Raw genomic sequence first — 110,214 nt, 5'->3', positions numbered from 1 at the left:
CGACTGTCTCTTCCTCACGACCAGACCAACGAGCAGACAAGCCCACGGTCACAAGATCAAAGCTTTTGTTAGAGCCAGTTAGCGCACGTTCTGACGCGGATGTTCCTCAGACCCCGAGTTGGCCGAAGGCAGCTCCAACGGTGGCGGTGGTCCGCACCACCGCCATCCAGAGCCGACGGTGACCACCGTGGCGGGCTGGCACTCAGGAGAACGACGGTGGTCCATGCCACAAGTGCTGATAGCCGGAACCACCAGCATGCTCGCTACTCAAAGGGGTTTCCTCCGATCGAGGTGGGGTTACGGGCGCGGGGCGCAAGCAAGCCAGCCGGTCGAGGTCTACGACGGTCACGGTGGATCAGCGCGAGGTGAGGAGTTCGACTCCGGGCGCGGTGATGCCCAGGCTCTTGAGGGGATCGTCGTCAGCCCGTCGGTCGTGAGCTCGGTGACCACCCAGAAGGTCCCGCCGGGGACGAGGAGTTGACGGACCTGGTCAAGGAAGGCGCCCTTGTCGGTGACGAACCGGAATACGAGCCGGAAGGTGATGACCGCGTACGCCGGATCGGGCAGCTCGCTCAGGTCGTCGGTGGCGAAGTCCATGACCTGGCAGTGGGGATGATCGTCTGTGTGCGGGCCGGTGGCTGTGGCGAGGGTGCTGGGTGCGCAGTCGATGCCGGTGGGCCGGTAGCCGAGATGATTGTGCAGATGGCGGGTAAGGGCACCATCGCCGCACCCTAGGTCGAGCGCCGGACGTCCGTGGCCGGGACCGAGGTGTTCGGCGAGGAGTTGGGTCTCGGTGTCGGTGATCTGCCGGTAGCGGCGGCCGGATGCCCACAAGCGCTCCGAGTAAGCGACGGGGGAGGCGGTCACGCGTCATTCCCTTCGGTGCGGTAGGCGGCTCGGTCCTGTTGCAGGCGCCACAGTTCCTGCATCAATCCGGGTTGGTTGACCAGCTCGTGGAAGGCGCCCTCCTGCACCACGTGGCCTTTGTCCATGACCACGATGCGGTCAGCGACGGAGGTGTTGGCGAGGTTGTGGGTGACCAGGACGACGGCCCGCTCCCCGGCCATGTCGCGCAGTCCGGTGAAAATCCGGTGCTCGGCCCGGGCGTCGAGATCGGAGGTGGGCTCGTCCATGACGAGCAGACCCGCGTCACGGTGCGCTGGTCGGGCCACCGCGATCCGCTGCCACTGCCCCGGCGACAGCGCCACGCCGCCCCACCACTCCCGGGCCAGTAACGTGCCCAGCCCCGACCGGAGAGTCCTGATCACGTCGTCGGCTCCGCTGGCCCGTGCCGCTCGCTTCACGGCCACGTCGCCCTCGGCGCACGGCTGGCCCAAGGTGATGTTCTCGCGCGCGGTCATGGGCCAGCGGGCGAAGTCCTGCGGCACCACGGACGTCTGCCGCCACATCGCGTGCGGGTCGAGGTCGGCGACGCTGACGCCGTCCCAGGTGACGACGCCACTACTGGGCAGGTTGAGCCCGGACAGCAGTTTCATCAGAGTCGACTTGCCCGAGCCGTTCTCCCCGACTACGGCCACGATCTCGCCTTGACGGACCTCGAAGTCGACCTCGTGGAGGGTGTCCTCGTCCGCCTCCGGATATCGGAAGGAGACCTTCCGAAGGGCGATGTGCCGCGGCCGTTGGGGTGTGATGATGCCGCGGTTCAAGCGCTGGCCGGCGGCCTCATTGACGAACCGCTCCCAGTCGTCGAGGTAGAGCCCGGTACGCAACAGGTCCCGGCCGTAGCCGACGAGCCCCTGCAGTCCGGTGGCCGCGGAGCGCAGCGCGAACACGGCGGTGCCGGCCGCTGCCGCCGAGATCCGGCCGGTTCCCAGCAGCAGGAACACCGCACCCCACACCGCCGAGGACGCCAACCCCGTGGCGGCGGCACCGACGACGGCGATCTTGGCCCGGTCCCAGGCGGCGGTGTCGCTGGTGGCTTCCACCCGCTCCGCGCTGGCCTTGTACTTGCTGAGCAAGTAGGGGGCCAGGGTGTCGGTGCGGACCTGGTCGGACTGGTTTTTGGCGATCAGGTGCCAGCGCAGCATGGTCATCACGCGCCGGTCCTTGTGGGTGGCGACCACCGCCAGGTAGGTGACGCGCTCACCGCGGATGGCGGCGATCGCCTGCGGTACCGCGGCCATGAGCAGCAGGGGCAGGAGCAGCGGGTAGAGGCTGGCGAGGACCACGGCGGCCGCGATCAAGGTGGCGAGGGAGGAGATGTAGTTCTGTGACTGGCCGATCATGTCCCGGCTGACGTCGACGCCCCGCTCGGCGGCGTCGTACCGGTCGTTGAAGCCGGGGTGGTCGTAGGCGGCCTGTTCCGAGTTGGTGGCCGCTTCCAGCATCTTGTACTCCGCCTCGCGGCAGATGCGCGGCGAGAGCCGGTTGGACAGGGCCTGGATGGCGATGCCGAGCAGGGCCCGCAGTCCGGCTGTCGCGGCCAGCAGTGCCACGGCCGGGATCGCCGCCGGCAGCCGGCTCGTGTCGTGGGCCGTCTCGATGAGCACGGAGAGCGCCTTCGTGGTGGCGAACAGACCGAGTGCCCCCGAGATCCCGGAGACGATCTGGCAGGCCAGAAGGACGCCGACGGCCCTGCGGTCGACCTGCCAGGCCAGGGAGAAGGTTCTGCGGATCAGCGAGGGAAGCCGACGGGCCATGGTGCGTCCGGTCAGCAAGTCGGCCAGCTTCAGGCTGTCCCCGCCGGGGTGGTCGAACGCCAGCTCTTCCTCGGCGGCGGGCGCCGCCGTCACGTCGTCGGCCTCGCCGCTCTCGTCATGCAGTCGGTCGGCGGTCTCCGTCACGGCCTGTCTCCTTCCGTCTTCAGCGGGGCGCGTTCGTTGGCGGGGGCCGGGACGTCTGCCGGCGCAGGGGCGTCGCTGCCGGGATCGGGTGCCGTCACCGGGAGGGCACGAAGGGAGCGCACCGGAGAAAGGGCGAGGACCACGACCGGAACGAGCAGGAGAACGGTGCCGGCGATCAGGGCGCTGCGTACCCCGTGCAGGGTGCCGATGACTCCGGCGAGGGGTGCGGCGAAGGGGCGCGAGCCTCCCGTGAGCCAGGTGCTGACCGCCTGCATGCGTCCCTGCAGACGGGGCGTGGTGATCATCTGCCGGATGGACCGCTGGGTGGTGCCCGCCGCCGCCGCGCACAGGAGCTGGACGGCGAGCGCGGCGGCGATCGCGATCTGCCAGGAGCGCCCCGTCGAGGCGAGAAGCAGCGGGAACTGGGTGATCGGGGTCAGAATGAGCGCGGTGAGCATCATCGGACCGGGCCCGAACCACCGGGTCATGCGCGGGGCGAACAGCGCGCCGACGCAGCTGCCCAGGGCGGCGGCCCCCATGACGAGGCCGAAGGCCGTGGCGGTGAAGCGGAGTTCACGCAGCAGGTACAGCGCCCACACGGTGTTCAGCACACCCAGGGCGAAGCTCATGGTCGAGTTCGTGACGGTGAGGGTGCGCAGGGTCGTGTCGGCGAAGACGTACCGCACGCCCTCCGCGATCTCCGTACGTAGGCGCGCACTTGGGGCCTGGGACGGTGGCGGGGGCTCGGCGATGCGGATACGAGTCGTGCACAAGGCGCTGACGGCGTAGGAGAGGGCGTCCGCGATGAGGGCGCGGGCCGCCCCCAGGACGGAGACCAGCACCGCGCCGAGGCTGCTGCCGGCCGTGGCGGAGACGGAGAACAGGCCGCCGATCCGGCTGTTGCCGCGCTGCAACAAGGATCGGTCCAACAGGGTGGGGAGATAGGCGATGGCGGCGGCATCGTGCACGACCCCAGCGGTGGACTGGACGAAGGCGACCCCCATCAGATGCTGGAAGGTGAGCCAGTCGAACGCGGCCGCGAGTGGCAGAGTGAGCAGGACGAACAGGCAGACCAGGTCCCCGCTGATCATGAGCCGACGCTTCGGATACCGGTCGGCCAGCGCCCCGGCGTGCAAGGCGAACAGCAGGCTGGGCAGCTGCGTCAGGAACACGAGCGCGGACACCTCGGCGGTGGAGGCGCTCAGCTCGACCACGGCCAGATAGGGCACGGCCACGCTGCTCACCGACGATCCGGCCACACTGGTCGCCTCGCCCGCCACATAAGTCATGTAGGGGCGTTGGCGCCACAGGGCCTGGGCTCCACCTTGCGGAGGAGGGGAGGCGAGAGGCGGGCGCGGGGCGGGTTCAGGAGAGGCCGTCATGCACCGCCCCCGCTCGCCGGCACGGTGATGTTCCCGTACAGGTGCCCCGTCATGAAGTTGGCCAAGGCCTTCCGGATGTAGGGGTGGCAGTCCGTAGGTGGATTACAGGGATCGATCCACAAGATGGCGTCGTGCTTGTCCATTTCGGCGTTGCACGGCTCGCCTTGCCACCGCTGCGCGGTGGACACCGCCCCGATCACCCGCACGCCGTCGGGACCCCGGTAGTGCACCGTCTGACAGATCTCCAGGTCCGAGGCAGCGACACGGACACCGGTCTCCTCATGCAGCTCGCCCTCGTCGATGAACTCGTCCTCCTCCAGCTTTCCGCCGATCACGGTGACCTGGTTCGCAGAGGTCTTGGACTTGTCGTTGTGCCGCACTGCCAGGATCCGCCCGTCGCCACGCTGAAGCAGCACCATGACGTTCGCCGGGCTCAAGTGCTGATCGCTCACGCGGCCTGCACCTCCAGCCGGGCCAGCGTGGCGCGCCCGCGTTCGACGATCTCGTCGTCGCCGTTGGGCACGCCCCACGAGATGGCGCTCGCCGCGTCCAGCACGGACAGACAGCGCAGCGCCCACTGCTCCTCGGCGGTGAGCGCGCGGCCGTACCCCTCGAAGAACGCCTCCTGAAGGTCGGGGCGGCCGACCCAGGATCCGCAAGCGAGGAGGACGAGGTCAGCGACGGCAGCGTGCGGTCGGGCGCGCTCCAGATCCACCGCCCCGAACACCCGGGCCGCGGGGCCGGTGTCGAGCAGCCAGTTGCGTTCCTGGAAATCGCCGTGGACGTATCCCGCGGGCAGCTGCCCGAGCTGCCCGAGCTGGCCGAGCGCGGCGGCATGCCACCGTACGGTCCGCCGGTCCTCCGGGCCGATCAGGTTCCCGGCCCGGTCCAGGTGCTTCTCGCCGCCGGCAGCGGTGCGGGCGATCTCTGCGTCGGCATCGGCATGGTCCTGGGCCGACAACTCGCCGGCAGAGCCGTGGAAGCGCCGCAGCCAGCTGCCGGCCTGCCGGTGCAGCATGCGCTGCTCCGCGTGGGCGAGGGAGAGCGACTTCACGGTGCGGCCGGACACCGGGGAGAGCAGCAGGGCCAGCTGGAGGGGGTCGGCCGCCAGCAGTAGGGGCGCGGTGCCCGGTTCCAGGCCCGGGACCACTTCCCGCAGGGCGCGGGTGTCGCGGCTGAACGACTTCGGGCTCGGCGCCAGCTTCGCGAAGACAATCCCGGTGGCATACGTCAGCTGCCACACACGGGAGTTCCCGCGGCCGTGGGAGACGTCTCGGACCAGGTGCACCGTTCCGATGACGCTCTGGGCCCACTCCAGGAGGACAGGCGGAATCGGCTTTGCGACGCTCATGCCCCCCACCTCGGTTCCGGACGTGCCGGATCCGCGGCGAACGTACGGGCGGCGTCAACGCCGTGCACGAGGTGGACCCGCTGTTCGAACGCAGGGGGCACGGGGGCGGGGGCGGGGACGGGATTCATGAGTTCCTCCTGAAAAGGGTGAGCGGCATAGGCGACACAACAACTCCGGTGCTGGAAAGGCCGTTACGGGTAACAGCAGGCGAAGTGTCGGTCAAAAGTTCGAGCACGGGGGGTGTCCCTTGCGGGGACTGGGTGATGTGGCCGTGATGCACTGTTCGATCACTCGCACGGGGGGTCGTCACCTGATCGAGCGATTGCCGCGGGCGGCTGAGCTCGCGTCCGGCACGTGCACCGCCTGTGAGCACGAGCGTGTCGTCCGCGGTGAATGAGGCCAGCGGTCGGCCTGCCGGGCAGGAGCCGGTGGTGCACGGCACGGTTTGTAGGCGAAGAAGCGGTGGCGGTGCCCTGCACGCAGGTGCCAACAGCGGGACTCGGGGCTGTGATCCGGACAATCCGAGCGGCCGTTCAACGAAGGGCGGACTGCGGCGATACGACCCGATGACCTGGGACGAGGCCAGAAGAAAGGATTCTCGAACTGGGCTGCACTGCGAAGTTGAGCGCTGAGCAAGATGGCTTGAACTGCCCGAGCCGGGGTACCGACCATGGCGCCGCCCGGGATGCCGAACCCCTGAAACGGCACGTCGGCGGCTGGCATCAGCACCTTCGAGAATGGACCTCGGCGTGGGTGGTGTTGGTGCAAGCCGTGCGTCATGGAGGCGATACGCCTGCAGGCCGTCGCCCGGCCGCGAACCTGCCGCGGTCTTCGGGGAGTTGACGAAGGAGCAGCATGGGCTTTCCTGCGCCGCACATTCAGGATGTCGTGACTTCTTACCTGCGCCAGCATCCCGAGGAACAGGCGCTGCTCCAGCTGCTACTCGACCGCATCGCCGCCGGCCGTGGCGTCACCCGGCGCACCGACTTCGACGGTCACGTGACGACGTCAGAAGCTGTTTCTGATCCCCGGTTCTGAGTAGCCTTGGGCTCTACGCTGGCGTGGTGTCCGAGGGCACCGGGCGGGCCGGGGGAGAGGAACTGTCGGGCGTGCGGCGACCGGCTGAGGCTGGGGGCCCGCCTGATGCCTTGTTCAGTTCTTCGGCGTGTCGTGCGAGGCAGTGGCGGAGGGCCCGGCGGTTGCGCAATCGCCTACCGGAGCAGGGAAACGCCGCGAGCGACGACCTCGGCGGAGTCCGCCTGACACCCCGTTTCCTCCAGCAGCTCTCGGGCGGCCGCAGCCTCGACATCCTCTTCGGGCTCGACGATGCCTCCAGGCAAAGCAGGCGGGTTCGCGAATTTCTGGCCGCTCAGTCGCAGGAACCTGCGCGTTGGTGGACGGCAGGGCGCTCTGCACGGACGAGTTCAGGGACACCCGCCTGTCATGCGGGTGTGACCGAGATACTCCCCAAAGGGGCAACGGGATGATTCCGACAGCGCTGCCGTGGGGACGGGGTTTGTGACGGTTCTTGTGAGCCCGCGCCGTATTTCAGAGGGATACCCGCGTGTTCTGCCAGCGGCAGAACACCGGCCGGACCGGGCTCGACGATCACTACAGTCCAGTCTCATGACGACGATTACGACGCGTCCGGTCGAGTATCCGGCCGACGGTTTGACGATGATCGGGCACCTCGCGCTCCCGGCCGGTGTCGACCGCCGGCCCGCGGTGCTGCTCGGACCAGAAGGCATGGGGCTCAGCGACGTCGAGCGCCGCAGGGCCGATGCTCTCGCCGAGCTGGGTTACGTAGCGCTGGCCTTCGACCTTCACGGCGGGCGCTATTTGGGTGACCCCGAGGAGATGCTGGCCCGTTGCCTGCCGCTGCTCGCTGATCCCGACCGGATGCGGGGTATCGGCCATGCGGCGCTCGACGTGTTGCGCGCCGAACCGAGGACCGACCCCGACCGGATAGCCGCCGTCGGCTACGGCACCGGGGGCGCCGTCGGGCTGGAACTCGGGCGCGATGGCGTCAGCCTGCGCGCGATCGGGACAGTCAACGCAACTACCACGGGCCGACCGGGCGAGGCGGCGCGCATTCGCTGCCCGGTGTGGGCCGGGGTCGGGTCGGAAGACCCGATCATGCCGCCCGCGCAACGGAACGCGTTCACCGCTGAGATGCAGGCCGCGGGCATCGACTGGCGCCTCACGGTCTACGGCGGCGCCTTGCACGCCTTCCACCACCCGCCGGTCGACCACCCCATGGTCCCCGGCGTCGGCTACCACCCACAGCACGCGCAGCGAGCCTGGCGCGACGTCGTCGACCTGCTCGCCGAGTGCCTGCCCGTGACGGAGGACTTGGGGGCATGACCCAGGCAAACATGCTGGCGCCAGGCCTGGTCGGCATCGGGCACTGACAGTCCCCCCCTCAAGACCGCACAGCAGAACAGCATTCGGGTAGATGCTCGATCGCGGAGACGTATGCACAACTGCCGCAGTAAATACCGGATTTACCGCGACGGGGACCCTGCCGCGATCACTCCGACCTGTGACGGGGCGTGCGTCCCGGCCGCCGCGGCGAGGCGTACGAGGCGTATCTCGGCTGAACCCGTCACGGAGGGATAGGGCCGCCGCGGTGGGGGTGGGCCGTGTGGATGTATTTCATGGCAGTGGTGATGGAGATTCCGAAGATACGGACGAGGTGGACGGGATCTTCGGTCTCACGGGCCTCGTCCAGGATTCTGTCGGCGCGAAATGCGCGCAGCGCGTCGTTGCGGTCCTGGCGGACTCTGCCGTCTGCGCGGGGTCTCATCTTGCCAGCCTCTCTCTTGCTATATCTATCGAGTATCGATAGATGTCCATCGTTGTTCGATCCAAGGAGAGGCGATGGGAAAGCTGACAGTGCTCGCGCTGCGAGCCGTGCTCGTGGTGCTGCTCGCCGGCTCGGTGTTCGTGCAGGCGGTGATGGTGCCGTTGCTGGCCATCGACCTGGAGGATCTCGACGCGGACATCGCGCACGTGCGCACGCCGACTCTCGTGATCGCGGTCCTGGGGATGGTGACGGTCCAGGTCGTCCTGGTCTGCGTGTGGCGGCTGGTGCGGATGGTGCGACGCGGAACGGTGTTCTCCCACGCCGCCTTCCGCTATGTGCACATCGTGATCGGCTCGATGGTGGCGGCCGCGCTCCTGGTGTTCGCGCTCGGAGTGGTCCTGGCGCCGGGCGAAGCCGTGCCCCCGGGCATCGTGCTCCTGCTGGGCGGGGTCGCCTTGGCGGTTTTGGGGGTCGCGCTCATCGTGCTCGTGCTGCGGATGCTGCTCGCGCAGGCCGTCGAGCGCGACATCGAGGCGGCGCAGATGCAGGCCGAGCTGGCTGAGGTGATCTGATGCCGATCGCCGTCGACATCGACGTGCTGCTGGCCAAGCGGAAGATGTCCGTGGGTGAGCTCGCGGAACGCGTCGGGATCACGCCCGCCAACCTGGCGGTGCTCAAGAACGGCCGCGCCAAGGCCGTGCGCTTCACGACACTCGCCGCGCTCTGCGAGGCGCTCGAGTGCCAGCCGGGAGACCTGCTGCGCTGGGAGGCCAAGGACGCCGAGGACGGGTGACGCCAGCGGCCGGCGAGACTCAGTCGTACTGCCCGGCCCTGTGCGGCGGGCATGGACTACCTGGATGGTCGGCCATGGGGAGCGGCATCCGCTGAACCCCACCCCGTGCACCGAGGCTGCGCGAGAGCACGCGCCGCATCCACCGTCCCAGACCACATGAGCCGACCGCGCGACGGCCCCACGCCCTGACCTGCGCAAAGCGCACCCCTGACGGCAACGCGGCGGGAGACCGCCGCATGCAGCGGAAGCCCACGGACACGGAGATACCCCCGGGCCTTCAGCACGGCCTTCCGCCTTGCTCGGCGGGCACGTAGTCGTGCTTTCGCTCCGGCCGCCGGGCGCGGTCAAACGCGAACGCGCGATCACCGCACATCAAGTGGCCCGAAGACAAAGAAGAATCTCAGGCGGAAAGCCACCACCGGGGCGCCGCCCAGGCCAGCGCGTAGCCGAAGCCGTTGATCGCCCAGTGCAGCGCCGCGGGCGCCAGCAGGCTGCCGGAGCGGCGCCGCAGTTCGCACAGGATCACACCGGCTGCGACCATGGCGGCGACAGCTGCCGTCACCGTCGGAGTCATACCTGCCGAGCCGCTGTCGATGGCCGTTCCGACAGCGGTGTTGGAGCGGCTGAGGCCACGGGAGGGCAGCAGATGCCAGAGACCGAAGAGCAGCGATGACACGGCGGTGGCCCACGCCGTTCCGCGCCGACGCCGGATCATGGCCCACAGCACACCGCGGAAGGCGGTCTCCTCCAGCAGCACGGTGCCCAACGGCACCCGCACCAGCACGCGCCACAGCAACTGTGCCGCGGACAGGTCGACGGCCCTGGAGTCCCGGAACACCTCCTGGGTGGCCGGAATGGCAAGGAGGAGCAGGAGGGCGGCGAGGACGCCACCGCCCAGGACGGGCGCCCATCGCAGGCCCCGGCGCACAGCCGCCGCGTCAAGCCCCAGGTCGGCCCGGGTGAGACCGTCCCAGTGGGCGATCAGCAGCAGAACGGCCGTCGCGGCCACACAAGTGAGCACGTACACATAGGGACCCCGCACGAGCCAGTTGTTGAGCAGGTTCGCGGCAGCCAGGACGACAATGACACAGACGATTCGCATCCTGATTCCAGGATCCGCCGTCGGGGCCCCGGCGTCCTGGTCTCCGCTCAGCGACGGCCCGCGATGATTCTCCCAGCCAGTGCTGTGACCGGGCTGGGGCCACCGGGATATCCGCTGGCGGTGCTTCGCCGCATACCGGGGCGCCGACCGTCCATCCGCATCCCGCGGATTCTGCTTGCACGCTTTGAGCGTGCTGGGCGGGGTGCCGATTCGGCAAGATCCGCCAAGACAACTTGAAGGCCGCGGTCGCCAAGGTGATTGGGTTCGCCCGGGAGAGGCGGGAGGGTGAGCGGTGGATCGCCTCCCGTGAGCACTACGGTGTTGAGAGCTTCTGCTGCCGCCCCAGGCTCGCCGGCGCCCACGGCCAGCCGACGCCCACGGCCATGGGGCGGCATCCGCCTTCACCAGCGAGGTAGATCTTGCAGGTCAGGCCGCCCCGTGACCGGCCGGATCGTTCGTCGGCGCGGTGGTGCCGGGGCGTCGGTCTTTTATCGGGACACGTGGCTTCTCCTTGCGGCCGCTTCGTCGTAGAGGGTTCGGGTCTTGAGGCATCCGTGGAGGATGCCGACGAGTCGGTTGCCGACCAAAGCCAGTCCATTTTCCTGGGATTGGCCCTGCCTCGATGCCCTCGGTATCCGCTGAGATGTTGGTGTCGCTGCCGATGCGTATGCGACGTTCACATCCATTTCCTGTGCTCTTGAAAGGTTCCCGATGACTTTGCCGCGCTCACGTCCGTTTGCGCAGGTCGACGTGTTCTCGTCGACCCCCTACCTCGGGAACCCGGTCGCTGTCGTACTCGACGGAGCCGAGCCGGACGACCAGGCGATGCGGCGCGTCGCCCGCTGGACGAACCTGTCGGAGACGACGTTCGTGCTGCCGCCGTCGGTCCCGGAAGCGGACTACCGGCTGCGGATCTTCACCCCTGGTGGCGAGCTGCCGTTCGCCGGCCATCCCACCCTCGGCTCAGCTCATGCCTGGCTCGAGCACGGCGGTACCCCCCCCGCCATGGAGACCGCGTCGTGCAGGAGTGCGAGGCCGGGCTTGTGGAGGTGCGCCGCGGCTAGGGCATCCTGTCCTTCGCGGCCCCGCCCACCCGGCGCACCGGTGAGCTGGAGGAGGAGTACCTGGAGCAGGTCGTAGCGGCGTTCGGCATCGACCGCGACCAGGTGCTGGCCCACCAGTGGGTCGACAACGGCCCCGGCTGGGCGGTCGTGCGGCTCGCCACCGCTCAGGAGGTCCTGGACCTGGAACCCGACCTGTCGCGGATCCCGACGGCCATGGTGGGGGCCATCGGCGCGTACCCGCCGGGGTCGGAGCACGCGTTCGAGCTGCGCACCTTCGCCCCCGGCGCAGGGGTCGTCGAAGATCCGGTGTGCGGCAGCATGAATGCCTCGGTCGGCCAGTGGATGACCGGCTCCGGTGCGGCACCCACCAGTTACAAGGTCTCCCAGGGCGCACGGCTCGGCCGAGCGGGAGACATCACCATCACCGCCGACTCCGACGGGTCGGTCTGGGTCGGTGGAGCGACGACCACTTGCTTCCGAGGCACCGCGACCCTGTGACGATGATGGGCACGAACACCGGCACGCGCCCCGGTCGAGGCGATCGACCGCTACAGCAAGGCGCCAACGAGATCCACAAGTGGGTCATAGCTCGCCAGATCCTCGGACGCGAGACCACGGGACAGCCACCTTCCGACCGGTCAGTCCTCGCCGGCTTCGTCACGGCCCGATCCTCGCGCCGCCGGTACGCCCGGCAACCTCAGTACTCGACTTCCCACCACCAGACCTCAACTTCAAGGGAGCAGAAACATGACATCACCAGAAGCACGCCTGGCCGAACTGAATCTCGACCTGCCCGCACTCACCGAACCGGCGGGCAACTACGTGGGGGCCGTCACCGCAGGAAACCTGGTTTTCCTCTCCGGACAAGGTCCCATCACCGATGGCACCGTGCGCTATGCCGGCCGGATCGGTGAGGATCTCACCGAGGAAGAGGGCTACCAGGCAGCACGCCTGACCGGTCTCAACCTCTTGTCAGCTCTGCGTGCCGAGATCGGATCGCTGGACCGAGTACATCGCGTCGTCAAGATCCTCGGCTGGGTGAGCAGCGCCCCAGGCTTCTACCGGCAGGCGGCGGTCATCAACGGAGTCTCCGACCTGATGGGCTCCGTGTTCGGCGAACGTGGACGGCACGCCCGCAGCGCCATCGCGGCCGACCAGCTCGTCCTCAACATCGCAGTCGAGGCTGAAATGGTCGTGGAACTCCGCGACACCACCGCTTCCTGAGCCCCGGATGCTGCGGTCCAGGTACAGGCTGAAGGGTGCGGTCATGGCCTCGCCGACCGTCTCGGTCAGCCCCTGCTGCCGGCGTCTCGGAGCAGCTGGCGTCTCTGCGCTGGTGAGGGGAGCCACCGCGAGATACAGGGAGATTCCTCCAATTCGCCTCAGTCCGGGGCCTTCCTGCATCACCGGGGCTTGCCGCTCCGTCAGGTGCGATCAGACCGCCGACGAGCAAGAGCCGCCATGACCGGGTTGTAGTTGATCTGACCGCACCACAGGAGGGAGGGGTGGGTTTCGCTGCGGCGCCGGACCGCCTCCACCAGAGTGCGCCATCCGACCTGGGGCAGTGTGATGCGATAGCGGACTCGGGGCAGTTCTGGTGCCAGCGGTTCGTCATCGCGGATCAGGGCACGCAGGACGGGGTCGCGGTCATTGGCCGGGCCGCGGGGGACCACCTCCAGCGATATGGCCTGTGCGGTGTAGTACACGCCGATGCCGGCCACCGATTCCCACTGGATGACCTGCTGGGCACGGCCGTTGTGCACCCACAGTCCCGTGTGGTCCGCGGCGATCTTTTGATGCCGTTGCCGCCATGCCACCACCAGCATCAGTACGCCGAGCGCGCCGACGCCCACCATGATCAGTATCTCCGTGGTGACCCGGCCCGTCACCAGTCCGCCCACCCCGAAGACCCCCAGGAGAAGTGGGAGGACAGCCGCAATCAGGAGGCCCAGCACGGTCCTGCGGCCAGCATGGAGCACAGTGGCATGAGGGGATGGAGAGAGCATGACATGAGAGTTTAGGAGGCGTCGGCAGCCGGGTCTCATCGTGGACGCACGAAGCACTAGGCAGAGTCGCCGCATAGGGCGGGGGAGCGGGCCACAGGAGTAGGGCAAGGCCGCACCATGACGTCTTCGGTGCGGGCCGAACGACTCCATCAGGCTCTACAGCGCACTCGCGCCGGGCACGAACGCCAGGTCAAGGAGTGGGGCCGGGAGAACCCGGAACTCGACGCGGATCTGACGAGGTCGCTGCCGTACTGCACCACCGGCGACCCGGAAGTCCCTCAGATGCCCAACATGCCTGAAGAACCATCGGATATCGGTAGGGCACGTACGGAACGGGCCTGTTGTCTTACATGTGGGTTTGTACGTGGGAGCTGACACCCCGGAGGGCGATGTATCTGAGTTCTGGCAACACCTGGGGCCTTGCGGTGGGAGCTTGGCGGGTTCTCTGCGGGGGGAAGGCGCGATGGCGCCGGAAGTCCAAGGTCGATCTGTACGCGGCGATCCGCCGTGATGCCCGGGCGGCGCAAGGCGCCGCCACCAGCTGACGGAGCTTCCGCCCCTCACCCGCGCGTGCGGCGCCGGTAGTAGTGCACGGTCACCACACCCAGCAGCGGCCCCCAGGCGGCCACAGGCGGATAGCAGGCGGTCAGGAGCCAGTTGCCCCATGGCGTGATGTCCATCTGAGCATGCAGGGTCGTCCTGACAAGCAATACTCCGTAGCCGCTGCAGGCGAGTGCCCCAACCGCCGCGGGGACAACCGCAGCACGCGTTTCAAGGCGAAGAAGAACTCCTGTGCGAGCGCGGAGTACACGTCCTCGGCATTCCGGCTTCGTGACGGTTGTCTGTACTTGGCGAAGATGGCCGATCCGCTGGACATCGTCTGGTCGCGTCCCCTTCCCGAGGGGGCAATGCCGACCACGGTGACCGTGAGCCGGGACAGCGCGGGACGCTGGTTCGTGTGGATGCTCACGTCCTGTCGGCGCACCCGGACAAGAAGAACGGCCCCATCTCCCCGTAGTGCGGTGGGAATCAGGTCTGACACGCAATCAGCGGACGGAGTGCATCAGGTAGAGGACGCCAACTGCTGTGGCCAGTGCGCCGAGGAGGAGTCCCAGAGCTGTCTTGGGGAGGTGGGGTTGGAGGCGGGCACCCGTCGTCATGCGGGTACCCCGGCCTCGTCCATGACCACGGCCATCTCACCCGGGGGAAGGGCCGGGTTAGCACCCGCGCTGGAGGCCAGCTCTGGCAGGGCGAGGGCCTCGAGGAGCCGAGGAAGCGGCAGGCGCGGGTCGCGAGTCGCCGCCTGGCGCGTCCAGACGTCCGGATCGTGGCTGAGCCGCTCGATCAGATCGGAGCCGGCGGCGGGGTCGCGGACTGCCAGCTGTCGGTAGATCCCGTCCGGATGGTCCGCGAAGCGGGCGGCGAGCCCCTCGCGGGGGAAACAGGGGTGACCGGTCGCCATCCAGGCGGAGAACGTCCCGCCGAGCCGTGCGTACACGCTCATCAGGACCTCCTCCGGGGTTTCGGGGTGATGCACGGCCAGGTGGGTGCGCACGACGACGTCCGTGTCCTCGGCCAGAAGCCGCAGGAGATCGGGCGGCAGGTGAGGGCTGCGGGCCGCAGCGCGGCGCAGCAGAGGATGGGCGGAGGTCGCGGCCCGGTGCAGCACGTCCTGATCGGCGATGCCAGCCGCCACCCAGTCCACGTCACCCCGTGCGTGCGGAGCCACAGTGAAATCGATCGCGGCGCGTCGGGACTCGGTCAGCTCGGGCCGGAGGGAGACGGCGAGCCGTACCCCTTCGTCGGGGTCGACGGCGAGACGATCCACGAGGTCGGCCGGCAGAGACGGATTACCGGCGAGTTCGACCAGATGGACGCCCTCGATGAGGAACCGCTCGGCGTCCGCGCGATTGAGAAGCCCCCGACTCAGCGCCTCGGGCAGGGCGGCGGGGTCACGGAGCAGCGCCGCCGTGAGCTGTGCGTCGCAAGGACACGCGCACAGCGCCGCAGACCGCCGTACCTCGGGGTCGGGGTCGTCGAGCAGCGTGGTACGTCCGTGCGGCGTCAATTCGTCCCAGACGCGCAGGGCGGCACGTCGTGCGGCCGGATCGGGATGCCGGACCAGGGAGGCGAGGAAGGACGGCGCCAAATGGGGCGAGTGCAACAGTGCGCTCCGCACGGAGGGTTCGGGGTCTTCCAGGAGACACCCGCACACGGCGTCCGGCAGCGGACGGACCTTCGTCCGGTGATCGTGGGTCCACTCGGGTCCGTTTGCGACGGCGGCCCGCACCTTGGGCGAGGGGTCGTCCGCGAGCCGGGCTCGCTGCTCAGCATCCGCCTGGCCGCTCATCGCGAACTGGACTCGCGCGTCCAGGACCGGGTGGGTGAGGACAGCCGCCACGACCTGTTCGGGCAGTCCCGGCCGGTGGAGGGCTTGGAAGGGAGGGCCGTGGCCTCCGCCGTCGAAGACGATCAGTCGCAGCAGCAGCGGTGTGGGAAGGGCCGGGTTGGCGGCGACTCCGTCCAGCGCGGAGGAATAGAAGGCGACCATGTCTCAGCTCTCCGACCCGTCGCTTGGCACGTAGCCCCTTCGGAACGCCTACGCGGCATCGGGCTTTCGGGTCAACGCGTCGTCATCCTGCCACGGAGCAGGCCGCCTTGTTGGCGCTGGCTGAATTTGAATCTGCCCGCTCCAGGATCGATGATCGGACAGACCTGCTCAGCCGAAGTCCCCATTGTCTTTGCGGAGCGCAAGAAAACAACCACGCATGAGAAACTCTGCGGTCAGCTCGCCGAGCCAGAAGGGTCGCTTGCCGTGTCGGACGTCACGCCGCCGCCGGTTCACCTCGACAAGGTGGTGGAGGGACTCGCTGGGAACCCTGTGCTGCCTCCCGAACTCGTCCGCCGCCTCTTCACCTATCGCAGGGGCTTTGGCAGCGTTGCCAAGCGCCTGGACCTGGCCGACGACATGATCGCCGAGGTCATCGCCGTCGATGATCACTGGCTCACGCACTCGCTCGCGCTCAACCGCAGCCTCCCGCATGCCTTCCGGATGACGCTTATCGACCACCCGGATCCGGCGATACGCGCGACCGTAGTGGTCGGCGCGTACGGCGCACCGCGAGAGCTGTTCGAGCGGCTGCTCGGCGACGCCGACCTGCAGGTGCGCGAGTACCTGGCGCAGAGCGATCATGTGCCGACGGATCTGCGCGCCCGGCTCGCGGCCGACCCGGAGCCGAAGATCGGGGCGACGCTTGCCGAATGGTGGCCGCAGGCCCCGGAACCGGTGCGTCGGCTCCTGCTTACGGATCCCGAGGACGCGGTGCGCGCAGGAGCCTGCGCGACCTACTACCGACCGCTTCCCCATCCCGTCCCGCCTGTCGACCTGCTCCCGGCGCTGCTGGCAGGCCCGGTCACGCGCGCCGGGGCGGTGGCATGATCTTGCCGTTCCTGGTCTGATTACGGCGTCGGAGCCATCCTGGATAGCCCCGTTCACCGGGCTGAGCCCGCGGCAGTTCGGCAAGCTGGTCACTGCGATACGGAGCGAAAGTACGAGCCCAGTACGCAAGGGCCGACCGTGGAGCCTGACCTTGTAGGACCGGATCCTGCTGGTAGCGGCCTACTGGCGTATGAACTTGACGCTGCGGCAGCTCGCAGAGCTGTTCGGGGTGTCGAAGTCGGCCGCTAACCGCATCATCGGCCACCTCGGACCGTCGCTCGCGCTTCAGTCCCGTCAGCGGTTGCGTAAGGACGCCGTGCTGATCGTCGATGGCACCTTGGTCCCCACGCGCGATCATACGGTTGCCGAGGTGTCGAAGAGCTACCGGTACTCGACCAACCACCAGGTCGTCAACGACGCCGACCCCGACTCGTCGTCGCCGTCGGCCGGCCGGTCACGGGCAACCGCAATGATTGCAAGGCGTGGGAACGGTCCGGTGTGAAGGCCGCCGTTGGCCGGGCCACGGTCATCGCGGGCGGCGGCTACCGGGGTACCGGCCTGCTCATCCCGCACCGCCGTGAACGCGGCCAGACCGAACTGCCGGCGTGGAAGGAGGAGCACAACACCTCCCACCGCAAGGGCCGAGCCCGCGTCGAGCACGTCTTCGCGCGGATGAAGACCTGGAAGATCCTTCGCGACTGCCGCCTGAAAGGCGACGGCGTTCACACCGCCAAGCTCGGCATCGCCCGGCTGCACAACCTCGCCCTCACGGGATGACTCCCGCCCCACGTGCTTCAGTCGATACAGAACTCGTTGCCCTCGATGTCCAGCATCGGGATGCACGACTCGTTTTCCTCATCGGCATACAGCGTTCGCACGTGTACTGCGCCGAGCGGGACCAGTCGTGCGCATTCGGCCTCAAGTGCGGCGAGGCGCTCTTTACCCATGAGTCCGGTGCCGACCCGCACATCAAGATGCACCCGGTTCTTGACGGCCTTCCCTTCGGGGACGCGCTGGAAGTACAGTCGCGGACCCACACCTGAGGGATCTATGCAGGCGAACCATGAATCCCGCTGCTCAGGTGGCTGCGAACGCTTGAAATCATCCCAAGTGGCAAATCCCTCTGGTGGTGGCGGTACAACGTAGCCCAACACCTCGCACCAGAAACGAGCGAGACGCTCAGGTTCTGCGCAGTCAAAGGTGACTTGGAACTTCTTGATCGCTGACATCGGCGCACCGTACCAAGGGGACTTGGGGCTCTGCCGCTCATTTCCCCAGGGGGATCCGCCCGCAACCCCGTCGGGCCCTGGGCCACCTTGGACACCAAGTGATCAAACCGGACGGGTGATGACGACGCTGACCACCGCGGCCCGCGTGACCACGCCGCCGGAGAGGACCACGTTGTAGGACTCGAAGGTCGGATTGCTCGGGAAGAGCACGTAGCCGCCGTTGGCCCCGAGCTCCTCCTTGGTCGCCAGGCTGATGCCCAGGCAGAGCAGGAACACAAGCGGAACAGGGCTTACCAATCTCCCAAACGTTTCAATTTCGCCTCCACCACACCTTGGGAACCATCCCCCACGTCTGCTAGCTTCCCCGTTCGATTCCGAACTGCCGTGACACAACGGCAGCTTCGAGACAACAGGCATGTCTTCAGACATGGGAGGCCCCATGAACAGAAGCGCCGCCGTGCCCCTCGGCGCGGCCTTACTCCTTCTCCTCGGCACGGCCGTGCCCGCCGCCGCGGGAACCCCCGGCGACGGCGCGGCCACCGACGGGGCGACGCTCTACCGCGACAACACGGTCGACGTCTCCTACCGCCAGGTCGCCCCCGGCGACGCGGCGTGGAGCCAGGTCCCGGCCGCCCTCCGCGGCAGAGCGACGGAGGGCTCGTACGTAGCCCGGCTCCAGCTCGAGAACGTCTCCGATCACCCCGTCTCCAAATGGTCGCTGACCTTCGAGCTCTCTGACCGCATCACGGACACCTCCGCCGCGAAGCTCGCCGCCCCTCAGGACGCGCGCACGACGCTCCAGGGCGTCGGCCCCACGAACACCCTCCAGCCGGGCAGGACCGAGACCGTCTGGTACCGCGCCGAGCCCGGCGCCAAGGCCGATACCCCGACTTGGGCGTCCTTCGCCAAGCACGGCATCTCGCCGACGGAGGACACCGACGGCGACCGCCTCCCCGACGACCTGGAGGTGCGCGCCAAGCTCGACCCCAAGTCCGAGGACACCGACGGCGACGGCCTCTCCGACTTCGCCGAGCTCGGCTACCGCTTCAGCACCCCGCTCAAGGCCGACACCGACGGCGACGGCACCAAGGACGGCGCCGAAGATCCCGACCAGGACGGCCTCACGGCCGCCCGCGAGCTCAAGCTCCGCACCACGCCCACCCGCGCCGACACCGACCAGGACGGCCTCGCGGACGCCCGCGAGCTGAAGCTCCGCACGGAGCCCACCAAGGCCGACACCGACGGCGACGGCGTCCAGGACGGCGAGGAGACGAGGCTCAACGCCTCCCCCCGCGCTAAGAACTCCGCCTTCGACGTGACCCGCCGCGCGGACGGCGGCGCCACCGCCGCCGAGGCCACGCTCAAGGGCCTGCGCGCCAAGCAGGTCGGCGGCTTCCAGGTCACCAGGCTCCCTGCCAAGCAGCGGGAGTTCCCGGAGTCCACTCCGGGCTACCTCGGCAACGGCTTCCAGGTCTCCGCCCCCGCGGACGGCGCCGCAAGGCTCACCTTCCGCCTCGACCCCGACCGTACGGAGGGCACCGCACCGGCCCTCTACCGCTACGACGAGAAGGCCCGCCACCTCGTCAAGCAGTCGGGCCAGCAGCGCAGCGGCAGCACGATCACGGCCACGGCCGACGGCTCCGCCAAGTACGTCGTCCTCGACAGCCACGCCTTCGACAAGGCAGGCCCCAAGGCCCCTGGCAAGCGAATCCTCTCCGACGGCCCCGGCGACGGCGGGGACCCGGGTGACCCGGGCGACCCGCCCCCGACCGACATGCTGATCCACCAGTCGTCCTTCCGCGAGGGCCGCCGCAAGGCCCCCGACCCCCAGCGCCCGCCCGTCCCGGCCGACCCGCGCGTCGCCGACGACCTCACCTTCAACGACTACAACTTCGACGAACTCACCGACCTCGGCTGGGAGTTCTGGGTCGCCCGCATCACGCCCGAGTCCTGGATGTGGGCCGAGTTCAACGACATCATGAACTTCGGCAAGCTCGGCGCCGACGCCGACTACGCCCAGTCCGTCGACGACCTCCGCAACGCCTTCCGCTACGGCCGCGGCGGCCAGGGCGCGGGCACGGTCACCGTCGACGACAACTTCGACCCCGGCCGCTACCTCTACCGCGGCTCCGGCACGGCCCTGTCCCGCGCCGTCGGCGCCTCACCGCAGGAGAAGACGTACACCGACAAGGCCGGCCAGATCATCACGCAGTCCCTCATCGACAACAAGGGCCGCACCGATCAGCTCAAGGTCCAGGAGGACCTCTCCAAGAACTTCCTCTTCCAGGAGTTCCTCCGCCAGGACGTGAAGTACCCGGTGTACGACTTCTCGCTCTGGGACGCCAACCAGCGCGCCCTCTCCATCGCGATCCACCAGTTCCACGGCCACACGATCGCGCTGAAGGACTACAAGGTCGAGGGCAACTCCTTCTCCGGCAAGCTCGTCTTCCACTCCTACGACCACTTCGGTCTCGACCCGGACGACGAGATCACGGAGTACGGCTTCATCGACTGGTTTACGCTCCAGCACTATGACCGGTTCGACGGGAAGTACCCCCCGCCGATCGCGCAGGCGGACATCGAGATCCCCATCAGCGGCACGTTCTGACCTCGCCGACCTGATGCCCCACAGGCGCTCGCCGGGCCGGGTCCTGGTCGTCACGCTGCTCGTCGTGACGGCCGGGTACCTGGCCTGGCGGGTCGCCGTCCTCGCGGGCCTGGAGGCCCACTTCGGCGGCGGCTTAGACGAGCAGCGCTTCAACCGGCTGCAGCAGGAGTACGACCGCCGCGAGGACGCCTTCGCCCGGGCCGACGCCCGGATGCGGAAGCTGATCGCGGAACACCCCCGCGCCGAACGCATCGACTGGAGCCGGTACCGGACCTGCGTCCGCGAGCCCGGCCGCCCCTCCGACACGTGCACGACGACGCCCCCGCGCGACCAGAAGGTGTACGACGCCCTCTGGGGCGTCAGCGTGATCCTCTACCAGCCCAAGGACGAGGGCCGCACGTTCTACCGCTTCTACCACGAGGACCCCCCGCGCTACACGATCATGCGCGCCCCCGAGGACACCGCGGAGGAGGCCGAGGAGTACGCGGACGCCCACGGCTTCCGCTCCACCCGCCCCCTCGGGCCCGGCTGGACGATCCTCGGCCCGATCGACGACATCGGCCGCGAGGAGAAGCAGTTCCCGTAGGAGGGCTCGCAGAACGCTTCGCCGGGAAGCAGCAGGGAAGCAGCAGGCACGAGAGGAGACCCCCACCCACGCCACACCCGCGACCTGCACGTTCAGGATGAACACACCTCAGTGGTGGATCGACATTCGCCGTATGGGAACGATCCCGCGCGTACGCGGCCGCCGTCCTAGCGCTGCTCCAAGCCCGCACGTAGAGCACTCGGCTCGAACGAAGTCGCGCCATTCCACGGCGACTTCACCCCTAAACCGCGCGCCTCGGGGACGGGTGTGGCACCGTGGACCTCAGGCCTGGTCCGGCACTCCCCCCGTGGTGGCGGACCAGGCCTCATTGAGCCTTGTCCAACTTGAAGTTGCTGACCACAGGGTTGGTTTGGATCGTTGATCGCACGCTGCGTTCCCTGCTGTAGCGGCGAAAGCTGACAACGTTCCGCTTTACAGAAACTGCCGAGTGGTCCCCGCGAGCCAGGCAGGCGGGGGAGACGGGCCATCGGCGTCGAAGAGTCGGTGGTCGTGTACTCGTGCTGGTCGCGGGCCGGCTGTCCGACGTCAAGATCGTCTGACATGGCGGTGATCGCGGATCCGCGGATTCCCCGGCGTGAGCGAGGCGAGTATCCGTACGGCCGGGGCGGGATGAGCTGGATGTCGCCGGGTCGGGTTGATCGAGTGGCATGAGGCGGGCCAAAGGTGAGTGAACGCCGAACAAGCCAAAGGGCGGGCGGAGGGCACGCATCGGAGGCGGTTCTCGACCCGCTCGCCTGCGCCCGGCACGCGCTCTCGCTGCTGGAGTGCCGACATGGTCGGTAGGAGCATGCGTACCGGATGCACGGCTGACGAAAGCATGCGCTGTGCGCCTCAAGACCTCGATGTCACAGGGGAGTTGTCCGTGCCTGGACTGCGGGCGGGTGTCACTGGAATGGGGGCCGCCCCGGCCCCCGGTGCGGCCGGTCCGCTCAGCAGACCGCAACCTTCAGCGATCAGTCGCACCGGCCGGACAGGGATCCGCGCCGCAAAGCGGACCGAGACGTTGATCACCTCGCAGTCCAGGTGATCCGATCCGCCGGTGTCGAGGCGCCAGGCGTTGTCCCAGTCGAAGGCGATGCGATTACGGCGCTGTACCACCGGATCCTGGAGCATTTCAGCTGCCAGGCCAGGGCCGTTGTCATGTAACCGGTCCAGCGGCTCAGGTCGTACGGAGCGCACGTTCATCCGCTCCAGGACCGTGAGCTTTGCAGTTTCCCCGCAAACGGCACAGAGCGCGAGGAGCCAGGCGTCGATGAGCTTGTGGTTTGCATTGTCGCGAAATTTACCGCTTGCCCGGAAGCGCTCGGACGCGCACGCGTGGCTACGGCGGAGAACGAGCGGCAGGCAGGTGGGCACGACCACCCAGTTTTTGAGCACAGAAGTACACCGGTTTCAGTGAGAAGTCCGCAGCAACCGGCACGTCCTTGCCCAGACGACTTGGTTCGGCAGCACGGTAATGGCGCACAGCGGCGCTGCTCCACTGACTCTCGAGCGCCTCACCGCCAGGTTCTGTCCGGCGGATCATGGGCGAAGCCAGAGCCGGTTCGCGGCGACGGTCACGGTGCCGTGGAAGACGTAGGCCCGATTGTCGTACCTCGTGGCCACGGCCCGGAAGGTTCTTGAGCCTGTTGATCGTCCGCTTGACCTCGCTCCTGGGCTTGTAGATCGTCTTGTCGACGCCGGCGGGCCGACTGCCTTTGCTGCCCCGGCGCTTGCGGTTGGCCCGCTGGTCCTTCGGCTCGGGGATGGTGTGCTTGATGTGGCGTCTGCCCAGGTAGCGGCGGTTACGGCGGGAGCTGTACGCCTTGTCGCCGCCGAGGTGATCGGGGCGAGTGCGAGGATGCCCGCTGCCCAGGCGGGCGACGCGGGAGACCCTCGACGGACCCGGGCTACGCAATCTCCTGAACACTCTGCACCCGCTGTCGGACACAGAGCTGGAGAAACTGATGCGGGAGAAGAAGATCGACCACAGAGTCTGCGCCATGCCTGCCCCGGGCCCCTGGAAGCGAACCTCTCCTGTACCCCGGCCCTACCTCGATCGGGGTTCGGAGGGGTGAGTCCCGCGCCTCTTCGAGCTCGAGCCGACGCTGACGCCATCATTTCAGTGAGTTCGGCACGCGGACCGGACCGCCAGCCGACTGGAACACGCATCCGGGCGCTGGCCACCTATCAAACGAGATGGCCAACTATCGGCCGTCGGCCGGCCATCAACTAGCGCTGTGACCGCAAACGATCACCGGGGTAGTGTTCGTGGTCCTCGGGTCGGTTGGATGTGACGACACGTCCGATTGGCGCGGGGAGGCGGGATGGTGCAACCGGTCAGGGTCCGCAGGCTGACTGAGCAGGAGGGGCAGAAGCTGCAGCGGATTGTGCGTCGGGGCAGTACGAGCACGGTGCGGTTCCGGCGGGCGATGATGCTGCTGGCCTCGGCGGGCGGGAACAGCGTGCCGGTGATCGCGCGGCTCGTGCAGGCGGACGAGGACACAGTCCGCGACGTGATCCACCGCTTCAACGAGATCGGGCTGGCCTGTCTGGACCCTCGGTGGGTGGGAGGCCGTCCCCGCCTGCTCAGCGATGACGACGAGGACTTCGTCATCCAGACCGCCACCACCCGGCCGGTCAAGCTCGGTCAGCCCTTCACCCGCTGGTCGGTCCGGAAACCCTCCGAGCACCTGCGGCGCAACGTGGCCCGCCCGATACGTATTGGACGCGAGGCCATGCGCTGCCTGCTGCAGCGTCGCGGCGTGACGTTCCAGCGGACCAAGACGTGGAAGGAGTCCCACCTCGACGAGTTCGGCCCGCTCGGCATCCGCCCCACCGCCGGCCTGTGCTGGGCGAAGCAGGGCAAGCCCGACCGCTTGCCGGCGACCCATCACCGCACCCACGGAGTGCGCTACTTCCACGGCTGCTACTCCGTCGGCGACGACACTCTCTGGGGCGTCAACCGGCGCCGCAAAGGCACCGACCACAGCCTCGCCGTACTCAAGAGCATCCGGGCGGCCCGCCCGGACGGCGCCCCCACCTACGTCATCCTCGACAACCTCTCCGCCCACAAGGGCAGCAAGATCCGCCGATGGGCGGCCAGGAACAAGGTCGAGCTCTGCTTCACACCGACCAACGCGTCCTGGGCGAACCCGGTCGAGGCGCACTTCGGGCCGCTGCGGCAGTTCACCCTCGCCAACTCGAAACCACCCCAACCACCCAGTCCAGACCGGCGCGCTGCATCACTACTTGCACTGGCGCAACCAGAACGCACGCCATCCTGGCGTCCTGGCCGCGCAGCGCCGGGAACGCGCCCGTGTCCGCAGCGAGAAAGGCATCCGCTGGGGCGGCCGCCCTCTCAACCCAGCGGTCTGACCGCCCGCCCCGTGATCGTCGGCGGTCCAGCCGAGCGACCTCACCCCGGGAACGAGCCCCGTCAGGGCGTTTCGGGCTTGCGGGCCAGGAGGCAGGCGTGCGGTCTGTTCACCCGTCCGCCGGGCTCCTGTTCCAGTCTCGCGGTGACGACGAGTCCGGCCTGGTCCAGCAGGTCGACCATGCGGTCCAGGGGCAGGAGGTACGACTCGTAGGACACCGGACGGCCATAGCCGTGGGTCGGCTGCAGCCGCTCATTGCCGACATAGTCTCCCCAGAGCAGGTAGCCGCCGGGCGCGAGCGTGCGGTGGAACTCGGCGAACACATCCGGCAGCCACTGCGGGGGCGTGTGATGGGTGGAGTACCAGGCCAGGATGCCGCCGAGTTCGTCGTCCCTCATCTCCAGCGCGGTCATCGAGCCCTCAGTGAACCGCAGGTTCGGATAGGCGTGCCGGGCCAGCCCGACCATCTTCGGCGACAGATCGACGCCGAAGACGGACACCCCCAAGCCCGGCCAGGTGCGCCGTCACGCGTCCGGGGCCGCACCCCAGGTCCGCGGCCGGCCCCAGACCGGCCGTACGCACCAGTTCGGCAAATCCCGCCAGCATCGCGCGTGACAGCGGGTCCATCTCGGCTGGAGGCGGGACGCGTTCGACGTAATCGGCGGCGACCGTGTCGTACGACTCGCGGACGGTGGTCAGAAAGGAGGGCTCAGCCATGCGGGCGACCCTAGACCAGGCAACTGACAGACCATGGCACGACCTTCAGCTGACCTGCGCGACATCCACCGCTGCCGACACCCAGCCGTCACACCACGCCGGTGATCGTTTGCGGTCACGGCACTAGCGGCCTGACCGCACGGCGAATTCTGCTCAGCGCATCAGAAGGGCAGGCCCCGCAGGTCCACCCTGATGGTGGGATGAGGCAGGCCGGCCAGGTCGTAAATCATGGTGGTCAGTGGCGATGTCCGCGCGCCGTCGGGCTGCTGGACGGTGACGGGCACGGAGAGACAGCGCCATCCCAGCTGTGTGTAGAGCGGGATCAGGTCCGGGCGGCAGAGCAGAATCATCGTCTCGGCGCCGGCCGCTCGTGCGTGCTCGACCGTGACGCTGATCAGCGTTCGGGCGATGCCCCGGCCTCGATGGGCGGGGTGCACCAGCACACCGCCCAGTCCCGCGGCGCGGCGCGGCAATCCGTCGAAGGTCATGTCCCGAAGCAGCCATCCCGCGGAAGCCACCGGTCGGCCTTCGCAGACAGCGGTAAGGGTGTGCTGCTTGTCAGCCCACACCAGACCGAGGCCATTCACCCCGGATGGGTCGGACAGGCCATCGCGGAGTGCGGCTTTGTCTTCCGGAGAACCGGGCCCAGCGCATGCATCAGCTGTAGGTCCGCACCACCGTGGTCCACCACATGCTCCGCAGTGGCCGTGGTGGCGGGGTCGAAGCGGTAGCGCAGACAGTGCAGGCCGCTGGACTGGACAGTCCCGTCCGCCTGGGCGCCCAGGCGGCGCAGTACCGCGATCGAGGCCGCATTTCCGGTCAGGACGAACGCGAAAACGGCGGGGAGCGCGAGGCAGCGAAATGCCAGGTCCAGGCACGCACGGCCCGCCTCGCCGGCGATCCCAAGGCCTTGGGCCCGTGGGTGCACGGCGAAACCGAGGTCAACCCCGTACTGGGCCCGATTACGCAGTCCCACCCGGCCGAGAAAAGCGTGCGTTGAGGCGTCCCTGACCGCAAAGTTGCCATAGCCGTGTCTGATCCAGTGGCCGACGTCGTCGTCGCACATAGCCTCGGCCGCGGATCGGCTGTCCGCCCGGCCGGTCGCCAGCCATCGCATGACGCTGTCCTGACTGACCACAGCCTCAAAGAGATCGTTGCTGTCCCCGCGGCGGATCGGCTCCATCACAAACCTCTGGGTGCGCAGAACGGGTCCACCTAACCGGGCCACTCAGCAACTCCTCTCGATACAAAGACTGCAGGAGCGTACCCGGCGACTCTTTGGAACGATCGAAGGCAACCGGTGAACCTATCCGGTCACGGCACCAGCCGCATCACCGGTGCGGAAGATTCGGTTCAGATGGTGGTCCAGGACTGCGGCGGCGGACTCTGGGCTGCGCTGACCGACGAGGATGCTGGTGCCGAGTCCCGCAGACATGGCAAGCAGGCCGGCTGCCTCCAACTGCGCGTCCACACCGGGCTCGAGCAGAGCTGCTTCTTGCGCCTGCCGGAGGAGTTCGGTCAGAGCGGCTTCGGCGGCATCAGGGTTCTTGATGAAGGGCTGGGCTGCGAGCGCCCGGTCGTTCACGGCCAGAACAGCGTACGAAGTGTAGAGGTGGTGGAAGGTGCGGCTCTCGTCGTCCTGCGGCAGCGCTGCCCTCAGAAGCGCCTCGACCATCGCGCGCGGACCAGGGTTGTCCCCGGCAGCCCGTACACGGGCGGAGACCCGCTGCCCGAATCTCTCCGCCAGATGCTCGAGCCCGAAGAGCATCAACTTCTCCTTGGTCTCGAAGTAGTACTGCACCAGCCGCAGTGATACGCCCGCCTCCGCTGCCACATCGCGCATCCCCACGGCATGCAGCCCGCGTCGTCCAGCGACCCGGACGAGTGCCTCGGCGATCTCGGTGCGCCGTTCTGCGTGGTCCACGCGCTTGGGCATCGGCCGGTTCTCCGCTCGTCGTTCCTGCTATCGCTCCCGTGGGCCTTTTGATGATACAGCTGTACCAACTATGTGGTACGTTCGTATCACGAAACCGAGACGCCGGAGGTGGCCATGCCCGAGACCGCTGCCCGCACCCAGGCCGACGTCGGCCGCTATGTGAGCGATGCCTGGCGGGAGCGCTACTTCACGGCCTGCGATGCGGTCTACGCACTGGGAGCGCCCGCGCTCGCGGAAGAGGACGTGGAGACGTCCTTCGGCACCACGCACGTCTACCGCTACGGCCCCGCGAACGAGGCTGCCCGGTCCCGCACCCCCATCGTCCTGGTGCACGGGGCGGGCTCCTGCTCCGCCATGTGGTACCCGAACACCCCCGCCCTCAGCGCAGACCGCCCGGTCTACGCGATCGACACCCCGGGCGATCCCGGCCGCAGCGTGCAGCGCGAGCCGATCCACCACCCCGAGCGCGCCGCGCAGTGGCTGGACGAGACACTCGCCGGGCTCGGCCTCGATCGCGTACACCTCGTCGGCATCTCCTACGGCGGATGGCTCGCCTTGAACCAGGCGCATCGCAGGCCTGGTCGGCTCGCCTCGACCACGCTGCTCGACCCCGGCGGCCTGGAGAAAGTGGGGCTGCGCTTCTTCGTCTGGATCTTCGCCGGCCTCTTCGCGACCTTCGCGCCCAAGGCGCTCCGCCCACGGCTGGCGGCCTGGCTGGAACAGCCGGTCCTCGTCATGCCGGAACTGCGCACGATGATCAGAACGGCCGTTCGCGCCTACCGCATACGCCGCCCGGCGCCGCTTCCCCTGTCCGAGGAGGAGCTGTCCACCATCCGGACCCCGCTCTATCTGGTGCTCGGCAAGCGAAGCCTCCTCGTGCACCCGCAGCGGCAGGCGGAACGTCTGCCGCGCCTGGTCCCCGGCGCCCGAGCCGAGATCATCTCCAACACGGGCCACGGACCGCAGATTGACCACGCAGAGGAGATCAACCGCAGGATGCTGAACTTCATGGCCTCCGTCGACTGACAACCGCCCACGCCGACGGAGCCAGGGCACGGCCGAGGGATGGCCCGGCCAGAGCTGTCTGTCCTGTCCCACTGAAGGTTGAGCGTGTGCCATCGGAGTTTGAGCGGAGTCTCCGGCTTTGATGAGGGCGTTCGGTCTTGATGGAGAGCGCCGGCGCAGAGGCGCTGCTCAGCGTCGGTCGGGCCCGAAAAGTCCGTCGACGATCCGCCGCAGTACCGCCTCCTCCTCGCTGGCGGCTTCCGTCCGCTCGTACTCGGTGAGCGCAAGGCCGGCGAGGGTGAACTCTTCAGTCAGTGCCCGCACTGCTACGAGCAGCTCCTCTACGCCGAGTCCGCCCGGCTCGGGTGTGCCGACGGCCGGGAATACCTGCGGGTCGAGGACGTCGAGGTCGATGTGAAGGTATACCGCCTCGGCGCCGGTGGCGCGCACTGCGGCCAGGAGGGGCCCTGGTTGTGTCAACTGCTCGACGCTGAGGTGCCGTATGCCGCGGCTCTCGACAACGTCCTGCTCACCCGGGTCCAGTGACCGCGCGCCCGCCAGTACCACGCGGTCGGCCGACAGGCTCCGCGCGGGCCGCAGGCCCTCTGGCCCGTCGCCGATGAGCGCGCGCAGCACCATGCCGTGGAAGGCTCCGGAAGGCGACGACGCCGGAGTGTTGAGGTCTGCGTGCGCGTCGAACCACACCAGCGCCAGCCGGTCCCCGAATACGGAGAGCGCGGACTCGATCGGGGCGAGGTCGACCCCGCAGTCGCCGCCTATGGTCACTGTCCGCTCGCCCGGCGGAACCTCAGCCAATGCCGCACGCACCGCTAGCAGATGGCGCTCCAGCACATCGGCGTTCTGTACGCCGCCCCGCGAGTCGCCGACGCTGTTGTCGAGCGCGACCGTATGCCGCCGACCTGCGGGTACCAGCTCGGCGAGCCAGGCAGCCCCGCTGGGCAACCGACGGGCCGTAGAGGCACCCGACCCCTGCCACTGTGCCACCTCAAGTACGACTGGTCCGGACACGAACGTCCCCCTTCCACGATGATCGACGCAGCCTATGCCGATGCCCCAGCCGTCCCACAAGTCACGCCGTTAAGCCTCTGATGCGGCGACCTGCCCGGTGGCCAGACTTCTATGACAGGTGAGGCTTCGACGGCACAGGACACTCGCGTATGTCCTGTGACAGCGAACCTTGACCGTTTGCCACTGGAGGAAGGTCGCTCACCCGCGCCGGGTAGGCTCACGCGCCATGGAACAGCTGCCCGAGAGCGTGGACCGCGACATCCTGGAGGAACGGATCATCCCTGCGCTCAAGACGATCCGCGAAACGTTGGGGTGCACCCTTCACCAGGCGCTCGATGTCTTCGCGCAGCGGTACGAGGAGCTCCGCCGCGATCGTCCGGACGACTTCGATCTGAGCCGGGACGAATACGGCCGGGACTTCTACTCCTGATCCAGCGAACTCAGCGGGAGCGGCCGCTGACCTGCGCGGTCAAGGACGGTTGGCCTGTTTGGTCAGAGGTACTTGGCCACTGCGGCCGCGGCTTGCCCAATTGACTGCCTGCGGCGCAGACCTTGGGATCAGTCACCCGGCCGCGACCGGACGAACCGCACTGACCGGACCCGTGAGTTGATCCGTCTCGTGTGAGAGCCGGTTGGTGCAGGCAGCTGGTCATACCGCTGGTCATACCGCTGGTCATACCGCTGGTTCCTGGTAGCCCGCGGGCGTTGTCACCTTGAGCCTCACTCGATGAGGGGGACGGGCCAGTGCGCGACTTGTCGATGTTCGCGGGCTGGTTTTGGTTGTCGAAGATCCTCTTCGAATCCGTCAGGTCAATGGAGGGTGGGTCGATAGATGAGCTCTTGGATGTGACCGTCGAGCGTCCGGTTCTCGATCAGCTCCAGGTCGAAGTCGGCCGCACCCTGGAAGATCGGGTCGAGCCCGGTCTGACCGGTGATGACAGGGAAGAGCGTCACCTGCAAGCGGTCGACCAGGCCGGCGGCCATCAGCGCCCGGTTCAACGACAGGCTGCCGTGCGAGCGCAACGGCACCTCGGACTCCTCCTTGAGCCGGGCGACGACGTCGACGGCGTCACCGCTCACGACGGTCGCGTTCGGCCAGTCGAGGGGGCCTTCCAGCGTCGTCGATACCACCGTTGCCGGCAGGCTCCTCATGCGAGTGACCCATGGGTCACGCACTTCGGATTCCTCGGTGCTCGATGCCAGCATCCGCGCGAAGGCCCGATACGTGTTGGCCCCGAAGACCATCCGCTGCTCCGCGCCGTACAAGGCAAGGCGGTGGTCGAGCAACTCGGGGCCTTGCTTACCCCAGTAGCCGGTCCAGTTGGCGCTGGCGGCGCCGTAGCCGTCGAGGCTGGAAAAGACGTCGAAGGTGTAGGTAGCGGTCATGTCGTTCTCCTCGAGTCCGGTTGATCGATGTGGGTACGGACTGGCGATCTTCTCTGGGCGGGCTTCGGTGGCCATCGCACCCATAGACCCAGCACGCTTCCGAAACTCATCGCTGTGCCAACCGCCCGGGGAGGGCGTGAGCAAGCTGCTGGAGCTCCAGCGCGACCTGGTCGGCACACCCGACTCGGGCTCCCCGCAATCGTCCACGAGGAGTGTCTGACCACGACCCTGGGCGCGCCGGTGTACCCGGCCTTCCTTGCCTCGGCAGCCACCTTCGACCCCGCGCTGGTGGAGCGGATGGCCCGGACGAGCGGTGCCGATCTGACGACGGTCGGTGTGCACCAGCAGTAGGGGAGACACCTTCATGCCCGGCCGGGAACCCGCAACTGAGACCAGAACTGGACCGGGGACAGCCGCGCGGCCCGCACCCGTGACGACGTGCTCCAGCACAGCATCGGTCTGGGCGAGGCCTGATGGGGTCACCCGAGAACGCACCGTATTGGTGGGCCGTAACGCGTGGATGTCAGGCCGCCCTGCTCATCGTCATCCAGCGCCACTGGGTGAACTGCTCCAGGTTGGCGGTGCCGCCGATGCGGGAGCCGTTGCCCGATGCTCCCATGCCGCCGAAAGGCGCGTTCGCGGCGTCCTTGGCGGACACGTCGTTGAGGTGCACCATGCCTGTGCGCAGCTGCTCGGCGACGGCGGTGGCGCGCGGCACCGAACGGGAGTGCACGGCCGCCGTCAGGCCGTATTCGGTGTCGTTGGCGATCTCTACGGCCTCCGCGTCGGTGCGGAACGGAACGATGGGGGCGACAGGTCCGAAGATTTCCTCGGTGAAGGCCGGCATGGTCCGCTCGACGTGGTCCAGGACGGTAGGCGGGTAGAACAGCCCGTCGCGGCGTCCGCCGGTCAGCACCCGCGCCCCGGCGGCCACGCTCTCGCCCACGATGCGCTCGATCCTCACGACCTGGCGTTCGCTGATGACGGGGCCGATTGCCACACCCTCCTCGCGGGGGTCGCCCATCCGCAGCGCCTTGGCCTGCCTGATCAGCGATTCGGTGTACGGCTCCACGAGATCGGCGTGCACCAGATGGCGTCCGGCGGCGACACAGGCCTGCCCCTGATAGCCGAAGGAGCTCATCGCCCCGGACGCCGCAGCGGCGTCGACGTCGGCGTCGTCGAGCACGACGATCGAGTTCTTGCCGCCCAGTTCCAGGGCCACTCGCTTGAGCCCCTCGCCCGCGGCGCGGGCGACGGCCCGTCCGGCCTCGGTGGAGCCGGTGAACGAGACCATGGCGACGTGGGGATCGGCCACGATGGCTTGGCCGGTCCCGATACCTCCGGGCAGGACGTGGAGCAGCCCTTCGGGTAGTCCCGCATCCTCGAACATCCGCGCGACGATGACGCCGCCGGACACCGGGGTGTGGGGATCGGGTTTGAGCAGGACGGCATTGCCTAGGACAAGGGCGGGTGCGAGGGCCCGCATGGCGAACAGCAGCGGTGCGTTCCAGGGGTTGATGACGCCGACCACCCCCAGCGGTACCCGCCACGCGTAACTGACCTGGCCGGGTACCGGCGGGGTTAGGACCTCGCCCCCAGGCAGCGATGCGAGCCCGGCGGCCTGCGCCAGCTGACTGCGCCCGGCCGCGATCTCGTAGTCGCCCTTCGCCGGGACGCCTCCGGACTCCCTGACGATCCACTCGCGAATGGCCCCGCTGTGGTCGCGCAGCACACGGGAGGCGCGAAGCAGGACCTCGGCGCGCTCGGGTGGAGCCACCTCGGCCCAGTCTCGCTGAGCCCGGGCGGCCAGGGCCCCGGCCCGGGCGACATCCGCGGGCGCCGCCACACCCACCTCCGCCAGCTGTTCTCCCGTGGCCGGTTCGCTCACCTGTTGGGTGCCGCCCTCGGACTGCCGCCAGCCGCCGCTGTAGATCTTCCCGGTCCACTTGGCCGAGCCCAGCCAGGTCCCCTCACCAGTGGAACGCATGGCAGCAGACCTCCATCTCCTGGTAGCCGTTTCAGCCACCCATCAATGAATCTATCGTTTTTGCGTATATCGCCTCATTTAGCATATATGCCACGCGGCGCGTCATCGGTTGCTGCTGGCCGGGCCGCGCCCCATGGTGGAAAGACCGAGGCGAAGGCGGGATGAGCGCCATGACGCGATCTGAAACCGCCGGAGACGACCGGGCCGCGCGGCGAAAGGATCCCGTCGACGAGACGGCCACAGCCAGAGCCACCGTGGATTCGCGCGGCATCGTGACCGGGTGGAGCGAGGGGGCGCGGCGCCTGCTGGGATACCGGCCCGCCGAGGTCGTCGGCCAGGACGCGGCCGGGCTGCTCTCCGGGGAGCCGCCTGCCGAGACACTGCGGTCCCTGAAGACGCTGCCGAGGTGGAACGGGACGGCGACGCTGCTGCACCAGGACGGCCATCGCCTCACTCTGAACCTGCTGGCCCACCACCGGGAGTCGGACAGTGAGGCAGGCTCGGACGGTGCGTGGTTCGTGGTCTGCCCCCTGGCCCGCCCGCCGTCGCCTTCGCAGGACGACGCGCTGGTGCTGCGGGCATTCACCCAGTCTCCTTGTACGACGGCGTTCTACGACACCGGTCTGCGGTTGCGGTGGGCGAACGCGGACATGGAACGTGTGATCGGCTTGTCCGAAGAGGCGATGCAGGGGTTGCGCGTATCGGAGATCGTGGTCGACCCGCAAAGCGACCGGACGGAAAGGTCCATGCGGCGGGCGCTGGAGACCGGGGAACAGCAGCATGTGCAAGCGGCTCTGCGTCTGCCGGGCCATGAGCGCGAGGGTTTCTGGACGATGTCACTGACCCCTGTGCGGGACGCCGAAGGAACGGTGCGGGGGGTGCTCCTTTCCGCGCACGACATGACCGAGGAGCACATGGCCCGGGGGCGTCTGGCCCTGCTCAACGACGCCAGCATCCGCATCGGCAGTACCCTCGACCTCGCCCGTACCGCGCAGGAACTCGCCGACGTGGCCATCCCGCGTCTCGCGGACTTCGTCACCGTCGACCTGCTCCCCGCCATCGAAGGCGGCGATGACCCGCGCGCCGGCTCGCCGCCCGGTCCCGTCATGCTGCGCCGTGTCGCCTACCAGTCCGTCCTGGAGGGCTGCCCCGAGGCCGTGGTTCAGCGTGGAACGGTGGCCGCCTACCCGGACAAGTCGACCGCGGCCCGGTGCCTGGCCACCGGCCGGCCGGTGATCGAGAACGTGACCGCCCGCGCGATAGCCCAGGTGGCGATCCAGACACCGGACCGGGCCGAGCGGATGCGGCGGTACGGTTTCCACTCGGTGCTGGCCGTGCCGATGCGTGCCCGCGGCATCACTCTCGGCGTGGCCACGTTCTCCCGCCATCGGCGCCCGGACCCCTTCGAGCAGGACGATCTGCTCCTGGGCGAGGAGATCACTGCCAGGGCCGCCGTATGCATCGACAACGCCCGCCGCTACACCCGCGAGCGCCGCACCTCGCTCACCCTGCAGGACAGTCTCCTGCCGCAGCGGCTGCCCCCTCAGGCCGCCGTGGAGGTCGCCTCCCGCTATCTGCCCGCCAGCGCCCGGACCGGCGTCGGCGGCGACTGGTTCGACGTGATCCCGCTGTCCGGCGCCCGGGTCGCCCTCGTCGTCGGCGACGTCGTCGGCCACGGCATCCGGGCCTCGGCCACCATGGGGCGACTGCGCACCGCCGTACGCACCCTGGCCGATGTCGACCTCCCTCCCGACGAACTGCTGACCCACCTTGACGATGTCGTCATCCGCCTGTCAGCCGAGGCCGACAGCACTTCCGGCCCCATCGGCGACCTCGGCGCCACCTGCCTGTACGCCGTCTACGACCCGGTCTCCCGGCGCTGCGCCCTGGCACGCGCGGGCCACCCCGTACCCGCGCTGGCGATCCCGGACGGCGCCGTGGAGTTCCTCGACGTCCCCGCGGGCCCGCCGCTGGGGCTGGGTGGCCTGCCCTTCGAAGCCACCGAGATGGAGCTGCCCGAAGGGAGTCTCCTGGTGCTGTACACCGACGGCCTCATCGAGGTCCGGGGCCGGGACATCGACGAAAGCCTGGACGCGCTGTGTGCGGCGCTGGCCCGGCCGGACCCGTCCTTGGAGAGCACCTGCGACACCGTGCTCGGGGCGCTTCTCCCGACCCGGCCCACCGACGACGTGGCGCTGCTGATAGCCCGCACCCGCGCCTTGGACACGGCCCATGTCGCCACCTGGGACGTGCCGCCCGACCCCGCCGCGGTCGCCGAGACCCGTAAGAACGCCTGCCAGCAGCTGACCGCCTGGGGCCTGGATGAGGCGGCGTTCGTCACCGAACTGGTCGTCAGCGAGCTTGTTACCAATGCCATCCGCTACGGCGGCGCCCCCATCCAGCTCCGGTTGATTCGCGACCGCAACCTCATCTGCGAGGTCTCCGACGCCAGCAACACCACCCCCCACCTGCGCCGGGCCCGCACGTACGACGAGGGCGGCCGCGGCCTCCTCCTGGTCGCCCAGCTCACGCAGGGCTGGGGCACCCGCCAGACGTACACCGGCAAGACGATCTGGGCCGAGCAGACCCTCCCCACCACCTAATGGTCCTGGCGCGCCGAAGTTCGTCTCCCGCCCGCACAGCGCACCGGAAGGCGGCAACAGCCGAGGTATCGCGTCAGCCGCGATTACACACGGGGCGACTCCGACGGTGCCAGGGCCGGGCGCTGGGGACCAGGCGGCGGTGTGGTGCTGGTTTGTCGCAGCCCGCGAAGCTCTCGACAGCTTCCTCCACGACGACAACTGCCATCGCTGCCACACCGCACTCGGAGGCCAGCCACCCATCACCCGCGTCAACAACCCTGCGGGGCACTACACCTAGCGCGCCATGCGGTAGCGGAGGTAGACGACTTTCGAGCTGAAGGTGCGGGTCTCGACGAGTTCGAGATCCACCCTGCGCTCGTGCTGGGGAAAGAACGGAATGCCACCGCCAACCAGCACCGGGTAGACCCTGACCCGGTACTCGTCGATCAGACCCAACGAGGCCGCCTCGGCGGCGAGAGTCGCGCCGCCGATCGCGATGTTGCCCTCAGCCGGCTCGGCTCGCAACCGCTCGATCTCCTCCGCCAGGCCGCCGGAAGCCAGGCGGGCATTGCCCTGCACCGCGGACAGCGTGGTGGAGAACACCACCTTCGGGAGCGGCTTCCAGATCGCGGCCCACTCGAGTTTGGAGTCGTCGAGCGATGGATCCTGGTCGGCGGTCTCCCAGTACAGCATCGTCTCGTACAGCCGTCGTCCCAACAGGTAGACGCCGACCTGTCGAGTCTCGTCGATCCAGCTGCGAAAGACCTCCTCGTCGGGCCCCGTCCAGTCGAAGTTGCCGTCCGGTCCGACGATGTAGCCGTCAAGTGACACATTCATCGAATAGGTCACGCTGCGCATCAGACGTCCTCCTCGGTAACGGGTTCGACTGTACGACCGCCGGACGCCGCAGGACTCATCGCGGCTCGCGGAATCCCTGGGCTAGGGCGGTTCTTCTGGGCCTGGCCGTCCCGGCGTGCCGGACACCACTCAGCGCCACCTCGACTGGCCTCTGCCCGACAGCCCAACCTCACGGCTCGTGGCCCACGGAGGGAAGAACACATGGGTGCGTTCACGGTCCGCCGGCCGCAGGCCGAGCCGGCGATCAGCCGTGGATGGCGTTGAGGACGGCGGCAAGCTTTTCGGGCGCACTGATCATGGCCATGTGGCCGGTGTCGAGATCGATGACGTTGGGCCGAAGCAGCGCAATGGATCGCTGCTGGAGTTCCTCGACGTAGCACTGGTCGCGCGTGAGGTGCACGTACGTCCGGGGGATCTCGCGTCCATAGCCGCTCAGGTTCACGGCCTCGCTCAGCAGGGCGGCCGAGTCGTCGGCCAGCCGGTCCAGGGTGGACGCGGCGGTCGCCTCGTCCATGTCGTTGCACAGCATTGCGGCGGCGCCCTCGCGGGTCTGGTGGTAGACGCCGTTGGCGATGGACTGCTCCACCAGCCCCCGAACTCCGGGATCGATCTGGTCAAGCACCCGGGATCTGTCCGGCGGCACCACGGCCGACACGAGGACGACGTGGCGGATCCGGTCAGGTATGAGGTCCAGGACACGCGGGATCGTGACGCCCGCGAAGGAGTGACCGACTAGTACCACGTCCCACAGATCCTTCGCTTCGACGTCCTCGCGGACCGCATCGGCGCAGTCCGCGAGAGTGACTGTGCCCAGGTCGACTTCGGCCCTGGTCCCGCGCCCCGGAAGGTCGGTCGCCAACGCTTCCGCACATAGATGGGGGATCAGCTCGTCCCAACAGTTCGCGCCGAAGCTTGCCCCATGGATGAGAACGAACGCCATGATTGACCTCCTCGTCAACGACATCAACCGAACCATAAGTGAATTCAGTTCTGTTGTGGAGGTTTGTGGCAGAGCAAGGGAGTAAAAGCCAAGACGTGGTTCGGTTGGGGTTGTTCACGCCGCCAGGTTCTCGAAGCGTTCAACGAGCTGACCTCGTGCGAAGCGGGCTCCGGCTCTGACCAGGGCGACGCGGTGGGGTGCGTTCACGGCCCGCCAGCGGGCCTGGGCGGACTCGACGAGCTTGAAGACCATGGCAAGGGCGGCGACCGCGCTGCCGGCGCCCCGGGTGACCTTGGTACGTAGCCGGACGGTGGCGAAGGTCGACTCGATCGGATTCGTGGTCCGCAGCGCCGTCGCCGACCGCGAGGACGGGAGCACGCATGCCCCGATGTGCGCAGTCCTGCAACAAGTCGGCCCAGGAGTCGGCGGATTCGCCATAGCCGTCGGCCATGGCGATCAGCTCAGCGCGCACGAAGTCGCCGGAGGACAGCCCAGGGAACATCACCTCATTCCAGACGCAGGGCCGCGCCGGATGGCCAGCCAACTGAGCCAGGACATCGCCGACTTGGAGGGCGGTTCCTTGCCGCCCCGGCTCTTCGGCTCGCCGACCGGCTGCACAACATGCGCACCATCGCCTTCGCGCCCCCGGCCAACTGCTACCGCGCAGCCCGCGAGAGCCTCGACGTGTTCGCATCCTGACCAGCGCGACGGGACTGTGCGATGCCGGCCGCGTAGTGCACAGCGTCGCTGAAGCCGTCATCCAATCCGCGGCACCCGCCAACGTCGTCACTGCCCGCCTGCTGACCACCCTCGCTCTGCTGCTGCCCACCCGGCAGCGCGGCGGCTGGCAGGAGGAATGGGACGCCGGCCCTGCGAGCGCCTCAGTAGGGAGACAGCTCGCGCTATGCCGTCTCGACGTTCTTCTAGCGAGGTCCCTGTAGGACGTGGTCCCATCGGCGCGTGACCCAGGTACTCACCAGCCTCGTTGCCGTGATCGGTACTCTTCTTGGCGCCACTCTCGGCTACATCTTCCAGCGCTTGAACGCGGCGCGCAGCGACCGGCAACAAGCGGCGCTCGCCTTCAGTAACGCCATCACCGACGTGATCCGTAGCCAGCAGGAGTGGTATCACCGCAAAGATGAGGAGCGAGAGGGCGCGGAGCATCGTGCCGCCCGATTCGAGGGGCACCGCCTACGGGGCGTAGCACGCCAGGCCATGAACGGTTTGACCTTCCACCTTCCGGATCCTGAGCTGTTGCAGCAGGCGGATGGGCTGTTGCGGATGGCCAGCGACATCCACGAGGCCACAGACACGCAAGACCTTGCGACGCGTACTGAGGCAGCTCGTCAGGCTCTCAGCTTCTTTATTCAGGCCTCTGCAGCGAAGACTCGCTAGCCATGCTCCTGGCATCGCATCGCGCCCTTGGCCTGCAGACGGCTGGGCTATCGCTGGCCCACGCCGCTCGGGAGAGGCGTGCCCGGTTCGTTACACGCACAGCGGGGACGCCGTGCCCAGCATCGCCCTGTTCCGCTCCGATACCGCATCGAAGGCGAGCGAGACGCGGGCACCAGGTAGTAGGCGGATCCGGAGCCGACGGTGGTGCGGGGGCCGGTCTGACCGGTTACCAAGACGTTGTGCGGTGTGAGCACGTCTAGGTTGTCGAAGACGTAGCGGACTGGCAGTTGTGTCCATGCGACCAGCTGAAGGTGGGCCGTGACAGCGGCTCGCTGCACCGAGTGGCGGTGCGTGGTGCGGCCGGTCATTCGGCTCTTGCAGTCGATCAGAAAGACTCACACGTCCTTGGCGGCCACGAGATCGGGGTCCAGCGCAGAGAACTTTCGGCGTCCCGCAGGGCGGATCGGACCGCCTCCGTCAGTACTCCCGGGCCCCACGCGTTGACGTGCCACCCACGCGCAGCGTGACGGCCGCGTCGCGGCCGACCCGGTCGTGGGCGCGGCGCAGCAGCGTCGCGCTGCCCTCGGCGCCATCCACCTCGGCTGCCCCCCCCCTGCGCCCGCAGTTCGGCGATGTAGTGCCCGGCGCCGCAGCCGATGTCCAGGACACGCAGGCCGGTGACGTCGCTGGCCAGAGCGAGCCTGGCGGACCGGTCGGTGTGAGCGTTGTAAGGGCCGTCAGTGGCCGATTCGGCGAAGTAGTCGCCGAGGGCACCCTCGTAGGGGGTGTTGAGGCGCATCACGGCATGCTGCCTGCACTCCTCCTCAGTGACAATCTCCCGGCGGCCTCTCAGCCGTGCCGCGACCCCTGCAGCACACGGCACCAACGAGCGATCGGGCCGCGCGGTGACCGCTACGACGTGACTGACGATCAGAAATACTCACAAGGCCAGGTCCTGCACGGCATCCCGGCCTGAGCCGCCCGGCGGGGACCCGGCTTGTAAGGGGAGCGGAGCCCGGGTGGGGCGCGGACGGCCGGTCAGACCGGGCCCGCTGTGTTCCTGTGAGTAGGGCGAGTGTCGGTGGGCGTCGTCCGTACGCTCGTGGTGGGAGATGGCGTTCGCGGTCAGTCTGGCGTGCGGCCGTGGTATGCGGCTTTGCGCAGGCTCTCCTCCAGTGCGGCCATCAAGTCGACCGTCGGCTCCGGCTCGGCAGGTGACACGAGTTGGCCTCGGGATTCCTTCGCCGCTACCAATTGCTGCAGCGCCGCGGCGTAGTCGTCGTGCAGCACGGCAAGGTCGACGCCGGGTAGCTGGGCCATCAGCAGGGAGGCGAGCTCGAGTTCCTGCCCGGTCACCGGCGTGGTGGATCCGAGGTTGCCGGGTTCGCGGACTTCTTCGGGCCACAGGAGCGTCTGGACGACCAGCGTGTCGCGGCGTGGCCACAGCGCGGCCAGGCGCTCTCTGGTGTGCAGCGTCACCTTGGCCACGGCTGCGCGCTCGGCCCTGGCCAGCGCGGCCACCAGCAGCGCGTACGGCCGCTGCCCGGCTGGCCCGTGCGGGGTGGCGTAGTAGGCGCGGGAGAACAGGATCGGGTCCAGGCCGTCGACGGGAACGAACCCGAGGATGCCGATGACGTGCTTGCTGAGCAGCGGCAGAGCCTCGAGGTCTTCTTCCCGCAGCACCACGGTGCGCGCGTCCGGGGTCTCGTAGCCCTTCGCAATGTCCTGGCTGTCCACTTCGCGGTGCTCGGCTTGGCAGACGCGCTGGTGCCGGATGGGGAAGCCGTCCGCGGCGTGCACCTCATGCAGATCCACCCCGCGCCTTCGCGTTGCCGGGAACAACTGCACCGGGAGGCTGACCAGGCCGAACGTGATCCAGCCTGTCCACACCGCTTGCGTGGGCACCTCCATGTCTCCAAGCCTCCGCCACAGCAGGCGCCGGCGCACCTTCGAGCGGACCGCAGCGTGGTTCTTGGTTGGCAGCAGGGGCCCCGCGGACGACCACCGTGACAGGCCCGCGCTGCTGGAACGCGTCCAGTAGTGCTGCGGATGAACACCCGGTGCGACACGTCGAAGCTCTCCTCCTCTGACGGCACGACCGGATGCGATGCGGCTGGGCGGGACGGGGCCGTGCCTCAGGCTCATGGGAGAGCGCCCGAGACACGGATGTGACATCGCACGCCCGCTGGGATTGGGCTGTCAGGCGGCGGTGCGGACCGGGTCGGCAGCAAGGGCGCTGCGGACCTTGGCGGCCTGGCGGTCGATGGTCTGCGGGCCGTTTCCAGTGAGCAGGCGCAGGTCGGAGTCGTAGGCCAGCTTCACGGCGGTGGGGTTGAGGCCGCCCGCGACCTTGAACCCGGCCTCCTTGAGGGCGTCGTCGACGAAGTAGGTCAGCCTGGTCTTCTCACCGGGGACGGCGACATACCCGGCCTTGAGGGCCAGCTTCTCGCCGGTCTTGGTCGCCACGCTGATGTCGACGCCGTGGAAGGGGTTGTCGCTATCGGCCAGGCGGTAGGGCCGACCGTCCACGTCGATGCGCTGGAAGGTGGAGGTCAACGCGACCGGGGCGTGGCAGATGACGGAGGTGACGGTGCCGTTCTCGCGGGCGAGGTGGAGGGCTTCGCCGATCCACGGATCGTCGCGGAAGTCGACCATGGGGGCGTGTCCGCCGGGCAGATGGATGAAGTCGAGGTCGGCGAAGCCGAAGGCATCGGTGGGTCGCGGTGGCGGCGTACCAGGTCCTGGATGGAGTGGTACGGCTTGGTGGGCAGCGTCTCTACGCCGCTTTCCTCGGCCGCTTCCTGGAGACTGCCGCCGGCGACCTGGCCGTGAAGGGCGCCGCCCGCGCAATCGGCGCCGACACCAACGCCGACACCGACACAGCCGTCAAGCGCACCACCACCGCACTGGCCGCACTCATCCAGGCCGGAAAGGCTGAAGGAGACGTACACCCTGACGTCACACTCGCCGACTTGTACCTGCTCCTCGACAACGCCCCCACCGACCGGACCACGCAAGCCAGCACCCGCTGGCTCACCCACCGGTCATCCAGCACCTGGCCAACTATCTGTCCTGTGCCACTGAAGGTTGAGCCTGTGTCAACGAAGTCTGAATGGCCTGTTTCACTGGGGGCGCCGAGGGGCGGTCACGAGTGCCTACAGGTCGACGACCAGATCGCATCGGGAAGCGGCGGCGCTCCGTCGCATCGCCAGGTGCCGGAGCGCCAAGGGCTCATTCCGGCTGCGTCCCGAGCCGCTCGGCCAGGAAGGCGATGATCTCGTTCCGGGCCTGCATGGTGGGGTGACCGTCCTGGTCGACGAGGTGTGCCGTGACGACGCTGTGGGCGCAACCGACGACATCACGGAAGAAGGGCGGAGGGTTCGTGTTCGCCGTCTCGGCTTTGAGCACGCGGCCGTCGAATGCGTCCCCGAGCAGCGCTCGGTAAGCCGCGAACCGCTGGCCGGTGCACCACCTGTCGTTGTCGAAGCGGTAGGCGAGAACCTCCAATCCGTCTCGCGCTACGCGTTCAGCCACGGCAGCAGCGTCTTCGTCGCTGATCTCCAGACCGCCGGGGTCGTCGAGCGGAAGCGACGGATGGTTGACCACGGGTGCGATGACAGCGGGTTCGAGCGCCATGGTCAAGGCGAAGTTGCCGGTAAAACACAGTCCGACGGCGCCGACGCCAGGCCCGCCACGCTCGGCGTGCGCCAGGCGAGCGAGGCCGCGCAGCCATGTGACGACGGGGCTTGTGCCGCCACCGGCAAACGCTCGGAACTCGGCGCTGACGCACGCGCGTCGAACGATGGTCTCACCTGCCTCGGCGAGCGGATAGGCGCCGTCGACGCCGAAAAGAGAGGGCAGGTACACGGAGAAGCCGGCATCACGCACCCAACGCGCGAACCGCGCGACGTCGGGGCTGATACCCGGCATCTCGGGCATGAGGATGACTGCGGGTCCTGACCCGGCAACGTACACGGTCTTGTCGACGTCATCGACGCTGACGGCTCTCCGCGAGAAGTCGTCCAAGGGGTCGCTCTGTCCTCGCATGATGGTCATGACCGAGATGATGATGAGTGGCGACCCTTCTGAGAAGCGGCGGCATCGCCACGTATCCGGGTAATATCGCCACGGTTCAAAGGTGCCGGAGGGGCCGCATGAGTCCGCTGCGAGTTGGTGTGCTGGCTTACCCTGGCTGCTTCGCGTCGGAGGTATTCGGAGTCCCCGACCTCCTGGCCATGGCAACTCATGTCGCCGCGGCGCAAGGGTCGGTTCAGCCTGCCTACGAGACGTCAGTCATCTCGCCCCGGCGGCGTGTGATCGCGTCCGGCGGCTCCGTCCTCGACGTCTCGGCGGTTTGCCCCGTAGACGTCCTGATCGTGCCGGGCTTCGAGCTTTCGCCCACGCTCGATCTCGACGCGACACTCGCAAACCTGGGCCCGGAAGTGGCGTCGATCCGATCGCAGGCGGCCTCGGGGACCGCTGTCGTATCGATCTGTGTGGGCGCCTTTCTGGTCGCTGAAGCCGGGCTGCTCGGAGGGCGCGAAGCGACCACGTCCTGGTTGTTCGCGGACCGGTTCGCCCGCCGGTACGCCGACGTGCGCCTCCGCCCGGAGAGCTTGGTCGTGACCGACCGGGGGGTGACGACCACAGCGGCCTTCAGTGCCATGTACGACTTCGCGCTGCAGTTCATCGGCGAGCACGACGGCCCCCGCGTCGCCCGTAGCACCGCGCGTATCGCGCTTGTCGATGATGCACGTTCCACGCAGGCTCCCTATGTCGACTTGGCGCTCATACCCACTGTGGGCAGGGAGTTCTCGCTCAGCGTCAAGCGGTGGCTCGACCAGAACCTCAGCGCTCGCTATGACCTGCCCACCCTCGCCCAGGAGTTCCACGTAAGCACGAGAACCATGCTCCGTCGCTTCGGCGAGGAAGCCGGCGAGACGCCGCTCGCGTACCTGCAGAGGGTCCGGGTGCGTCGAGCCAGACACCTGCTGGAGACCACCGACAGGACCGTCGCAAGTATCGCCTCCGACGTCGGGTACCGCGACCCCGGGGCATTCAGCGGCATCTTTGCCAGACACACGGGCCAGCGGCCGAGGGAGTACCGCGCCAAATTCCATCGTCGCTGGGACCACCACGGGTCAACCCGACGAACGGAGACGTGAGACCCGCCCGCGACGGCAACAACCCCCTCAAGGCTGGGACAAGTGCAGGCCTCCGCAAGCCCTCACAACCCCCACCCCTGACACACCAGCACGCCGGCCGGTCAAACTTCGATGGCACGCATCACTGGTCATCAATCTTCGGTGGCAACGCTCAAACTTGGACGGCACAGGACAACCGGTCGTCGCGCAGAAGTGCCAGCCTGCTGTGACTTCGAGCGACAGGTGGCCAGGGGCGCTCGGATCCGCCCTGGTCAGCCCTCCGCTGCCGGCCATGACGAGGATGAAGTCGCCGGTGTCACGTTCGGCAGGACGGTCCCTGCCTCACGGGTTGCTGTGGTGACATCCTCCGGGGCAGCGACCGGCCGACCCGGTCAAGGGGACCGCGGTCCGGCCGAACCGTCCCCGACACCCTTTGCAGGATCGCGGGGGGGGGAGGGGGGAATACGCCTGTTGGCGACGGAGAACTTCTCGCTGTCAACGCGTTGCGCCGACCTGAGTCCCGTGCCGGCGACGGCCCAGCACTCGGCGCGGCGGTGGGTCGGTCCGTGGATGCGGGAGGTGTCCCGGTCTCACCGCGGGCCCGGCACCGCTCGGACGGGCCGCCGATCACCTCGGCGTCGCCATTCGAGCGGTGCTCTCCGCGACAGACCGACGGCCCCGATGCCTCAGTTCTCCAGTACGAAGATCGGCTTGTGGCCGGCCCGGTCGGAGGTCAGCACGCCGGGGATCTCGTCCCAGCCGTAGATTCCGCTGGTGACCAGCTCGGGGTGGAGCGTGCCGGCGGCCACCGCCTCCAGGGTCGGCGTCATGTTCGGCCGCGCGTGTCCCTTGCCGTTGTGGAAGTGGACTCCGCGCTGGTAGAGCGCGAGCAGGGGGAGCTGGACCTCGTCGAAGTAGATGCCGACGCTGTTGACGTGGCCCTCGGGCACGACCGACAGCAGCGCCTTGCGCAGCCGCTCGGGGTTGCAGCTGGCGTCCACGGCGAGGTGGAAGTCCTTCTCCCGCTTGCCGCCCACGTCGTGGACCTCGGCGCCGAGCTGCTCGGCGACCTTCATCCTGACCGGGTCGTCGTCGTAGTAGACGGTGCGGGCGCCGGCGCAGTGGACTGCGACGTCGACGCAGTACAGGCCGATGGAGCCGGTTCCGCCGAAGACCGCGATCTTCGGGTCGGTGATCTGGGCGACGGTCGGCATCACCGTCTCCCAGCCGAGGGCGAGATTGTCGCCGATCGAGGCCAGGTGCACGGGGTCGACCCCGGCGGGCAGCTTGGCGAGGTTGAAGTCCGCATAGGGAACGCGGATGAGTTCGTCGAAGGTCCCGCCCCAGGCCCCGTTCACCGGAAGGCCGTACTGGGCGTCGCCGTGGGCGAGACAGCGGGCGGTGTGTCCGAGCTTGCACTGCGCGCAGGTGCCGCACGCGATGTGCCACGCGACGCCGACGACGTCGCCGACCGCGACCTCCGTGCAGTCGGGACCGACCTCTACCACCGTGCCCACGCACTCGTGACCGAGCGGGAACGGGCCGAATCCGGAGAACGGGGTCTTGTCGGCGATGACATGGTGGTCGAGATCGCAGGTCGTGGCCGCGAGCGGGCGCACGAGCGCGTCCGTGCCCTCGACGACGGTGGGGGCGTCGACCTCGTCGAAGCGCAGCTGTCCGGGCGCGACGAACATCAGGCTCTTCATGGGAAAGCTCCTCGGTTTCGTGGGGTCCCGGGCCGGGCCGACCGGCGTCGCCCGTCGGCCCGGCCCCCGTGGTCGGTCAGACGGCGCCGGCGTCCGGGTCGCCGGCGGGGACGGCGTCCAGGAAGACCATGTCCGGCGGTCCGGCCAGTGCCTGTGCCAGGGCGATGCCGACCTCACGCATCGCGGCACCCTTCATGTGCGCGCCCAGCGCCTCCTGCGATGCCCACTTCTCGATCATGACGAACTCGCCGGTGGTGCCCGCCTTGCGGTGCAGCGCGTAGCGCAGGCATCCGGGTTCGGCGTGCACCGCGGGCAGCGCCGCCGTCAACGTCTTCTCGACCAGCTCTTCCTGGCCCGGCTTGGCGACCATCGTCGCCACCAGGACTACCGGCTCGGGCATGGGATACACCTCTCTGTATATAACACTCGTCATAACTATGGCAGATGTTGCAAGCCGCTGGTCACACGGGCTGGTTGGATCTCAGTTCTTTGCGCAGGATCTTGCCCGCCGACGACTTGGGGATCGCGGCGACGAACTCGACGGCCCGCACCTTCTTGTACGGCGCGACCTGCGCGGCGACGAACTCCATCACCCGCTCGGCGCTCAACGCGGGGTCGCCGGTGACGACGAACGCCTTCGGGATCTCCTCGCCCTCGGCGTCGGCCACTCCGATCACGGCGGCGTCGGTGATGTCCGGGTGGGTCAGCAGCAGCGCCTCGAGTTCGGCCGGCGCGACCTGGTAACCCTTGTACTTGATCAGCTCCTTGATGCGGTCGACGATGTGGACGCATCCGGTGGAGTCGACCCTTGCCAGGTCCCCGGTGTGCAGGAACCCGTCGGCGTCGAGGGTCTCGGCGGTGGTTTCCGGGTTGCCGAGATAACCCGCCATCACGTTCGGCCCGCGCACCCACAGTTCCCCCGGCTCGCTCAGCCCGTCCACGGGCAGGCCGATCTCGGCACCGGTCGCGGGGTCGACGAGTTTGTTGACCGTGTTGGGCAGCGGCCAGCCGCTGGCCGCGATCGGCGCGCGACGCCCCGCGATCCCTGCCCCGCCGTCGGCCACCGGCACGAGGTGGCTGACCGGGCTCAGCTCGGTCATGCCGTACCCCTGGACGACCGGCACCGACAGCCGCTGGGCCACCGCCGCGCCCAGATCCTCGTCCAGCGGGGCCGCACCGCTGACGATCGCCCGCAGCGACGTCAGGTCGTAGGAGTCGACCAGCGGGTGCTTGGCCAGGGCCACCGCGATCGGCGGCGCGATGAACAGGTAGGTGACGCGGTGGCGCTGGACGGCCTCCAGGAACGTGGGCAGGTCGAACCGGGCCATGGTGACGATGCGGCCGCGTGCGGCCAGCGTCGAGTTCATCAGCGCCGTCATGCCGTAGATGTGGAAGAACGGCAGGACCGCCAGCACGACGTCGTCGGAACGCAGGTCCAGCACCGGCGCGAGCTGCGCGATGTTGGCCACCAGGTTGCGATGGGTCAGCATCACGCCCTTCGGTACGCCCGTGGTGCCGGAGCTGTAGGGCAGCACGGCCACTCGCTCGGCCGGGTCGAACCGGCCGAGCGCAGGCGCCGGGGCGGACGCGGGCGGACGCTCGGCGTCCAGCAGCAGGGTCGCGGCGGCGTCGAGCCCTACCGTGCCCAACGCTTCCCCGGCCGTCGAGGCCAGGGCCGTCACCGTGACCAGCGTCCGCGCCCCGGAGTCGGTCAGCTGCTTGGCGGTCTCCGCCGCGGTGGACAGCACGTTCACCGTGGTCACGGTGGCGCCCGCCGGCAGTATTCCGTGGAACGCGACCGCGAACGCCGGCACGTTCGGGCACAGCAGCGCCACCGTGTCGCCGGGGCCGACGCCACGTGCCGCCAACTCGGCGGCGAACCCGTCGACGCCGGCCCGCAAGGACCCGTACGTCAGCATCTCACCGGACTCCGCGGAGACCAGCGCGACCCGGTCCAGCTCGGCGGGGCCCAGACCCGCGAACAGGTAGGCGTGCAGCCCCGGATCAGGCAGCTCCACGTCGGCGTGGGGACTGGCGAAACTCATTGGCGCACCTTCATTCCAGGGCCGCGAAAGCGGCCTTGACGTACTGGGTCGTGCGGTCGCTGCCGAGCAGTCCGGTGCCCATGTTGTTCATGACGTACGAGATCGCGGCCCGGCGTTCGGTGTCGATCACGACTACCGATCCACCCCATCCGGTCCAGAAACAGATCCGTCCTTCCGGGAGATACGGCACCGCCGGGGACGGCAGCCCGAACCCGATGCCGAAGCGCAAGTGCGCCCCGAGCACCAGGTCCTGCCCGTCCGTCTGCTGACAGAAGATCAGGTCGATGGTCCGTGGCGACAGCAGGCGTACGCCGTCGAGCGTGCCGCCGCAGGCGATGACGGAGTGGATCCTGGCGAGCGACCGGGCGTTGCCGTGGCCGTTCGCCGCGCCGATCTCGGCGCGGCGCCACTCGGGGCGCCAGGACTCCTCGGCACCGCCCAGGGGACCGGTGAACGTCTTCATCGCCACACCGTTCGGATCGGCGCCGGCGAGATCACTCGACCGCAGCGGCGGCGGTACGACATCGGCGACCCTGCCGAACTCGGAGTCCGGCAGACCGATGTGGAAGTCGGCACCGAGCGGACCGGCGATCTCCTCGGCGACGAACCGGCCCATGGTGCGCCCGTCGATCCGCCGGACCAACTCGCCCACCAGGTGCCCGTAGTTCAGCAGGTGGTAGCCGGACGCCGTGCCCGGAGGCCACCACGGCGCCTGCGCGGCCAGCCGGGCCGTCGACTCCGGCACGTCGCGGACGTCCGCGACGGTCACCGGCCGGTCCCACCCCGAGACACCCGAGGTGTGCGACAACAGGTGCCGGACCAGCACGCCCTCCTTGCCGCGCGCGGCGAACTCCGGCCAGTACCGGGGCGTCGACGTCGAGCAGTCCTCGCTCCACCAGCAGCAGCGCCGCCAGGGACGTGACCGTCTTCGTGCACGACCAGACATTGGTGATCGTGTCGCGCCGCCACGGCGCCGTACGGCCTTGGTCGGCCCAACCGCCCCACAGGTCGACCATCGGCTCCCCGTCGACCAGGACCGCGATCGAGGCGCCGAGTTCGTCGCCCGCGTCGAGGTTCTCGGACAGCCGCGCGGCCACCTCCGCGAAGCGCTCGTCGCACACTCCGTCCAGATCCGCCATGGTCAGCCTCCCAGCCGGGTGCCGTCGCCGACCGGCCGCACCGACGCGCGAGGCACGCCGTGCAACTCGCGGCCAAGGCTCGCGCGCGCGATGTCGGCGGTGTCCAGCAGATAGGTCTGGCGCATCCGCCACGGGGCGCGGTGGCCCTGCCGGGGGAAGCTCTGGACGCCCCTCTGGACGTAGCCGGACGCCAGCTCGATCATGGGCTGCTCCCGAACACCGGGCTCCGCGGGCGGGGTGACCACCGCGAGGTCCGCGCGGCGCATGTGGTTGAGGACGCGGCACACCAGCCGCGCGGTGAGATCCGCCCGCATCGTCCAGGACAGGTTGACGTAACCGAAGCAGAGCGCGAAGTTCGGCACGTCGCTGAGCATGGTGCCCCGCCACAGCAGGTGACGCGCGGGCTCGACCGGCTCGCCGTCGACGCTCACCGCGATATGGCCGAACGCCAGCATGCGCAGCCCGGTCGCCGTCACCACGATGTCGGCCGGCAGCACCCTGCCCGACCGCAGCCGGATCCCCTCAGCGACGAAGCCGTCGATGTGATCGGTGACCACCTCGACCTCCTTGCGCTGGATCGCCTTGAACAGGTCCGCGTCGGCCGTGATGCACACCCTCTGGTCCCACGGCGCGTACGACGGGGTGAAGTGCTCACGCACCGCCTCCTCGCCGATCCGTCGCGCGGCGGCCCTGGTCAGCAGCGTCCGCGCGCGGTCCGGGAAGCGCCGGCAGTAGTGGTAGAAGCCATTGGAGTAGGCGGCGTTGCGCGCCCTGATGACCCGGTGCGCCAGCCCCGCGGGCAGCCGCCGCCGGACCCTGGCGGCGAACCGGTCGCGCCGCGGCAACGCGCTGATCCAGGTGGGCGTGCGCTGCAGCATGGTCACCTTCGCCGCGTCGCGGGCCATCGCGGGGACGATGGTGATCGCGGTCGCGCCGCTGCCGATCACGACGACACGCCTGCCCGTGTGGTCGAGCCCCTCGGGCCAGAACTGCGGATGCGCCACCGTCCCGGCGAAGGAGTCGATGCCCGGGAACTGCGGGTCGTGCCCGCGCTCGTAGTCGTAGTAGCCGGTGCACAGGTAGAGGAATGAGCAGGTCACGGTGGACCGCCGCGGTCCGTCCTCGCCCTCGCGCTGCTCGACGGTCACCGTCCAACGGGCCGTCTCGCCCGACCAGTTGGCCGCGACCACCTTCGTGGAGCAGTGGATGCGGCGGTCGATGCCGAAGCGGTCCACGGTGCGCCGCAGGTAGTCGAGGATCTCGTCCCCGTCGGCCATGGAGTTCTCGCCGGTCCAGGGCTGGAACGGGAAACTGAGCGTGTAGATGTCGGAGTCGGCACGGACCCCCGGATACCGGAACAGATCCCACGTCCCGCCCAGGGACTCGCGGGCCTCCAGCACGGCGTACGACCGATCGGGACACTGTGACTGCACCCGGTACGCGGCGTCGATACCGGAGATACCCGCGCCGACGATCAGGACGTCGACATGACCGGGGAGCGAGGCGGGGTGTGGGGGGCTGGTCATGGCACCCGAGTATGGAAGCGCTCCGAAGACGTCGCTTTTCCCTGGGCGACAAAAATTTAACTCTGCACGACACGCGGTGCAGTAGATGTGTACTTGGCTTCGCGGCGGACCTGCGTCGGCGTCCTGCCGAACCAGCGGCGCGCCGCTCGAGTGAGGGCCGCCTGTCCGGCCAGCTCCACCAGCGACGCGACCTGGGAGAACGGCATGTCGGTCCCCGTCAGCAGTCGGTGCGCCGCGTTCTTGCGGACGTCGTCGACGATCGCCTGGAACGAGGTGCCCTCCTGCGCCAGTCGGCGCTGCAACGTGCGCGGATGCATGTGCAGCCACTCCGCGACCAGATCGATCCGTGCCGGGACCGTGCCCAGTGCGCGGCTGACCGCCGACCGCACCGTGGTCACCACGCTCTCGCGCGGATCGGTGTAGTGCGCCTCCAGGTACTCCACGACCATGCGCCGCAGTTCTGGATTGACCGGGGTCGACATCGGCTGGGCGAAGAGCTTCGTCGGCACCCGCAGCAGGGCACGCCCGGTGTCGAACCGGACCGGCGCGCGGAAGAAGTTCGTGTACACCGACTCGTCGGTCAGTGGCGGATGGGGCATGTACACCCCGAGCAGCTCGTATCCCCCGCTCATCGTGATGAGATTGCGGTGCAGCAGCCCCAGACCCGCGTCGATCGCCTGCGGCTCGTACGGGATGTCCGGATGCAGCATCCGGTATTCGATCGCCCCCACACCCGCGTAGTGTTCGGGATCTTGTGCGCGCGACAGACGAATCCCCTGGTTGTGCACGTACAGAAAACGCGACGCGCAGTCCAGCCCCTCTCCGACGGTGTCGCAGTTCCCTACCGCCAGAGCCAGTGGGCCGAGCATGGACATGTCCTGATACGCCGCCAGACGCAGCCCGAAGTCCGGGCAGTTGAGTCTCTTCGTGGCACTCCGCAGGATCCGCCCGGCCGTCACCGTCGGCAACAGCCCGTGCTCGGAGTCCAGATCAGCGGGCGAAACGCCGAACTCGGACAACAGTGCCGCCCCGTCGCCACCAAGGTCGTTGATCAGACGATCGATGCCGCGGATCGCAGCGGCCCGGATCTCCATCTGCATACGTCAACCATCCTCGTCGGCGACACGGCGCGGTTTCCACGAATCCAGCCCGGTCGCACCTATGGCACGGACATCCGCAGCGTCGTACGGGCCGTCGCACGGGCCCCGGTCACAGGAGGGCCGATCGGTCCGCGCGCATGGCGTCTCAGCCCGTGCGCCGAACCAAGGCAGCCCTCGCGGAAGATGGCCACGCAGGTGTGGCGGGGTGCCCGATCGGGCCACGTCTCCGCAGGCCCTCTGTCACGCTTCTTCCCGCATGCCGGGGAACAGTGCGCGGACCTGGTCGGGGTCGGGCGCGATGAAGACACCGTCCGCGGTGACCAGGTTTGTGGAAGGGTCCGCCTGGGTGGTGATCGCTCCGGTCACGAAGATCTTGCGGTTGTTCGTGCCGGTGACGCGTCCGAGGATGTGCAGTGGTGTTTCCAGCGGTATGGGCTGGTGGTAGCGCATCTGGAGGGAGACGGTCAGGCCGGGAGTTCCAGCGGCGGTGCAGGCTTGGCCCATGAGTTCGTCCAGGAGCATGGCGCTCATGCCGCCGTGGCCGTAGCCGGGCGGGCCTTCGTGGGCGAAGCCCAGCGTGCAGTGACCGATCAGGCCGTCGTCGGTGGGCGTGATGTGCACGGGCGGGGCCAGCGGGCTGCCCGCCCCGACGACAGGGCTGTACATCCGCGGCCCCCCGGGGAACCCGTCCACTTCGGGGACTTCCGCTCGTGCGCGCCGTCGCCCGGTCAACTGGCCGGTGACGTGACGGACGCCGTCCGCCGCGCGGTGGAGAGTGTCGTGCGAGGCGGCGGTGCGGACCGTGGCTTCCACCAGGGCGCGCAGTTCGTGCCCCAGGCGGGTGATGGCCGCCCTCTGGCGCTCCAGGTGCTCGGCTTCCGCTGCTGCGGGCGGCTCGGTGAGGGGAGTGTGCATCGTGTTTCTCCGTGTGTGGGGGGGGGGGGGAGATCTGGGTGGCGTGGTCGGCCAAAGGCCCGGACGAAGCTGGGCTTGAGACGCTTTTCGTTTCGGTTTTGGCGGCACAGCAGGACTACGACAGTCACCACAGGAGACGATGACGGTAGACTATGACAATTGTTATAGCTCAGGGGTCAGATAGGGGTTCGCAGGTGACCAAGTCCAGTCCGTCAGCGCGTGAGCGGATCGTGGCCGGTGCGGCCGACATGATCAGTCGGCGTGGCCTTAACGCGACGAGCATCCGCGAGACGGCCAAGCATGCCAGGGCACCGCTCGGGTCGACGTACCACTACTTCCCCGAGGGCAAGCAGCAGTTGGTCACCGAGGCCGTGCGCTACACGGGCGAGTGGACCGCGCGCAACCTGCGCAAGGAACTGCGGGCTGGTCCGGTCGCCGGTCTGCAAGCTTTCCTCGCTCTGTGGCGCAAGATCGTCGTCGACAGTGACTTCCGAGCCGGTTGCCCCGTCCTCGCGGTCTCCATCGAGGAGCCGGCCCCTGGTGAGACGTCCGCCGTCCTGGCGGCGGCTGCCGACGTCTTCACCACATGGGAGGGACTGCTCGCCGATTCCCTGCGTGAGCACGGCGCCGAGCCCGAGCGGGCGGCGGACCTCGCCACGCTCATCGTCGCGGCCGTCGAGGGAACCGTGGCCATGTGCCGTGCCAAGCGCAGCACCCAGCCCCTCGATCGCACCGCCGAGCAGTTGCGGGCGCTCATCCTTGCCGCGGTCAAGGACTGAGCCCGGCTCCCGCTCGACACCTCCGGCATCAGATGCCCAGCGCGGCACGGACCGCCTTGACCCGCTCCTCCGTGAACACTCCGCTCTGAAGCAGCGGCAGGATCGAGAGCACACCGCCGGACGAGCCCCAGCTGCCCTCGTCGATCACCCGGAAGTTGACCCACCAGGCCGGCGCCGGCTTCTCCAGCCCGCAGGCCGCCGCCAGCGCAGCCAGCACGCGTTCGATCACCTCGGCCCGTACCTCTGGCTGCCAGGCGGCGTCCATGACCGCGAGGTCGATCACCATCACGTCGAGTTCCGGGCCGGCGTCCGCCAGCAGTCGGCCGCCGATGGCCATCATGTCCCGCTCGCGCTCGACGAAGTGCACCTGGAACCCCGGCCGGGCGGCCGGAGCGAACTGGCCCACCTCGGGCACCAGTACCGCGTCCGTCAGCGTCTCGGCCAGCTCACGGCGCTGCTCCAGGGTCAGGCGCCCCTTGGGTGTGTTCACGGTGATGATGGTCACGACATCCTCCTATGACAGTCGTTATGGGCGGCAGACTACACAGCTCCATAACAACTGTCATATCCGGTCCCGGGCACGGTCCAGGGCGCACCACGGGTCAGAGGGCGTCTCGTGAATGGCGGCCCAGGCGGCGTGCTGATCGGGCCGCACGAGGGGCATCTCACTGCTAGGACGCTTCGTCGCTCCACCGCTCTGCGAAATCCCACTCGTTGATGCGTGGCCGACCGAGGCCAAGGTTCACCTTCTGGTTTGGGCCACCGTCATTGCCGAGCACGGTTTGCCGGGGCGGTGTCCTGATCCAGGTGACCCTCTTGGCCGAACTGGGCGGCCGCCGCGAGGTGTTGGCGAGGCGTCAGTCGGTGATCACGGGGCTGCGGTGGATCCATTCGCTGTCATGTGCCGCCTGGTGCATGAAGGCGGCCACGTCCGCGCGGCTGATGGTCGGGTTGCCCTTCATCGGCAGCCGGTCTCCCGCCTTGTAGGCGCCCTTGGCGGGGCCGTGGGTCAGCCGGGTCGGGTAGACCACGGTCCAGTCCAGCCCGCTGGAGCGGATGCGCTCGTCCGCGATGTCCTTGTCGGCGTAGATCGACCGCAGCAGCGTGCGGTAGATCGCCTTCTGTGTGGTGCTCGACCAGTCGAGGGTGTGGCCGACACCGAAGGAGGACAGCCACACCAGTCGGGAGATGCCCGCTTCCTTCGCGGCGTCGATCACGGCCGCAGAGGAGCGCGTGAAGAGTTCGTCGGCGCGCACCGAGGTGCTCCTGCCGAGGGCGGAGACGATCGCGTCGTGACCGGCCGCGCCGGCGAGGACGTCGCGGTGCGAGGTGGCGTCTCCGTTGACCACCGTGACCTTGTCGGCCAGGTCACCGAGGGCCGCCGGGTTGCGTACGAAGGTTGTGACCGAGTCGCCGGAGCGCAGGGCCAGGTCGACGACATGGCGACCGGTGGGGCCGGTCGCACCGAGGATGAGCAGTTTCATGGCAAGGGAATCTTCCGTGAGCGTGTGGGGCGGGGTGCGCGTACGCCTGTCGCGTCAGCGGTCGCATGTGTGCTGCAAAAGCAGAGCCGAACCGGATAGCTGTCCGCTATTCAGAAGGTAGCGGACGGCTGTCCGGTTAGCAAGGCCGGATCCCGGCATGGCCGAGCACGGACGCCGGACAGCGAGTCCACGGAGGCTGGTGCGGGGGACGCGGCGCGAAGGGGCCGAGCCGGACGTGTTCACCGAGCGGATCCAGAGCGGCAGACGGCAGGGCGGGGAAGTCGCACGGAGTCCGCCGACCACCTCCCGGCCTCTCGCCGCTGCCGCGGGCCCGGCTGTCCTCAGTGCCGCCCCGGCGCCCCCGCGCGCAGGCCGTCCATGACGAGGTCCAGCAGCCGGGTGGTCTTGGTGTGCCAGTCTCCGCGGATGTCGATCTGCCAGATGCCGGCGATGGCGAGGAGGAAGTCGTCGGCGGTCACCCCCGGGCGGATGGTGCCGGCCTCGTGGTTGGCATTGAGCAGGGATTCGATCGATCCGACCACCAGCGAGTATCCCGACGACTCCGGCCCTCCCGTCGCGCCGGCGGCCTGACGTAGCGCGTCGGCCAGCCCGGTCTTGGCCATGATGAAGCGGGCGAGGCGGTCCATCCATGTACGCAGGGCCTGGTCGGGCTCCGTGGTCCTCAGCAATTCGGCCGCACTGTCGGTGAGTTGCTGCACCTCGTGGCGGTACACCTCGAGGATGAGCGCTTCGCGATTGGGGAAGTTGCGGTAGAGCGTGCCCTGTCCGACGCCCGCCTTCTTGGCGATCGTGATCAGCGGGACGTCCGGAGAACGCGATAGTTCGACCAGCGCCACCTCCAGGATGCGCTCCCGGTTGCGCTGCGCGTCCGACCGCTGTGGCCCGCCAGTCCTTGACTCCACATGCCCTCCTCCTGGGCTTGCATCCGAAGCCCTTGCTTAACCGGACACCCGTCCGCTACGTTCAGCATGCCGGACTGCTGTCCGCTTGTGTTTCACCATAGTGGGCGAAATCGTTCGGCGTCATTGGCTGGTGGCGTGGGCCACCGGCGTCCGCCCCCCCCCATATCCCTGCCTGATCATGACCCGGCCTTGCCCCCCTCTTCGGACACGCCTCCTGATTCGTCTGCCTGCCGCATCGCTCCCGACACGTTCCGGATCTGTGACGGAAGGCCGATCCGGGACCACGGACCAACAGCCGGGTACATCGGTCGCTACCTCGCCGTACCGGACCCCACGAGTGTCTCGGCGCCGGAGTTGAAGAGGCTGACCGAACGCGAGAGTCAGGTGCTGGGCCTCGTGGCCGCCGGCCTGTCCAACAACGCGATCGGGGAATGGCTTCACGTCTCGCCCCTGACCGCCAAGACCCACGTGAACCACATCATGTCCAAGCTCGGCGCCCGGGACCGTGCCCAACTCGTCGTAATCGCCTATCAGTCCGGCTTCGCCATCCCCGGCAGAAGAGTGGGCACATGACATGCCACAACTGGCGTCGGCCTGCCGCCCCCCTCAGGAGAAGACAGTTCGGGTCACTGCTCTTCGCCGCCACCGGGCGCTGGCCAACCGGGTCTTCGCCGTCATCACCAAGGCCGGGTGCAACGACGTCACCGTGGCGTAGAGCAAGGTCCTGCAGCGCGTGAACGTCGGCGGCACCCGCCTCAGTAAACCGGCGGGAAGCCGCCCAGGTGACCGAGCAGACCGCCGACTACCTGGTCGACCGGTTGGAGGCTGCTGCGCACGTCGAACGCAGCCCACTCACAAAGGGCCCGGTTGGGGCAGCCACGCGCGCGTTCTAGACGCTCAACCGGCTGCACCACCTCACGGGACGCGATCTCCGTGACCATGACAGCCGGTAGGGGTTGCCGGTCAAGAAGAGACAGGAACAGACGTGGATGTCGACCCTCAGACCGGGCCAGTCAAACCTCCGTCCTCGGATTCCGACGCCGAGCGTCGCACACCCCCGCGACGCCGTCCGCGGCTCAGGCGGCGGTTGCGACGCGCAGCGCTGAGCACGTCAGGACGGCCCGGCGGGGCCCAAAAGTGGTCCCAGCCCGGTCGACCGAGCACGGCCGGGCAGCAAGCACCACCTCATCGTCGACGGGCAGGGCATCCCGCTCGCGGCGGCCTTGCTCGGAGACCAGCCCGGTTTCCGTGGCGCTGGGGCCGGCTTCGTCGGCCGATCCCCTCCGCCGGCTTTGCGCGGTGTTCACCAGCTGATTCCTGCCGCCACCGGCAGGTGGTCGCTGCCGGTGGCCGGCAACACCCACGAGCTCTCAGGCTCCACGCCGCGGACCAGGATCTGGTCGATCCGCGCCACCGGGAACTTCGCCGGCCAGGTGAAGCCGAAGCCGTCCCCTGCCGCGTCCTGGGCCGACTGCAGCTGCGAGGTGATGTCGGCGAACGCACGGTCGTCCATGGTGCCGTTCAGGTCGCCGAGCAGCACCACCCGCTTGTTCTGCTCGGCGGCGATGGCCTTACCGAGCGCCTGCGCGTTTCTGTCCCGCGAGTCCGTCCAGAAGCCCGCCCTGGGATTCACGCGTACGGACCCCAGGTGGGCCACGTAGACCGCCAGCGGCCCGTGGTACGTGGCCACCGTGGTGCGCAGCGCCCGGTTGTAGGCCATCTTGACGTCGGGCGGCTTGGTGTCCGCCAGCGGCCCGGCGTCCATCTTGATGTCGACCGGCTGGGTGTCCGACAGCGGCAGCTTGCTCCACAGCCCGACCGTGCCCTGGACCGTGTGGTACGGATACGCCTTCTTCAACTCCTTCTCGTACGTGCCCTGGTCCTGCGGGGCGATCTCCTCCAGTGCCAGCAGGTCCGCACCGGAGGCGGCCAGGTCGCGGGCAGTGCCGGCCGGGTCGGGGTTGTCGGCGCCGACATTGTGGCTGACCACGGTGAGGTCACTGTCTGAGTGGGACTTGTCGCCGAGCAGCCCGCCGAAGAGGTTCAGCCACACCGTGACCGGCAGTAGCAGCGCGACGACCGCGGAGGCGGAGCGGCGCCAGAGCGCCCCGGCCAGCAGCACCGGGACGAACAGACCGAACCAGGGCAGGAGGGTCTCCACCAGGCTGCCGAGATTCCCGATCCGGTTCGGGATCTTCGCGTGCAGCAGCATGAGCAGGCCGAGCAGCAGCGCCAGCGCCGCGAGCACCGGGCCGCGCTTCCAGGGCCCCGGCCGGGAGCCGATGCGGATCGCCCGGCGGATGCGCGCACGCCAGGTACCGGAGCCGGTCTCCCGGCGGCCGGCGTCGCCCTGTCCGGTCTCCGCCGTCTCCACCTGCGTCATCGTCTGTCCTCGTGCACTGCCGGTCACTGCTGCATCCTCGGGTCCTGAGTGAGGTCGGCATACATACGCGGGCAGCCACGATCGATCGCGTTGGCGCGCAGTTCGTAGTGCCAGGGTTCGTTCCGGTAGATCTGGCACAGCCCGTACTCGGCACTGTGCTCGGACAGCCACGCCGTCGCATCGGAGTGCCCGATGTCGACCGCGTCCCCCGACACGTGGGGAGACGTCGCCGCGGTGGCCACCCATCGGGCGGCCTCTTCTTCGGACCCGTACTTGGAGACCGCCTCGCGAACAAGCTGATTCTGGTACTCCGGGGAACGCCAGCCGCTGTTGACGTAGAACTCGACTCCGTCGTCCGCGGCAGCCGTCGCGGCCTGGTGAAGGGCCTTGAGGAAATCTGGATCGAGCTTGCCCACAGCCGGAATCGCCTCATCGAAGACCGTCACGCGGTCGGGGACGACACCGCCGGCCTCGCCGAGCGCACCACGGTGCTCACTGCGATCAGTATGCGAGGACGGTGCAGCCGAGGGGGAGGAGGGCGAGGAAGGCGAGGAGGACGAGGACTTCGACCCCTGGTGGCCGAGGGCTGCGGTGATCACTGCTAAGACGGCTGTCAGACCGACGGCGAGGAGCCATCGAATCCCGCGGGTCGGTGTTCGTGCTGAAGGTGGGGTTCGATTCATGCCGCCAGTCAAGGCAGCGCGGTGTTGCCGGCACGTATGTGGTTTTCGATACGCCGACGATATGTGCCGACTCGTAGCCTCGGAGCATGCGTGTGTTGATAGTCGAGGACGAGCCCTATCTGGCAGAAGCCGTCCGCGATGGCCTACGCCTGGAAGCGATCGCGGCCGACATCGCAGGTGACGGCGGTACGGCTCTGGAACTGCTGAGCATCAACACCTACGACATCGCCGTCCTCGACCGCGACATCCCGGGCCCCTCCGGCGACGAGATCGCCCAGAGCATCGTCGCCTCCGGCAGCGGCATGCCGATCCTCATGCTCACCGCGGCCGACCGGCTCGACGACAAGGCCACCGGGTTCGGGCTCGGCGCCGACGACTACCTCACGAAGCCCTTCGAGCTGCAAGAGCTCGTGCTCAGGCTCAGAGCACTCGACCGCCGGCGCGTGCACAACAGGCCGCCCGTGCGAGAGATCGCAGGGCTGCGGCTGGATCCGTTCCGCCGCGAGGTCTACCGAGACGGCCGATACACCGCGCTGACCAGGAAGCAGTTCGCCGTGCTCGAAGTCCTCGTCGCCGCCGAAGGCGGTGTCGTCAGCGCCGAAAAGCTCCTGGAACGCGCGTGGGACGAGAACGCCGACCCGTTCACCAACGCCGTACGCATCACCGTCTCGGCCCTGCGTAAACGGCTCGGCGAACCCTGGCTCATCGCCACCGTGCCAGGCGTCGGCTACCGCATCGACACGCAACCGGCGGCCGGACACGAGGGAGACGACCGTGGATAGAGCACCTGGTTTGAGCGTTCGCCTCAAACTCACCCTCAGCTACGCCGGATTCCTCATGCTTGCCGGTGCCTTGCTGCTCGGTGCGGTGTGGGTGTTCCTCCTCCGTTATGTCCCCGACCGTGCGATGCTCAAAAACCCCGATGACAAGCCCGCGAACGGTGTTTTTCCCGTTCGGTCCGTCCTCCTGGACGTTTTCGCTCCGAGGGCAGCCGCAGTAATGGCGTTCCTGCTCGTGTTCGGCCTCGTGGGAGGGTGGATCCTCGCCGGCCGCATGCTCGCCCCGCTGACCCGCATCACCGACGCCACCCGCCTGGCCACGAGCGGATCACTCTCCCACCGAATCCAGCTGCCGGGCCACAAAGACGAGTTCCGCGAACTCGCCGACGCCTTCGACGCGATGCTCGCGCGGCTCGAAGCACACGTCGCCGAACAGCGGAGATTCGCAGCCAACGCCTCTCACGAGTTGCGCACCCCGCTGGCGATCTCGAAGGCACTTCTCGACGTGGCCCGCACCGATCCGAAACACGACGCCGGCGAAGTCATCGACCGCCTCCACGCCGTCAACACCCGAGCGATCGACCTCACTGAAGCATTGCTCCTGCTCAGCCGCGCCGACCAACGGTCCTTCACCCGAGAACCCATCGACCTGTCTCTCCTGGCGGAAGAAGCCACCGAAACGCTCCTTCCGCTGGCAGAAAAGCGTGGCGTCACCATCGATACCTCCGGCGACATCACCCCCACCATCGGCTCACACGCGCTCCTGCTGCAGTTGACCACGAACCTCGTGCACAACGCGATCGTCCACAACCTGCCTGAACAGGGCGCCGTGTGGGTCAAGACCAGCATCCGCCCCAAAACTGTGGAGCTCACTGTCGAAAACACCGGCGAGAAGCTCGCCCCACAGCTGGTCTCGACCCTCACCGAACCATTCCAGCGCGGCACCGAGCGCATGCACACCAGCCACGCAGGCGTCGGCCTCGGCCTGGCCATCGTCAAAACCATCACCCAGGCACACGACGGAACACTCACCCTCACCCCGCGCCCTGCCGGCGGGATCCGCATCACTGTGGAACTACCCGCGACATCCCCGCACATTGATGGCGAAAAATCAGGGAGTTGATGCGCGGTAGTGCCGCTGCACAAGTGCTGCTGATGTGAAGTCAGCTCTGAGAGGGTGTTTTGAGAGGGTTCGTCGTCGTGCCCCAAGGGGGTGTGGACAAGCCCGTGTCTGAACTGCAGTACGCATGCTTCCGTGTTGACATTGCCGTAGCGTCAACGTTTCTACTGGGGGCCATGCGGATCGATGAACTGTTCGCGCTCGCCAAGGTACCCACACCAGTTGTGTGCCGTTACCACCGTCAACGAGCGTTGACCGAGCGCGCGCGAAGGCCCAGTGAATACCGTGAGTACGGGTTATGGAACGCCGTCGGCGTGGCCCGCGTGCGGCGGCTGCCCGAGTGGGATCTCGGTTTGGGCCACGTGCGTGACCTGCTGGTCGTAGACCCCCGGGGTGACCTGCGCGAGGTTATCCGGGCCTGGACGCAGACTTGCGGTGGCAGGAGTGAGGGGTCCGTGCCCGCCGCGGTGACGCAAGCGTGATCACGAGTGCCGTGATCACCGGTGGAGGCGCGAGCTTGGGCGCGGCTCTGCGGGCACCGTGGCAGGCCCTGCGTAAGCGCACGGACGGAGTGGTGATCCCCAGTCAGGAGGGGGGCGCCCTCGGTGTCGGGGTGATCCTTTTCCTGTCGGTCCTGGAGATCGTCCTGGTCGACCTGATGCTGTCCGCTCCGTGGAGCCGCGTCCTCGCGCTCGCCGCCGGGTGCGCAGCCGCCTACACGATGGTCGGTTTCGCGGTCGCACTGAGTGCCTATCCGCACCGCATTGCCAACGGCATGCTGACTGTGCACTACGGAGCGTCTTTCCACGCGCGTGTCCCGATGGGCCTCATTCGCGAGGTGACCACCCGGCGCACCGTATCCGACCAGCAACGGACGGCCGTGATCAAGGACGGTGTGCTGTCGGTACCCGTCATGTCCACCAGCAATCTGGTGTTGAAACTGCACAAGCCGGTCCGCGTCGAAGCCGGCACGATCGTGGGAACGGCAGGGGAGATCCATATCCACGTCCTCGATGCACCCGGTGCGATGAAGGCGATGCGCGAGGTCCTGGAAGGCAGGACGGCCGAGGAGGTTCCGAAGCTCGCAGCCCCGGCCACGTCCCCGCAGGTGCCTGCCTGGCTGCGTCGGCTGCGGTGGGCCGGGCTCGTCGTGCTGCTGGTCGAGATCCTGCTGGTGACGACCGGCCTGCTGGACTGGCGTATCGCCGCAGGCATCCTCGTGGTGACCGAGGGCACCCTGGCCATCCTGGGTCTGGTCTTCGGCGCGGCGTTCGTCAGCCTGTACCGCAGGCTGCGCAGGACGGGCCGAGGGCGGCGCGCCGCCTTCAGAGAGGCGTTCTTCTCTCTCCTGCCGCCGCCGGTGGCCGAGATGGTCCGCCATGAAGTGTCCGTGTGGGGCATCCTCGCCCTGGCCCTCGCCTTTCGCACCCAAGCCCAGCCGGGCGACACCAGGCTGGGGAGGGTCGGCAGCGGCGGGCCGGCCGCCGCCGTGGCGGTCCTGCTGGCGGCCGCAGGAGTATCGCTGCTGGTAGGTGTCGCGGTGATCCCGCTCACCATCGTCGGCGGCATCGTCCTGCTGTACGCGGCGGCGGCCGCCGCGGCCTTCGCCCTCGCCGGGAGGGTGCGCCCGCACACCGTCACGACGGTACGGATCGTCCTGCGGTGGGGCACACACCAGAGCATGGACATCCCACTGGAGACCGTGACCGGCGTCGAGACCGCCACCGCCTCCGAGGCCGCGCCCTCACCGTCGGGCTTCCGGGTACCCGGACGAGCGCCGGAAACGCTGGTGCTCCAGCTCGACCAGCCAGCCCAGGCCCCTGCCCGTATGGGCATCACACGGCTGGTGACCAGCATCGTGGTGCCGCTCTCCGACGCCCGCGCCGCCCGCGCCGCCGTCGCGGAACATCGAGGGGAGGCGTCACCATGGAGGCACTGATACTCGCCGCGGGCCCGGCATCCGGATGTATGGCCATCACCCACTGGCATGCCAAGGGCGATCGATTCGGTCAATACCCGGCAGGGATTCAGCATGGCGAGTTCCTCGACGCTCCCACCGCATGACTCCAAGGGCTGCCAAAACTGAGGGGCCGCTATATGTATTCGCGGGGTTCAAGCTGAGGTGGCTTCGGCAGCCGACACGCTCTGCGGATGGGGTACCGGTCGCGGCAGGGTGAACAGGAAGCCGACAGGTTCGCGGATTCCTGAAGGCCCAAGACCGTGAACTGGCCGGCCGCCCGGGGCCGAGACGGCGATCGTACGGCCGGTTGAAGCGGCAAGGGCTCGTAGAGGCTGCGTTCGGGAGGGCGTGGTGAGGGAGGCGGTCTTCCTCCACGTGAGGCTTCGTCAGGGTGAAGGGCTCGCGGAGCTCATGGAGGTGATCGAGCGGTTCACCCCGCTCGCCCAGTCGTTGGCGCCGTCGGCGGCCGTTGCCCAGGTGGGCGGCGCTCTGCGGCTGTTCGGCGTCGGCCCGGTCGGTCTGGCGCAGCGGCTGCGGCTTCAGGCGGCTGCTCTGTACGGCCTGGGCACGGTCGTGGGGATCGGTCCGTCCTGGAGCGTTGCGGCCATGGCGTCCTCGCGTACGGGGTCGGGCGGCGTCCTTCACGTGCCGGTGTCCGACACCGCGGATTTCCTCGGGCCGCTTCCAATCGGCGAGTTGTACGGGATCCGGCGGGCGCAGGCCACGGCGCTCCGTTCCCTGGGGGTCTTGACGATCGGGCAGTTGGCCGTGCTGCCCGGTGCCACGGTGCTGCGGATCTTGGGACGGCCGGGCCGCGCGCTGCAGGAGCGCGCGCGGGGAGTGGACCATCGGATGGTCGTGCCGGGCCGTGCGGCGGAGACGGTCAGCGTCCGGGCCGACTTCGCCGTGGATGTCCTGGACGGCTTCGAGGTCCGCTCTGCGGCTCTGCGGCTGGCCGCGGAGCTCGGGGCCCGGCTGCGGGCGGGTGAGCGGGCGGCGCGTTCGGTCACGGTGGTGGTGCGGATGGCTGACCGGACGGAGGTGTCGAAGGCTCGTACGCTGGCTGCTCCTTCGGCGCACACGGACGATCTTCGCCGTGCTGTGTACGGCGTCCTGGACGGCTTCGGCCTGCAACGCGCCCGGATACGGCGCCTCACGCTGGTCGCGGAGGCCGTGGACGGAGGGCTCGCCCACACGCAGTTGACACTGGACGGCGCCCGCGAGGCGCGGCTGCGGGTTGAGCCGGTCATCGACCGGCTCAACGACCGTTACGGACCCGGGACGGTGGGCCCTGCGGCAGCTCTCGCATGAGGCGACTCCCTCCGCTGTCCGGTGTTTCGCGCGTTGCACGTCTGGGACTTCGTTGCAGGCGGGTGCAGAGGTCACGGGCCTGCTCGTCCTGGCGGCAGCCGACGTCGGCTGCCAGGGCGGGGACCGGCCGGCCGGGAACTGCGGGGCAGGCCCGTCGCGCGAGGGCCGTGGTCCGGCGGAGGTACCGCGACGACGGGCCGACGGTGCCGTGGGTCAGTTCTCGGTTTCCAGGTGATTTTCACCTTGCCGTTGGCGCCGTGGAACGCCCTGCCGAAGGTACCGCCGAGGCCGCCGGCGCCGCCGATGCCGCCCAGCTCGCTGGGACCGCCGAGGCCGGGAACAGCCGAGCTGCCGCTGCCGCCCTGCCCGCCGGATTCGGGCGACTCGTCCACGTTGCACGCGTCGTCGCTGGTGCTCGCGCCGCCGCCGGCACCGACGCGACCGTCACCGGTCGGATGGCGGTGGTCGACATGGTGGACCAGGAGAAGCTGCGGCCAGGATTTCAACACGCCGCACGGCGTGTACGTGCACGGGCTCGGGGTGAGCCGGATGTCCACAGTGGAGTTCGTCGGCCCGCCGCGGCAGGTCGAGCCGCTCACCGTCGAGGAGCTGCAGGACAGCATCCGGCGGGTGAGCGGCACCGATGTCACGATCACCACGATGTTGTCCGGGACCCGCTGGATCGACACCGCGCGGCAGGCGACCACGTATCGGGCCGGCCGGGTCCTGCTGGCCGGGGACGCGGCCCACGTGTACGCGCCGGTCGGCGGCCAGGGCCTCAACGTCGGTATCGTCGACGCGGCGAACCTCGGCTGGAAGCTCGCGGCCGTGGTATGCGGCTGGGTCGGCGAGGACATCCTCGACACGTACACCACCGAACGGCATCCGGTCGCGGCGCGCCTGCTGCAGAACACCTGGACCCAGATCGCCCTGATGCGACCCGACCCGCAGACGAGGGCGCTGTGGGAGATGTTCTCCGACCTGATGGACCTCGACGACGCCCACCGGTACGTCGCCGACATGCTCGCCGGCATGGACGTCCGGTACGACCTGGGCGACGACCACCGGCTCGTCGGCACCCTGTGCCCGGACATGAATTTGACGCTGGAGCGGCCCGACCCCGACGTCGTCACCGCGGTGACCCGGTCGGCGGACCTTCTGCGTGATGGGCGTGGGCTCCTGCCCGACCTCGTCGACCGCGCGGAGGTCCGCGACGCCGCGGCCGCGTGGACGCCGTCACCGCCCGCACGGACCGGGTGGACGTCGAAGCCTTGCTGATCCGGCCCGACGGCTGTGTCGCCTGGGCCTTGCCTACCGGGCAGGACCTCGACGCCACCACGCTGGTGCGTGCGCTGGGCACATGGTTCGGCCAACCGGCCTGAGCACCGTATTAACAGTCGCCTCAGGTTCGCTCGGTACGAAGTAGGCATCCAGATAAGCGATGCAACCCGTATGTAGGAGGCTAGTGATGGCAGTCAACACAGCGCCGTCCGGGGAAGCGCCGGCCGGCAGGTTGGCAGGCCGGTGGGTGCCCTGGTTGGTGATTGGCTTATGGCTGGTGCTGGCAGCGGGCATGGTGCCGCTGAGCGGAAAGTTGAGCTCGGTCACCACCGACAGCGCCGTAGACACCCTGCCGGCCAGTGCCGAGTCCACCAAGGTGGCGGCGCTGGACGACAGTCTCCCCGGCGGTGACAACAACACGTTCGTCTTCGTGTACCACCGCGCCGGCGGCATGACCGACGCCGACCGCGCGACGGTCGAGCGCCACTACAACACCCTTGCCAAGCGGTACCCGCCGAAGGCGACGGCGGCGGCCGGCGAGGACGACGAGGGCTCACCGACGAGCCCCTCCACCGACCGCAAGGCGATGATGTTCACCCTCGAGGTGAGCACGACCTACGGCGAACCGGAGGCCATCGTCGGCCCGTTGCGTGACGCCGCGAAGGACCGCCCCTCCGGCCTGGAACTCGACGTGACCGGCCCGGGCGCGATCGACGGCGACATGGATGCTGTCTTCGACGGCATCGACGTGCAGGTCCTCCTCACCACCATCGTCGTCGTCACGCTCCTGCTCATCCTCACCTACCGCAGCCCGGTGTTGTGGATCATGCCGCTGGTGGCCGTTGGCGCGGCCGCACTGACCTCGATGGCGACCGTCTACCTGCTCGTCAAGGGCTTCGGCATCGTGGTCAACGACCAGAACTCGGCGCTGCTGACGATCCTGGTATTCGGCGTCGGCACGGACTACGCGCTGTTGCTCATCGCTCGATATCGGGAGGCACTGCACCACCATGAGAACGTCCGGGTCGCGATGGTCCACGCGCTACGCGGCGCGGCGCCGGCCATCGTCGCGTCCGCGGCCACCGTGGTCGCCGGCCTGCTCTGCCTGCTCGTCGCGGACCTGAACAGCACCAGCGGGTTGGGCCCGATCGGTGCGGCCGGCATCCTGTGCGCGCTGGTGGCCATGCTGACGCTGTTCCCGGCGGTGCTCGTGGTGCTTGGCAGGCGGATCTTCTGGCCGGCCATCCCGCGGTTCAGCACGGCCGTGGAGGAGAAGCCGGGGCTGTGGGGACGGCTCGGCACCGCCATCAGCCGCCGCCGGTGGGTGGCGACGCTCGGCTCGCTCGGAGTCCTCGGCGTGCTCGCCATCGGGCTGGCTGGCAACACCGGCGCCCTGCGGGAGCAGGACCAGTTCCTGTCCGCGCCGGAGTCGGTCACCGGCTTCACCGTTCTCCGCCAGCACTTCCCGGAGCTCGGCGGCCAGCCGATGACGATCTTCACGCGGCCGGCGCACCAGGAGCGGGTGCTCGACATCGTCAAGGACACTCGCGGTGTGGCCCTGGCCATCCCGGAGCAGACCAGCGGTGGCTGGGCCAACATCTCCGTGTTCCCGAAGGACGCGCCGGACACCGTCGCAGAGTACGACACGATCAAGCGGGTGCGCACCGCCGTGCACGCGGTGGGCGGGGCGGAGGCGATCGTCGGCGGGCCGAGTGCGGAGAACCTCGACACCGAGGTGACCACCGAGCGCGACGAGAAGTTGGTGATCCCGCTGGTGCTCGCCGTCGTCCTGATCGTCCTCGGGCTGCTGCTGCGCGCGATCCTGGCCCCGCTGGTCCTGATGGCCACCGTGATCGTCTCATTCGCCGCAGCCTTCGGCGGCAGCGTGTTCGTCTTCGACACGATCCTCGGGTTCGAGGGTGTCGACTATTCGGTGCCGCTGCTGGCATTCCTGTTCCTGGTGGCGCTCGGCGTCGACTACAACATCTTCCTGGCCAGCCGGGCCCGGGAGGAGACCGTGCGTCTCGGCACCAGAGAGGGCATGCTCAAAGCCCTCTCCGCCACCGGTGGCGTCATCACCTCGGCAGGCCTGGTCCTGGCGGCCACGTTCGCGGTCCTCGCCACACTTCCGCTGGTGATGCTGATCGAGGTCGGGTTCCTGGTCGCCTTCGGCGTGCTGCTCGACGCCCTGCTGGTGCGGTCGGTCCTGGTGCCCGCCCTCACCTTGCTGATCGGCCGGCGGATGTGGTGGCCAAGCCGGCTGTCCCGTCCAGCGGCGGAGCTGCCGGACGGTCAACAGTCGCTCGCCGACGACGAGGAGCCCGCGCTGCAACGGTGAGCGCGGCGGCACGGACGAGATCCGGGACGGGCCCCAGGCCCGTTCCGGATTTTTTCATGGGCCCGACGGCCGCCGCCCTTTGGTCCTGCGCCGTGCGGCCGGGGCTGGGGTCGGCGCACCGTGTCCTGCCCCGACGGTGAGCCGCGCGGGGCCATGCCCGAGGGCCGCCGTCCCTTGTCCCGCGCCGCGCCGCCGGGGCGGGTCAGCGCACCGCGGTGTCATCCCCCGGCGGTGAGCCGCGCGATCGGGGCGGGCGGGGCCGCAGCCGGAAGGTCGACCCGAAGCAGCGCGCCACCGCGCGCGGAGCGGGCGACGGCAGCCCGGCCGCCGTGGGCGTCGACGACCCGCTGCACGATCGACAGCCCCAGACCGGATCCCGGCAACGCCCGGGCGCTGTCGGCACGGTAGAACCGGTCGAACACCCGCGGTACGTCGGCGGCGTCGATACCCGGCCCGGCGTCGTCGACCTCGAGCACCGCCGACGCGCCCTCGGCACGGAGCCGGACCTGGACCGGCTGGTCCGCGGGGGACCACTTGCCGGCGTTGTCGATGAGGTTGAGCACCGCCCGCTCGAGCGCAGCGGGACGCCCGCTCACCCACACAGAGGTCACGTCGAGCGCGACCTCGATGTCGGGCACGCGAGAACCCGCCCGGGTCGCGGCGGCCACCACCACGTCGGCGAGGTCGAGCACCTCGGTGCTCTCGTCGCTGACGTCACCGCGCGCCAGGTCGGTCAGCTCGGCGGCAAGGGTGCTCAACTCGGCCACCTGGGCGCCGAGATCGTTGAGCAGCCGGGTCCGGCTCTCCGCCGGCAGTGCGCTGTCCAGGGTGCCGCGCTGATCGAGCCGGATCAGCAGCTCGGCGTTGAGGCGCAGGCTGGTGAGCGGGGTCTTGAGCTCGTGGGCGGCGTCCTCGGCGAGCAGCCGCTGGGCCCGCCGGGAGTCGCGGAGCGCGGCGAGCATGTCGTTGATCGACTGGATCAGCCGCCGGATCTCCCCACCGCCCTCATCCGGGATGTCGGCGTGGAGATCCCGGGTGTGCGCGACACGTACCGCGGCGGCGGTCAGCCGGTCGATCGGTGCCAGCCCGGTCCGTGCCACGGTCCGCCCGACAAGGGCGCCGCCGACCACGCAGAGCAGCCCGATCACCAGCATGCCCAACCCGAACCGGTTGATCGGGCTGTCGTCGACGACGCGGGCCACCTGGACCGCGCCGTCGCCCGCCCGCAGCGTGTAGATGATGTAGCCGTCCTCGTCGCTGTCGTTCGACTCCATCAGGTCGGCCGACGCGCCCTGCGCCACGCGCCCGGCGTCCTCGCTGACCGGGGGCAGCGCGGGTTGGCCGGCCGGCGTCCGGATCGAGCCGTCGGGCAGGATGACCCGCACCAGCCGACCGGATCCGGGATACGGCGGTAGCTGGACCTGCGCCAGACCGGCGCGCTCCGCGTTCGTCGCCAGGACACGGGAGTCGGCGCGCAGCTGATTCTCGGCGGTGTCCTGCAGCTCCCAGTCCAGTAGCTCGCTGGCCACCTGGAAGGCCACGAACACGCTGACCGCGATGGCCGTCGCCGCGATCACCGTCAGCCTGGCCCGCAGGGACCGCCGGCGCCACCATCGGGTCAGCCGGCGCGGTTCCCGGCCGGCGGGCCTGCTCACGGAGGAGTCTCCCGCAACGTGTATCCCAGGCCGCGCAGCGTGTAGATCAATCGCGGCTCACCCTCGGCCTCCATCTTGCGGCGCAGGTAGCTCACGTATACCTGGAGGTTGTTGGCGGTGGAACTCATGCCGAAGCCCCAGATCGCCCCGAACAGCGCGTCGCGGGTCACGACCCGGGTCGCGTTGCACACGAGGACCTGCAGGAGGGAGAACTCGGTCCGGGTCAGGCGCAGCGGCCGCGCGCCCCGCCACGCCTCGAACCTGTCGGGATCGAGCCGGACGTCGGCGAACGACAGGATCTGCGACTCCTCGTCGGTCGTCGTGCGCCGGCGCAGCAGGGCCCGCACCCGGGCCAGCAACTCCTCGGTGGCGAACGGCTTGGGCAGGTAGTCGTCGGCGCCCGCGTCCAGCCCCGCGACCCGGTCGGAGACCTGGTCACGGGCGGTCAGCATCAGCACCGGCAGATCCCGGCCCGCGGCCCGCAACCGCCGGCAGGTCTCCAACCCGCCGAGGCGGGGCATCATCACGTCGAGGATCAGCAGATCCAGCGTGTCACCGCTGGCCCCACCGACCCCGTCGAGCACGGCGAAACCGTTGGCGACGGTGCTGGTGTCGTAACCCTCGACCTGGAGCACCCGCTCCAGCGACTCACGGATGGCCGCCTCGTCATCCGCGATCATGATCCGCACGCCGGCCCGCCCCCCCTCCAGTCGATGCTTTTGCCGCTCATTGTCCCCGATCAACCTGAGGCCAGGATTAGAGCGTCGCCGCTGTGGTGCCCGCGGGCCGTGCTCTTACGGATGCCTAAGATCGTGTCCTACGTGGTGAGGCGGACGAGGCGCTTGTAGCAGCAGAGGGCGGCGGCAAGTCCGAGAAATGCCAGGTAGTTGCGGGGCTGGCGCTCGTAGCGGGGACTGAGTCTGCGGTAACCGGACAGCCATGACATCGTGCGCTCGATCACCCACCTCCGACGCCCTAATCGCTCGCTGGATTCGATGCCTTTCCGGGCGATGCGAACTCCGATACGTTTCCATCGGAGCCATCTGCGCAGGTCGGCGCGGTCGTAGGCTTTGTCTGCGTGTAGGCGCTGGGGCTTGAAGTACCGGCCGCGGTGAGGGTCGTGTCTCCTTACGTTGTTCCTGGGGCTGATTCCGGTCACTCGTAGGATCGGAAGGCCCAGGGATGCTGGGTGTGGCTGCGTGTCTCCAGCCCAGTGGTGGCTTCAAACGATTGGCCGCCCGGCATCCCGCGACGACCCGGCGACTCATTGGGATGCACGGCAAAGATCGTTTGGTAAGGACACGCTGGCGAGGTCGTCCTGCGACAGATAGAGGAACGACTTCGGAGGCGGCCGTGCCCCAACTCTGGGCTGGTATGGACGCAGGCAAGGCCGAGCACCACTGCGTGGTGCTCGGTGCTGACGGCACGCGGGAGCTGTCGCAGCCTGGTCAACGACGAGAATGCATTGCTCAAACTGATCAGCGATGTGCTGGAGTTGAGCGGCGGTGAGCCGGTGACGTGGGCGATCGACCTCAACGCCGACTGGGCTGCCCTGATGATCGCGCTGCTGACCGACCACGGGCAAAAGGTCCTCTACATCCCCGGCAGCACCGTCCATCACGCCTCCGGATCCTACCGGGGCGATGGGAAGACGGACGCGAAGCATGCCTTCGTCATTGCGGATCAGGCGCGCATGCGATGTGACCTTCAGCCGGTTCACCGCGGCGACGACATTGCGGTCGACCTGCGGTTTCTCACCTTGCGTCGCCTGGACCTGGCTGCGGACTCCTGCTGGACCTCGTCGACCGCGCGGAGGTCCGCGACGCCGCGGCCGCGTGGACCGGACGGATCAACACCGTCACCGCCCGCACGGACCGGGTGGACGTCGAAGCCTTGCTGATCCGGCCCGACGGCTGTGTCGCCTGGGCCTTGCCTACCGGGCAGGACCTCGACGCCACCACGCTGGTGCGTGCGCTGGGCACCTGGTTCGGCCAACCGGGCTGAGCGGCCGTATTAACGTTCGTCTCAGGTTCGCTTAGTAGGAAGTAGGCATCCAGATAAGCGAGGTAACCCGTCGTGTCTTGCAGACGGATGCCGCACGGATACCGCACCACACAAATACCTGAGGGGAAACTGACATGAAGTCCAACGCAAACCCTCTGAAGCACCTCACGACGGGACGCCGCGGCTTTCTAGCCGGCACGGCAGCACTTGGCATTGGTGCCGGCTTGTCCACGCATGCCATTGCCTCCCGCGCGGCAGCGAACGAGACTACGGATTTTTCACTGCGAGACCAGGACCTGCCCTTCATCGGCACGGAAGAGACCTTTTCCACCCATGAGTTGATGGTGCTGAACGACAGGCTGTTCCTCGAGGATACTGGTCTTGCCGAGCTCGGCCCGCGCCGCATCGGAGCAATGGATGAGGCGGGGCTCAACGTTCAAATCCTCTCCGCACATACGCCAGGTGTGCAGAATGTCAAAGGTCAGAAGGGCATCGATTTTGCGTATCGTCTCAACAAGCTGCTCGTCGATGGACCGATGGCCACCTATCCGGGGCGGTTTAAGGCATTTGCAACCTTGCCTCTGCAGAATCCGGTGGCCTCGGCAGACGAACTGGAACGCACAGTTCGGGAAGATGGTTTCCTGGGATGCTTGACCAATGGAATCATCGGGAAGAAATTTCTCGACCATCCCGACTTTGAGCCCCTGCTGGCGCGCGCCGAAGCCCTTGATGTGCCGATATACATCCATCCGGGCCTGCCGCCTGACGAGGTTTTCGAAATCTACTACAGCAATATGCGGCCGGAATATCAGAAAGAGTTCCAGGACCAGGTTCTCAGCATCTCCGCATATGGATGGCACCAGGAAGTCGTTACTCAGTGCCTCCGAATGATCACCTCAGGAGTATTCGACAGGTATCCGAAGCTCCAGATTATCATCGGCCACATGGGAGAGGGCCTTCCGTTCTTCTACGAACGCGTCGTGGAGAAGATGAGCGAAGTGACCAAGAAGAGCCTGGACAAGCCGTTCGAGCAGTATTTCCATGACAATTTCTGGTTCACAACCAGCGCATTCCCCCAGACTGAACTGCTCGATCTCCTACTGAAGCACATAAGTGTGGATCGAGTGATGTTTGCAACCGACTACCCGTTTGCAAATATTAAAACTCAAACCGACTGGTTCCGGGGAGTCGCTTTGCCGCGCGAAGCCAAGGAAAAAATTGCGTTCCGAAATGCGGAAAAACTGTTCGCAATTAAAGTCTGATACGTCCCGACGGGCAGAATGATGCGCGTGAAGTGACGCGCCAGCGTCGGCAGAAGTGGAGAATGCTTTGGCTGTAAGGCGAGAGTACAGCCAAAGTATGCGATGTGCGGCTGCCGCATCACGCGGTCTTCATACAACGGCGGATCGCATGCTCTTCTAGAGAGATCGAAGTGTCGCGCTAGTTCGCTGTAGGCAAGCAAGACGAGCGTAGTAGCGACTCTCTTGAGATCCTCAGCGCGCTGACCCGCCTTGTGATTAACGGCGCGGTTCGCAAGGGTCTGCTGCGGGGCCCAGTAGCAGACCCTTGCCAGCGTGAAGCGCCAACGACTGGTATGGGCCAACACCGGACATTGGCTATCGGCTCAGTCCCCGCTTCCGGCTGAAACCCCAATCGACACCGCCGTCGCCCCGGGCGACACCGGAGACATGCTGGCCCAGCTTCCCCTCGAGGGCTGCAGTCCAGGGCACGAGTTGGAAGCCGAGCCCGTCGTCGATCATTGCGAACCTGCCTGATGTCAGGATGAAGCGCTGGCGGTAGGCGCCGGTGAGCTTGTTCCTTATCCTCCGGCCCATCCGCACGGTGGTCCTGCGGGAGGGTGAGGGGAACAGCAGAGACAAGGTGTGCTCCTGAGGTCGTGCGTCCCGGGACGCGCGGGAGGGGAACACGGACCCGCGCACAGCGGGCCGTTCGGAGTCCCGCCCCCGGATCCGCGTGCACGGACCGGGCTCGAAGACGCGGACTGAGTCTGCGGCGGACACCTGCCACCTTGCCGTGCGGATGGCACCCGTTGCCGGTTCTGCCGGGCCTGTCGGACGGCGAACAGGAAGATCGCCCGCTCGGCCTGTGGTACGGGGCGCACCGGAGCGCGCCCTGCGCCGAGCACCTGACAGCAGAGTCGTTGCGAGGTCGCTGATCATCGGACCGTCCGCGATCACGGACAACTAGCTGAGCCGCCAAGGGACGTGCGGTCGGCGGGCAGCTCGGGCGCTGTTGGTGAGGGCGGGTGGGTCATTCCGAGATGGGATCGGGGCGTGTGCCCGCGGGGTGGGCCGCTCGGAGGTATTTCATGGCCGTGATGGGGGACAGTCCGAAGAGCCGGATGAGATGGAGTGGATCCCGGGTGTGTTTCGCTTCGTCGAGGATGCGGTCCACGCGCAGGCGGGTGATCTGCAGGCCGAGACGGCGCAGAGCCTTGGTGATGGCCTGTGGGTTGACCTGGGGGTGGGAGTCGTCCGTGGCGGTCAGTGCGGTGACCAGCAGGTGGGGGTTGGTGGTGGTAGGCCATCTCCGGTGACGTTCGGTCAGCCAGCGGGTGAGGAGGCGGAAGGTGACGTCGTCCAGGTAGACGGTGTGGTGGAGCCGTCCGGGGCGGCGGACGGTGAGGCGGCCCTGGCTGCGGTCCACATCGTCGAGCAGCAGTCCGCGCTGGTCGTGGGTGCTCAGGGCGTGGACGGCGGCCAGCACGAAGCTGAGCTGGTTGCGCGTCCCGGGAAGCTGGTCGAGGACGCCGTGGAGGTGGTCGTCGGGCAGTGGGACGGGCAGCTTCCGGATGCCGGACAGAACGATGGAGCGGGTGGGATCCCTGAAGATCAGCTTCTCGCGTTTGAGCGCGCGAAAGAGCGAACGCAGCGGCGTGGCAAGGGCCTTGGCCTCCTCGCCCTTCAACGCCTTCAGTGCCTCCCGGACGTGCTCACCCGTTACGGCGCGCAGATCGCCGATGCCGGCCTCGTACCAGGCGCGAAGACACGGCGAGACGCGGCGTACGTAGGCGCAGACCGTCGTCGGGGCCAGCGGCACGCTGGGCCGGGTGGCCTGGCCGGAGAGGACATCGATCCACCGGTGGACCGCGGCGCGGAACGGCTGCGGGGCTGTGTCGGCGAGGCGACGGGCGCGGGCCGAGGCGGCATCGGAGCGGCGGTCAGGGAGGAGCCGGCCCGTCACCCGCAGGTAGTTGACGACCCGGGCGCCGTTGAAGTCGTGGCGGCGGGCGAGGAGGCGGACGTCCTCTTCCCGCAGGGGTGCTTCGGCGCCCAGGTGGGCGACCAGGACCCGCAGGGTGCGGATGCTCGTACTGAGGGCCCGCCGCCTCCAGCCGCGCTCGCGGATGTGGGCGACGAAGCCGTCCAGGACCTCCTGGGCCGAGGGAGTCAGCGCCGGAAGACGCCGGTCGTCGACACGGGACCAGTCGCGCGCGAGAGGGAACAGGTCCAACTGGCCGGGCAGCGCGAGATGCGGGGAGACGAGGCGGGCGGCGCGCGAAGTCTGGATGGCAGCGCGGCGTTTGGCCTGCAGACGGCGCCAGCCGTAGAGGCCGTCCGGCTCGCCGGCCCGGTCGTGGTCGACCCGCAGGTGGGGTGCGAACGGCCCGCCGAACCATAGCTGGTCGCCACCGGCCAGAGCGACGCCGTCGAGGTCGTACTGGGTCTCGGAGAGGAAGAGGACGCACCGGCGGCAGTGGTCGTCACGCAGTGGCAGAACGCGCCCGCAGCGATGACACGGCCTGGGAGAGCGGTCCATGCCCCAGCTGAGACAGAGTGCGCAGCGCTGTTCCCGCTCGTTCGTCCAGGCCAGGCACTCCCGGCAACTGCCGGGCCCCCGCGACATCCAGGACGGTACGAGCCGCGGCCGCCACCGCGCCAGCAGGCCGGCCCGGTCCAGGGCTTCGAGCAGCGTGGGACGCATCTGCGGCAGGTCCACCAGCGCCTCGGGCCGCACCAGATCTTCGTCCGGCGGCCGTGAGGCGAGCGCGAGCCGGGCGCAGTCACCGGTGTGGAACATCCAGGTCTCGCCCACCCCACGCTCGGCGGCCATCTCCTGAAGGACTGCCAGAAGGCGCGGCAGACCCGCGATGTGTCGTCGGCCGCGGAGCCGGCGCCCGTGCTCGCGCGTGAAGGACCGCGGCCACGGCGCGAACAGTCCCAGCTGCCCGGGGACTTCCTCGACACAGACCCACGGATCATCCAGAGGGGCCGGCACCGGGGCGCGCACCCGCCGAGGTACACGCTCACGGACCCGCCGCCTCGTACGGCTGTGGTGGAGCGGGAAGCTGGACAGCCGTACGCCGTCGATGTGCAGAGCCAGTTGGAGCGGCCGTCCGGACGGGAGTGCGCGCCCCTCGAGCTCGGCGCGCATCCATTGAGCTCTGTTCATCCTGAAGTCGCCGGTCAAGGGGCTGGTGTGATCGGTCTCCGGGATGCTCATGCTGGTCGTGGGCGGCTGTCTACGGCGAAGATCGTCGGTCAGCGTGCGACCTCGATGTTGGTCAGCACAAGCAGGGCGCGCAGGAGCGCAGTTGCGTGACGCACGTGCAGGCGAAGCTTGGTGATGATGCGCCAGTTCTTCAGGTGCGCGAACGCGTGCTCGCAGACCGCGCGCACGGACGCGATCAGCTTGTTGACCTGCTTCTTCGCCGGTGTGAGCGGCTTGGTGCGGGCGTCCTTGTAGCCGGTGATGACTACGGGGTTGTCCGGGTCGTCATCCAGGCCGGTGAAGCCGAGGTCGCCGATGGCGCCCAGCTCGTGGGACCGCAGGTGCTCGACGAGCTTGGTGTAGCGGGCGGTGGTGATCTCCGAGGAGCGTCCCGGGCGGGCGGCGGACAGCCACAGCAGGCGGCCCTTGTCGTCGGTGAGCGCGAGGAAGAGCAGGCCGTGGGCCTTGTGTTTCCCGCTGTAGTTGCGACGGTTGTCCGCTCCGGTGCGGCGCCGGGTGGGGATGAGGGTGCCGTCGATCAGGACGACGTGGCCGCCCTTTCGGGTGACTTTCTTCAGCGCCCGGTCCAGTCGTGGGGCTCGCGTGGCGAGCAGTTCGATCACCTCCATCACCCAGCGGCGCACCGTGGTCGCGGAGATGCGGTTGCCGCCCGCCATGTCGGCAAGCCGCTGGTCATGGCGGAGAATGGCTAGGACGATCGTGGCGATCTTCCCGGGCGGGAGCTTGCGCCACCGCGAGCGGATCTTCTTCAAATGGCCGCGCAGCAGGTCGCCGAGGAAGGTCAACGTGGCCGTGGACAGCTGCAGGCTGGACTGGTAGACAACCGTCTCAGTGCCCCTGGCGGTGCTGGTCTTGTTTCGCATACGACATCAATTGCCGCCGGGAGCACGGACGTTACGGCGCGAACGGCATGTTGTGAGTGCCGGGGCACGTTCACGGTGTGGTGGTGAACTTCCCGTCGGTCAACTTGCGCAGCCAGCCCCGCTCGGCCAGCCGGTTCAGCTTCGCGCGCATCGCCTCCGAGCGGGCCGGCTTGGTGGATATCCCCAGTTCGGCGCAGACCTGCTTGACCATCACCGGCGCATCCGCACGCCGCACCACATCCATGATCCGCTGATAGTCCTCGGGCAGGACCGCCTCGTCCATGCCGCGCTCGCGCTGCGACACTAGCAGCACAACACGGCCCGCGACCTGCCCGGCAGCCTGCGCCAGTGTCGCTTCCCGTTCCGTCTCGACGTGCAGCCGTTCGACCAGCCGACGTGCGACCCGCTCGGCGACGGCGAGCTCCTCCAGTTCGTCGCGCACCTCTTGAAGCTGCTGGCTCAACTTCTCTGCCTGAGCCTCCAGTTCGGCCCTGCGGACCGTGATCAGCTCCCGAAGGCCCGGTTCCGCATCCATGGCCACCTGATGCACCTCCCGTCCGGATCGTACGGACAGGCGCCTCGCTCGCGCCGGGGAACCCGTGGATCCGCGATCACCGAAACAGCAGACAATCTTGAGCTCCGACAACCGCCCACAATCAGCAGGAGTACACGATCAACAGCTCACACCAGCCCCGTGACCAGCGACTTTAAGGTGATGGACCTTAAGTAGCGAAGAGTCCAAGGCCAAGAATCCAAGCCTCACAGACAAGACCGATAATCCCCCAGTATTGCATCGGAATGCCATAGAGGCTGTGCTCCGCGTCCCAATCCCATTTCCACTCGTCGTTCAAGAGCCGGCCAGCAACCGCTATCGTGACTGCCGCCAACGTCATGCCTATCCAGGCGCCATTGGATCCCGCGATCAGATAGCCAGCCCCGATCCCCACGCCGTAAATGACGAGCGCGACGACACCCAAGCCTTCAAAGAAGATGGGTAGCACTGCAAACCCTCCGGGTCTCCCGCGTCGACGACGCTCAACGTCTCTGCCTGCGCCTCCAGTTCGGCTCTGCGGGCCGTGATCCGTTCACGGAGGTCCGGCTCCGCTTCCCTAGCCACCTGCACGCACCGCCTGCCCGGATCGTACGGACAGGCACCACACTCACGCCAGGGAACCCGTGGATCCGCGATCACCGAAACAGCAGACAATCTTGAGCTCCGACAACCGCCCGCGACCAGCAGGAGTACACGATCAACAGCTCACACCAGCCCCGTGACCAGCGACTTCAAGATGGTGAATCTTCATTCATCATCCTCGCTCAGGCGCAGGGCGATGCGGCAGCCCCGGCAGGTGCCGTCCGCGCCCACGACCGCCGGCCAGCCGCACCGGCGGCAGACGTCGTTGTGAAGCCGTCCCTGCGCGACCCGGTAGCGGCCGTCCCGGCATCCGGGGCACAGGCCGCGGGCGGTGACCGGTCCCCAGGCCGCGCACAGGGCGCACGACGCTGGCAACTTCGGGCGCTGCATGGTCAGTTGGGCGGCAGCGGGCGGCGCTGGCCGACCGCGCCGCCCGTCTGCTTCGGTACGGGACGGCTGCCGCTGCCTGCGCGTGGATGTTCACCGACGGCCTGGGGCCGGTCCCCTTCCTCGGTCTGCTCGGCCGCGACCGGCTCCGCCGTCATCAGGTCCGCGACCGTGCAGTTGAGGGCGGCACAGATCATGTCGAGATCATCGAGCCGTACGGTCACCGGCTTGCTCGACCACAGCGCGCACACCTTGTTCAGCGAGGGTGTGAACCCGACCTGCTCGAACGCGGTCTTCAGATCACTGGGCCGCCAGATGTCCCGCTTCGCCGCCACCCAGCGCAGATTCCACTTCACGGCCTCACACCTCCCCGCTCAGCCGGCGTACGGCGCGCCGGGACGACTCCAGACTCGCGCGCTCCGGATCCCCCTTCGCCGTCGCCAGATAGCCCACCGTGGTGGTCGGCCACTCGTGCCCCAGCAGCACCTGAACATCCCAAAGCGGCATTCCGTCCTCATAGTTGTGGGTCGCGCACGCGTGGCGCAGCAGATGCGGGAAGAGCACGGTCACCGTGCCCTTTAGGTGCGCGAGCGAGGCCCGGCGCAGCGAACGGCGGAAGGTGTCGGCACACATCGCCGGCGCGATCGGCAGGTCCGCTCCCAGCGCGGTCGGCAGCCGCTCGGACGGGAACAACGGGGCATACGGATCAAGACAGTTGTCCGGGAACAGGCCCCGGACGTTCTCGACGTACCACCACAGCAGCGCGCGCCCCTCGGCGAACATGAACGCCTCCCGCTCGCGCGGCCCGGACCCGCGGGCTCCCTTGCCCCGGACCAGGAAGCGGCCCCACTGGCCGCTGTCCCAGTGCAGGTCCCCGAGCCGGACCAGGCACAGCTCGGTGGCGCGCGCCCCGGAGAGGTAGGCCGTCTTCGCCATCACGTAGTTGCGGACGGCCACTGGATACTTGCGCGCCGTCTCCAGCTCCTGGCGCCAGGAGCCGAAGAACGCCTTCATCTCGGCCCGCGACGGAGGAATCCGCAGCCCGAAATCCCCCCGGTGGCGCGGCCGGTTGAAGGCGTCGACCGGCGACTCGACCGCCGCGCCGAACCTGCGCAGGATCTCGCCGGCGTACCGCTGTTCCAGGAACGCGAAGTACTGGTCGATACTCGTGATCTTCTTGCGGACCGTGGAATGGGCGCGCTTGCCGGGCCCGGCAAAGTACTGGTCCAGCATCCGCGACGACAGCTCCCACGGTAGAACACCGTGGAAGCTGCAGATCTCGATCACCGGCTGCGCCAGCTGGTTCAGCGTCGTCGCCGCGAGCCCGGCAACATCACGGGCCCAGCAGTACTCGGCGAGAGTGTCCTGGTAGAGCGCCTCCTCGGCCTCGCGGGACGAGGGATGGAAACCACGACGTTGCAGCGTGAGGACGTCCGCCAGGCCCTCTTCCTGCCCCGCGGTCCCGCTCGGCTCGCCGCGTCCACTGATCAGCGTGAAGCGACCGGTATCGGAATCCACCACGGACATGCCAATTACGGAACTGACTCCTGAAATCTGCGAGTTACTGGCACATCTTCACCCATTCGAGTGGCCGACGAGTAGGCGCAGTCAGCTAGGGTGAACAGCTCGAACACTCACAGATCGTCCACCGACGAACCCGTCGACACTCCACTTTCCGGGTTCGGATTCGGTGAGCATGCCTCGGCTGACCAGGCGTTTCAACTTTGCGCGGGTGTTCTCGGTGTGGCGGGGCTCGGTCCCGAGGCCGAGTGCCTGGCAGACGTCCTTGGCGTGCAAGCCGTCCTCGCCCTGTTCAAACAGGGCGAGGATCTGGCGATAGGCCGACGGGAGGGGAGCCGGACCGCCGGTGTCGGTCTCCTCCGCGAGGTCCAGAAGCGTCTCGCGGGTGATCTCCAGCCGTTCCAGGGATCGTTCGGCGGCGGATAGCCGCCCGGTGAGCTGGGTGATCTGTTCGCGCAAGCGGCCGATTTCCTCACGCGCTGCCGCTTGTCGCGCCTCGATCCTGTCGAGCAGTTCTCGCATGCGCACCCCCGCGCGTGTGGGTCCTCATGCCGACGGGTGGCGGATCGCGCCAGGTCAAGGCGGCGGCGTGGGTGAGGCGACGGGCCATGAGATCAGTCATCGACCAGTAGATCATCGAGGCCGAACTGGCCGGCAGAGTGTCGTAGTCGCGGACCAGGCGGCGGTGGAGCATCAGGGTGCCGAAGGTCTGCTCGACCACCCACCGCTTCGGCTCGGGCGCGAACCCGACAGCGTCCGGATCGCGGGGACGACCTGGACGTCGATGCCGAGGCGGGCACCGTGCTCGACCACGGCCTTCTTGAAGCCGGCGTCTACCCACGCCTTGGTCACCGTGGGGTTGTGGGCGGCGACCTTGTCCAGCAGGGCCGTGCCGATGGCGTTGTCGTGGACGTTCGCGGCGACCACGATTACCGCGAGGAGCAGGCCCAGGACGTCGGTGGATATGCCGCGCTTACGGCCCGGGCTCTTCTTGCCCGCGTCCAGGCCAGTCGTGGCGGCGGCCGCGTTGACCGACGCGCGCACGGTCTGGGTGTCCATGACGACCGCGCTGGGATCCTCGTGGCGGCCCTGGCTCTCCCGGGTCTGCCAGCGCAGCAGGTCGTGGATGGTCTGGTCGGTGCCGTCGTCACGCCACTTGGCGAAGTAGTAGTAGACCGCGCCGTACGGCGGGAGGTCGTGCGGCAGGTAGCGCCACTGGCAGCCGGTGCGGGCCTGGTAGAGGATCGCGTTTACGATCTCCCGCATCTCGTAGCGGCCCTCATGGCCACTGACCGACGGGTGCCGCCCCTTCCACGCCGTGATGACCGGCCGGATCAGCTCCCACGCCTCCTCCGGCAGGTCACTGAGATACGGCCCGCGCCCGCCCACGACTACCAGCAGACCGCATCCTCACCAGTCCGCAAGACCCCGATCCAGACATCAACCCATCAACCAGCAACATAGCTAACGAAGGCTCGCGTAACGCCCTCTGAGACTGTGCAGTGAAATCTGAGACCCTACAGCTGGTGCAGGGTCTCACCGCGCACGACATGTCGATCTTGTTCGACCTGCGGGTGTCTGGCTGTCTCACGGGTTGCCACCCCAATATCAGTCTCAAGTTCATGGCATGTCTTCAGCGGCAACCGGGATACCGGTCCGCAGCCCGTGTATTTGGCGGGCCTACCGGCGCTCTGTTCACCCTGACCGGGCTCAGCACCCGGCTCGCTGTCCGCTGGGCCGAGGCTCATCGGCACCTCCAAACGGCGGACGGCGGGCCCTGAACGCGGAAGGATGGCCACATGACATTGCCTGCCCTCCCCGAGGAGTCCTTCCAGCGCGTGCTCTGCGTCGTCGCGCACCCTGACGACATGGAGTACGGCACGTCCGCAGCCGTCGCTCGCTGGACCACGCGCGGCATCGAGGTCGGTTATCTCCTGCTCACCCGCGGCGAGGCCGGCATGCCGAACCCTCCCGAGGAGACGGCACGCCTGCGCGTCGCCGAGCAGCAGGCCGCCTGCGCCGTCGTCGGCGTCGAGCACCTGACCGTCCTCGAACATCCGGACGGCGTGCTCGTCTACGGCCTCGACCTGCGCCGGGACATCTGCCGGGAGATCCGCCGGTTCAAGCCCGACGTCGTACTCGGCACGGGTTACGCGATCGAGACGCCCTATGGCTTCGATCAGGCCGACCACCGCGCGGCCGGGCTCGCGACGCTCGACGCGGTGCGCGACGCGGGCAACCGGTGGGTCTTCCCGGAGCAGGTCGACGACGAGGACCTCGAACCGCACTCCGTGCGGTGGCTCATCGTCCCCGGACTCCCCGGCTTCGGCGCGACCCACGGCGTCGACGTCACGGGTGAGCCGCTGCGCCGCGGCGTCGCCTCGCTCGAGGCGCACGCCGCGTACCTGGCCGCGCTCCCGGACCACCCCGCCCCCGAGGACTTCATCCCGAAGTTCACCGCGATGAGCGGCAAGGCCATGGGCGTCGAGCACGCCGTCCTGTTTCGCGCCCACGACCTGCAGGCACCACCGGAGTTCTTCACCGAAGCCGTGCAGGACTGACTCGGGGTCACCCGGTGACGATGTGCCCGTCAAGATCCTTGAGTCAGGGTCAGTCCTGCGGAGTGAGCAGGACGATCGGGATTTCGCGGTCGGTCTTCTGTGCGTACTCGTCGTACAGCGGGAAGATGCGCGCCATCTGGAGCCAGAGGGGCTCACGTTCGGCCGGGGACGCGACCCGGGCGCGAGCGGTGAACCGACGGCCGCCGACCTGTACCCCGACGCTCGGGTCCGCCTGGAGGTTCTTGAACCACGCCGGATCCTCGTCGGCACCACCTTTGGAGGCGACGACGACGAAGTCCTCGCCTGCGGTGCCGTAGATCAGGCCTGTGCGGCGCGGAATGCCGGTCCTGCCTCCGGTCGTGGCGAGCACGAGCGTGTAGACGCCGTTCGACTCGTGTCCCTCGGTGCCACCCGAGGCCAGATACGTACGAGTCTGCTCAGCGACCCAGTCCCATTGCGAGTCGGTGGCGTGGTCAAGGTCATCGGCGACAGCCATGACGGACGGTCCTTTCTGGAACGGAAGTCTGGTGTGGAACGTACTGACTGGCGATCAACTTCAGTTGAGCTCCTCGACCAGCCCGATGATGATGCCGTCGAGGCCGCGGACGTAGCAGTACCGGTAGATGTCCCCGTACTGCGCCACCTCGCCCACGAGTTCGGCGCCGTGGGCGCGCAGGCGGTTGAGGACGTCGTCGACGGCGTCGACGACTAACGTGACGCGAGGGACGCCCGGGGTGTTCATCGGCGTCCTCGGCGCAATGCTGGTGGCCACCGGCGTGTGGAACGTCGTCAGCTCGAACCGGCCGTGGCCGTCCGGGGTCCGCACGACGGCGTTGTCCGCTCGGACGCCGTCCCAACCCGAGGAGCTGGTCCACACATTCACCCTCGACTGCTGCCTCGCCCTCCAGTTCCAGGCCCAGTTCGACGAAGAACGCGATAGCAGCCGAGAGATCCTCGACCACAACGCCGGCGTGATCCATCCGGTGGATCATCATTCCTCCCGTGTCACACGGCCCGTCGTGGCCGCTCGTGCCCCTGGGACGGAGCTGGCGCGATGTTCTCGACACAACTGCGGCAACCCTCTGCCCGCCGGGTCTGGCCTGGGCGAACACCCGCAGGGCGCTGCCCTGGCGTGGAGAGGGCTGGGGAGAGGGTCTCCGGGTGCGGGCGGGGGTGGATTCGGCTCGCCAGCGGTGCTCGCCACGGGGCGCTCCAGGATGGTGGGGCGGAACTGTCCAGCCGTTCACCTTCTACAGGTGTCGATCCGGGCGACGGTAACGTCGGCGCCGTCGGGTTTGGCCGAGCCGTGATCCCACCGTGAGGGCGCCAGCTGTGACTTCGATCGATGGTTGGCCCCGTGCCCTCGGGCATCGACGATGTCAGCGGGCTGCGCCGATTTGCAGTTGGCCCCCGCGAGGATCGAAAGCTGGCCCCAGCGAGTTCCCCACCTTCTGGGGTTGGGTCTCTTTGAAAAGGGCTCTGTCCGCAGCTCCGTGTACCCCCATTTCAGGAGCGTTCTACGCATCGGGTCGGGGCATCGCTCCAGCTCATGGGCGGCCGGCTGAGGTCCGCCGGCCGCCCACGCACCTCACCGCGTGACAGGAACGTTCCAACCTGGCAGCAGTTCCAAGGGCAGGATCTGACGACTGCCGGCCGCAGGGAGCTCCGTAGGAAGTGCAGGGCCGTGGATTTTCAGCACCAGGCGTTAAGGGTCAACTACCGGTTCTTCGGCAGTGGCCCGCTGGGTCTTGAAGCCGAGGCATACGTCAGCAGCCACGCGCCCGGCGGACTGAGCAGAGGACCTCGAACCGTGTCTCTCGCGGAACGAGGCCCTCCGTACCTGCCCAGCGCCCCCGGGGGCTCCGCAAGACGGACTTGAGAGCGGTGGCTCCGCCTCTTCCGGTCGACTGTCAAGGGCGGCCGGGGACTCACTGCTGGGCGGGGTTCTGGTATCGCGGGGCGAGTGTGCCGGTGGACGAGGAGCGGAGCCCGAATTCCGCCGCGACGATGCGATCCACCGCCTCGCCGTCGACCAGTCCGGGCACGCACACGACCTCGCCGGTTTCCAAGGCCCTCAGCGAAGCGGTCACCACGTCCTCGGCGGGCATGCCTCCGTCGTCGTGTACTCGCGATACATCACCGGCTACCGGATCCTGGCCCTGGGTGAGATGGAACTCGGTTGCCGTCAGCCCGGGGCACAGCACCTGGACACGAACCGGCGCACCGTCCAACTCTGCGGCGAGGGTTCGGCTGAAGGTGACTACATACCCCTTGGTGCCTCCATAGACCGCCCGCACCGGCAGAGGGTCCGGCGGAAGCGAACCGGCGAAGGCGAGGGTGGAAGCCACATTCACCACGGCGCCGCGGCCGCGTGCCAGCATGCCCGGCACGGCTGCACGAGCGAGCCGGGTGAGCGCCACCACGTTCACGGCCATCACCTTCTCCAGCAGTGCTGTATCGGTCTCGGCGAAGGGGCCGTAGCCGTTGATGCCCGCGTTGTTCACCAGCAGCTCGACGTCGTCCTCGGCGGTTCGCCGGGCAACCCGATCCAGGTCACCGGCATCGCCCAGATCCGCGACGACGGTTTCCACTCGTACGTCGTGCTGCCCGGTCAGCTCCGCGGCAAGTGCGCGGAGACGCTCTTCGCGACGCGCCACCAGCACCAGATCGTGACCATCCGCAGCGAGCCGACGTGCGTAGGCCGCACCGATGCCCGAGGAGGTACCGGTCACGATGGCTGTTCCCCTGGCGGGAAGGGATTCGGGATCCAGGGCCATCGCTGGCTACGCGGTGGTGTGGCGCTTGACCTCGGCAGTGATGATCTGCAGCGCCTCGGCGATGCGGTCGTGGTGGGTGCGGTGGGAGACCACGCACACGCGCAGGGTGTAGCGGCCGTCGACGACCGTGCTGGAGAGCACGATGCGCCGGTGGCCGTTGATCCGCTCCAACAGACGGCGGCTGGCTTCGTCCGCCAGCTCGGCGGCGGCCGGGCCGGCGTCAGCGGGACGGACGCGGAAGATCACGGTGGACAGGTCCGGGCGCTGCGGGACCTCCAGCTCCGCGACGCCGGACAGCGTGTCGTGGACGTGTTCGGCCAGGTCGAGCTTCTCGTCCAGAGCCTCGCGGAAGACGTCCACCCCGTGCAGGTGCAGGGGAAGCCAGGCCCGCAGACCACGGATCTCGTGGGTCAGCTCGGGCCCGAGCTGACCGGAGTCCGGGACGCTCCCCGCCGCCCCCATGTCCTGGAGGTAGCTGCCGGTGCCGTCGTGCGCGGCGTGCAGGGCGGCGATGTCGCGGACGACCAGGGCGCCGGTGCCGAACGGCATGAACAGGGTCTTGTGCGGGTCCAGAGTGATCGAGTCGGCCTCCTCGAAACCGCCGAGGCGCTCTGAGCCGCGCGCGGTGAGCCGGAAGAAGCCTCCGTAGGCCGCGTCGATGTGGAACCACACATCCTCGCGGCGGGCCAGGTCGGCCAGCTGAGGCAGCGGGTCGACTGTGCCGGTGTCGGTGGTGCCGGCGGTGGCCACCAGCAGGAACGGCCGCAGCCCGGCGTCCCGGTCGGCGCGGATCATCGCGGCGGCGGCCTCCGGGTCCATCCGCAGGTCCGGGGTGTGCGGCACGGTACGTATGTGAGCCGCGCGGATGCCGGCGAGGCGGGCGGCCTTGGCGACGGAGTGGTGGGCGAAGGCGGTGGTGTAGACGGTGCCGCCGGCGAGATCCTCGCCGAGCCTGTCGTGCCGGGCGGCGACCGTCGCGGAGAACGTGGCCATCGAGCCACCGCTCGTCAGCAGGCCGCCGCTGCCCTCCGGGAGGCCGCAAACATCGCGGGCCATCCAGCGGATCACACTCTCCTCCAGCGCGGCGAGGGCCGGAGCCACCGAGGCCAGGCCGCCGTAGCGGTTGACGGCACGGTTGTAGAACTCGGCGAGCGCGGCCGAGTACAGACCGCTGCCCGGGATGTACGCCAGATGGCCGGGCCCGGCGGTCTCCAGAGCGCAGTCGGCGGCCTCGTCCAGGCGCGCGAGCAGGGCCCTCAGGTCGCCGCCCCGGTCGGGCGGGGGTGCCAGGAAGGACTCCACAAGCTCGGCCTCGGCCCGCGGCGACAGGGGGCTGGTCGCGGGGCGGGCCGCGAGCTTTTCAGTGCGGTCGACGACACGGTCCAGGACGAGACGGCCCATCTCGGTCATCGCGGCGCGGTCGGGTTCCAGGGGGAAGGGATGCATGAGGCAGTCCGATGTGCGTGAGAGGAGTACGGAAGCGACGGGTCCGGCGTACCGGCCGGAGCGCGTGACCAGGATGCGCCGGCAAGGGCCGCATGCGATGGCGCAATCAGTGCCCGGATGGCTCTGCGGCGCAGGATTGTTCGCCGATGCGGCCGCTACGCTGCATTTCATGCCACGCCCCCTGTATGACCGCATCGACCGGGCGATCCTGGACCACCTCCAGCGCCACGGCCGCACCCCCAACGTCGACCTCGCCGAGGCCGTACGCCTGTCACCCTCGTCCTGCCTGCGCCGCACCAAGGCGCTGGAGGAGGACGGGGTCCTGGCCGGCTACCGGGCCGATCTGGAACGCGAGCGCCTCGGCCTCGGGCTGACGGTGTTCCTCTCCCTCAAGGTCGAGCACTCCCGCACCACCTCCCAAGTGGTCGAAGAGGCACTCAAGGCGATCGAGCACGTGGTCGCCTGCCACGTGGTCTCCGGCGATGCCGACTTCTTCGTCGAACTCGCCGTGCCGGACCTGCGCACCTTCGAGAGAGTGCTCACCGACCAGATCCTGGCCATCGGCCCTATCCGCGACGCCCGCAGCACCTTCTGCATCCGCACCGTCATCGACCGCGGTCCGCTACCCCTCACCTCCTGGCCTGCCCCACGCCCGTCCGACGTTCAGCGGCGACAACCTGGTTGATGAGTTCGCCAAGTCCCCGGTGGTAGGGAGTGGTTCTGTGCTTGATGCGGTGCTGCACTGCCTCCGCCTGTTTGCCTCCCATGTCGAGGGAGCTGATGGACGGGAAGCGGATCAAGATACTGGGCCCGAGTTCGCCACTCGCTGCCGGTGAGCCGTGACCAGATGATGTTGGACACGCGTGCATGAATCAGCTGGTCAGGGATGGTGTGACGGCCTGTTTGTCTCGGGAGTGAGGCGGTCAGGCTCGCCCACTTTTCAGGACTGAGGGTCCAGTCCGAGTGGCTCATGCGGCGTGCGCGGTAGTTCACCGGCGATTCGATCTGAGCGATGTGTCTGCCGACCCGTTCGAGGGAAACGGAGAGGTCTTCGGTCCGGTAGCGGTAGCGGCTGCGGGAATGAAGCTTGCGTTGTTGGACGGGCACTTGGTGCCAGGAATCGGGGATTCCAAGGAAGCGTGCGGCCTCCCCAAGTTGCAGGCCGGTGGCGATCTGCACCAGTTGGACGGCGGCGAAGCGTGGGTAGGTGATGCTGCGTCCCATCGCCTTCGGTGAGGTGTCATGGACTGCGAGACGAAACCAGTCGTCCGGCAGCCACTGAGGGATGTGCTCTGGCAGGTAGCCGGAAGTTGTCGAGGTCGGAGACCAGTTCGTCGGCGCCTGGGAAGTCGAGAAGGTCGTCGCGTTCGGTCATGCCAGGTCTCCGGTCAGGTCGAAGGGCGTGCCCGAGCGCATGCGGTTGCGGGTGTGGTGCAGACGGGTGCGGGCCGTCGCGGCGGGAATACCGGCCACGTCCGCGGCCTCGCTGGGCGTCAGCTGCTCCCAGGCGACCGGGAGCAGTAGTTCCCGTTCGTCGGCGGGGAGCTGAGCGAGGAGCTCGCGCAGCCTGGGGGCCACGGCGGCCGTGACGAGCCGGTCGTCCACGGCTTCCCAGGGGGCGTCGTCCCCGGAGGCCCGCGGGGTGCCCGGGCGGGCCGCCGCGACCAGCCGCCAGTGAGCAAAGAGCGCGTTCCTGGCCACGCCGAACAGCCAGGCCCGTACGGAGCCGCGGGCCGGGTCGAAACCGTGTCGCGTCGCGTAGGCCTGGAGCCACAGCCCGGCTAGCAGATCGGCGGCGGCTCCGGGCGTACGGCGCGCGAAGTAGCCGTGCAGGGCTGTCGAATGGCGCTCCATCAGCGGCTCGAAGGAGGCTAGGTCGCGTGCCGTACGGTCCAGCAGCTGCTTGTCGTCCGGGCCGGTGGTCATGGGACCTGCGTTTGCGGAGCGCCGGTCGGCGGTCTCACCCCCTACTTGGCGAAAGCCACCGACAGCCATCGCGCCCCCGACCGCCCCCCGGGTCGCCTCGTCGGATTGCCCGGGCCCCGCCGGGGGTTTTCAGGTGGAACTCGGTAGGCCCTGCGCCAAAGCATTCCCCGGCTCAGCGTTGGCCGGTCCCCGGCCACAGCCCACGGGATGTCAAGTCCGGCCGTACGTGGATCGTCCGGCGCGGTCAGGAAAGCGCTCGCAACCGGCAGTCTGGCTGGTCTCCTGACACGTCCGTGCCTGGCGGCTTCGGGGAATCTGGATGTCCTCCCCGCAGGTAAGCCACTCTGGCTGTGTCGGTGAGTTGCTCTGGCACAGATCTTGGCGAGCAGTCGCCGATGGTCACTGTGGTTGGCTGGCTCTCTGGCGGCGCCTGACGGGCCGGGCGATGGTTCGCAAGGGGGACGGGGGATCGGTCAGGGGGGTGGTCCAAGGCCATGGTTTGCACGGTGGTCGGGAGGAGGAGGTGCTCGGTGCGAAGGATGCGAGCGGCCAGCGTCTTGGGGGTGTCGTCGGGCACGACCGGGACTTGTCGCTGGGCGATGACAGGCCCTTCGTCGTGGTTCGTGGTCACGTGGTGGACCGTGGCCCCCAAGACGGGGTCGCCGCTGGCCAGCACGGCTTCATGGACGCGCTGCGCGTCCATGCCGGGACCGCCGTGGCGGGGCAGCAGCGCCAGGTGAATGTTGATGGTGCGGCCGTTGGTCAGCCGCTTCGTGATGCCCCGCCGGGCCCCAGCGAGATCCAGTGCCTCTTGTCGAGATAGCGGCCCGGGGTGATCGAGGCGTAGCCGCACTCCAGTGCCCGCGCGTGCTCGGGCTCGCACTTGACCGTGATGATCTGTTCGTCCGGGTCGTCGGTGACGATCAGGAACACCTTGTCCGCGACCTTGTAGACGTCGAGTCCGGGGGTGAAGGGGCGGCCGTGGCTGACGTCGGGCAGGGCGAGGGCCGCCTTGCGGGCGGTGTCCTGGAGACGGCCACCGGCCGCGCTCACCGGGCCGCCCGCGTGCTGGTGCCGTAGGTGCTCGGGTCGACGGGCTGCCCGGCCTTGGGCAGGTGGGCGACGACGAGCAGGTAGGAGTCGGCGACGAGTTCTCTGACGAGCTTCTTGTCGACGCCTGTCCCGCCCTCCAGCGTGATCCAGTGCCTCTTGTTCATGTGGTAGCCGGGGGTGATGTGGCTGTACTGCTCCCGCAGGGCGTGGGCCTCGCCAGGGTCCGCCTTGAGGATCACGACGGGGCGCCCGGGGACCTCGGTCATCAGCATGAACACCTTGCCTCGTACCTTGAAGACCTCCCAGTCCGGGCCGAAGGGATGTTCCAGCTGGGCTCCGGGAAGTTCCTCCGCGCACTCGGCGGCGAACGTCCGCAGGGTCGATCCGTTCATGAGTATTTCCTTCCTCGGGTGGTGGCGGGCAGGGGCGTCGGCCAAGGACGCGGACGGCACGCCCCATCCTTTCCAGCGACGCGGGCAAAACGGGCGGTAAACTGCGGACACGTGATGGTCGGCAAGCGACACCCCAGGCGGTCTCCAGGCGTCGGACGCAGCGGGCAGGCCGTTCAGGCCGCAGTTCCGCTGTACGGCTTCCAACCCCCGGTCGGCACTCCGTACGGCCTTGAGGTGAGCACCGTCGAGGACTTCTTCGCCGAGCACGACGACTGGCCGTGGAACCCGCCCCGTCCGGGCCGTGCCACCTTCCACTACCTGATACTCGTCACCGAGGGTGAGCTGCTCCACGATGTCGACCACGTCACGCGGACCGTCGCCTGCGGCCAATGGCTGTGGGTACGTCCCGGGCACGCGCAGTGCTGGCATCCGCCGGGCGCCGCCCGCGGCTTGTTCATCCTGTTCGAGCCGGACGTGCTGACGTCCGACGCCGCCCGCCTGCTGGCCCCGCTCACCGCGCACGAGGCCCCTGCCGTACTGAGCCCGCACCCCGACGACGCGGCCTGGCTGCGGCAGACGGCGCTCCAACTCCTGGACGAACACCGTGCACTGGGGCGGCGCCGGCTCGATGTCCACCACGCCCTACGGCGCAGCCTGCTCGAATCGCTGCTGCTGCGCCTTGCCAACTCCCCGGATGTCACCCCCACCGGCGCGGCTGCGGGCGGCACGGGCCGCAGGGACACGTACGCACGGTTCGTGGACGCCCTGGAGCTGCACTTCCGGGAACTTCACCGGGCTGCGGACTATGCCGGGCTGCTCGGATGTTCGGTTCGCACCCTCAGCCGCGCGGCCCGGGACGCCACCGGCAAGGGGGTGCGTGAGGTCATCGACGAGCGGCGGCTGCTCGAAGCCCGGCGCCTGCTGAGAGGTGGCGGTTGGGACGCCCGGGCTGTGGCCGTCCATCTCGGGTTCACTGATCCCGCGAACTTCGGCCGCTTCTTCCGTGGCCACACCGGTCTCACCCCGGCCGCCTTCACGGCCCGCGAAACCAGGACCGGCATGTGAGGCGGGCGCGGCACAAGCCCGCATCCCCACGGCCTTGATCGCGTCCGGAGCGGGGGGCGGGCCGGGGCCGACCGCCTCCTTCGATCGCTTGCTCACTGGCCGGGGGGTGCTTCACCTTGGATCCCCGGTCAGGACGCGATCGCGCCTGTCGCGGTCTGGGCGAACGCCCAGTTGGAGTGCACGATGCGCCACTCGCCGTCGATCAGCCGGTACGCCTCGGTGGCGTTCCAGGCGCGGAGCTGCCGCTCGTTGCCGTCGAGCACGTAGGTGTTCAGGTTGTAGGCCAGGAGGGCGAAGTCACCGCCGTCGCTGACGTGCACGGCGGGGTTGAGGTACTCGTTGCGCACGATGTGCGGGTTGGAGTAGATCGCCTCGATGTGGGCGACGGTCGCGTCACGGCCGACGACCAGGTCCTTTTCGATCGGGTCGAAGTAGCTGATCTCCTCGGCGTAGTTGTCGAGGTAGCCGCGGTTGTCGCCGACGCTCCACCGCTCGTTGAAGGACTTCTCCAGTTCNGCGTAGTTGTCGAGGTAGCCGCGGTTGTCGCCGACGCTCCACCGCTCGTTGAAGGACTTCTCCAGTTCCAGGATGGTCTTGCTGATTTCTTCCTTGTTGACGTCCATGACAGTCTCCTTTTCGTGCGTGCCGCCGCCGGCCGGTTCCGGCCGGCGGCGGATGGGTGTGTTTCTCAGTCGTCGAGCAGCACGACGTGCTTGCCCGGCGTCGTGCCGGCCTCGACGTCGGCCTGGGCATCGCGAACCTGCTCCAGGCCGTGGTAGGCCTTCGCGACCGGGGCCTTGAGCCGCCCGTCGGCGATGGCTTGCAGTTGCTGCTGGAACACTTGCTCGGGCAGGTCGGTGGCCCCGCCCGCGTAGCTGGTCAGCCGCACCCCGCTGGGGATCATGAACGGGGTGAAGTCGCGGATCGTCCACTGGCCCGCCAGGGCTCCGGTGAAGCAGACGGTGCCGTGGCGGCGGATGGTGCGGAAGGTATCGGCGAGGACCGAGCAGCCCACCAGTTCCAGTACGGCGTCGACGCCGTCCGGTATCAGCTCGCGCACCTGGTCGGCGATGGTGTCGTTGTCGACCAGTGGATGGTCGACACCCAAGGCCCGCAGTTCCCCGGCCCGGTCCGGGCTACGGGTGGTGGACAGCACGGTGGCTCCGAGGTCCTTCGCGATCGTGGCCGCGCTCAGCCCGACCGTGGAGGTGCCGCCGCGGATCAGCAGCGTCTGCCCCGCCTGCAGACCGAGGACCGTGGCGAGGGAGCCGTAGGCAGTCTGGAACATCTCCGGCAGCGCGCCGGCCACTTCCCACGGGAGGCCGGTCTCGAACGGGATGACCTGGCTCGCGGGGACGGTCACATACTGCGCGTACGAGCCGTCGAAGGACCGGCCCATGCCGCCCATCATGGTCGCCACTTGCTGCCCCGGGCGCAGCCCGCTGTCCTCGTCGGCCTGGTCGACCACACCGACGCCCTCGATGCCGGGGATGCGCGGGTAGGTGACCTCCGGGTCCGACTCACCCTTTCGGGTGGTGACCTCGGACTCGTTTACGCCGAACGCCTGCACCTTGATGCGTACCCATCCGGGCTGCGGCTCGGGCATCGGCACCGTGGTGACCTGAAGGGCATCCAGGCCGCCGGGCTGAGTGACGACGACCGCTCGCATCGTCGCAGAGGCGGAGCCTGCGGACGCTGCACGCTTGTCCATGCCAGTTCCTTACGTATCGAGTACGACCCGCAGGGTCGCCACGTTGCGGCCCGCAGCGAGGTGGTCGCCGCAGCACCTCTCGATCTTCTGTCGACATCAGGCGAATCGTTCAGTCAGTTGCGGACATCTGATCGTCAATGGGGGACACCCGGTGAAGCCCCGCCATCGCAGGGCTTCGGGCTCCACATCCCGGCTGGGGAAGCCCTGAGCGCGCACCCCGTCACCCGTTCGGCTCGGCCGGAACGGTTGTGGAGTGGTTCGACCAGGAGGGATAGGCCCGAGGCGTCCTGGTCAGGCCGCCGGTTGGCAAGACCGGGATGCGGGCCGGTCACCGGTGCTGTGCGGTGCCCAGCTCGTCGGTGTACCGGGCGAGGGCGTCCTCGGCCTTGGGGGCGGGGCCGAAGAGCTGCTCCTGACGGCGGGGGTCGGCGACGTAGCGGCCGGTGTCGAACCAGCCGAACATCGCGGCCATGTCCTTTACCACCGGGTTGAAGCGGCCGACGACGGCTCCTGCGGCGCGGACGACGGCGGAGGGGACGGCCCACACCTTGATTTTCTTTCCGGCTCGGCTGCCCATCAGATCGGCCATCTCGCGCATGCTGACCGGACGGTTCCAGCCGATGTCGATGCGCTCGCGGTTGGCGGCCTGGGCGTCGACGGCGGCTGCCAGGTACGCCGCGAGATCGGAGGTGTGGACGAAGGTCAGCGGGACGGTGGCCTTGGCCATCCAGATCAGGCGGCCCTTGTCGAGTGGGTTGCCCGCCATGGTCGCGATCTGGTCGAGGAACGCCCCTGGGCGCAGTGCGACGAAGGGGACGCCGAGTTGTTCGAGTTTGTCCTCGGCGATCTTCTTGTGCCAGAAGTGCGGGACATGGGGTGTCTGGTCGCTGGTGAGGATGCTGGTCAGGACGAACCGTCGGATGCCGGTGCGGTGGGCGGCCTCGGCGAGGTTGGCGTTGCCGACGGTGTCGATGTCGTGCGCGTTCTTGCCGCCGCGGGTGTAGCCGGCGGCGGTGGTGATGACGGCGTCGGCGCCGTTCATGGCGGTGACGAGTGAGTCGAGGTCGAGCATGTCGCCGCGGGCGATCTCGACACCGCGGCTTTCGAGCCTGCTCGCGTCGGTCGTCGGCCGGACCAGGGCGCGGACGTTCTTACCGCGCCCCAGCAGTTCGTCGACGACCTTGCCGCCGAGGGAGCCGGTCGCGCCGACGACGAGGACGGGGAGGGTGGTGGTCATGGGGGTCTCACTTTCCATCAGGTCAGGAGTGGGGGATGGGGTGGGCGGGGCAGGGGGCCGCGGACGTGGGGGCCGTCGGCCCGGGTCGCTCAGAGGGTGGGCCTGTGGTGGGCGGATCCGCGGCGCGGGTCACCGCCGGCCTGCAGGAGCTTGCGGGGGTCGACGGTGAACGAGACGCGGGTGATGCGGCCGTCCTCGATGTGCAGCCTGGCTGGCGACGGGGAAGGGCTCGACATCCCCGTGGGAGGGGGTTGCCCTTTCCCCCGGACGAGTTCCGCCTGCCTGCACCGGGACAGCTCGCGCTCGCCCCTGACGCTGAGGCCCCGCTCAGCCCGTTCTCCCTGACGTACCGGGGAGCGGGGGTCGCGCCACATCCGCTGGCTCGGCTCACCGGGCTTTTTCGACAGTCGCGGAGCCTGGCTCCGTTCAGTACGGGCCTTCGTGCAGCTGAGTGCGCTGCAGCACTGTCCACTTCGCAGGAACGCCGGAAGCGATTTGCACTCCAGGCCGGAACCGGGGTGCAAGCCGAGGGGAGTTACTCAGACTCTTCCCGTGGCAGCGCGCGGCTGTTGATCGCGTCGGCGATGGCGTAGGCCATGTGGACGAAGGACTCTGCCTGCTGCGCCGAGAGGTCCCGTGCGGAGGTCTCCTCCAGGGCCCGCCACATGGCCGCGATGGGCTCGCGCATGGCACGGCCCTTGTCGGTGAGGTGGACGACCATGACGCGCCGGTCGTGTTCGGCAGGCTCGCGGATGAGCAGGCCGGCGTCCTGCATGCGACGCAGGGACTTGGAGACGGTGGAGTGGTCCAGGCCGACGCTTTCGAGCAGTTCTGACTGGGTCTGGCCGTCCCGGTCGAGGAGTTGCATCAGCAGCAGTTCCTGGCCGGGATGCAGGTCCATCTCGCGGAGCATGGCGGCGGCGCGGGCGCGGTGGGCGCGAGCGAGCTGGAAGATCGCGTAGCTCATCGGCCCCTCGCCGGCCGTCGTGGGGGTGCGGGGTGTGGGAGCGGCCATGATGCGGTTCCTCAGACGGTGTGGGTGGGGTAGTCGGTGTAGCCGGCCGCTCCGCCGCCGTAGAAGGTCGCCGGGTCGGGGGTGTTCAGTGGCGCGTCAGAGCGTAGCCGCTCGACCAGGTCGGGGTTGGCGAGCGCGAGGGCGCCGACGGAGATGAGGTCGGCCGTGCCGTGGTCGAGGTCCTTGGCGCGGGTGGGCAGGTCGGTGCCGGCCCGGTTGAGGATCAGCGTGGTCGGCCACAGCGCGCGCAGAGTGCCCAGCAGCTCCTCGTCGCCCGCGTGCATCACGTGGAGGTAGGCGAGGCCGAGCGGGCTGAGGGCGCGCATGAGCGCCGGATACAGCTCGGCGGTGTCGGACTCGGCGATGTCGTTGTAGGGGTTACTGGGGGAGATGCGCAGGCCGGTGCGGTGGGCGCCGATCTCGTCGGCCACGGCGGTGGCGACCTCGACGGCGAAGCGGATGCGGTTGTCGAGGGAGCCGCCGTAGCGGTCGGTGCGCTGGTTGGTGTTGTCGGCGAGGAACTGGTGCACGAGGTAGCCGTTGGCGGCGTGGATCTCGACGCCGTCGGCGCCTGCCGCGATGGCAGCCGCTGCGGCGCGGCGGAAGTCGTCGACGGTCGCCGCGACCTCCTGCGTCGACAGTGCACGGGGTGTCGGCATCTCCTGGGGCCCGGACGCGGTGAACATCGCGCCCTGCGGCCGGATCGCCGAAGGGGCGACCGGCTGGCGCCCGTGGGGGGTGTTGTCGGGGTGGGCGATGCGTCCGGTGTGCATCAGCTGGATGACGATCCGGCCGTCGGCCGCGTGCACGGCGTCGGTGACCTTGCGCCACCCGGCGATCTGCTCGTCATTGTGGATGCCGGGGGTGAGGAGGTAGCCCTGTCCGTCGGTGGAGGGCTGGGTTCCCTCGGTGATGATGAGCGCGTGCGAGGCCCGCTGGGCGTAGTACTCGGCGTTCAGCTCGGTCGGTACGCCCCCAGGTGTGGAGCGGTCACGGGTCATGGGGGCCATGACCAGGCGGTGCGGCAGGGAGATGTCCCCGACGGTGGTCGGTGTCCACAGGGCGTTCAGCATGAGTGGTCCTTCGATATGGCGGTGACCGGCCGGTCACCGCAAAGGCAGCGGGTGGTCGTGGGGAGGCGGTGGGCCGGGCGTGCTCAGTCGACGGTCAGGACGAGCCTGCCCCGCACGTGCCCGGCGTCGCTGGCCTGCTGGGCCGTGGCCCCCTGGTCGAGCGGGTAGGCGGTGTCGGTGGTGTCGGTGGTGACGAGCTTGCCGGCTCTGGGATCTTGCGACTCAAGCCGCTCACTGTGCGGGGAGTCAGCCGAAGAACTTTTCCAGTTCGGCTACCAGGGCCTCCGGCTGCTCCTCCGCGACGAAGTGGCCGCTGTCCTCGATGCCGCTGTAGCGGATGTCGTTGGCCTTGCCTTCCATCATTGGCCGCATGAAGTCGGCGCCCTGATTGGCGATAGCCAAGGCGGGCATCTCCAGCGGGAGATATGAGTCGTTGTCGACCACATCCTGGTGGAAGGTGTGGAATACACCGAAGCCCGCGGTCAGTGCCTCGGGTGTGTCGTAGGCCTGGGCGTAGATGGCCCGGCTCTCCTCGCTGATCCGTTCCGGGTGGAGCGCGAGGTGTTCGGCCGACCAGTCGATCACGTGCCGAAACCGCCCCGCGAGAAGCTTGGCGGGCAGTCCGTCGACCTGGCTCAACGGGTATATCCACAGGTTCAGATCACCGGGCCTGGGGAACGGCTTGGCGAAGTCCTGGAATCTCTGCGAGAAGGGTGCGCCTTCCCACAGGGCGAGCTTCTTGGTGGCCTGCGGATAGTTGGCGGCGAAGCTGTAGGCCACCATCGCACCGATGTCACCACCGGCAATATTCACCTGCTCGTGGCCCAGGCCGCGGACCAGTTCGTAGACGTCCTTCGCCATGTTCTTCTTGTCGTAGCCGCCCTCGGGCTTGTCCGACTCTCCCTGACCGCGGTAGTCCACGGCGATGACGCGGAAGTGTTTGGCCAATGGGGTCATGATCTTGTGGAGGCCGTGCCAGGTGCGCGGAAACCCGTCCATGAGGACCAGCGGCTCGCCTTCGCCGCCGATGACGTAGTGGAGCCGGGTGCCGTTCACGTCGGCATAACGGTCTTCGAATCCTTCAAGCATGTGTGGCTCCTACTCGGGCTGATCATTTCTGCGGTGGGAGCTCCCGCTGTGCGGGGCGGCGCATGCGGGATGGGTGCCACCGAGATTCAACTGTTGATGCGTCAACACCCCCTCCGCCTGTTCAAGGCTTGGTGCACTGGAGGCAGGGCTTGGTCAGGTTCGTTTGTCGGTGGCGTGTCCGGTCGAGGGGCTGTGTCGTTGACCGGTGTGTTACACCTGAAGTCCGGTGCGGACTGGAGGACTTCGCGGCGATGTGTTCGGGCCGTTCGCACGGGCGGATCAGCGTCGGCAGGGCGGGGGTGCACCTGCGGGGCCTACTGTTGGACGGGCAGCGGAAATAGGTGGAGCACCCGCTCGCGGTGTCGCTGACCGGCGGAAACCGCGGGCGACGTCACGCAGTTGCTGCCGCTGCTGGACAAGGTCCCGGCCGTGGCCGGCGCCGTCGGCCGCCCCGGACACCGGCCTGACGCGCTGCTGGGAGACCGGGGCTACGACCACGACAAGTAGGCGTCTGCTCCGGGCCCGCGGTATCCGCCCGGTCATTGCCGAACGAGGCGAGCAACACGGCAGCGGTCTGGGCATCTTCCGGTATGTGGTCGAGCGGACGATCGCCTGGCTGCACGGCTTCCGCCGGCTGCGGATCCGCTGGGAACGACGCAAACGACATCCACGAAGCCTTCCTCTGCCTCGCCACCTGCCTCATCGCCCACCGCCACGTCCAACGCCTAGCTCCGTGAGACGTCTTTGTCAGGATCTCTTAAGCCAGCGTTGCAGCGCCTCGGGCACGTTCGTTGGATGTGAGCTGAAGCTCAACCGGATGTCGGGCTGGAGGTCGATGAGTACGTTGACGATCCGTTCGAACAGGACGGTGTACTCCGGGACGTTCTTGATGCCGCCGCCGATGAGCACGACCCCGAACGCGTGCCCGTCGAACAGTCGGCGCAGCTCGGCCTCAGCCTCGTCGGGGTCCAGGCTGACATAGCCCTCCTCGCCGTCGATGCCTGTGGCCTGGAGCTCAGCCCAGCTGCGCTTCCTCACGGCGAGCAGCTCCTCGAGCGTCGCAACCCCCGGCGGAAAATCGTCCGGCGAAAGCGCATCAGAGGTGATGCCGAGGGTCAGTACGCGTTGATTGATCGGAGGCTTCACTTGAGAGTTCTTGTGGGACATGAGGTCGCTCCTCCAAGGCAATATGGCCCCCTCTGATGGCACACCCATGGGGTCTCCTCAGTTCTGTGGGGGAAGTTCAAGAGAAAGTGTGGCTGGCCACATGAATAACGTAGCAGCAATCGTGTGGCTAGCCAAGTATTCGCGGACGCGGGGGCGAAGGTGGCCACCTCGGCTCGCTTCGGGGTGCGGCGACCACTTGTCCGTTCGTGCCGACAGACAGCCTGATCCGCTGCCCAAGTACCGGCACCGCAGGACTGTCGGGCCGTGCTCAACTACCGCAACGTCCCAAGTCGGAGTGCCCAAGTACCTCACATTCCTACTCGTGCTGCTCAGGACGTGATCGGATCGGGCTGCCTAGGGTGCGGGTGCGCGGCGTGTATGTACTTCATGGCGGTGCGGGGGAGGGAGGCCGAAGAGGCGGATGAGGTGGAGGGGGTCGTCGGTGTGCTGGGCCTCGTTGAGGATGCGGTCCACGCGCAGGCGGCCGGCCTGGTGGCCGTGGGCGCGTAGTGGTTTGTTGATCGCTTGGATCGACACCGGGGGCTGAGTGTCGTCGGTGGCGGTATGGGCGGTGACCAGCAGGTAGGGGCTGGTGGTGGCGGGCCGGCGTCGGAGGCGTTCGGCCACCCACTGCCGTGCCAGGCGGTAGGTGAGTTCGTCCAGGTAGACGGTGTGGACGGGCTCGCCGGTGCGGCGCACGAGGAGGGTGGCGCGGCTGTGGTCGAGGTCGTCCAGCAGCAGATGGCGCTGGTCGTGGGTGCTCAGGGCGTACACGGCGGCGAGGACGAAGCTGAGCCGGTCGCGGGCGTGGGGGAGGGGGTCGAGAATCCCGCGCAGCATGTCATCGGCCAGCGGTCGCGGCAGCACGACGGCGGTGGTCCGGGAGACGGTGCGGGCCGGGTCGCGGAAGATGAGTTTCTCCCGTTTGAGGGCGCGAAACAGCGAGCGCAGGGCGGTGGCCAGCGACCAGGGCCTTGACCAGGTCATCGACCGAGCGGGTCGAGACTGCGATCGCTACTGGGCCCTTGCCACCGGAGCCGACAGCGCGATGTATGGGCCGCGAGAACTCAGTTGAGCTGCGAGTGACGCCTCAACCCAGCGCACGACTCAGTGCTGTTCCTTTTCTCTCGGAGCTCTCGAAGGATGATCTCCATGTCGGCTTCAGTCACACGGCTCACGCACTACACCAAGGCAGAACGTGACGAGATCACTGGCGGTGCCGTCGATCCTTCCAGGGTGGCAGCAACCGGCCTGACATGGCTCGACAAGGATGTGCACTTCGGCATCAAACTGCTGGGCCGTCTGGTGGCGCACGCCGGATTGGTGCAGGTGCCGCTCTCAGTCGGTGCTGTCCGACTGCAGGTGGCCGGCCTCGGCGGCGTCATCGTGGCACCCGGCCTGCGAGGACAGGGGTTGGCACGCCTGGTGGCGACAGCGGCCATGGAGCATGCCCACGGCCTGGGCATCGAGCGAGGGCTGCTGTTCTGCTGGCCAGATTTGATTCCGTTGTACGAGCGGCTGGGATGGCAGGTCCTGCCCGATGACGTACTGGTTCAGCAACCCGACGGGCCGGTCCGCATGCCATTGCGGGCCATGTGGACGCCGCTTGTCGATGGTGCGGAATGGCCGGCTGGGCAGGCACGTCTTCTCTCACTTCCCATGTGGGGAGCTGCGGACCGCCCGAGCAAGGGCGCAGTTCGAGCTACTGCCACACCAGCGCAGCGACGCGGCGGAAGTTGCCGCCCAGGATCGCGGTGACGGCGTCGTTGGGGTACCCGCGGGCAAGCAGCGCGTCTTCGACGCTCAGCAGGCCCTCCGGGGGGAGGAAGTTGATCGGCCCCCAGCGGGTATAGCAGTCGGGGAACAGCTCCGGGCTCTGTTCGAGCATCGCATTGAAGTCCTCGTGGTCGAACGGGTAGTCGGTCGACACTCCGACGTGCTGTGGGCCGACGAGGTCGACGGCGTAGTCGACATGCCGTACCAGCGCGTTGAGGGTGGCGTCGTTGGGGCCGAGGAAGATCCCCACGCCGGTGATGCCGATGACCCCGCCCGTGGCGGCACACGCCTTGGCCTGCTCGTCGGTGATATTGCGAGGGTGGTCCCACACCGAGCGCATGCAGGAGTGGCTGTAGATCACCGGCTGCTCCGAGACCTCGCACATGTCCAGCCCCGTCCGGGCACCGCAGTGAGATCCGTCTGCCACCATGCCGACGGCGTTCATCTCCCTTACCAGCGCCTGGCCATAGGCGGTGAGCCCCTCGTCGACCTCATCCAGACAACCGCCGCCGGCCGCGTTGCGGTTGTTGTAGCTCGGCAGCATCGTGCGGACACCGAGGTCGTAGAAGTCGCGCACCCGGTCCAACCGCCCCTCGAGTGGCCCGGAATCCTCCAGGTCGAAGGCCACCGCTACATCACCCGCACGCCCAGCGGCTTCGACGTCGTCGACGCTCGCGGCCAACCGCAAATGGTCGTCCGCGACGACCCGCTCTCGCCATCTCGTGATCAGACCAGTGACGTCATCGGCGCTATGGGGAACGTAGCCCGCGTTTACCGAAACGAGGCTGCCTCCGGGCCTGCGGTAGCGGGCCAGTTCGCCGACATCCGCGTGCCGCTCCAACGGCAGACAGCAGTGCTGCTCCCACAGCAAGGGCGGGCGGCGCGGTCCTGAAGAGTCGTTCGACATGGTCTGGATCATGCCCATGCCCCATCCCGGCCAGACTAGGGGTGTTCACGCCAGGCTCTCGACCGCAACCGCCGACATCACGGATGCGACCTGAGTCCCTGTCTCATCATCGCGTTGACGTCGCAGGTCAGCCCGCACGCAGGATCCGTGCCTGGGGTGATAGCCCGGGCGGGGGTATCACCCCAGGCACGGATCGGAAGCTCAAGGGACTGCTGGCATGGCCTTTCGCAGGGCGTGTCGCAACGATGCAACGGCTTCTACCGCTTCGTCGCGTTGTTCCGCAAGCCCTTGAGCTCGCGCGCGGGCCGCGGCGAGGTCTCTGGCCAGGGCCTGCGTCTGGTGTTCCAGGTCCTGGATCCTATGGACGAGATCGGGCTGTGCCACGTTGTCGATCGCAGTGTCCGCGGCGAGCAACCGTTTCAAGGCCGACCAGGACCCCAGTACCTGGCTGCCGTCGTTCGCGGGCTACCGCTGCCAGTACGTCACCGACTGGGTCGCCGACAAAACCCGCTACCAGCTCGCCGTTGACCCGAGTGAGGAAGCCGTGCTCTCCGAGGCGCTCAGCCGTTGCCCCAACGAGTCCATCACGGTCACGCTCGCCCGCTAGCCACGGCCGCCCGGAGGCGAGGACGGGCCGGACGGCGCAGCGCGGACAGCAAGAAGCCCCGGCTGGACGGGGGAGACCAGCCGGGGCCGTGAGGTGGTGACGTGCGGAGGGCGGTCGCCTCTCGGCGGAAGGCTCCATGGGGCTTCAGCCGGACGATCGTCCCCATGGGCTATGGGTGAGGCCCGGGGACACTGTCCCCTCCGCAGCCACATATAGGTGAACGGTCAACCGCCTCTGCTTGTTCCGCAGTTGAGGCCGCGCCACTGTGTGAACTGGGGCACGCCCGCGGTCATCCCCGCAGTGCTGGCCACGGGCCAGGCCGACAGGGAGAACCGGGTGGCCAATCCCGCCTGCTCCTCGTCAGTCCTTACTCGTAGCCGGGTTTCGCCGCCGACCGTGGTGACACCGTCCCTCACGCGGGTGGCGTGATCTATGGGAAGTCTGTGCTGGAAAATGGGAGTGAGGAGCAGGAAGCCGGTCCCTACTCTCAGCCGCATGAGATCATCGGCGTATACGCCCAAGCCCGTGCCCGGCGACCGCATAGCAGTCCTCTCTCCGTCGTCCGGCCTCCCGGGACTGCTTCCGCTTCCGTACGAGCTCGGGCTCAAACGGCTGCGTGAGGAGTTCGGCCTGAAGCCGGTGGAATACCCAACTACGCGAAAGATGGGCACCCAAGGAACGCGCCGACGACATCCACGCCGCGTTCGCCGACCCGGCGATCAAGGCGGTGATGGCCAGCATCGGCGGCGACGACCAGATCACCGTGCTGCCCTTGCTGGACCGCGAGCTGATCCACGCCAACCCCAAGCCATTCTTCGGGTATAGCGACAACACCAACCTGCTGATCTTCCTGTACAACCTGGGCATCGTCAGCTATCACGGCGCCGGCGTGATGACCGAGATCGGCCGCCCGTACGCACTCCACCCCCTGACCGCCGGCTCCGTGCGCGCCGCACTGTTCACATCGGGTCCGTACGAGCTCAGGCCTACCCAGCGCTACCGCGACACCGCCCGTGACTGGGCTGACGCAGCCACCTTCGAGGCCGAGCCGGACTCGCAGCCAGCCGACGGCTGGATCTGGCACCAGCCAGAGCGGCTTGTCGAGGGCCGGGGCTGGGGCGGCAACCTGGAGATCCTCTCCTGGCTGCTGATGGCCGACCGCGAGATCGAACGTGATCCCGCGGCGTACGAGGGCAGCGTGTTGTTCCTGGAGACCTCCGAGGAAATGCCGAGCGCGGAGGAGGTCTTCCGGATCCTGCGGAACATGGGCGAGCGCGGCCTGCTGGCCCGATTCCCTGTACTCCTGATGGGCCGTGCGAAAGCATGGTCCTTCGAGCAGCCGAACGATACCGAGGCCAAGCGGCGCTACACCAGCGAGCAGCGCCAAGCCGTACTGCACGCACTGGCGGCCTACGCCCCAGACATCATGGCTGTGTTCGACGTGGACTTCGGCCACACCGATCCCCAACTTGTGATCCCATACGGCGGCCTGATCAGCGTAGACGGCCCGGCCCGGAGGATCACTGTGACGTACTGACGGTTCTTGCCGCGGTTCGAAACAGCTTCGGAGAACGCTGAGGGTGCTTGACGCGACGTGGGTGATGGACGCGCGGGAGGGCCGGACGGAGACGATCCGTGCATGCATCCAGGAGCTGGAAACCCGCGCCTGGAACCGCACGGACCGTAGGCCGGCAAACCGCTTCCGTTTCCGTGCTGTGCCCGGCAGAGCGGTCTGGGCACGGGACGTGGTTACGCCGGCCTGGTGACAACAGCCGGGGGTCAGCCGCAGTCGTTGCGGTTGATTTTCAGGGAGCGGGTCTGGTCGTTGAGGTTGTAGGAGCGCAGGTCGTGGATGGAGCCGCCACTGCGGGTCACGCATACCCAGCGTCCGGAGTAGTTCCGCCGCTCGTAGACGCGGGCCGTGCGATCGGAGTTGTTCCTGATCGAGCTGCCGCGGTCACGGATCGCGGAGGCCTCTCGATAGTCATGCGACGCATTGACCCCACAGCGCCGTCGCGGTTGCATGCTTGTGGTCCTCCGGTGGGGAACCGGGGAGAAGGACCATGTCCTTTCTTAGGGGGAAAAATGAGGGGAAACGCGAATCGGAGCGCCACCAGACGTGTGCGGGCCGCCTTAGGCGCCGCGGTCGTGGTCTGCGCGGTCACGACGGGGCTGCCCGGAGCCGCTTCGGCCGAGCCCATGACCGTGGCGGGCGTCGCGAGCGACAGCGGAGCCGGGGTCGAGCGGATCAGTGTCGCGACCGACGGCACCCAGGGCGACGGCGACTCCGTCGGCGCCACGATCACGACCGACGGCCGGCGTATCGCCTTCTCGTCGTTGGCGAAGAACCTCACCCCCGCCAACCCGGCGACATGGGAAAGGGTGTTCGTCCGCGACCAGCGGACGAGTCAGACCACGCTGATGAGCACCAACACACCCCCGATCCAGCGCCTGGTGATCAGCGGTGACGGGCAATACATTGCCCTGTGGGGGCTGTTGTTCAGAGACACGAAGGTCTTCCTGTCTCAGGTGAGCTCGGGAAGGACGATCGGCATCAACTGCTCGGGCCTCAGCTGCAGCCAGCCGTCGCTGAGCGGAGACGGCCGCTACATCGCCCATGTCGCCACCTTCACTCGACCGCCGTCCCGGCAGCGCATCGAGGTACGGGACTGGCGCGCCGACACCACGGAGACCGTCGCCGAGTTCGACCACACCGTCTCGGCCCGGCCGTCCATCAGCGGCGACGGCCGCTTTGTCGCCTACCAGGACGGCCAGGCGGAGGACGTCTTCGTGTGGGACCGGACCGACGACACCTCCTCCGGCCCGATCGAGGGCCCGTCCAAGGCGGCGACACTCGTCCAGCTCAGCAAGGACGGCAGCAAGGTCGTCTACCTCTCGGGCTCCGACACCTACATCCACGACGAGAGCTCGGGCACCGACCAACTGGTGCCGAACGTGCGGGGCGTGGCCATCGATCCCACCGGCCGCTATCTGCTGTACGCCCCACACGACACGAACGGACCGTCGCTCACGCTGCGCGACCTGCAGACGGGCACCGACGAGATCGTCTCGAACCAGCTCGCCTCGGCCGGGACCGACGCGGTCAGCGCCGGTGGGCGCGACGTGGTCTTCCATTCCACGGCCGACGACATCGCGCCTGGCGACACCAACGGCAAGTCGGACGTTTTCATCCGCCGCTTCTACTGATCGCCCCGGCCTCCACCACCTTCTCCAGCGCAATGTTGATCAGGTCCGCCGGGCGGTTCTTCGCCGTGGCTTCTTTCCGGATCGACGCCTCCGCGACCCTGCGGGCCCCGGCCTGGTCGTACGTCGCCCCACCCGGCGGCGCACCTCCGTGCGTTGGCGCTCGGCCGTCCGACCTATTGCCCACAACGGCTTCGTGCCCTCCGGCAACTTCACCGCGCGGCGGACGAAATCGACCACCATCTCCGGGTACTCATCCGGCTTCGGAAACCGGCCCAGCCGCTGATAGGACTTCAACGCCAGCAGCAGAGCGAGCTGATGGCCGTCGGAATCCAAGACCCGCTACCAGCTCGCCGTCGACCCGAGTGAGGAAGCCGCGCTCTCCGAGACGCTCAGCTTGTTCTTTAAGGTCTGGCCTGGTCAGGTTCGGCGATGGTCTCGGGTCGCCTGATCGTTTTGCCCACGTCGTAACGGGTGGCGGGCTGCCGGTTCTTCGAGCCGAGCGGCCTGGCGGGGCCGGGCCGGTTGGGTTTCGGTGCGCATGCCGGGCAGGGCAGGTTCGGGCGGGGGTTCCTGAACCCGCGGCGGACCCGGGCGGGGGTGAGTCGGCCGGGCTCGGCCGACTTCTCCCAGGGCCGGCGGAGGTCCGCGGCGAGCGGCCGGGCGAGGCGGAGTTGGAACTGGGTGCACGTGTACAGCAACCCGTCGGCAGGCCCTGCTCCTCCTTGGTCACGCTGTCGGTCGCCACGATGGTGAGCGGACCGTAGGCGAGGGCGAAGGCGGCGCCCGCGAACCCGCTGAAGATCACCCGGCTGTTGCCGTAGCGGTTCACTAGGCGCGGGGTGAGGGTGGGCGCCAGCACGGCGTCGCAGCCCATGACGATCAGCGCGATCGCGGCCTCCAGGGAGGACCAGCCGCGTAGTTCCTGCAGGTAGAGCGTAACGATGAACTGGAAGCCGAAGAACGTGCCCAGAAAGAGCAGCGCGTTGAGGTCGGCCCGCACCATCGCGGCCTTGCGGAAGATCCCCAGGGTCGCATCCCCGGCCGGGCGTCCCCCGTCTGGCACGCACGCTCGCCGTGTTGCCGAAGCGCCCACGTGGCTCCGGCACGTGGATGCTCCGGCGCCTTGCGATCGCACGCACCGGACGACGGCGCTGATCCGGCCGGGGACGTGACACAGGCCTTTACCAGGAGGCCAGCGAGCCGTCCGCGTTGCGCCACACGGGGTTGCGCCAGCGGTGGCCGCGTTCGGCGGCGGCGCGGACCACGTCCTCGTCGATGGTGATGCCCAGGCCGGGTTCGGTCAGGCGATCGATGTAGCCGTCGCGGAATGTGAAGGGCTCGGTGTCGACGAGATAGTCGAGCAGCCCGCTGCTGTCGCCGTACCCGATGCCCAGTGCCTGCTCCTGGATGAGGAAGTTGGGGACCGCGAAGTCGAGTTGCAGGCTGGCGGCCAGCGCGATCGGGCCGAGCGGGCAGTGCGGTGCGACCAGGACGTCGTACGTCTCGGCCATCGCCGCGATCCGCCGGGTCTCGGAGATGCCGCCGGCGTGGCTGATGTCCGGCTGCGCCACGGCGATGCCGTCCGACAGTACGGAGCGGAAGTCCCAGCGGGAGTAGAGCCGTTCACCGGTGGCGATGGGGATCGAGGTGGAGCGCACGACGGCGCCGAGGTCCCGGGAGAACTCCGGCAGCACCGGTTCCTCCACGAACATGGGCAGCAGCGGCTCCAGCAGCGGCAGTACACGCCGGGACATCGCCCCGCTGAAGCGGCCGTGGAAGTCCAGCGCCAGGTCCCGCTCCGGGCCGATGGCCTCGCGCACCGCCGTCACCCGCTCCACCATGGCGTGGATCGACGCGGGCGTGTCGAGCGGCTCCAGCTGCCCGCAGGGGTTGAGCTTGACCGCGGTCAGGCCCTTGGCGACCTGCTCGGCGGCCGACTCCGCCATCTCCCGCGGGGTCGCGCCGCCCACCCAGCCGTAGATGCGCACCCGGTCGCGCACATGGCCGCCGAGCAGCTGGTGCACCGGGACGCCGTGGGTCTTGCCCGCGATGTCCCACAGGGCCTGGTCGATGCCGGCCAGGGCGCTGTTGAGTACGACGCCCCCACGGTAGAAGCCGCCCTTGGCGAGCATCTGCCAGTGCTCCTCGATGCGGGCGGGGTCCTGCCCCACGAGATGGTCGAACATCTCCTCGACGCAACGGGCGACGGTGTGCGCCTTGCCCTCGACGATGGGCTCTCCCCAGCCGGAAATGCCCTCGTCGGTGTCGATGCGCAGGAAGAGCCAGCGCGGTTCGACGAGGAAGAGTTCGTATCCAGTGATCTTCACGAGGCGGACCTCCGGGGCCTGGCGCACAGCCCGAGGGCCGATGGCAGCGGGTGCGGGTGCGGGTGCGGGTGGCTGGTGTGCGGGTGATGGTCGGTCAAAGGGCGGCTGCGCGCGGGCCGTTCGTGCCGTGGCCCGCTGCCTCGTACCGCGGTGCTATTCCTGGGAGCTGATGCTGCGGCCGCCGTCCACGAGAAGGTTCTGGCCGGTGATGAACGAGGCGTCGTCGGAGGCGAAGAAGGCGACGGCCGCCGCGATGTCCTCCGGTGTGCCGAGCCGGCCGACGGGGGTGCGCGCGGCGGTCCGGTCCCGGTACCCCTGAGGTGTCCGCGCCCACAGGGCCGTGACCACGGACCCGGGGAGAACGGAGTTGAACCTGATCTCTCCGCCGTACTCGACGGCGAACTGGCGTACCAGGGCGCCGATGCCGCCCTTGGCCGCCGCGTACGCGGGGAAGCCCTTGAAGCCGATGGCCGCGTGGATGGACGAGGTGATCACCACCGCGCCCCGGGCGGCCCGGAGGTGGGGGACCGTGGCCCGGACGCCGTAGAACACCGAGTCGAGGCAGAGCCGCAGCTGGTCGTGCCAGGAGGCGTCGTCCAGTTCGTGCGCCGCTCCGGGCAGGTTCCGCCCGGCGTTGAGGTGCAGGACGTCGAGGCGCCTGGTCCAGGACGTCACCGTCTCGACGGCCTCGGTCCACGCGCCGACCGAGGTGACGTCGAGTGCGCGGTGCCGGGCCCGTCCGCCCTGGGCGCCGATCTCCTCGGCCACCCGGCGGGCGCCCTCGGCGTCCACGTCGGTGACGAGGACCGACGCCCCCTCCGCGGCGAGGCGGTGGGCGGTCGCCTCACCGATGCCGGAGGCGGCCGCGGTGAGCAGGGCCGTGCGGCCTGTGAAGCGGGTGAGGCCGCTGCCGCTCATGCTGTTCCTCCCGGTCCTGCCGTGGAACCGCGGAGCACCAGGCGCGGCTCGGTGGGTACGACGACGTCTCCGACGGGTGCCCCCTGGATGGCGGCCAGCAAGGCCTCCACGGCCGCGGTGCCCAGCTCGTACAGGGGCATCGCCACGGTGGTCAGCGGCGGGGAGAGGTGACCGGCGACGGGCAGGTCGTCGTTCCCGACCACGGAGACGTCCTCGGGGATCCGCAGGCCGAGATCACGGACGGCTGTCATGGCGCCCATCGCCTGGGCGAGGGAGCTGGTGTAGATCGCGGTGACCGGCCGACGCGTACCGTCGGCCGGACGCAGCAGTTGCAGCGCCGCGGACACGCCGCCGTCCTCGGTGAAGTCCCCGGACGCCACGGGGGAGGCGGACAGCCCGAGCTCCCCGGCGTGTCGCAGGAACGCCTTCTTGCGGTGCTCACTGGGGGTGATGCCGGGCGGGCCCGCGATGTGGCCGACCGCGCGGTGGCCGAGACCGTAGAGGTGGTCGAGGGCGGTGATGCTCGAACGGGCCACGTCCATGGTGACGTTCCGGCCGGAGCCCTCCACCGAGCGGTTGAGGAAGACATGCGGGACCGGGGTGCGGCTCAGGGCGTCCAGCAGTGGGTGGCCGGGGCGCGCGGAGGCGATGAGTAGCCCGTCGACCCGGCCCTCCTGCACCAGGTCGTTGAAGGACTCGTCGGCCTCCTGCCCGTCGAAGTCCTCGGCCAGCAGGGAGAGATAGCCCAGCTCGCGGGCGCGCTGGTAGGCGCCTCGGGCGATGGTGACGTACGTGGGGTTGTCCAGGGCGGGGACCAGCAGCGCCAAGGCGTGCGTGCCGGCACCGGCCAGGGCCCGGGCCCCGGAGTGGGGACGGTAGCCCAGCGCTGCGGCGGCCTCCTGGACGCGCTGCCGGGTCTCCGGCCGGACGGACAGGTCCTGCCGGCCGTTGAGCACCTTGGACACGGTGGCCTTGGAGACTTTGGCCATCTCCGCCACGTCGACCAGCCTTGCCCTGACGGGCTGTTCCGGCACGTGGGTTCCCTCTTTCCGCTGGGCGCCTCGGACCGCTCGGGTGTGTCTGTCGGTGGCGCATTCCGACTCTTGTAAGAACTCTTGACACCCTCTGGCGCCGCAACTTAACGTTCGCCGAAGTTTCAGTCAACCGGTTTCCTCAGGCGGAAATAAGCGATACGTCCGGGCAGAGTCAGAGAAACCGGTCGCAACCTCCACGACAGCAATCCAGCCAGAGTCAGCGATGGGTGGGGTGTGCCTCGAGGCGCCCCGAAAGGCCCACCACGAACGCGACCACCGTCGCAATCCGGTGGGGGCGATGCCGGTGCCTGCACACGTCCACGACAGACGTGTGCGCGCTCGGTTCGGGAGATCCCGCACGACGGCCGAGCGGGCCCGGTGCTCCTCCCCAGCCCGGCTCCGCACCCCCCGTGGCCCCTTTGTCGCTCCTCCTCGCGGCAACGCCGCATACGTCCGCACGCCCTTGTGTCCCCGCACGAAAGGCTCACCAGCATGTCCGTCTCGACCACAGGGTCCTTCGACAGACGCCGTTTCCTCACCGTCTCCGCCGGCGCCGCGTTCGCCGCGACAGCCCTGCCCGGCTGTGCCGCTTCCGTCGATGACGGTTCGAGCGACGGCGATACGAAGGCCGGCTCGAAGACGCTCACCGTCATGTCCAGCGAAGACGAGAAGAAAGAGCTCCAGGCGGTCGGGAAGGCGCTGGGCATAAAGATCAACTTCGTCGCCGGGGACGCGACCAAGCTCAACGCGATGCTGGCGGCGAAGAACCCGCCGGACGTGGTGCGCGGCCTGGGCGCGGTGGAGACGCCGTACTTCGCCGCACGCGGGCTGATGACCGACCTGGACCCGTACTTCGCCAAGAGCTCGGTGCTCAAGGTCTCCGACATCGACCCGGTCAACGACGTCTGGCGCTACGACGGCAAGAAACAGGGCGCGGGACCCCGCTACGGCATGGCCAAGGACTACTCGCAGGACCAGATGCTCTGGTACCGCACGGACCTGTTCGAGGCGGCGAAGCTGGATCTGCTCAGCGAGACCGAGCCGGTGTCGTACGACGAGTTGCTGGAACTGGGCAAGAAGCTGACCAAGCGCAGGCTCGGCAAGGTCAAGGTCTACGGGCTGAGCGCCTCGGGTCTCGGCACCTTCTCGCAGCTCATGGGCATGACCGCCTCGACCGGCGGGAGCGTGTTCGCCGAAGACCTGGCCTCGGTCGACTTCTCGTCCCCCGAGGCGCTCAAGGCGCTGGAGTGGTACCTGGAGTACGCGCGGTCCGACATCGGCCCGAACGTCGCCAACCCCAACCCGGACGGCTGGGACTGGCCCACCTACCAGGCCGGACGCATGGCGATCGCCTCCGACGGCTATTGGTTCGGCGGGGCGATCAGCGGTGACCCGAAGGTCGCCGAGGTGTCGCGCTTCGCGCCCGCCCCCCAACTCGGCAGCACCCGCATCAGCCCCTGCTTCGGCGCCACCGGCTACTGGATCCCCAAGGACGCCAAGAACAAGGATGCGGCCTGGAAGTTCTTCGAGTACTTCTTCGGCGGCAAGGCCGCCGAGGAGCGGGCCGCGAGCGGCTGGGGCATCCCCAGCCTGAAGTCGCTGCGCTCGAAGATGCCGCAGGGCCAGCCGTACCAGAAGCAGGCGTTCAAGGTGCAGGAGCAGGAGCTGGAGCACTTCTCGGTGCTGACGTTCACGCCGTACGCGCAGCTGGCCGCCCTGGACGGTGTGATCAGCAAGGTGCTGCCGAAGGCGATCAAGGGCAAGACGTCCGCGGGCAAGGTCGCCGACGAGCTCAACAAGCTGATGAACGAGCAGATTGCCAAGGGCAAGGAGCTGGTGGGGTGAGCACCAGCCGGCTCACTGAGCAGGCCGCCGGGGCGGGGGCGTCGT

General features: G+C 68.5%; 101 protein-coding genes and 18 pseudogenes. 42 read left to right on the top strand and 77 right to left on the bottom strand.

What is annotated here, in order from left to right; translation table 11 throughout:
- Positions 1-345 precede the first annotated feature (345 nt).
- The 5 genes from FGD71_RS16605 to FGD71_RS16585 form a co-directional block, all read right to left on the bottom strand.
- The gene (locus FGD71_RS16605) at positions 346-867 is read right to left on the bottom strand and encodes a class I SAM-dependent methyltransferase (protein ID WP_240436618.1); all 522 of its coding nucleotides are present in this window, start codon (positions 865-867) and stop codon (positions 346-348) included.
- The gene (locus tag FGD71_RS16600; protein ID WP_240436617.1) at positions 864-2,804 is read right to left on the bottom strand and encodes an ABC transporter ATP-binding protein; all 1,941 of its coding nucleotides are present in this window, start codon (positions 2,802-2,804) and stop codon (positions 864-866) included. Before FGD71_RS16600 ends, FGD71_RS16605 begins: the two co-directional genes overlap by 4 nt.
- Positions 2,801-4,093 (bottom strand): MFS transporter, encoded by a 1,293-nt coding sequence (locus FGD71_RS16595; RefSeq protein WP_240436616.1) that lies wholly within the window; start codon positions 4,091-4,093, stop codon positions 2,801-2,803. The genes FGD71_RS16600 and FGD71_RS16595 overlap by 4 nt, the downstream gene beginning before the upstream one ends.
- An 89-nt stretch (positions 4,094-4,182) precedes the next feature.
- Complete coding sequence (locus FGD71_RS16590) at positions 4,183-4,638, bottom strand: NUDIX domain-containing protein (protein ID WP_119101218.1); 456 nt, start codon at positions 4,636-4,638, stop codon at positions 4,183-4,185.
- On the bottom strand, positions 4,635-5,537 hold the full coding sequence (locus FGD71_RS16585; protein WP_119101217.1) for an aminoglycoside phosphotransferase family protein: 903 nt from the start codon (positions 5,535-5,537) through the stop codon (positions 4,635-4,637). The genes FGD71_RS16590 and FGD71_RS16585 overlap by 4 nt, the downstream gene beginning before the upstream one ends.
- Before the next feature lie 855 nt (positions 5,538-6,392).
- Between FGD71_RS16585 and FGD71_RS16580 the strand changes: the two genes are divergently transcribed.
- Positions 6,393-6,575, top strand: a complete 183-nt coding sequence (locus tag FGD71_RS16580; protein ID WP_119101216.1) for a hypothetical protein — start codon at positions 6,393-6,395, stop codon at positions 6,573-6,575.
- Positions 6,576-6,748: 173 nt separating this feature from the next.
- Here the strand turns inward: FGD71_RS16580 and FGD71_RS48885 are convergent, their stop codons facing one another.
- Positions 6,749-6,910 (bottom strand): NUDIX domain-containing protein, encoded by a 162-nt coding sequence (locus tag FGD71_RS48885; protein WP_420878311.1) that lies wholly within the window; start codon positions 6,908-6,910, stop codon positions 6,749-6,751.
- Between the two features lie 253 nt (positions 6,911-7,163).
- On the opposite strand from FGD71_RS48885, the gene FGD71_RS16570 reads away from it, so the two are divergent.
- Positions 7,164-7,901: a dienelactone hydrolase family protein gene (locus tag FGD71_RS16570; protein ID WP_119101214.1), complete on the top strand. Its 738-nt coding sequence runs from the start codon at positions 7,164-7,166 to the stop codon at positions 7,899-7,901.
- 241 nt (positions 7,902-8,142) lie between these two features.
- Here the strand turns inward: FGD71_RS16570 and FGD71_RS16565 are convergent, their stop codons facing one another.
- Positions 8,143-8,343, bottom strand: a complete 201-nt coding sequence (locus FGD71_RS16565; RefSeq protein WP_119101213.1) for a hypothetical protein — start codon at positions 8,341-8,343, stop codon at positions 8,143-8,145.
- A 74-nt stretch (positions 8,344-8,417) separates the two neighbouring features.
- On the opposite strand from FGD71_RS16565, the gene FGD71_RS16560 reads away from it, so the two are divergent.
- Complete coding sequence (locus FGD71_RS16560; protein WP_119101212.1) at positions 8,418-8,915, top strand: DUF2975 domain-containing protein; 498 nt, start codon at positions 8,418-8,420, stop codon at positions 8,913-8,915.
- Positions 8,915-9,136, top strand: a complete 222-nt coding sequence (locus FGD71_RS16555; protein ID WP_119101211.1) for a helix-turn-helix domain-containing protein — start codon at positions 8,915-8,917, stop codon at positions 9,134-9,136. Before FGD71_RS16560 ends, FGD71_RS16555 begins: the two co-directional genes overlap by 1 nt.
- 400 nt (positions 9,137-9,536) lie before the next feature.
- On the opposite strand, the gene FGD71_RS16550 is transcribed toward FGD71_RS16555, so the two are convergent.
- Both FGD71_RS16550 and FGD71_RS16545 read right to left on the bottom strand, forming a co-directional pair.
- Complete coding sequence (locus FGD71_RS16550; RefSeq protein WP_119101210.1) at positions 9,537-10,238, bottom strand: CPBP family intramembrane glutamic endopeptidase; 702 nt, start codon at positions 10,236-10,238, stop codon at positions 9,537-9,539.
- 378 nt (positions 10,239-10,616) lie between these two features.
- Positions 10,617-10,754: pseudogene (locus FGD71_RS16545) on the bottom strand (IS5/IS1182 family transposase); the annotation flags it as partial.
- Between the two features lie 195 nt (positions 10,755-10,949).
- Here FGD71_RS16545 and FGD71_RS49685 point away from each other — a divergent pair.
- The 3 genes from FGD71_RS49685 (at position 10,950) to FGD71_RS16535 (ending at position 12,526) form a co-directional block, all read left to right on the top strand.
- A complete protein-coding gene (locus tag FGD71_RS49685) occupies positions 10,950-11,378 on the top strand; it encodes a PhzF family phenazine biosynthesis protein (protein WP_276147142.1) in 429 nt (142 codons plus the stop codon).
- Positions 11,306-11,800 carry a PhzF family phenazine biosynthesis protein gene (locus FGD71_RS49680; protein ID WP_338120055.1) on the top strand — a complete coding sequence of 165 codons (495 nt, stop codon included), beginning with the start codon at positions 11,306-11,308 and terminating at the stop codon, positions 11,798-11,800. The genes FGD71_RS49685 and FGD71_RS49680 overlap by 73 nt, the downstream gene beginning before the upstream one ends.
- Positions 11,801-12,049: 249 nt before the next feature.
- Positions 12,050-12,526 carry a RidA family protein gene (locus FGD71_RS16535; RefSeq protein WP_119101209.1) on the top strand — a complete coding sequence of 159 codons (477 nt, stop codon included), beginning with the start codon at positions 12,050-12,052 and terminating at the stop codon, positions 12,524-12,526.
- A gap of 200 nt (positions 12,527-12,726) precedes the next feature.
- On the opposite strand, the gene FGD71_RS16530 is transcribed toward FGD71_RS16535, so the two are convergent.
- On the bottom strand, positions 12,727-13,308 hold the full coding sequence (locus FGD71_RS16530) for a hypothetical protein (protein WP_140935907.1): 582 nt from the start codon (positions 13,306-13,308) through the stop codon (positions 12,727-12,729).
- Positions 13,309-14,075: 767 nt separating this feature from the next.
- Between FGD71_RS16530 and FGD71_RS48880 the strand changes: the two are divergent.
- Positions 14,076-14,283, top strand: a pseudogene (locus FGD71_RS48880) (RNA-guided endonuclease TnpB family protein); the annotation flags it as partial.
- Between the two features lie 181 nt (positions 14,284-14,464).
- Here the strand turns inward: FGD71_RS48880 and FGD71_RS16510 are convergent.
- Positions 14,465-15,859, bottom strand: a complete 1,395-nt coding sequence (locus tag FGD71_RS16510; RefSeq protein WP_119101207.1) for a Mucin-2 — start codon at positions 15,857-15,859, stop codon at positions 14,465-14,467.
- 150 nt (positions 15,860-16,009) lie between these two features.
- On the opposite strand from FGD71_RS16510, the gene FGD71_RS16505 reads away from it, so the two are divergent.
- Positions 16,010-16,747 carry a hypothetical protein gene (locus tag FGD71_RS16505; RefSeq protein ID WP_240436615.1) on the top strand — a complete coding sequence of 246 codons (738 nt, stop codon included), beginning with the start codon at positions 16,010-16,012 and terminating at the stop codon, positions 16,745-16,747.
- Between the two features lie 16 nt (positions 16,748-16,763).
- A pseudogene (locus FGD71_RS16500) lies at positions 16,764-17,524 on the top strand (transposase).
- A gap of 17 nt (positions 17,525-17,541) precedes the next feature.
- Here FGD71_RS16500 and FGD71_RS16495 read toward each other — a convergent pair.
- Together FGD71_RS16495 and FGD71_RS47420 are read right to left on the bottom strand one after the other, a co-directional pair.
- Positions 17,542-17,976 carry a VOC family protein gene (locus FGD71_RS16495; RefSeq protein ID WP_119101206.1) on the bottom strand — a complete coding sequence of 145 codons (435 nt, stop codon included), beginning with the start codon at positions 17,974-17,976 and terminating at the stop codon, positions 17,542-17,544.
- Between the two features lie 102 nt (positions 17,977-18,078).
- Entirely contained in the window at positions 18,079-18,252 is a 174-nt protein-coding gene (locus FGD71_RS47420) for a hypothetical protein (protein ID WP_162931149.1), read from the bottom strand.
- A gap of 163 nt (positions 18,253-18,415) precedes the next feature.
- Here FGD71_RS47420 and FGD71_RS49675 point away from each other — a divergent pair, with 163 nt between their 5' ends.
- Positions 18,416-20,584, top strand: coding sequence for a DUF3289 family protein (locus tag FGD71_RS49675; RefSeq protein ID WP_119101205.1), 2,169 nt, complete (start codon positions 18,416-18,418; stop codon positions 20,582-20,584).
- 13 nt (positions 20,585-20,597) lie between these two features.
- A complete protein-coding gene (locus tag FGD71_RS16485) occupies positions 20,598-21,170 on the top strand; it encodes a hypothetical protein (RefSeq protein WP_205571128.1) in 573 nt (190 codons plus the stop codon).
- 852 nt (positions 21,171-22,022) lie between these two features.
- Here FGD71_RS16485 and FGD71_RS16480 read toward each other — a convergent pair.
- Positions 22,023-22,568, bottom strand: a complete 546-nt coding sequence (locus FGD71_RS16480; protein ID WP_119101203.1) for a DUF1062 domain-containing protein — start codon at positions 22,566-22,568, stop codon at positions 22,023-22,025.
- A gap of 144 nt (positions 22,569-22,712) precedes the next feature.
- Positions 22,713-23,115: pseudogene (locus tag FGD71_RS16475) on the bottom strand (transposase family protein); the annotation flags it as partial.
- Positions 23,116-23,497: 382 nt separating this feature from the next.
- On the opposite strand from FGD71_RS16475, the pseudogene FGD71_RS16465 reads away from it, so the two are divergent.
- Positions 23,498-24,298 (top strand): annotated as a pseudogene (locus FGD71_RS16465) (helix-turn-helix domain-containing protein); the annotation flags it as partial.
- Between the two features lie 311 nt (positions 24,299-24,609).
- Here the strand turns inward: FGD71_RS16465 and FGD71_RS16460 are convergent.
- The 4 genes and pseudogenes from FGD71_RS16460 to FGD71_RS16445 form a co-directional block, all read right to left on the bottom strand.
- Positions 24,610-25,264: pseudogene (locus FGD71_RS16460) on the bottom strand (class I SAM-dependent methyltransferase).
- 161 nt (positions 25,265-25,425) lie between these two features.
- On the bottom strand, positions 25,426-25,833 hold the full coding sequence (locus tag FGD71_RS47415; protein WP_181359217.1) for a GNAT family N-acetyltransferase: 408 nt from the start codon (positions 25,831-25,833) through the stop codon (positions 25,426-25,428).
- A 14-nt stretch (positions 25,834-25,847) separates the two neighbouring features.
- Positions 25,848-26,447 carry a GNAT family N-acetyltransferase gene (locus FGD71_RS16450; protein WP_240436619.1) on the bottom strand — a complete coding sequence of 200 codons (600 nt, stop codon included), beginning with the start codon at positions 26,445-26,447 and terminating at the stop codon, positions 25,848-25,850.
- A 123-nt stretch (positions 26,448-26,570) separates the two neighbouring features.
- Positions 26,571-27,200: a TetR/AcrR family transcriptional regulator gene (locus FGD71_RS16445; RefSeq protein WP_119101201.1), complete on the bottom strand. Its 630-nt coding sequence runs from the start codon at positions 27,198-27,200 to the stop codon at positions 26,571-26,573.
- Positions 27,201-27,314: 114 nt separating this feature from the next.
- On the opposite strand from FGD71_RS16445, the gene FGD71_RS16440 reads away from it, so the two are divergent.
- Positions 27,315-28,226, top strand: coding sequence for an alpha/beta fold hydrolase (locus tag FGD71_RS16440; RefSeq protein WP_119101225.1), 912 nt, complete (start codon positions 27,315-27,317; stop codon positions 28,224-28,226).
- 168 nt (positions 28,227-28,394) lie between these two features.
- Here the strand turns inward: FGD71_RS16440 and FGD71_RS16435 are convergent, their stop codons facing one another.
- Positions 28,395-29,168 (bottom strand): arginase family protein, encoded by a 774-nt coding sequence (locus tag FGD71_RS16435; protein ID WP_240436613.1) that lies wholly within the window; start codon positions 29,166-29,168, stop codon positions 28,395-28,397.
- 292 nt (positions 29,169-29,460) lie between these two features.
- Between FGD71_RS16435 and FGD71_RS16430 the strand changes: the two genes are divergently transcribed.
- Positions 29,461-29,664 carry a hypothetical protein gene (locus FGD71_RS16430; protein WP_119101199.1) on the top strand — a complete coding sequence of 68 codons (204 nt, stop codon included), beginning with the start codon at positions 29,461-29,463 and terminating at the stop codon, positions 29,662-29,664.
- Between the two features lie 380 nt (positions 29,665-30,044).
- Here the strand turns inward: FGD71_RS16430 and FGD71_RS16425 are convergent, their stop codons facing one another.
- Both FGD71_RS16425 and FGD71_RS16415 read right to left on the bottom strand, forming a co-directional pair.
- A complete protein-coding gene (locus FGD71_RS16425) occupies positions 30,045-30,620 on the bottom strand; it encodes a dihydrofolate reductase family protein (protein ID WP_119101198.1) in 576 nt (191 codons plus the stop codon).
- 523 nt (positions 30,621-31,143) lie between these two features.
- A complete protein-coding gene (locus FGD71_RS16415; RefSeq protein ID WP_119101196.1) occupies positions 31,144-32,607 on the bottom strand; it encodes an aldehyde dehydrogenase family protein in 1,464 nt (487 codons plus the stop codon).
- Positions 32,608-32,777: 170 nt separating this feature from the next.
- Between FGD71_RS16415 and FGD71_RS16410 the strand changes: the two genes are divergently transcribed.
- Both FGD71_RS16410 and FGD71_RS50200 read left to right on the top strand, forming a co-directional pair.
- Positions 32,778-35,210 (top strand): SpoIIE family protein phosphatase, encoded by a 2,433-nt coding sequence (locus FGD71_RS16410; protein ID WP_162931147.1) that lies wholly within the window; start codon positions 32,778-32,780, stop codon positions 35,208-35,210.
- Positions 35,211-35,376: 166 nt separating this feature from the next.
- Positions 35,377-35,487 (top strand): annotated as a pseudogene (locus FGD71_RS50200) (IS481 family transposase); the annotation flags it as partial.
- On the opposite strand, the gene FGD71_RS16400 reads toward FGD71_RS50200, so the two are convergent.
- The 3 genes and pseudogenes from FGD71_RS16400 to FGD71_RS16390 all read right to left on the bottom strand — a co-directional run.
- A complete protein-coding gene (locus tag FGD71_RS16400) occupies positions 35,484-36,047 on the bottom strand; it encodes a dihydrofolate reductase family protein (RefSeq protein ID WP_119101194.1) in 564 nt (187 codons plus the stop codon). The pseudogene FGD71_RS50200 and the gene FGD71_RS16400 sit on opposite strands and share 4 nt — an antisense overlap.
- A gap of 244 nt (positions 36,048-36,291) precedes the next feature.
- A complete protein-coding gene (locus FGD71_RS16395; RefSeq protein ID WP_119101193.1) occupies positions 36,292-36,987 on the bottom strand; it encodes an alpha/beta fold hydrolase in 696 nt (231 codons plus the stop codon).
- A gap of 114 nt (positions 36,988-37,101) precedes the next feature.
- Positions 37,102-37,456 (bottom strand): annotated as a pseudogene (locus tag FGD71_RS16390) (IS256 family transposase); the annotation flags it as partial.
- Positions 37,457-37,947: 491 nt separating this feature from the next.
- Between FGD71_RS16390 and FGD71_RS16380 the strand changes: the two are divergent.
- A complete protein-coding gene (locus tag FGD71_RS16380) occupies positions 37,948-38,382 on the top strand; it encodes a hypothetical protein (RefSeq protein WP_119101192.1) in 435 nt (144 codons plus the stop codon).
- 1,125 nt (positions 38,383-39,507) lie between these two features.
- Here the strand turns inward: FGD71_RS16380 and ku are convergent.
- Together ku and FGD71_RS16370 are read right to left on the bottom strand one after the other, a co-directional pair.
- Complete coding sequence (gene ku, locus FGD71_RS16375) at positions 39,508-40,293, bottom strand: non-homologous end joining protein Ku (RefSeq protein WP_162931146.1); 786 nt, start codon at positions 40,291-40,293, stop codon at positions 39,508-39,510.
- 288 nt (positions 40,294-40,581) lie between these two features.
- Positions 40,582-41,037, bottom strand: coding sequence for a type 1 glutamine amidotransferase family protein (locus tag FGD71_RS16370; RefSeq protein WP_119101190.1), 456 nt, complete (start codon positions 41,035-41,037; stop codon positions 40,582-40,584).
- A gap of 68 nt (positions 41,038-41,105) precedes the next feature.
- Here FGD71_RS16370 and FGD71_RS50195 point away from each other — a divergent pair, with 68 nt between their 5' ends.
- Positions 41,106-41,657: an SbtR family transcriptional regulator gene (locus FGD71_RS50195; protein WP_420878310.1), complete on the top strand. Its 552-nt coding sequence runs from the start codon at positions 41,106-41,108 to the stop codon at positions 41,655-41,657.
- On the opposite strand, the gene FGD71_RS16365 is transcribed toward FGD71_RS50195, so the two are convergent.
- On the bottom strand, positions 41,614-42,438 hold the full coding sequence (locus FGD71_RS16365; RefSeq protein ID WP_240436612.1) for a dienelactone hydrolase family protein: 825 nt from the start codon (positions 42,436-42,438) through the stop codon (positions 41,614-41,616). The genes FGD71_RS50195 and FGD71_RS16365 overlap by 44 nt on opposite strands.
- 98 nt (positions 42,439-42,536) lie before the next feature.
- On the opposite strand from FGD71_RS16365, the gene FGD71_RS16360 reads away from it, so the two are divergent.
- A complete protein-coding gene (locus FGD71_RS16360) occupies positions 42,537-43,547 on the top strand; it encodes a GlxA family transcriptional regulator (protein ID WP_119101189.1) in 1,011 nt (336 codons plus the stop codon).
- A gap of 665 nt (positions 43,548-44,212) precedes the next feature.
- Here the strand turns inward: FGD71_RS16360 and FGD71_RS16355 are convergent.
- The 7 genes and pseudogenes from FGD71_RS16355 to FGD71_RS16325 form a co-directional block, all read right to left on the bottom strand.
- The gene (locus tag FGD71_RS16355; protein ID WP_119101188.1) at positions 44,213-45,232 is read right to left on the bottom strand and encodes a zinc-dependent alcohol dehydrogenase; all 1,020 of its coding nucleotides are present in this window, start codon (positions 45,230-45,232) and stop codon (positions 44,213-44,215) included.
- 76 nt (positions 45,233-45,308) lie between these two features.
- Complete coding sequence (locus FGD71_RS16350; RefSeq protein WP_119101187.1) at positions 45,309-45,632, bottom strand: putative quinol monooxygenase; 324 nt, start codon at positions 45,630-45,632, stop codon at positions 45,309-45,311.
- A gap of 61 nt (positions 45,633-45,693) precedes the next feature.
- Entirely contained in the window at positions 45,694-47,277 is a 1,584-nt protein-coding gene (locus FGD71_RS16345) for an AMP-binding protein (RefSeq protein WP_119101186.1), read from the bottom strand.
- 10 nt (positions 47,278-47,287) lie between these two features.
- A pseudogene (locus FGD71_RS16340) lies at positions 47,288-48,416 on the bottom strand (serine hydrolase domain-containing protein).
- A gap of 2 nt (positions 48,417-48,418) precedes the next feature.
- Positions 48,419-49,942, bottom strand: coding sequence for a flavin-containing monooxygenase (locus FGD71_RS16335; protein WP_119101185.1), 1,524 nt, complete (start codon positions 49,940-49,942; stop codon positions 48,419-48,421).
- Positions 49,943-49,998: 56 nt separating this feature from the next.
- A complete protein-coding gene (locus FGD71_RS16330) occupies positions 49,999-51,042 on the bottom strand; it encodes an AraC family transcriptional regulator (RefSeq protein WP_119101184.1) in 1,044 nt (347 codons plus the stop codon).
- Positions 51,043-51,282: 240 nt separating this feature from the next.
- Entirely contained in the window at positions 51,283-51,957 is a 675-nt protein-coding gene (locus FGD71_RS16325; RefSeq protein ID WP_119101183.1) for a PaaI family thioesterase, read from the bottom strand.
- Positions 51,958-52,151: 194 nt separating this feature from the next.
- Between FGD71_RS16325 and FGD71_RS16320 the strand changes: the two genes are divergently transcribed.
- Complete coding sequence (locus FGD71_RS16320; protein ID WP_240436611.1) at positions 52,152-52,736, top strand: TetR/AcrR family transcriptional regulator; 585 nt, start codon at positions 52,152-52,154, stop codon at positions 52,734-52,736.
- Positions 52,737-52,764: 28 nt separating this feature from the next.
- Here the strand turns inward: FGD71_RS16320 and FGD71_RS16315 are convergent, their stop codons facing one another.
- The 3 genes from FGD71_RS16315 to FGD71_RS16305 all read right to left on the bottom strand — a co-directional run bounded on the left by FGD71_RS16315 (position 52,765) and on the right by FGD71_RS16305 (position 55,143).
- Positions 52,765-53,241 (bottom strand): tautomerase family protein, encoded by a 477-nt coding sequence (locus FGD71_RS16315; protein ID WP_119101181.1) that lies wholly within the window; start codon positions 53,239-53,241, stop codon positions 52,765-52,767.
- 352 nt (positions 53,242-53,593) lie between these two features.
- Complete coding sequence (locus tag FGD71_RS16310) at positions 53,594-54,220, bottom strand: NAD(P)-dependent oxidoreductase (RefSeq protein WP_119101180.1); 627 nt, start codon at positions 54,218-54,220, stop codon at positions 53,594-53,596.
- Between the two features lie 341 nt (positions 54,221-54,561).
- Positions 54,562-55,143 carry a TetR/AcrR family transcriptional regulator gene (locus FGD71_RS16305; protein ID WP_119101179.1) on the bottom strand — a complete coding sequence of 194 codons (582 nt, stop codon included), beginning with the start codon at positions 55,141-55,143 and terminating at the stop codon, positions 54,562-54,564.
- A gap of 354 nt (positions 55,144-55,497) precedes the next feature.
- Here FGD71_RS16305 and FGD71_RS48870 point away from each other — a divergent pair, with 354 nt between their 5' ends.
- Together FGD71_RS48870 and FGD71_RS16295 are read left to right on the top strand one after the other, a co-directional pair.
- Positions 55,498-55,716, top strand: a complete 219-nt coding sequence (locus FGD71_RS48870) for a response regulator transcription factor (protein ID WP_338120053.1) — start codon at positions 55,498-55,500, stop codon at positions 55,714-55,716.
- Positions 55,717-56,267: 551 nt separating this feature from the next.
- Positions 56,268-56,369 (top strand): annotated as a pseudogene (locus FGD71_RS16295) (IS5/IS1182 family transposase); the annotation flags it as partial.
- Between the two features lie 77 nt (positions 56,370-56,446).
- Here FGD71_RS16295 and FGD71_RS16290 read toward each other — a convergent pair.
- Entirely contained in the window at positions 56,447-57,526 is a 1,080-nt protein-coding gene (locus FGD71_RS16290; RefSeq protein ID WP_119101177.1) for an endonuclease/exonuclease/phosphatase family protein, read from the bottom strand.
- A 23-nt stretch (positions 57,527-57,549) separates the two neighbouring features.
- Positions 57,550-58,209, bottom strand: a complete 660-nt coding sequence (locus FGD71_RS16285) for a M15 family metallopeptidase (protein WP_181359216.1) — start codon at positions 58,207-58,209, stop codon at positions 57,550-57,552.
- 86 nt (positions 58,210-58,295) lie between these two features.
- Between FGD71_RS16285 and FGD71_RS16280 the strand changes: the two genes are divergently transcribed.
- The 4 genes from FGD71_RS16280 to FGD71_RS16265 all read left to right on the top strand — a co-directional run bounded on the left by FGD71_RS16280 (position 58,296) and on the right by FGD71_RS16265 (position 63,379).
- On the top strand, positions 58,296-58,991 hold the full coding sequence (locus FGD71_RS16280; protein WP_119101176.1) for a response regulator transcription factor: 696 nt from the start codon (positions 58,296-58,298) through the stop codon (positions 58,989-58,991).
- Positions 58,984-60,111 carry a sensor histidine kinase gene (locus FGD71_RS16275; protein WP_119101175.1) on the top strand — a complete coding sequence of 376 codons (1,128 nt, stop codon included), beginning with the start codon at positions 58,984-58,986 and terminating at the stop codon, positions 60,109-60,111. Before FGD71_RS16280 ends, FGD71_RS16275 begins: the two co-directional genes overlap by 8 nt.
- 475 nt (positions 60,112-60,586) lie before the next feature.
- Positions 60,587-62,047, top strand: coding sequence for a hypothetical protein (locus FGD71_RS16270; RefSeq protein ID WP_119101174.1), 1,461 nt, complete (start codon positions 60,587-60,589; stop codon positions 62,045-62,047).
- 396 nt (positions 62,048-62,443) lie between these two features.
- Complete coding sequence (locus FGD71_RS16265) at positions 62,444-63,379, top strand: DNA polymerase Y family protein (protein WP_140935903.1); 936 nt, start codon at positions 62,444-62,446, stop codon at positions 63,377-63,379.
- Between the two features lie 71 nt (positions 63,380-63,450).
- Here FGD71_RS16265 and FGD71_RS48865 read toward each other — a convergent pair whose 3' ends face one another.
- A complete protein-coding gene (locus tag FGD71_RS48865; protein WP_240436610.1) occupies positions 63,451-63,888 on the bottom strand; it encodes a hypothetical protein in 438 nt (145 codons plus the stop codon).
- Between the two features lie 40 nt (positions 63,889-63,928).
- Between FGD71_RS48865 and FGD71_RS49670 the strand changes: the two genes are divergently transcribed.
- The 3 genes from FGD71_RS49670 to FGD71_RS16255 all read left to right on the top strand — a co-directional run bounded on the left by FGD71_RS49670 (position 63,929) and on the right by FGD71_RS16255 (position 66,998).
- A complete protein-coding gene (locus tag FGD71_RS49670) occupies positions 63,929-64,657 on the top strand; it encodes an FAD-dependent monooxygenase (RefSeq protein ID WP_276147140.1) in 729 nt (242 codons plus the stop codon).
- Positions 64,606-64,761 (top strand): aromatic-ring hydroxylase C-terminal domain-containing protein, encoded by a 156-nt coding sequence (locus FGD71_RS50190; protein ID WP_420878309.1) that lies wholly within the window; start codon positions 64,606-64,608, stop codon positions 64,759-64,761. Before FGD71_RS49670 ends, FGD71_RS50190 begins: the two co-directional genes overlap by 52 nt.
- Positions 64,762-64,847: 86 nt before the next feature.
- Complete coding sequence (locus FGD71_RS16255) at positions 64,848-66,998, top strand: MMPL family transporter (RefSeq protein WP_119101171.1); 2,151 nt, start codon at positions 64,848-64,850, stop codon at positions 66,996-66,998.
- A gap of 218 nt (positions 66,999-67,216) precedes the next feature.
- Here the strand turns inward: FGD71_RS16255 and FGD71_RS16250 are convergent, their stop codons facing one another.
- The 3 genes and pseudogenes from FGD71_RS16250 to FGD71_RS16240 form a co-directional block, all read right to left on the bottom strand.
- Positions 67,217-68,653 (bottom strand): sensor histidine kinase, encoded by a 1,437-nt coding sequence (locus FGD71_RS16250; RefSeq protein ID WP_119101170.1) that lies wholly within the window; start codon positions 68,651-68,653, stop codon positions 67,217-67,219.
- Positions 68,650-69,342, bottom strand: a complete 693-nt coding sequence (locus tag FGD71_RS16245; RefSeq protein ID WP_119101169.1) for a response regulator transcription factor — start codon at positions 69,340-69,342, stop codon at positions 68,650-68,652. Before FGD71_RS16245 ends, FGD71_RS16250 begins: the two co-directional genes overlap by 4 nt.
- Before the next feature lie 128 nt (positions 69,343-69,470).
- Positions 69,471-69,779 (bottom strand): annotated as a pseudogene (locus tag FGD71_RS16240) (transposase); the annotation flags it as partial.
- Positions 69,780-70,027: 248 nt separating this feature from the next.
- Here FGD71_RS16240 and FGD71_RS16235 point away from each other — a divergent pair.
- The 3 genes and pseudogenes from FGD71_RS16235 to FGD71_RS16230 form a co-directional block, all read left to right on the top strand.
- A pseudogene (locus tag FGD71_RS16235) lies at positions 70,028-70,439 on the top strand (IS110 family transposase); the annotation flags it as partial.
- A 2-nt stretch (positions 70,440-70,441) separates the two neighbouring features.
- On the top strand, positions 70,442-70,657 hold the full coding sequence (locus FGD71_RS49910) for an aromatic-ring hydroxylase C-terminal domain-containing protein (RefSeq protein ID WP_338120054.1): 216 nt from the start codon (positions 70,442-70,444) through the stop codon (positions 70,655-70,657).
- Between the two features lie 134 nt (positions 70,658-70,791).
- Entirely contained in the window at positions 70,792-71,919 is a 1,128-nt protein-coding gene (locus tag FGD71_RS16230) for an amidohydrolase family protein (RefSeq protein ID WP_119101167.1), read from the top strand.
- A gap of 354 nt (positions 71,920-72,273) precedes the next feature.
- Here FGD71_RS16230 and FGD71_RS16225 read toward each other — a convergent pair whose 3' ends face one another.
- The 9 genes and pseudogenes from FGD71_RS16225 to FGD71_RS16185 form a co-directional block, all read right to left on the bottom strand.
- Entirely contained in the window at positions 72,274-72,537 is a 264-nt protein-coding gene (locus tag FGD71_RS16225; RefSeq protein WP_205571126.1) for a DUF3363 domain-containing protein, read from the bottom strand.
- Between the two features lie 391 nt (positions 72,538-72,928).
- Positions 72,929-75,052 carry a site-specific integrase gene (locus FGD71_RS16220; protein ID WP_119101166.1) on the bottom strand — a complete coding sequence of 708 codons (2,124 nt, stop codon included), beginning with the start codon at positions 75,050-75,052 and terminating at the stop codon, positions 72,929-72,931.
- A gap of 107 nt (positions 75,053-75,159) precedes the next feature.
- A complete protein-coding gene (locus FGD71_RS16215; protein WP_119101165.1) occupies positions 75,160-75,993 on the bottom strand; it encodes a transposase family protein in 834 nt (277 codons plus the stop codon).
- A gap of 70 nt (positions 75,994-76,063) precedes the next feature.
- Positions 76,064-76,528 carry a hypothetical protein gene (locus tag FGD71_RS16210; protein ID WP_119101221.1) on the bottom strand — a complete coding sequence of 155 codons (465 nt, stop codon included), beginning with the start codon at positions 76,526-76,528 and terminating at the stop codon, positions 76,064-76,066.
- A 187-nt stretch (positions 76,529-76,715) separates the two neighbouring features.
- Entirely contained in the window at positions 76,716-76,994 is a 279-nt protein-coding gene (locus tag FGD71_RS16205; RefSeq protein WP_119101164.1) for a hypothetical protein, read from the bottom strand.
- A gap of 526 nt (positions 76,995-77,520) precedes the next feature.
- Entirely contained in the window at positions 77,521-77,871 is a 351-nt protein-coding gene (locus FGD71_RS16200) for a helix-turn-helix domain-containing protein (protein ID WP_119101163.1), read from the bottom strand.
- 4 nt (positions 77,872-77,875) lie between these two features.
- Complete coding sequence (locus tag FGD71_RS16195; RefSeq protein ID WP_119101162.1) at positions 77,876-79,042, bottom strand: tyrosine-type recombinase/integrase; 1,167 nt, start codon at positions 79,040-79,042, stop codon at positions 77,876-77,878.
- An 81-nt stretch (positions 79,043-79,123) separates the two neighbouring features.
- On the bottom strand, positions 79,124-79,558 hold the full coding sequence (locus tag FGD71_RS16190; RefSeq protein ID WP_119101161.1) for a hypothetical protein: 435 nt from the start codon (positions 79,556-79,558) through the stop codon (positions 79,124-79,126).
- Positions 79,509-80,425: pseudogene (locus FGD71_RS16185) on the bottom strand (IS5 family transposase). Before FGD71_RS16185 ends, FGD71_RS16190 begins: the two are co-directional and overlap by 50 nt.
- 410 nt (positions 80,426-80,835) lie before the next feature.
- Here FGD71_RS16185 and FGD71_RS16180 point away from each other — a divergent pair.
- Positions 80,836-81,597, top strand: a complete 762-nt coding sequence (locus FGD71_RS16180) for a PIG-L deacetylase family protein (protein WP_119101159.1) — start codon at positions 80,836-80,838, stop codon at positions 81,595-81,597.
- A gap of 49 nt (positions 81,598-81,646) precedes the next feature.
- Here the strand turns inward: FGD71_RS16180 and FGD71_RS16175 are convergent, their stop codons facing one another.
- The 4 genes and pseudogenes from FGD71_RS16175 to FGD71_RS16160 form a co-directional block, all read right to left on the bottom strand.
- Positions 81,647-82,093, bottom strand: a complete 447-nt coding sequence (locus FGD71_RS16175) for a nitroreductase family deazaflavin-dependent oxidoreductase (RefSeq protein WP_119101158.1) — start codon at positions 82,091-82,093, stop codon at positions 81,647-81,649.
- Positions 82,094-82,153: 60 nt separating this feature from the next.
- Positions 82,154-82,592 (bottom strand): annotated as a pseudogene (locus tag FGD71_RS16170) (VOC family protein).
- A gap of 933 nt (positions 82,593-83,525) precedes the next feature.
- On the bottom strand, positions 83,526-84,374 hold the full coding sequence (locus FGD71_RS16165) for an SDR family NAD(P)-dependent oxidoreductase (protein ID WP_119101157.1): 849 nt from the start codon (positions 84,372-84,374) through the stop codon (positions 83,526-83,528).
- A 6-nt stretch (positions 84,375-84,380) separates the two neighbouring features.
- Positions 84,381-85,820 (bottom strand): pyridoxal phosphate-dependent decarboxylase family protein, encoded by a 1,440-nt coding sequence (locus FGD71_RS16160; RefSeq protein WP_119101156.1) that lies wholly within the window; start codon positions 85,818-85,820, stop codon positions 84,381-84,383.
- A 169-nt stretch (positions 85,821-85,989) separates the two neighbouring features.
- Here FGD71_RS16160 and FGD71_RS16155 point away from each other — a divergent pair, with 169 nt between their 5' ends.
- Complete coding sequence (locus tag FGD71_RS16155; protein WP_119101155.1) at positions 85,990-86,505, top strand: Lrp/AsnC family transcriptional regulator; 516 nt, start codon at positions 85,990-85,992, stop codon at positions 86,503-86,505.
- 686 nt (positions 86,506-87,191) lie between these two features.
- Here FGD71_RS16155 and FGD71_RS16150 read toward each other — a convergent pair.
- The 4 genes from FGD71_RS16150 to FGD71_RS16135 all read right to left on the bottom strand — a co-directional run bounded on the left by FGD71_RS16150 (position 87,192) and on the right by FGD71_RS16135 (position 89,191).
- On the bottom strand, positions 87,192-87,746 hold the full coding sequence (locus tag FGD71_RS16150; RefSeq protein WP_119101154.1) for an RNA polymerase sigma factor: 555 nt from the start codon (positions 87,744-87,746) through the stop codon (positions 87,192-87,194).
- A gap of 244 nt (positions 87,747-87,990) precedes the next feature.
- Complete coding sequence (locus FGD71_RS50185) at positions 87,991-88,449, bottom strand: formyltransferase family protein (RefSeq protein ID WP_420878307.1); 459 nt, start codon at positions 88,447-88,449, stop codon at positions 87,991-87,993.
- A 59-nt stretch (positions 88,450-88,508) separates the two neighbouring features.
- Positions 88,509-88,799, bottom strand: coding sequence for an MmcQ/YjbR family DNA-binding protein (locus FGD71_RS47980; RefSeq protein ID WP_119101152.1), 291 nt, complete (start codon positions 88,797-88,799; stop codon positions 88,509-88,511).
- The gene (locus FGD71_RS16135; protein WP_119101151.1) at positions 88,796-89,191 is read right to left on the bottom strand and encodes an MmcQ/YjbR family DNA-binding protein; all 396 of its coding nucleotides are present in this window, start codon (positions 89,189-89,191) and stop codon (positions 88,796-88,798) included. Before FGD71_RS16135 ends, FGD71_RS47980 begins: the two co-directional genes overlap by 4 nt.
- Before the next feature lie 111 nt (positions 89,192-89,302).
- Here FGD71_RS16135 and FGD71_RS16130 point away from each other — a divergent pair, with 111 nt between their 5' ends.
- Positions 89,303-90,256 (top strand): helix-turn-helix domain-containing protein, encoded by a 954-nt coding sequence (locus FGD71_RS16130; RefSeq protein WP_420878305.1) that lies wholly within the window; start codon positions 89,303-89,305, stop codon positions 90,254-90,256.
- Between the two features lie 128 nt (positions 90,257-90,384).
- Here FGD71_RS16130 and FGD71_RS16125 read toward each other — a convergent pair whose 3' ends face one another.
- The 8 genes and pseudogenes from FGD71_RS16125 to FGD71_RS16095 form a co-directional block, all read right to left on the bottom strand.
- On the bottom strand, positions 90,385-90,768 hold the full coding sequence (locus FGD71_RS16125) for a YybH family protein (RefSeq protein ID WP_244951215.1): 384 nt from the start codon (positions 90,766-90,768) through the stop codon (positions 90,385-90,387).
- Between the two features lie 176 nt (positions 90,769-90,944).
- On the bottom strand, positions 90,945-91,925 hold the full coding sequence (locus FGD71_RS16120) for an alcohol dehydrogenase catalytic domain-containing protein (RefSeq protein WP_181359218.1): 981 nt from the start codon (positions 91,923-91,925) through the stop codon (positions 90,945-90,947).
- Positions 91,926-92,295: 370 nt separating this feature from the next.
- On the bottom strand, positions 92,296-93,204 hold the full coding sequence (locus FGD71_RS16115; RefSeq protein WP_119101147.1) for an SDR family oxidoreductase: 909 nt from the start codon (positions 93,202-93,204) through the stop codon (positions 92,296-92,298).
- An 89-nt stretch (positions 93,205-93,293) separates the two neighbouring features.
- On the bottom strand, positions 93,294-93,440 hold the full coding sequence (locus FGD71_RS47410; protein WP_162931144.1) for a hypothetical protein: 147 nt from the start codon (positions 93,438-93,440) through the stop codon (positions 93,294-93,296).
- 299 nt (positions 93,441-93,739) lie between these two features.
- Entirely contained in the window at positions 93,740-94,219 is a 480-nt protein-coding gene (locus tag FGD71_RS16110) for a MarR family winged helix-turn-helix transcriptional regulator (protein WP_119101146.1), read from the bottom strand.
- Between the two features lie 11 nt (positions 94,220-94,230).
- Complete coding sequence (locus tag FGD71_RS16105; protein ID WP_119101145.1) at positions 94,231-95,292, bottom strand: alkene reductase; 1,062 nt, start codon at positions 95,290-95,292, stop codon at positions 94,231-94,233.
- An 83-nt stretch (positions 95,293-95,375) separates the two neighbouring features.
- Positions 95,376-95,513: pseudogene (locus FGD71_RS50180) on the bottom strand (NADP-dependent oxidoreductase); the annotation flags it as partial.
- A 25-nt stretch (positions 95,514-95,538) separates the two neighbouring features.
- Positions 95,539-96,381: an alpha/beta fold hydrolase gene (locus tag FGD71_RS16095; RefSeq protein WP_119101144.1), complete on the bottom strand. Its 843-nt coding sequence runs from the start codon at positions 96,379-96,381 to the stop codon at positions 95,539-95,541.
- A 350-nt stretch (positions 96,382-96,731) separates the two neighbouring features.
- On the opposite strand from FGD71_RS16095, the pseudogene FGD71_RS48855 reads away from it, so the two are divergent.
- Positions 96,732-97,118: pseudogene (locus tag FGD71_RS48855) on the top strand (transposase); the annotation flags it as partial.
- Between the two features lie 10 nt (positions 97,119-97,128).
- Here FGD71_RS48855 and FGD71_RS16085 read toward each other — a convergent pair.
- Both FGD71_RS16085 and FGD71_RS16080 read right to left on the bottom strand, forming a co-directional pair.
- Positions 97,129-97,548, bottom strand: coding sequence for a hypothetical protein (locus tag FGD71_RS16085; RefSeq protein ID WP_119101143.1), 420 nt, complete (start codon positions 97,546-97,548; stop codon positions 97,129-97,131).
- A gap of 354 nt (positions 97,549-97,902) precedes the next feature.
- A complete protein-coding gene (locus tag FGD71_RS16080; protein ID WP_119101142.1) occupies positions 97,903-98,535 on the bottom strand; it encodes a hypothetical protein in 633 nt (210 codons plus the stop codon).
- Positions 98,536-98,700: 165 nt separating this feature from the next.
- Between FGD71_RS16080 and FGD71_RS16075 the strand changes: the two genes are divergently transcribed.
- Positions 98,701-99,306, top strand: coding sequence for a GNAT family N-acetyltransferase (locus tag FGD71_RS16075; RefSeq protein WP_338120052.1), 606 nt, complete (start codon positions 98,701-98,703; stop codon positions 99,304-99,306).
- On the opposite strand, the gene FGD71_RS16070 is transcribed toward FGD71_RS16075, so the two are convergent.
- On the bottom strand, positions 99,251-100,231 hold the full coding sequence (locus FGD71_RS16070) for a dipeptidase (RefSeq protein WP_181359214.1): 981 nt from the start codon (positions 100,229-100,231) through the stop codon (positions 99,251-99,253). The genes FGD71_RS16075 and FGD71_RS16070 overlap by 56 nt on opposite strands.
- A 385-nt stretch (positions 100,232-100,616) precedes the next feature.
- Here FGD71_RS16070 and FGD71_RS16065 point away from each other — a divergent pair, with 385 nt between their 5' ends.
- On the top strand, positions 100,617-100,838 hold the full coding sequence (locus FGD71_RS16065; RefSeq protein ID WP_140935902.1) for a hypothetical protein: 222 nt from the start codon (positions 100,617-100,619) through the stop codon (positions 100,836-100,838).
- Between the two features lie 495 nt (positions 100,839-101,333).
- A pseudogene (locus tag FGD71_RS16060) lies at positions 101,334-102,375 on the top strand (S66 family peptidase).
- Positions 102,376-102,617: 242 nt separating this feature from the next.
- On the opposite strand, the gene FGD71_RS16055 reads toward FGD71_RS16060, so the two are convergent.
- A complete protein-coding gene (locus tag FGD71_RS16055) occupies positions 102,618-102,863 on the bottom strand; it encodes a peptidase inhibitor family I36 protein (protein WP_119101139.1) in 246 nt (81 codons plus the stop codon).
- A 96-nt stretch (positions 102,864-102,959) separates the two neighbouring features.
- Between FGD71_RS16055 and FGD71_RS16050 the strand changes: the two genes are divergently transcribed.
- Complete coding sequence (locus FGD71_RS16050; protein WP_240436607.1) at positions 102,960-104,045, top strand: WD40 repeat domain-containing protein; 1,086 nt, start codon at positions 102,960-102,962, stop codon at positions 104,043-104,045.
- Between the two features lie 401 nt (positions 104,046-104,446).
- Here FGD71_RS16050 and FGD71_RS50170 read toward each other — a convergent pair.
- The 4 genes and pseudogenes from FGD71_RS50170 to FGD71_RS16020 all read right to left on the bottom strand — a co-directional run.
- Positions 104,447-105,036 (bottom strand): annotated as a pseudogene (locus tag FGD71_RS50170) (hypothetical protein); the annotation flags it as partial.
- 190 nt (positions 105,037-105,226) lie between these two features.
- Positions 105,227-106,372, bottom strand: a complete 1,146-nt coding sequence (gene dgoD / locus FGD71_RS16030) for a galactonate dehydratase (protein ID WP_119101136.1) — start codon at positions 106,370-106,372, stop codon at positions 105,227-105,229.
- 153 nt (positions 106,373-106,525) lie between these two features.
- On the bottom strand, positions 106,526-107,290 hold the full coding sequence (locus tag FGD71_RS16025; protein ID WP_119101135.1) for an SDR family NAD(P)-dependent oxidoreductase: 765 nt from the start codon (positions 107,288-107,290) through the stop codon (positions 106,526-106,528).
- Positions 107,287-108,324 carry a LacI family DNA-binding transcriptional regulator gene (locus FGD71_RS16020; RefSeq protein ID WP_119101134.1) on the bottom strand — a complete coding sequence of 346 codons (1,038 nt, stop codon included), beginning with the start codon at positions 108,322-108,324 and terminating at the stop codon, positions 107,287-107,289. The genes FGD71_RS16025 and FGD71_RS16020 overlap by 4 nt, the downstream gene beginning before the upstream one ends.
- Positions 108,325-108,816: 492 nt before the next feature.
- Between FGD71_RS16020 and FGD71_RS16015 the strand changes: the two genes are divergently transcribed.
- Positions 108,817-110,169 carry an extracellular solute-binding protein gene (locus FGD71_RS16015; RefSeq protein ID WP_119101133.1) on the top strand — a complete coding sequence of 451 codons (1,353 nt, stop codon included), beginning with the start codon at positions 108,817-108,819 and terminating at the stop codon, positions 110,167-110,169.
- The last annotated feature ends 45 nt before the right edge of the window (positions 110,170-110,214 follow it).

This window comes from Streptomyces sporangiiformans (assembly GCF_005768555.2).
Classification (GTDB): Bacteria; Actinomycetota; Actinomycetes; order Streptomycetales; family Streptomycetaceae; genus Streptomyces; species Streptomyces sporangiiformans.
Note: the sequence above shows the minus strand (reverse complement) of the source record. Positions and strands in the feature narration are given on the sequence as shown.

What these genes read in the sequence shown, in the direction of transcription:
- FGD71_RS16595 (WP_240436616.1), bottom strand. Translation starts at nt 4,093, where the DNA reads ATGACTTATGTGGCGGGCGAGGCGACCAGTGTGGCCGGATCGTCGGTG.
- FGD71_RS16585 (WP_119101217.1), bottom strand. Translation starts at nt 5,537, where the DNA reads ATGAGCGTCGCAAAGCCGATTCCGCCTGTCCTCCTGGAGTGGGCCCAG.
- FGD71_RS16580 (WP_119101216.1), top strand. Translation starts at nt 6,393, where the DNA reads ATGGGCTTTCCTGCGCCGCACATTCAGGATGTCGTGACTTCTTACCTG.
- FGD71_RS16570 (WP_119101214.1), top strand. Translation starts at nt 7,164, where the DNA reads ATGACGACGATTACGACGCGTCCGGTCGAGTATCCGGCCGACGGTTTG.
- FGD71_RS16565 (WP_119101213.1), bottom strand. Translation starts at nt 8,343, where the DNA reads ATGAGACCCCGCGCAGACGGCAGAGTCCGCCAGGACCGCAACGACGCG.
- FGD71_RS16560 (WP_119101212.1), top strand. Translation starts at nt 8,418, where the DNA reads ATGGGAAAGCTGACAGTGCTCGCGCTGCGAGCCGTGCTCGTGGTGCTG.
- FGD71_RS16555 (WP_119101211.1), top strand. Translation starts at nt 8,915, where the DNA reads ATGCCGATCGCCGTCGACATCGACGTGCTGCTGGCCAAGCGGAAGATG.
- FGD71_RS16550 (WP_119101210.1), bottom strand. Translation starts at nt 10,238, where the DNA reads ATGCGAATCGTCTGTGTCATTGTCGTCCTGGCTGCCGCGAACCTGCTC.
- FGD71_RS49685 (WP_276147142.1), top strand. Translation starts at nt 10,950, where the DNA reads ATGACTTTGCCGCGCTCACGTCCGTTTGCGCAGGTCGACGTGTTCTCG.
- FGD71_RS16535 (WP_119101209.1), top strand. Translation starts at nt 12,050, where the DNA reads ATGACATCACCAGAAGCACGCCTGGCCGAACTGAATCTCGACCTGCCC.
- FGD71_RS16530 (WP_140935907.1), bottom strand. Translation starts at nt 13,308, where the DNA reads ATGCTCTCTCCATCCCCTCATGCCACTGTGCTCCATGCTGGCCGCAGG.
- FGD71_RS16510 (WP_119101207.1), bottom strand. Translation starts at nt 15,859, where the DNA reads ATGGTCGCCTTCTATTCCTCCGCGCTGGACGGAGTCGCCGCCAACCCG.
- FGD71_RS16505 (WP_240436615.1), top strand. Translation starts at nt 16,010, where the DNA reads ATGATCGGACAGACCTGCTCAGCCGAAGTCCCCATTGTCTTTGCGGAG.
- FGD71_RS16495 (WP_119101206.1), bottom strand. Translation starts at nt 17,976, where the DNA reads ATGTCAGCGATCAAGAAGTTCCAAGTCACCTTTGACTGCGCAGAACCT.
- FGD71_RS49675 (WP_119101205.1), top strand. Translation starts at nt 18,416, where the DNA reads ATGAACAGAAGCGCCGCCGTGCCCCTCGGCGCGGCCTTACTCCTTCTC.
- FGD71_RS16485 (WP_205571128.1), top strand. Translation starts at nt 20,598, where the DNA reads ATGCCCCACAGGCGCTCGCCGGGCCGGGTCCTGGTCGTCACGCTGCTC.
- FGD71_RS16450 (WP_240436619.1), bottom strand. Translation starts at nt 26,447, where the DNA reads ATGGAGCCGATCCGCCGCGGGGACAGCAACGATCTCTTTGAGGCTGTG.
- FGD71_RS16445 (WP_119101201.1), bottom strand. Translation starts at nt 27,200, where the DNA reads ATGCCCAAGCGCGTGGACCACGCAGAACGGCGCACCGAGATCGCCGAG.
- FGD71_RS16440 (WP_119101225.1), top strand. Translation starts at nt 27,315, where the DNA reads ATGCCCGAGACCGCTGCCCGCACCCAGGCCGACGTCGGCCGCTATGTG.
- FGD71_RS16430 (WP_119101199.1), top strand. Translation starts at nt 29,461, where the DNA reads ATGGAACAGCTGCCCGAGAGCGTGGACCGCGACATCCTGGAGGAACGG.
- FGD71_RS16425 (WP_119101198.1), bottom strand. Translation starts at nt 30,620, where the DNA reads ATGACCGCTACCTACACCTTCGACGTCTTTTCCAGCCTCGACGGCTAC.
- FGD71_RS16415 (WP_119101196.1), bottom strand. Translation starts at nt 32,607, where the DNA reads ATGCGTTCCACTGGTGAGGGGACCTGGCTGGGCTCGGCCAAGTGGACC.
- FGD71_RS16410 (WP_162931147.1), top strand. Translation starts at nt 32,778, where the DNA reads ATGACGCGATCTGAAACCGCCGGAGACGACCGGGCCGCGCGGCGAAAG.
- FGD71_RS16400 (WP_119101194.1), bottom strand. Translation starts at nt 36,047, where the DNA reads ATGCGCAGCGTGACCTATTCGATGAATGTGTCACTTGACGGCTACATC.
- FGD71_RS16395 (WP_119101193.1), bottom strand. Translation starts at nt 36,987, where the DNA reads ATGGCGTTCGTTCTCATCCATGGGGCAAGCTTCGGCGCGAACTGTTGG.
- ku (WP_162931146.1), bottom strand. Translation starts at nt 40,293, where the DNA reads ATGGAGGTGCCCACGCAAGCGGTGTGGACAGGCTGGATCACGTTCGGC.
- FGD71_RS16370 (WP_119101190.1), bottom strand. Translation starts at nt 41,037, where the DNA reads ATGGTCGACTTCCGCGACGATCCGTGGATCGGCGAAGCCCTCCACCTC.
- FGD71_RS16365 (WP_240436612.1), bottom strand. Translation starts at nt 42,438, where the DNA reads ATGACCATCATGCGAGGACAGAGCGACCCCTTGGACGACTTCTCGCGG.
- FGD71_RS16360 (WP_119101189.1), top strand. Translation starts at nt 42,537, where the DNA reads ATGAGTCCGCTGCGAGTTGGTGTGCTGGCTTACCCTGGCTGCTTCGCG.
- FGD71_RS16355 (WP_119101188.1), bottom strand. Translation starts at nt 45,232, where the DNA reads ATGAAGAGCCTGATGTTCGTCGCGCCCGGACAGCTGCGCTTCGACGAG.
- FGD71_RS16350 (WP_119101187.1), bottom strand. Translation starts at nt 45,632, where the DNA reads ATGCCCGAGCCGGTAGTCCTGGTGGCGACGATGGTCGCCAAGCCGGGC.
- FGD71_RS16345 (WP_119101186.1), bottom strand. Translation starts at nt 47,277, where the DNA reads ATGAGTTTCGCCAGTCCCCACGCCGACGTGGAGCTGCCTGATCCGGGG.
- FGD71_RS16335 (WP_119101185.1), bottom strand. Translation starts at nt 49,942, where the DNA reads ATGACCAGCCCCCCACACCCCGCCTCGCTCCCCGGTCATGTCGACGTC.
- FGD71_RS16330 (WP_119101184.1), bottom strand. Translation starts at nt 51,042, where the DNA reads ATGCAGATGGAGATCCGGGCCGCTGCGATCCGCGGCATCGATCGTCTG.
- FGD71_RS16325 (WP_119101183.1), bottom strand. Translation starts at nt 51,957, where the DNA reads ATGCACACTCCCCTCACCGAGCCGCCCGCAGCAGCGGAAGCCGAGCAC.
- FGD71_RS16310 (WP_119101180.1), bottom strand. Translation starts at nt 54,220, where the DNA reads ATGAAACTGCTCATCCTCGGTGCGACCGGCCCCACCGGTCGCCATGTC.
- FGD71_RS16290 (WP_119101177.1), bottom strand. Translation starts at nt 57,526, where the DNA reads ATGACGCAGGTGGAGACGGCGGAGACCGGACAGGGCGACGCCGGCCGC.
- FGD71_RS16285 (WP_181359216.1), bottom strand. Translation starts at nt 58,209, where the DNA reads ATGAATCGAACCCCACCTTCAGCACGAACACCGACCCGCGGGATTCGA.
- FGD71_RS16280 (WP_119101176.1), top strand. Translation starts at nt 58,296, where the DNA reads ATGCGTGTGTTGATAGTCGAGGACGAGCCCTATCTGGCAGAAGCCGTC.
- FGD71_RS49670 (WP_276147140.1), top strand. Translation starts at nt 63,929, where the DNA reads ATGTCCACAGTGGAGTTCGTCGGCCCGCCGCGGCAGGTCGAGCCGCTC.
- FGD71_RS16255 (WP_119101171.1), top strand. Translation starts at nt 64,848, where the DNA reads ATGGCAGTCAACACAGCGCCGTCCGGGGAAGCGCCGGCCGGCAGGTTG.
- FGD71_RS16230 (WP_119101167.1), top strand. Translation starts at nt 70,792, where the DNA reads ATGAAGTCCAACGCAAACCCTCTGAAGCACCTCACGACGGGACGCCGC.
- FGD71_RS16220 (WP_119101166.1), bottom strand. Translation starts at nt 75,052, where the DNA reads ATGCGCGCCGAGCTCGAGGGGCGCGCACTCCCGTCCGGACGGCCGCTC.
- FGD71_RS16215 (WP_119101165.1), bottom strand. Translation starts at nt 75,993, where the DNA reads ATGCGAAACAAGACCAGCACCGCCAGGGGCACTGAGACGGTTGTCTAC.
- FGD71_RS16210 (WP_119101221.1), bottom strand. Translation starts at nt 76,528, where the DNA reads ATGGATGCGGAACCGGGCCTTCGGGAGCTGATCACGGTCCGCAGGGCC.
- FGD71_RS16195 (WP_119101162.1), bottom strand. Translation starts at nt 79,042, where the DNA reads ATGTCCGTGGTGGATTCCGATACCGGTCGCTTCACGCTGATCAGTGGA.
- FGD71_RS16190 (WP_119101161.1), bottom strand. Translation starts at nt 79,558, where the DNA reads ATGCGAGAACTGCTCGACAGGATCGAGGCGCGACAAGCGGCAGCGCGT.
- FGD71_RS16180 (WP_119101159.1), top strand. Translation starts at nt 80,836, where the DNA reads ATGACATTGCCTGCCCTCCCCGAGGAGTCCTTCCAGCGCGTGCTCTGC.
- FGD71_RS16175 (WP_119101158.1), bottom strand. Translation starts at nt 82,093, where the DNA reads ATGGCTGTCGCCGATGACCTTGACCACGCCACCGACTCGCAATGGGAC.
- FGD71_RS16165 (WP_119101157.1), bottom strand. Translation starts at nt 84,374, where the DNA reads ATGGCCCTGGATCCCGAATCCCTTCCCGCCAGGGGAACAGCCATCGTG.
- FGD71_RS16160 (WP_119101156.1), bottom strand. Translation starts at nt 85,820, where the DNA reads ATGCATCCCTTCCCCCTGGAACCCGACCGCGCCGCGATGACCGAGATG.
- FGD71_RS16155 (WP_119101155.1), top strand. Translation starts at nt 85,990, where the DNA reads ATGCCACGCCCCCTGTATGACCGCATCGACCGGGCGATCCTGGACCAC.
- FGD71_RS16150 (WP_119101154.1), bottom strand. Translation starts at nt 87,746, where the DNA reads ATGACCACCGGCCCGGACGACAAGCAGCTGCTGGACCGTACGGCACGC.
- FGD71_RS50185 (WP_420878307.1), bottom strand. Translation starts at nt 88,449, where the DNA reads ATGGACGCGCAGCGCGTCCATGAAGCCGTGCTGGCCAGCGGCGACCCC.
- FGD71_RS16135 (WP_119101151.1), bottom strand. Translation starts at nt 89,191, where the DNA reads ATGAACGGATCGACCCTGCGGACGTTCGCCGCCGAGTGCGCGGAGGAA.
- FGD71_RS16120 (WP_181359218.1), bottom strand. Translation starts at nt 91,925, where the DNA reads ATGCGAGCGGTCGTCGTCACTCAGCCCGGCGGCCTGGATGCCCTTCAG.
- FGD71_RS16115 (WP_119101147.1), bottom strand. Translation starts at nt 93,204, where the DNA reads ATGACCACCACCCTCCCCGTCCTCGTCGTCGGCGCGACCGGCTCCCTC.
- FGD71_RS47410 (WP_162931144.1), bottom strand. Translation starts at nt 93,440, where the DNA reads ATGTCGAGCCCTTCCCCGTCGCCAGCCAGGCTGCACATCGAGGACGGC.
- FGD71_RS16110 (WP_119101146.1), bottom strand. Translation starts at nt 94,219, where the DNA reads ATGGCCGCTCCCACACCCCGCACCCCCACGACGGCCGGCGAGGGGCCG.
- FGD71_RS16105 (WP_119101145.1), bottom strand. Translation starts at nt 95,292, where the DNA reads ATGCTGAACGCCCTGTGGACACCGACCACCGTCGGGGACATCTCCCTG.
- FGD71_RS16095 (WP_119101144.1), bottom strand. Translation starts at nt 96,381, where the DNA reads ATGCTTGAAGGATTCGAAGACCGTTATGCCGACGTGAACGGCACCCGG.
- FGD71_RS16085 (WP_119101143.1), bottom strand. Translation starts at nt 97,548, where the DNA reads ATGTCCCACAAGAACTCTCAAGTGAAGCCTCCGATCAATCAACGCGTA.
- FGD71_RS16080 (WP_119101142.1), bottom strand. Translation starts at nt 98,535, where the DNA reads ATGACCTGGTCAAGGCCCTGGTCGCTGGCCACCGCCCTGCGCTCGCTG.
- FGD71_RS16075 (WP_338120052.1), top strand. Translation starts at nt 98,701, where the DNA reads ATGTCGGCTTCAGTCACACGGCTCACGCACTACACCAAGGCAGAACGT.
- FGD71_RS16070 (WP_181359214.1), bottom strand. Translation starts at nt 100,231, where the DNA reads ATGTCGAACGACTCTTCAGGACCGCGCCGCCCGCCCTTGCTGTGGGAG.
- FGD71_RS16055 (WP_119101139.1), bottom strand. Translation starts at nt 102,863, where the DNA reads ATGCAACCGCGACGGCGCTGTGGGGTCAATGCGTCGCATGACTATCGA.
- FGD71_RS16025 (WP_119101135.1), bottom strand. Translation starts at nt 107,290, where the DNA reads ATGAGCGGCAGCGGCCTCACCCGCTTCACAGGCCGCACGGCCCTGCTC.
- FGD71_RS16015 (WP_119101133.1), top strand. Translation starts at nt 108,817, where the DNA reads ATGTCCGTCTCGACCACAGGGTCCTTCGACAGACGCCGTTTCCTCACC.